Annotated in this window: 84 protein-coding genes; 53 read left to right on the top strand and 31 right to left on the bottom strand. The window is 70.7% G+C overall.

Translation table 11 applies throughout. The features are described 5' to 3' along the window. Window positions 1-227 precede the first annotated feature (227 nt). The 5 genes from NLX83_RS36935 (at window position 228) to NLX83_RS36915 (ending at window position 6,705) form a co-directional block, all read left to right on the top strand. Window positions 228-1,310, top strand: a complete 1,083-nt coding sequence (locus NLX83_RS36935; RefSeq protein WP_254239920.1) for an HNH endonuclease signature motif containing protein — start codon at window positions 228-230, stop codon at window positions 1,308-1,310. 100 nt (window positions 1,311-1,410) lie between these two features. Next, on the top strand, window positions 1,411-2,106 hold the full coding sequence (locus NLX83_RS36930; RefSeq protein WP_254239919.1) for a response regulator transcription factor: 696 nt from the start codon (window positions 1,411-1,413) through the stop codon (window positions 2,104-2,106). 28 nt (window positions 2,107-2,134) lie between these two features. Beyond that, complete coding sequence (locus NLX83_RS36925; protein ID WP_254239918.1) at window positions 2,135-3,553, top strand: sensor histidine kinase; 1,419 nt, start codon at window positions 2,135-2,137, stop codon at window positions 3,551-3,553. A 24-nt stretch (window positions 3,554-3,577) separates the two neighbouring features. After that, window positions 3,578-4,837 carry a bifunctional glycosyltransferase family 2/GtrA family protein gene (locus tag NLX83_RS36920; RefSeq protein ID WP_254239917.1) on the top strand — a complete coding sequence of 420 codons (1,260 nt, stop codon included), beginning with the start codon at window positions 3,578-3,580 and terminating at the stop codon, window positions 4,835-4,837. Beyond that, on the top strand, window positions 4,834-6,705 hold the full coding sequence (locus NLX83_RS36915) for an ArnT family glycosyltransferase (RefSeq protein WP_254239916.1): 1,872 nt from the start codon (window positions 4,834-4,836) through the stop codon (window positions 6,703-6,705). The genes NLX83_RS36920 and NLX83_RS36915 overlap by 4 nt, the downstream gene beginning before the upstream one ends. Here NLX83_RS36915 and NLX83_RS36910 read toward each other — a convergent pair. Continuing rightward, window positions 6,702-7,547, bottom strand: coding sequence for an oxygenase MpaB family protein (locus NLX83_RS36910; RefSeq protein ID WP_254239915.1), 846 nt, complete (start codon window positions 7,545-7,547; stop codon window positions 6,702-6,704). The genes NLX83_RS36915 and NLX83_RS36910 overlap by 4 nt on opposite strands. Before the next feature lie 124 nt (window positions 7,548-7,671). Here NLX83_RS36910 and NLX83_RS36905 point away from each other — a divergent pair, with 124 nt between their 5' ends. Next, entirely contained in the window at window positions 7,672-7,986 is a 315-nt protein-coding gene (locus NLX83_RS36905; protein ID WP_254239914.1) for a hypothetical protein, read from the top strand. Between the two features lie 302 nt (window positions 7,987-8,288). Here NLX83_RS36905 and NLX83_RS36900 read toward each other — a convergent pair whose 3' ends face one another. Further along, a complete protein-coding gene (locus tag NLX83_RS36900; protein ID WP_254239913.1) occupies window positions 8,289-8,993 on the bottom strand; it encodes a S1 family peptidase in 705 nt (234 codons plus the stop codon). A 244-nt stretch (window positions 8,994-9,237) separates the two neighbouring features. On the opposite strand from NLX83_RS36900, the gene NLX83_RS36895 reads away from it, so the two are divergent. The 11 genes from NLX83_RS36895 (at window position 9,238) to NLX83_RS36845 (ending at window position 21,786) form a co-directional block, all read left to right on the top strand. Beyond that, complete coding sequence (locus NLX83_RS36895; protein WP_254239912.1) at window positions 9,238-10,707, top strand: flavin-containing monooxygenase; 1,470 nt, start codon at window positions 9,238-9,240, stop codon at window positions 10,705-10,707. 295 nt (window positions 10,708-11,002) lie between these two features. After that, the gene (locus NLX83_RS36890) at window positions 11,003-11,836 is read left to right on the top strand and encodes an L-tyrosine/L-tryptophan isonitrile synthase family protein (protein WP_254239911.1); all 834 of its coding nucleotides are present in this window, start codon (window positions 11,003-11,005) and stop codon (window positions 11,834-11,836) included. Then, the gene (locus tag NLX83_RS36885) at window positions 11,833-12,639 is read left to right on the top strand and encodes a TauD/TfdA dioxygenase family protein (RefSeq protein ID WP_254239910.1); all 807 of its coding nucleotides are present in this window, start codon (window positions 11,833-11,835) and stop codon (window positions 12,637-12,639) included. The genes NLX83_RS36890 and NLX83_RS36885 overlap by 4 nt, the downstream gene beginning before the upstream one ends. A 14-nt stretch (window positions 12,640-12,653) precedes the next feature. Further along, entirely contained in the window at window positions 12,654-14,438 is a 1,785-nt protein-coding gene (locus tag NLX83_RS36880; RefSeq protein ID WP_254239909.1) for an NAD(P)/FAD-dependent oxidoreductase, read from the top strand. After that, window positions 14,435-15,817: a cation:proton antiporter domain-containing protein gene (locus tag NLX83_RS36875; protein WP_254239908.1), complete on the top strand. Its 1,383-nt coding sequence runs from the start codon at window positions 14,435-14,437 to the stop codon at window positions 15,815-15,817. The genes NLX83_RS36880 and NLX83_RS36875 overlap by 4 nt, the downstream gene beginning before the upstream one ends. Then, window positions 15,814-17,040 carry a styrene monooxygenase/indole monooxygenase family protein gene (locus NLX83_RS36870; protein WP_254239907.1) on the top strand — a complete coding sequence of 409 codons (1,227 nt, stop codon included), beginning with the start codon at window positions 15,814-15,816 and terminating at the stop codon, window positions 17,038-17,040. Before NLX83_RS36875 ends, NLX83_RS36870 begins: the two co-directional genes overlap by 4 nt. After that, window positions 17,037-18,173 (top strand): LLM class flavin-dependent oxidoreductase, encoded by a 1,137-nt coding sequence (locus NLX83_RS36865; RefSeq protein WP_254239906.1) that lies wholly within the window; start codon window positions 17,037-17,039, stop codon window positions 18,171-18,173. The genes NLX83_RS36870 and NLX83_RS36865 overlap by 4 nt, the downstream gene beginning before the upstream one ends. Then, a complete protein-coding gene (locus NLX83_RS36860; protein ID WP_254239905.1) occupies window positions 18,170-19,393 on the top strand; it encodes a styrene monooxygenase/indole monooxygenase family protein in 1,224 nt (407 codons plus the stop codon). The genes NLX83_RS36865 and NLX83_RS36860 overlap by 4 nt, the downstream gene beginning before the upstream one ends. Further along, a complete protein-coding gene (locus NLX83_RS36855) occupies window positions 19,390-19,902 on the top strand; it encodes a cupin domain-containing protein (protein WP_254239904.1) in 513 nt (170 codons plus the stop codon). The genes NLX83_RS36860 and NLX83_RS36855 overlap by 4 nt, the downstream gene beginning before the upstream one ends. 9 nt (window positions 19,903-19,911) lie before the next feature. Beyond that, a complete protein-coding gene (locus tag NLX83_RS36850) occupies window positions 19,912-21,087 on the top strand; it encodes an MFS transporter (RefSeq protein ID WP_254239903.1) in 1,176 nt (391 codons plus the stop codon). A gap of 24 nt (window positions 21,088-21,111) precedes the next feature. Further along, a complete protein-coding gene (locus NLX83_RS36845) occupies window positions 21,112-21,786 on the top strand; it encodes an NADPH-dependent F420 reductase (RefSeq protein ID WP_254239902.1) in 675 nt (224 codons plus the stop codon). A 245-nt stretch (window positions 21,787-22,031) separates the two neighbouring features. Here the strand turns inward: NLX83_RS36845 and NLX83_RS36840 are convergent, their stop codons facing one another. Together NLX83_RS36840 and NLX83_RS36835 are read right to left on the bottom strand one after the other, a co-directional pair. Continuing rightward, the gene (locus NLX83_RS36840; protein WP_254239901.1) at window positions 22,032-22,409 is read right to left on the bottom strand and encodes a winged helix-turn-helix transcriptional regulator; all 378 of its coding nucleotides are present in this window, start codon (window positions 22,407-22,409) and stop codon (window positions 22,032-22,034) included. Window positions 22,410-22,528: 119 nt separating this feature from the next. Continuing rightward, window positions 22,529-23,455 (bottom strand): LysR family transcriptional regulator, encoded by a 927-nt coding sequence (locus NLX83_RS36835; protein WP_254239900.1) that lies wholly within the window; start codon window positions 23,453-23,455, stop codon window positions 22,529-22,531. A 115-nt stretch (window positions 23,456-23,570) separates the two neighbouring features. Here NLX83_RS36835 and NLX83_RS36830 point away from each other — a divergent pair, with 115 nt between their 5' ends. Further along, window positions 23,571-24,503, top strand: coding sequence for a sugar kinase (locus tag NLX83_RS36830; protein WP_254239899.1), 933 nt, complete (start codon window positions 23,571-23,573; stop codon window positions 24,501-24,503). A gap of 19 nt (window positions 24,504-24,522) precedes the next feature. Beyond that, on the top strand, window positions 24,523-24,885 hold the full coding sequence (locus NLX83_RS36825; RefSeq protein WP_254239898.1) for a winged helix-turn-helix transcriptional regulator: 363 nt from the start codon (window positions 24,523-24,525) through the stop codon (window positions 24,883-24,885). Here NLX83_RS36825 and NLX83_RS36820 read toward each other — a convergent pair. From NLX83_RS36820 to NLX83_RS36810, 3 genes are read right to left on the bottom strand one after another with little or no spacing between them, the layout of a single operon-like run. Continuing rightward, window positions 24,830-25,483 (bottom strand): RraA family protein, encoded by a 654-nt coding sequence (locus tag NLX83_RS36820; RefSeq protein WP_254239897.1) that lies wholly within the window; start codon window positions 25,481-25,483, stop codon window positions 24,830-24,832. The two genes, NLX83_RS36825 and NLX83_RS36820, sit on opposite strands and share 56 nt — an antisense overlap. Before the next feature lie 9 nt (window positions 25,484-25,492). After that, window positions 25,493-26,464 carry a C-terminal binding protein gene (locus NLX83_RS36815; RefSeq protein WP_254239896.1) on the bottom strand — a complete coding sequence of 324 codons (972 nt, stop codon included), beginning with the start codon at window positions 26,462-26,464 and terminating at the stop codon, window positions 25,493-25,495. Beyond that, window positions 26,461-27,741, bottom strand: a complete 1,281-nt coding sequence (locus tag NLX83_RS36810) for an MFS transporter (RefSeq protein WP_254239895.1) — start codon at window positions 27,739-27,741, stop codon at window positions 26,461-26,463. The genes NLX83_RS36815 and NLX83_RS36810 overlap by 4 nt, the downstream gene beginning before the upstream one ends. Before the next feature lie 172 nt (window positions 27,742-27,913). On the opposite strand from NLX83_RS36810, the gene NLX83_RS36805 reads away from it, so the two are divergent. The 4 genes from NLX83_RS36805 (at window position 27,914) to NLX83_RS36790 (ending at window position 32,820) form a co-directional block, all read left to right on the top strand. Further along, entirely contained in the window at window positions 27,914-28,138 is a 225-nt protein-coding gene (locus NLX83_RS36805; protein WP_254239894.1) for a DUF2277 domain-containing protein, read from the top strand. A gap of 301 nt (window positions 28,139-28,439) precedes the next feature. Continuing rightward, entirely contained in the window at window positions 28,440-30,791 is a 2,352-nt protein-coding gene (locus NLX83_RS36800; RefSeq protein ID WP_254239893.1) for an SDR family oxidoreductase, read from the top strand. Further along, the gene (locus NLX83_RS36795; protein WP_254239892.1) at window positions 30,788-32,281 is read left to right on the top strand and encodes a PfaD family polyunsaturated fatty acid/polyketide biosynthesis protein; all 1,494 of its coding nucleotides are present in this window, start codon (window positions 30,788-30,790) and stop codon (window positions 32,279-32,281) included. The genes NLX83_RS36800 and NLX83_RS36795 overlap by 4 nt, the downstream gene beginning before the upstream one ends. A 41-nt stretch (window positions 32,282-32,322) precedes the next feature. Next, on the top strand, window positions 32,323-32,820 hold the full coding sequence (locus NLX83_RS36790) for an NADAR family protein (RefSeq protein ID WP_254239891.1): 498 nt from the start codon (window positions 32,323-32,325) through the stop codon (window positions 32,818-32,820). Window positions 32,821-32,922: 102 nt separating this feature from the next. Here the strand turns inward: NLX83_RS36790 and NLX83_RS36785 are convergent, their stop codons facing one another. Then, a complete protein-coding gene (locus tag NLX83_RS36785) occupies window positions 32,923-33,489 on the bottom strand; it encodes a TetR/AcrR family transcriptional regulator (RefSeq protein ID WP_254239890.1) in 567 nt (188 codons plus the stop codon). Window positions 33,490-33,559: 70 nt separating this feature from the next. Between NLX83_RS36785 and NLX83_RS36780 the strand changes: the two genes are divergently transcribed. From NLX83_RS36780 to NLX83_RS36765, 4 genes are all read left to right on the top strand, one after another. Next, on the top strand, window positions 33,560-33,949 hold the full coding sequence (locus NLX83_RS36780; RefSeq protein ID WP_254239889.1) for a DUF6463 family protein: 390 nt from the start codon (window positions 33,560-33,562) through the stop codon (window positions 33,947-33,949). Between the two features lie 79 nt (window positions 33,950-34,028). Further along, the gene (locus tag NLX83_RS36775) at window positions 34,029-36,185 is read left to right on the top strand and encodes a polyketide synthase dehydratase domain-containing protein (protein ID WP_254239888.1); all 2,157 of its coding nucleotides are present in this window, start codon (window positions 34,029-34,031) and stop codon (window positions 36,183-36,185) included. Window positions 36,186-36,210: 25 nt separating this feature from the next. After that, complete coding sequence (locus NLX83_RS36770; protein WP_254239887.1) at window positions 36,211-36,597, top strand: pyridoxamine 5'-phosphate oxidase family protein; 387 nt, start codon at window positions 36,211-36,213, stop codon at window positions 36,595-36,597. Further along, window positions 36,594-36,980, top strand: a complete 387-nt coding sequence (locus NLX83_RS36765) for a RidA family protein (protein ID WP_254239886.1) — start codon at window positions 36,594-36,596, stop codon at window positions 36,978-36,980. The genes NLX83_RS36770 and NLX83_RS36765 overlap by 4 nt, the downstream gene beginning before the upstream one ends. 435 nt (window positions 36,981-37,415) lie before the next feature. Here the strand turns inward: NLX83_RS36765 and NLX83_RS36760 are convergent, their stop codons facing one another. Beyond that, window positions 37,416-37,763 carry an MmcQ/YjbR family DNA-binding protein gene (locus NLX83_RS36760; protein ID WP_254239885.1) on the bottom strand — a complete coding sequence of 116 codons (348 nt, stop codon included), beginning with the start codon at window positions 37,761-37,763 and terminating at the stop codon, window positions 37,416-37,418. Window positions 37,764-37,852: 89 nt separating this feature from the next. On the opposite strand from NLX83_RS36760, the gene NLX83_RS36755 reads away from it, so the two are divergent. Continuing rightward, a complete protein-coding gene (locus tag NLX83_RS36755) occupies window positions 37,853-38,986 on the top strand; it encodes an MFS transporter (protein WP_254239884.1) in 1,134 nt (377 codons plus the stop codon). Here NLX83_RS36755 and NLX83_RS36750 read toward each other — a convergent pair. Together NLX83_RS36750 and NLX83_RS36745 are read right to left on the bottom strand one after the other, a co-directional pair. Continuing rightward, complete coding sequence (locus NLX83_RS36750) at window positions 38,973-40,094, bottom strand: SGNH/GDSL hydrolase family protein (protein ID WP_254239883.1); 1,122 nt, start codon at window positions 40,092-40,094, stop codon at window positions 38,973-38,975. The genes NLX83_RS36755 and NLX83_RS36750 overlap by 14 nt on opposite strands. Then, the gene (locus NLX83_RS36745) at window positions 40,091-40,462 is read right to left on the bottom strand and encodes a hypothetical protein (protein ID WP_254239882.1); all 372 of its coding nucleotides are present in this window, start codon (window positions 40,460-40,462) and stop codon (window positions 40,091-40,093) included. The genes NLX83_RS36750 and NLX83_RS36745 overlap by 4 nt, the downstream gene beginning before the upstream one ends. A gap of 38 nt (window positions 40,463-40,500) precedes the next feature. Between NLX83_RS36745 and NLX83_RS36740 the strand changes: the two genes are divergently transcribed. The 3 genes from NLX83_RS36740 to NLX83_RS36730 are packed head-to-tail and all read left to right on the top strand — an operon-like array spanning window position 40,501 to window position 41,398. Beyond that, window positions 40,501-40,638 carry a hypothetical protein gene (locus NLX83_RS36740; RefSeq protein ID WP_254239881.1) on the top strand — a complete coding sequence of 46 codons (138 nt, stop codon included), beginning with the start codon at window positions 40,501-40,503 and terminating at the stop codon, window positions 40,636-40,638. Window positions 40,639-40,670: 32 nt separating this feature from the next. Then, window positions 40,671-40,889 carry a GNAT family N-acetyltransferase gene (locus tag NLX83_RS36735; protein WP_254239880.1) on the top strand — a complete coding sequence of 73 codons (219 nt, stop codon included), beginning with the start codon at window positions 40,671-40,673 and terminating at the stop codon, window positions 40,887-40,889. After that, complete coding sequence (locus tag NLX83_RS36730) at window positions 40,886-41,398, top strand: hypothetical protein (RefSeq protein WP_254239879.1); 513 nt, start codon at window positions 40,886-40,888, stop codon at window positions 41,396-41,398. The genes NLX83_RS36735 and NLX83_RS36730 overlap by 4 nt, the downstream gene beginning before the upstream one ends. A gap of 99 nt (window positions 41,399-41,497) precedes the next feature. Here NLX83_RS36730 and NLX83_RS36725 read toward each other — a convergent pair whose 3' ends face one another. Then, window positions 41,498-42,586, bottom strand: coding sequence for a glycosyltransferase 87 family protein (locus NLX83_RS36725; protein ID WP_254239878.1), 1,089 nt, complete (start codon window positions 42,584-42,586; stop codon window positions 41,498-41,500). Between the two features lie 59 nt (window positions 42,587-42,645). After that, window positions 42,646-43,263 carry a TetR/AcrR family transcriptional regulator gene (locus NLX83_RS36720; protein ID WP_254239877.1) on the bottom strand — a complete coding sequence of 206 codons (618 nt, stop codon included), beginning with the start codon at window positions 43,261-43,263 and terminating at the stop codon, window positions 42,646-42,648. Between the two features lie 85 nt (window positions 43,264-43,348). On the opposite strand from NLX83_RS36720, the gene NLX83_RS36715 reads away from it, so the two are divergent. Together NLX83_RS36715 and NLX83_RS36710 are read left to right on the top strand one after the other, a co-directional pair. Further along, window positions 43,349-43,633 (top strand): hypothetical protein, encoded by a 285-nt coding sequence (locus tag NLX83_RS36715; protein WP_254239876.1) that lies wholly within the window; start codon window positions 43,349-43,351, stop codon window positions 43,631-43,633. 24 nt (window positions 43,634-43,657) lie between these two features. Then, a complete protein-coding gene (locus NLX83_RS36710) occupies window positions 43,658-44,233 on the top strand; it encodes an alpha-ketoglutarate-dependent dioxygenase AlkB (RefSeq protein ID WP_254239875.1) in 576 nt (191 codons plus the stop codon). Window positions 44,234-44,563: 330 nt separating this feature from the next. Here NLX83_RS36710 and NLX83_RS36705 read toward each other — a convergent pair whose 3' ends face one another. Beyond that, window positions 44,564-44,944, bottom strand: coding sequence for a MerR family transcriptional regulator (locus NLX83_RS36705; RefSeq protein ID WP_254239874.1), 381 nt, complete (start codon window positions 44,942-44,944; stop codon window positions 44,564-44,566). A gap of 27 nt (window positions 44,945-44,971) precedes the next feature. Here NLX83_RS36705 and NLX83_RS36700 point away from each other — a divergent pair, with 27 nt between their 5' ends. Beyond that, window positions 44,972-45,682 (top strand): methyltransferase domain-containing protein, encoded by a 711-nt coding sequence (locus NLX83_RS36700; RefSeq protein ID WP_254239873.1) that lies wholly within the window; start codon window positions 44,972-44,974, stop codon window positions 45,680-45,682. Here the strand turns inward: NLX83_RS36700 and wecB are convergent. Continuing rightward, window positions 45,660-46,802 carry a non-hydrolyzing UDP-N-acetylglucosamine 2-epimerase gene (gene wecB / locus NLX83_RS36695; protein ID WP_254239872.1) on the bottom strand — a complete coding sequence of 381 codons (1,143 nt, stop codon included), beginning with the start codon at window positions 46,800-46,802 and terminating at the stop codon, window positions 45,660-45,662. The genes NLX83_RS36700 and wecB overlap by 23 nt on opposite strands. Then, a complete protein-coding gene (locus NLX83_RS36690; RefSeq protein WP_254239922.1) occupies window positions 46,799-47,482 on the bottom strand; it encodes a PIG-L deacetylase family protein in 684 nt (227 codons plus the stop codon). Before NLX83_RS36690 ends, wecB begins: the two co-directional genes overlap by 4 nt. A 482-nt stretch (window positions 47,483-47,964) precedes the next feature. Between NLX83_RS36690 and NLX83_RS36685 the strand changes: the two genes are divergently transcribed. The 4 genes from NLX83_RS36685 (at window position 47,965) to NLX83_RS36670 (ending at window position 54,144) form a co-directional block, all read left to right on the top strand. Beyond that, a complete protein-coding gene (locus NLX83_RS36685; protein ID WP_254239871.1) occupies window positions 47,965-49,551 on the top strand; it encodes an FAD-binding oxidoreductase in 1,587 nt (528 codons plus the stop codon). A 34-nt stretch (window positions 49,552-49,585) separates the two neighbouring features. Continuing rightward, window positions 49,586-52,591: an AfsR/SARP family transcriptional regulator gene (locus tag NLX83_RS36680; RefSeq protein WP_254239870.1), complete on the top strand. Its 3,006-nt coding sequence runs from the start codon at window positions 49,586-49,588 to the stop codon at window positions 52,589-52,591. Window positions 52,592-52,694: 103 nt separating this feature from the next. Beyond that, entirely contained in the window at window positions 52,695-53,432 is a 738-nt protein-coding gene (locus NLX83_RS36675) for a hypothetical protein (protein ID WP_254239869.1), read from the top strand. Between the two features lie 70 nt (window positions 53,433-53,502). After that, window positions 53,503-54,144 carry a hypothetical protein gene (locus NLX83_RS36670; RefSeq protein ID WP_254239868.1) on the top strand — a complete coding sequence of 214 codons (642 nt, stop codon included), beginning with the start codon at window positions 53,503-53,505 and terminating at the stop codon, window positions 54,142-54,144. On the opposite strand, the gene NLX83_RS36665 is transcribed toward NLX83_RS36670, so the two are convergent. Then, entirely contained in the window at window positions 54,122-54,568 is a 447-nt protein-coding gene (locus NLX83_RS36665) for a hypothetical protein (protein WP_254239867.1), read from the bottom strand. The genes NLX83_RS36670 and NLX83_RS36665 overlap by 23 nt on opposite strands. 8 nt (window positions 54,569-54,576) lie before the next feature. Then, on the bottom strand, window positions 54,577-54,948 hold the full coding sequence (locus tag NLX83_RS36660) for a nuclear transport factor 2 family protein (RefSeq protein WP_254239866.1): 372 nt from the start codon (window positions 54,946-54,948) through the stop codon (window positions 54,577-54,579). Window positions 54,949-55,263: 315 nt separating this feature from the next. On the opposite strand from NLX83_RS36660, the gene NLX83_RS36655 reads away from it, so the two are divergent. The 5 genes from NLX83_RS36655 to NLX83_RS36635 are packed head-to-tail and all read left to right on the top strand — an operon-like array spanning window position 55,264 to window position 58,538. Then, a complete protein-coding gene (locus NLX83_RS36655) occupies window positions 55,264-55,812 on the top strand; it encodes a PadR family transcriptional regulator (RefSeq protein ID WP_254239865.1) in 549 nt (182 codons plus the stop codon). Beyond that, entirely contained in the window at window positions 55,809-56,390 is a 582-nt protein-coding gene (locus NLX83_RS36650; protein WP_254239864.1) for a GNAT family N-acetyltransferase, read from the top strand. The genes NLX83_RS36655 and NLX83_RS36650 overlap by 4 nt, the downstream gene beginning before the upstream one ends. Further along, window positions 56,350-57,039, top strand: coding sequence for a lipoyl(octanoyl) transferase LipB (lipB, locus tag NLX83_RS36645; protein ID WP_254239863.1), 690 nt, complete (start codon window positions 56,350-56,352; stop codon window positions 57,037-57,039). Before NLX83_RS36650 ends, lipB begins: the two co-directional genes overlap by 41 nt. 9 nt (window positions 57,040-57,048) lie before the next feature. Then, window positions 57,049-58,017 carry a hypothetical protein gene (locus NLX83_RS36640; protein ID WP_254239862.1) on the top strand — a complete coding sequence of 323 codons (969 nt, stop codon included), beginning with the start codon at window positions 57,049-57,051 and terminating at the stop codon, window positions 58,015-58,017. Next, a complete protein-coding gene (locus NLX83_RS36635; protein WP_254239861.1) occupies window positions 57,999-58,538 on the top strand; it encodes a hypothetical protein in 540 nt (179 codons plus the stop codon). The genes NLX83_RS36640 and NLX83_RS36635 overlap by 19 nt, the downstream gene beginning before the upstream one ends. Here the strand turns inward: NLX83_RS36635 and NLX83_RS36630 are convergent. The 10 genes from NLX83_RS36630 to NLX83_RS36585 form a co-directional block, all read right to left on the bottom strand. Continuing rightward, complete coding sequence (locus NLX83_RS36630; RefSeq protein WP_254239860.1) at window positions 58,523-59,854, bottom strand: MFS transporter; 1,332 nt, start codon at window positions 59,852-59,854, stop codon at window positions 58,523-58,525. The two genes, NLX83_RS36635 and NLX83_RS36630, sit on opposite strands and share 16 nt — an antisense overlap. Further along, window positions 59,851-63,702 (bottom strand): amino acid adenylation domain-containing protein, encoded by a 3,852-nt coding sequence (locus NLX83_RS36625; protein WP_254239859.1) that lies wholly within the window; start codon window positions 63,700-63,702, stop codon window positions 59,851-59,853. The genes NLX83_RS36630 and NLX83_RS36625 overlap by 4 nt, the downstream gene beginning before the upstream one ends. After that, window positions 63,695-63,925: a phosphopantetheine-binding protein gene (locus tag NLX83_RS36620; RefSeq protein WP_254239858.1), complete on the bottom strand. Its 231-nt coding sequence runs from the start codon at window positions 63,923-63,925 to the stop codon at window positions 63,695-63,697. The genes NLX83_RS36625 and NLX83_RS36620 overlap by 8 nt, the downstream gene beginning before the upstream one ends. After that, window positions 63,925-65,490, bottom strand: a complete 1,566-nt coding sequence (locus NLX83_RS36615; RefSeq protein ID WP_254239857.1) for a long-chain-fatty-acid--CoA ligase — start codon at window positions 65,488-65,490, stop codon at window positions 63,925-63,927. The genes NLX83_RS36620 and NLX83_RS36615 overlap by 1 nt, the downstream gene beginning before the upstream one ends. Further along, complete coding sequence (locus NLX83_RS36610; RefSeq protein ID WP_254239856.1) at window positions 65,487-66,050, bottom strand: FcoT family thioesterase; 564 nt, start codon at window positions 66,048-66,050, stop codon at window positions 65,487-65,489. The genes NLX83_RS36615 and NLX83_RS36610 overlap by 4 nt, the downstream gene beginning before the upstream one ends. Before the next feature lie 6 nt (window positions 66,051-66,056). Continuing rightward, window positions 66,057-66,917, bottom strand: a complete 861-nt coding sequence (gene scoE, locus NLX83_RS36605; protein ID WP_254239855.1) for a (3R)-3-[(carboxymethyl)amino]fatty acid oxygenase/decarboxylase — start codon at window positions 66,915-66,917, stop codon at window positions 66,057-66,059. Beyond that, a complete protein-coding gene (locus NLX83_RS36600) occupies window positions 66,914-67,189 on the bottom strand; it encodes an acyl carrier protein (protein WP_254239854.1) in 276 nt (91 codons plus the stop codon). Before NLX83_RS36600 ends, scoE begins: the two co-directional genes overlap by 4 nt. After that, window positions 67,186-68,178, bottom strand: a complete 993-nt coding sequence (locus tag NLX83_RS36595; RefSeq protein ID WP_254239853.1) for a beta-ketoacyl-ACP synthase III — start codon at window positions 68,176-68,178, stop codon at window positions 67,186-67,188. The genes NLX83_RS36600 and NLX83_RS36595 overlap by 4 nt, the downstream gene beginning before the upstream one ends. A gap of 195 nt (window positions 68,179-68,373) precedes the next feature. Next, on the bottom strand, window positions 68,374-69,909 hold the full coding sequence (locus NLX83_RS36590; RefSeq protein WP_254239852.1) for an APC family permease: 1,536 nt from the start codon (window positions 69,907-69,909) through the stop codon (window positions 68,374-68,376). A gap of 322 nt (window positions 69,910-70,231) precedes the next feature. Next, complete coding sequence (locus NLX83_RS36585) at window positions 70,232-71,065, bottom strand: lysozyme (RefSeq protein WP_254239851.1); 834 nt, start codon at window positions 71,063-71,065, stop codon at window positions 70,232-70,234. A gap of 490 nt (window positions 71,066-71,555) precedes the next feature. Between NLX83_RS36585 and NLX83_RS36580 the strand changes: the two genes are divergently transcribed. The 7 genes from NLX83_RS36580 to NLX83_RS36550 all read left to right on the top strand — a co-directional run bounded on the left by NLX83_RS36580 (window position 71,556) and on the right by NLX83_RS36550 (window position 78,963). Further along, window positions 71,556-71,966 (top strand): DUF2087 domain-containing protein, encoded by a 411-nt coding sequence (locus NLX83_RS36580; protein ID WP_254239850.1) that lies wholly within the window; start codon window positions 71,556-71,558, stop codon window positions 71,964-71,966. A gap of 19 nt (window positions 71,967-71,985) precedes the next feature. Continuing rightward, window positions 71,986-72,363: a hypothetical protein gene (locus tag NLX83_RS36575; protein WP_254239849.1), complete on the top strand. Its 378-nt coding sequence runs from the start codon at window positions 71,986-71,988 to the stop codon at window positions 72,361-72,363. A 160-nt stretch (window positions 72,364-72,523) separates the two neighbouring features. Continuing rightward, a complete protein-coding gene (locus NLX83_RS36570; RefSeq protein ID WP_254239921.1) occupies window positions 72,524-73,297 on the top strand; it encodes an SDR family oxidoreductase in 774 nt (257 codons plus the stop codon). 99 nt (window positions 73,298-73,396) lie between these two features. Next, window positions 73,397-74,398 carry a ParB/RepB/Spo0J family partition protein gene (locus NLX83_RS36565; protein WP_254239848.1) on the top strand — a complete coding sequence of 334 codons (1,002 nt, stop codon included), beginning with the start codon at window positions 73,397-73,399 and terminating at the stop codon, window positions 74,396-74,398. 3 nt (window positions 74,399-74,401) lie between these two features. Beyond that, entirely contained in the window at window positions 74,402-74,545 is a 144-nt protein-coding gene (locus NLX83_RS36560; protein WP_254239847.1) for a hypothetical protein, read from the top strand. Window positions 74,546-74,571: 26 nt separating this feature from the next. Beyond that, complete coding sequence (locus NLX83_RS36555) at window positions 74,572-77,520, top strand: AfsR/SARP family transcriptional regulator (RefSeq protein WP_254239846.1); 2,949 nt, start codon at window positions 74,572-74,574, stop codon at window positions 77,518-77,520. Window positions 77,521-77,532: 12 nt separating this feature from the next. Beyond that, the gene (locus tag NLX83_RS36550; protein WP_254239845.1) at window positions 77,533-78,963 is read left to right on the top strand and encodes a serine/threonine-protein kinase; all 1,431 of its coding nucleotides are present in this window, start codon (window positions 77,533-77,535) and stop codon (window positions 78,961-78,963) included. 179 nt (window positions 78,964-79,142) lie between these two features. Here the strand turns inward: NLX83_RS36550 and NLX83_RS36545 are convergent, their stop codons facing one another. Next, window positions 79,143-82,133, bottom strand: coding sequence for an AfsR/SARP family transcriptional regulator (locus tag NLX83_RS36545; protein WP_254239844.1), 2,991 nt, complete (start codon window positions 82,131-82,133; stop codon window positions 79,143-79,145). A 600-nt stretch (window positions 82,134-82,733) separates the two neighbouring features. Here NLX83_RS36545 and NLX83_RS36540 point away from each other — a divergent pair. Beyond that, window positions 82,734-82,961, top strand: coding sequence for a hypothetical protein (locus NLX83_RS36540; RefSeq protein ID WP_254239843.1), 228 nt, complete (start codon window positions 82,734-82,736; stop codon window positions 82,959-82,961). Here NLX83_RS36540 and NLX83_RS36535 read toward each other — a convergent pair. Beyond that, window positions 82,934-83,407, bottom strand: a complete 474-nt coding sequence (locus NLX83_RS36535; protein WP_256565000.1) for a class I SAM-dependent methyltransferase — start codon at window positions 83,405-83,407, stop codon at window positions 82,934-82,936. The two genes, NLX83_RS36540 and NLX83_RS36535, sit on opposite strands and share 28 nt — an antisense overlap. Here NLX83_RS36535 and NLX83_RS36530 point away from each other — a divergent pair. Then, entirely contained in the window at window positions 83,393-83,749 is a 357-nt protein-coding gene (locus tag NLX83_RS36530; protein WP_254239841.1) for a YybH family protein, read from the top strand. The two genes, NLX83_RS36535 and NLX83_RS36530, sit on opposite strands and share 15 nt — an antisense overlap. Before the next feature lie 47 nt (window positions 83,750-83,796). Here the strand turns inward: NLX83_RS36530 and NLX83_RS36525 are convergent, their stop codons facing one another. Continuing rightward, window positions 83,797-84,918, bottom strand: coding sequence for a S1 family peptidase (locus NLX83_RS36525; RefSeq protein WP_254239840.1), 1,122 nt, complete (start codon window positions 84,916-84,918; stop codon window positions 83,797-83,799). Window positions 84,919-85,158: 240 nt separating this feature from the next. Between NLX83_RS36525 and NLX83_RS36520 the strand changes: the two genes are divergently transcribed. Continuing rightward, entirely contained in the window at window positions 85,159-85,791 is a 633-nt protein-coding gene (locus NLX83_RS36520) for a hypothetical protein (protein ID WP_254239839.1), read from the top strand. The last annotated feature ends 154 nt before the right edge of the window (window positions 85,792-85,945 follow it).

The raw sequence follows: 85,945 nt of genomic DNA, 5'->3' as shown, positions 1-85,945 counted from the left end.
CCTCTCGGGGGCACGGGATGAAACCCCGGCCCTCGCGATGAGCGTATGGCACGCGCACCCCAGGTAAAGCCGACCCCGATTTCCAGCGGCGGCTCGCTTTCGCTGGAACTTGCGTTGTTTGGCTTTTCGGGCGCCTGGGAATTCACCCTGTAGAGCCATGATCCACTATTATTGTGCGATAGAATAGGGGCATGTTCCCTGTAGATCCCGACCATTACTTGAGGGTCATGTTCACTGCGATGGGGAAAGCTGCGGCGGACTTCGCGGTCGTGTTGATGGAGTATGTCGCTCGGCTTGAGTTGTGTGATCGCGAGTTCGCCGAGGAAATCCTCATGCGACTACTCGCCATCTCAAAGACGAAGGCCGCCCGACTGTTGCAACGCGCGGAAGACCTGACCGGTCGGCCTGTGGTGTTGCGGGCGCTGGCCGAAGGCCGCGTCGACGAGGGCAAGGCGTTGATGATCGTCGACCTGCTCTCGACCCTGTCTGCTGTGCATGCCGCGATCGCTGAAGAGGACTTCCTCGCCTTCGCCGAGACCCACGACTACACCGCGACTCGTCGGCATGCGGTGCGGTTCATCGACAAGCTGGACCCGAAGGCCGCTGAGCGTCGCCACCGGGAGAAGCGGAAGCAGAGGTTGGTGGAGAAGATCCCCCTCGATGACGGCATGTGTCTACTGAGGATGTTCTTCCCCGCCCTGCAAGCCTCGTTGATCTATGACCGGATCGACCGCATCGCCAGGGCCTTGCCGAAGGATCACCGGACGTTGGATCAGAAGCGGGCCGATGTGACGATGGATGTGTTGATGGGTAAGGAAACCGGTGCACCCCAAGGCCGGGTGACCGTCTACCTGACCATGCCGATGGGCTCCTTCCTCGGCCTCAGCAACGAACCGGCCATCCTGCACGGTCACGGACCTCTGCCCGCGAAGATCGCCCGGGATGTGGCCGCGAACGGCATCTGGAAGCGCATCCTCACCGACCCGGTCACCGGGATCGCCGAAGATGTGACCACCTACCGGCCCTCAGTGAAGCAGCGGGAGTTGATCCACGCCCGCTACCCCACCTGCACGGCGATCGGGTGCAACCGGCCCGCGCACCGTTGCGATCTTGATCACTGCTGTCCGTTCGACGGGACGAACACCACCATCGACAACTTGCGGCCGAAGTGCCGCAGGCATCACCGGATGAAGCACGAGTCGAACTGGAAGTGCGAGAACCTGTCAGACGGGCGGCACGTGTGGACGACGCCGAACGGGAAGACGCAGGAGACGGAAGCGGAGCCGATCGCGGAACCGGCGCCGTTCTAGATCGGAAGAGTTCCGGAAATCCTCAGGGGTGAACCGGGGTTCCGCGCTGCTCAGCGGGCTCCCAGCGTTCTCCCAGCAACGACCGGCAGGATGGCGCACCATGATCGGAACAGCGCGGCCTAGCACCAGGGTCCTTGTTGTTGACGACGAACAGGCGATCACTGAACTCGTGTCGATGGCCTTGCGGTACGAGGGATTCGACGTGGTGTGCGCGGCGAGCGTCGCGGAGGCGCTGAACGTGGCGGACCGGTTCACACCGCACGTGGTGGTGCTGGACGTGATGTTGCCGGACGGCGACGGGTTCTCGTTGGCACCGAAGCTGCACGCGCGGCAGGGCGGGGTGCCGGTGCTGTTCCTGACCGCACGCGACTCCGACGAGGACAAGATCCGAGGGCTGACGCTCGGCGGGGACGACTACCTCACGAAGCCCTTCTCCGTGGGGGAGCTGGTCGCCAGGGTGCGCGCGGTGCTGCGGCGGACCGGGGCGGGGCGCGGGGCGGAGCGGCTGGTGTTCGCGGACGTGGAGATCGACCCGCGTACCCGCGAAGTGCACCGGGCGGGGCGGTTCATCGAACTGACCGACACCGAATACCGGTTGCTGCACTACTTCGTCGTGAACGCGCGGGTCGTGCTCACCCGTCAGCAACTCCTCGACCACGTGTGGGGGCAGGCGTTCGCGGGGGAAGCCGGGAACCTCGAAACCTACGTGTCCTACCTGCGGCGCAAGCTCGACGACGGGCCACGGCTGATCCACACGGTGCGGGGCGTCGGCTACGTGATGCGGCTACCCCGGTGACACGGTGACACGGTGACGTGGTGAGCCGATGACCGGGCTGCGCCGCAGGATGCTGCTGGTGATGGTGGTCCTCTCCGCCGTCGCCATGACCTCCGTCGCGACGCTGATCTTCACCTCGATGCGCTCCTTCCTGTTGCAGCGCACCGACGAACAGCTGGACCTGGTCCGGGTGCCGCTCGGCGCCAAGCTCGCCGGGGAACAGATCAAGGAACCACCGCAGGAGATCCGGCACTCCCTGGTCAACATCTTCGGCGTGGTGCGCGGGCCGGACGGGCGGTTCGGGCCGGAGACCAGGCTGGGGGCCGGGACGTCACCGGCGGACCGGCCGGTGCTCGACGACCTGCCGGAGATCGGCTCGCCGAAATCCGTGGAAGGCCACGCGGGGGTGCGGTACCGGCTCGCGGCCTACTCCGCGTTCAGCCCGCAGCAGGGCACGCTGTACGTCGCGATCCCGCTGACCGACGTGGACGCGACGCTGGACCGGCTGTTCGTGCTCGTCGTGGTGATCACCGCGGGCGTGCTGCTGGCACTGCTGGCGTTCGCGTTGTCGTTGGTGCGCATGGGATTGCGGCCGTTGGACGAGATGGAGGCGACCGCGACCGCCATCGCCTCCGGCGAGTTCCACCGGCGCGTCGCCTACGTCGACAAGACCACCGAGGTGGGCAGGCTCGGCCTCGCGCTGAACACCATGCTCGGCCGCATCGAGGACGCGCTCGACCAGCGGTCCCGGTCCGAACAGCGGCTGCGGACCTTCGTCGCCGACGCCAGCCACGAACTGCGCACACCGCTGACCTCGATCCTCGGCTACGCGCAGATGTTCCACCGCGGAGCCGCCGACGACCCGGACGACCTGCACACGGTGATGCGGCGGATCGAGGACGAGTCCTCGCGGATGGCGCGGCTGGTGGAAGACCTGCTGGTGCTCGCCCGGCTCGACGAAGGGAGGCCGCCGCGGCGCGCGGAGGTCGACGTGGCCGCGCTGTGCCGGGACGCGGTGCTGGACGCGGGCGCGCACGAGCCGGGCCGGGTCATCACCGGACCGGGGGACGAGCCGGTCCTCGTCTTCGCTGACGCCGACCAGCTGCGCCAGGTGTTGGCGAACCTGCTGCGCAACGCCGTCAAGCACACGCCACCGGGCACACCGGTCGAGGTGGTGCTGACCAAGGTGGGCGGGGAGATCACGATCGACGTCGTCGACCACGGCCCCGGCATCCCCGCCGAGTACCACGAGCGGGTGTTCGACCGGTTCTTCCGGGTCGCGGCGGGACGGGAGCGCGACAGCGGCGGGGCCGGGCTCGGACTGTCCATCGCGGCGGCCGTGGTGCGCGCGCACGGCGGGAAGATCAGCGTGGTAGACACCCCGGATGGTGGAGCGACATTCCGCTTGGTGCTTTCCGGTGAAACCCGATTCCCAGGCTCCTCCCAGACTCGGCCCAGCAACGGTTGAAGATCGACCGCGACCGTATCGATCATGGAGTCCACCAAGGCCCCGACCGGGGAGATCGCCGAACGCCTCGGCCCGGTGATCACCGCGCCCCGGCCCACCGTCGACATCGTCGTCCCCGTCTACAACGAGGAACAGGACCTCGGCCCGAGCGTGCGCAGGCTGCACGCCTTCCTCGCCGAGTCCGGGGCGTTCCCGTTCGGGTGGCGGATCACCGTCGCCGACAACGCCAGCACCGACCGCACCTGGGAGATCGCCGGGGAACTGGTCGGCGAGCTGACCGGGGTCAGCGCGGTGCGGCTGGACGCCAAGGGACGCGGGCGGGCGCTCAACGCTGCGTGGACGACCAGCGACGCGGAAGTGCTGGCGTACATGGACGTCGACCTGTCCACCGACCTCGCCGCGTTGTTGCCGTTGATCGCGCCGCTGGTGTCCGGGCACTCCGACGTGGCCATCGGCTCCCGCCTCGCACGGGGCGCGCGGGTGGTGCGCGGACCGAAGCGCGAGTTCATCTCCCGTTGCTACAACCTGATCCTGCGCGGCACCCTGCGCGCGCGGTTCTCCGATGCGCAGTGCGGGTTCAAGGCCATTCGCAAGGACGTCGCCGAGCGCCTGCTGCCGTTGGTGGAGGACACCGGCTGGTTCTTCGACACCGAACTGTTGGTCCTCGCCGAACGTTCGGGGCTGCGCATCCACGAGGTGCCGGTGGACTGGGTGGACGATCCGGACAGCACGGTCGACGTCCTCGCCACGGCCATCGCCGACCTGCGCGGCGTCGCCAGGCTCACCAGGACGCTGGCCTCCGCGACGATGCGGGCCCAGCTGCCGACGACGCTGCGCTCCGCGCTCGCCGACGAGCATCCCGGGGTGCCGAAGGGGATGAGCGCGCAGCTGCTGCGCTTCGCCGCCATCGGCGTGGTGTCCACATTGGCCTATCTGATCCTCTATGCCCTGCTGCGGCCGATGATGGGAGCCTTCTCCGCGAATGCCTTGGCACTGCTCACCTGCGCGGTCGGCAACACCGCCGCGAACAGGTTGTTCACCTTCGGCTTGCGCGGGCCGGAGGGGCGGATGCGCTCGCAGTTCGAGGGCCTGATCGTCTTCGCGCTCGGGCTCGGGCTCACCTCGGGTTCGTTGTGGCTGCTGGAGAACTCCGCCATCGGCAGTGGCACCACCGTCGAACTGGTCGTGCTCTGCCTCGCCAACGCCGCGGCGACCCTGCTGCGGTTCGTGCTCTACCGGAACTGGGTCTTCCGGCCCGGCCGTGGAAAGGACATCGCTCGATGAGTAGGCCCAAATGGGCGCTGGCCGCGATCCTCGCACTCGCCGCGGTGCTCTACGCGTGGGGCATCTGGGCATGGGGTTGGGGGAACAGCTACTACACCGCCGCGGCGCGGTCGATGTCCAGCGGCTTCGTCAACTTCCTCTTCGGCGCCTTCGACCAGGCGGGCGTGGTCACCGTCGACAAGCCGCCGTTCGCGCTGTGGCCGCAGGTGGTCTCCACGTGGATCTTCGGGTTCCACGGGTGGGCGGTGCTGCTGCCCCAGGCGGTCTTCGGCGTCGCGGCGGTGTACCTGCTGCACCGGACCGTGCGGATGTGGGCGGGGGAGAACGCCGCGCTGCTGGCCGCGCTCGTGCTCGCGCTGACGCCGATCACCGTGGTGATCAACCGGGACAACAACCCGGACACGCTCCTGGTGCTGTTCCTGGTCGCAGCCGCCTACGCCGTCACGCGGTCGATCCAGCCGGAGATCGGCGCCGGATCGGCGACGCGGTGGCTGCTGCTGGCCGCCTTCCTGGTCGGCTGCGGGTTCAACACGAAGATGCTCGCGGCGTGGATCGTCGCCCCCGCGCTGGTCGCGGCCTACCTGGTCGGCTCGACGGCGGCGTGGCGGCGGCGGATCACCGACACGCTGGCCGCGGGCGGTGTGCTGCTGGTGAGCTCGCTGTGGTGGGTCGCGCTGGTCGACCTGTGGCCGGGCCGCAGGCCCTACATCGGCGGCAGCACCAACGGCACCGCCTTCGACCTGGTGATCGGCTACAACGGGCTCGCCCGCATCCTGGGCATGGGCGGCGGCGGACCCGGCGGCATGCCGGGGGACGTCCCGGCGGGTTTCCCCGGCGGCCAGGGCATGTCGCGGGTGATGCGCAACGTCATGATGGGCGGCGATCCCGGTCCCGGCCGCATGTTCAACGAGGCGATGGGCGGCCAGATCAGCTGGCTGCTCCCGGCCGCGCTGGTCATCCTCGTCGGCGTCGTGCTGGCGGGCAGGCGGAACGCGGACGTCCCGGCGCACCAGCGCGCGGGCTGGGTGCTCTGGGGCGGCTGGCTGCTGGTCAACGGCCTCGTCTTCAGCTTCGCCGGAGGCATCTTCCACTCCTACTACACCACGGCGCTGGCCCCGGCGATCGCCGCCCTGATCGGCGCGGGAGTCGTTGCGGCGCAACGCGTTCGCTTCGGGGTGCAGGGTCTGGCGGTGCTCACCGCGGGGTGGGCGCTCGTGGTCGTGTACCGCAGCCCGGAGTGGAACGGGTGGGTCGGTCCGGTGGTGATCGTGCTCGCCGTGCTGGCGATCGCCGCGTTCTGGGTGAACGTACGGGTGGCCGCGCTCGTCGGGGTGGCGGCGATGCTGTTCACACCGGCGGTGTGGTCGGTCTCCTCCGCTTTCGGGCCGCCACCGGCGAACGCCAGCCTGCCGACGGCCGGTCCTGACTCCAGTGTGGAGCTCGTGGAGATGATGCCGCCGCAGATGGCGGAGATGGCCGGGGGCAACTGGACGAACAAGGGCTACCTCTCCGATGAGCAGCGGAAGGTGCTGGACCACGCGACCGCGCGATCCGGCGGCGCTCGGATCACGCTGGCGGTGGACGGCGGCGCGATCATGGCGTCGAACTTCGTGCTCAACAGCGGCCGGGTGGTGATCGGTTTCGGCGGCTTCATGGGCGCGGACCCGGCGCCGACGACCGACGAGCTGGCGGGCTGGGTGAAACGCGGTGAGCTGCGCTACGTCCTGGCCGGACGGATGAACATCGGCGAGCTGACGGGGCGCGGTGGCGAAGCCAGCAAGCGCATGACGTGGGTGCGCGACAACTGCACGGTCGTGCCTCGTGAGGAGTACGGCGGAACGACGAGCGTGCTCTACGAGTGCCGTTAGGCCATGGCCCAGCGGAGGAGGCCGACGATGCCGTGCCCGGCGAGCTGCACCGCGGTGCGTTCGACGGGCGGGAAGTACGGCAGGCGCAGCGGCCACCGGCTCCACGGCGGCAGCGCGGCGACGGCGGCCGAAGCCAGTGCGGTGTAAGGCGCTCGGGCCAGCAGCGGTAGTGGTGGCTTGAAGAGGAGGAATCGAGCGGTGTCCCGAGCCTGCGCGGTGCCGCGCAGCTCGGGGCGGTACGCGTCGAGCACGGCAGCCAGGTCCGCGCGGGAGCGTGGCGGACCGAGCACGCCGAGCCCCTCGGCGATCCGCGCGGTGTCGGCCACGTAGGAGTCGCATTCCTTGGAGCTGAGCGGTTTCGGGCCGTAGCGCTGGTAGCAGCGGAGGAAGCTGTCGATCTCCGCCGCGTGCACCCAGCCGAGCAGGTGCGGATCGGCGGCCCGGTACGCGCGACCGTCCGGCGCGGTGCCGCGGATGCGCTCGTGCACCGCGCGGACGTGGGCGATCGCCTCCTCCGCGTGCTGGGCGGTGCCGAAGGTCGTCATCGCCAGGAAGGTGCTGGTGCGCTGCAACCGGCCCCACGGGTCGGAGCGGTAGCCGGAGTGCCCGGCGACCGCGGCCATCGCCAGCGGGTGCAGCGACTGCAACAGCAGCGCGCGCAGGCCGCCGACGAACATCGACGCGTCGGAGTGCACCCGCCGGATCGCGCTGCCCTCGGCGAACCACCTCGGGCCCGGGGTGGTGTCGATGCGGTCGCGGTTGGCCGCGCCGTCCGGGCCCGCCACGCGCTCGAAGAGGCTCGCCCCCACCCGCTGCCGCATGCCGTTCAGCCCGATCGTCATCCCCACCCCTTCCGGCCACGACCAGCATGCGGGCCGGGGGTCGTGACCGGGCCACGGTTCGGTCTCAGGACGATCGAGCGAGCACGTTTCGCGTCCCGGCCGGTGGGGTGGGGATAATGCGGGGGTGGACCATCTGGTGTGGGAGCACTTCCTGGTGACCGTCGGCGAGGTGACGCAGCAGACCTGGGACGGGCAGACGGTGCGGCAGTGGCCCGCCGGGAGCCTGTTCGAGGAGCTGGTGTTCGCCGGTTACCCCCTCGCGCACAACCCGGAGGCGCCGGACGAGTTCTGCCCGGCCCCCGAGTGGTTCGAGTTCAGCGTGGACCCGACGACCGGCAAGGTCATCGTCTTCGCCGAGCTCGACGCCTCGGCGCCCTACGACCTCACCGAGAACGGGGACGTCGTGCGGGCCTGGCGGGACGCGCACGTGCCCGGTTAGCCCGCGAGCTTCCCGTTTCGTACTCATAACGGGCTCAGGAGCGCCCCAAGAAACCGCTATGAGTACGAAACGGAAGCGGGTCAGCGGAGGCGTGGAGCAAGCCATTCACGCGCCCCGCGCACCACGTAAACTGTGGCCCATGCATCCCACCCGCCCTCGTGCTCAACGTGAGGCGGCCTCAACCTAGAGATCTCCCGTTTCGTACTCATAGCGGGAAAGGGAGCGCTCCCAAATCCCGGCAAGAGTACGAAACGGAAGATCTTGGCGGCCTCAGCGCGGGATGAGGGCGGGGGATAGCGGGGCTAGCGGGTGATGTGCTGGTGGATCCAGGGGAGGTTCGCGGCGATGCCGGTGTAGAGGCCGATGGTGCCGCACCCGGCCTGGACGTTGTCGCCAGGACCGCGGGTGGCGCCGACCAGGGTCCAGTCGCCGCGGGTGCCGACGATGGCGGGGCCGCCGGAGTCGCCGTAGCACCCCGAGTGCTGCCGGTCGCCGGAGATGCAGACGTCGGTGGGGGAGCCGCCGCCCGGGGCGCACCGGCCGCTGGGCAGGACGGTGCGGTCCATCTCCTGGAGGATGACCGGCCGGGTGCAGCCGGGGTGGCTGGTGCAGCCCCAGCCGATCTGCCGGATCGGGCTGCCGGGCGCGGGGTTGACCTGCGCCATCCGGACCGGGGTCGAGCGCGCGGGCTGGGCGAGCCGCATCAGGGTGAGGTCGCTGCCCGGCTTGACGATCCGGCGGTCGATCCGGCCGATCTCGCCGCCGGAGTTCTTGTTGATGGAGCCGATCCGGCCCTGCGCGGCGTTGCCGCAGTGGGTGGCCGTGACGATCCACTGCGGGGCGACCAGGCTGCCCCCGCAGTTGTTGCTCAACCACACCATGAACGAGTAGGTCTCGGTGGCGTCGTGACCGCCGATGATCGTCGGCCGGACGTCGCTCGCCGCGGTCCCGGTCAGGGCGAAGGTGAGGGCGCACGCGCCCAGTACGGCGGAGATGGTTCTGCGCATAGGACTCTTCCCATCCGTTGCGTCGCAGGGGAAGCGGAAGAGTCGCAGCCGCTCGCGCTCAGTGGCCACATGCGAAAGGAGGTCGACTGCGCGCGTCGAACGGTCGAACGGATGTGCTTGGGGCGCAAGGGAAACTGCCGCTCCGATGACGTTCGACCGAACGCCCGGACAGTTGACGGCGCAGCCTGGGCGGCCCTGGTCGATTTCATCGGGATTTCATTCCTCGGAACTACGGTCCGCCGCCATGAAAGCACGTTCTGTTTCCCGTTTTCCGGCGATCGCCATCATGGGCGCCGGTTTCGGTGGGCTGTGCATGGCCGCCGAGCTCAAGCGAGCCGGGATCGACTCCTTCACGATCTTCGAGAAGGAGGGCGACGTCGGCGGCATCTGGCGGGACAACACCTATCCCGGGTGCGGCTGCGACGTCCCGTCGCACCTGTACTCCTTCTCCTTCGAGAAGTACCGGGACGTCGCGCTGCGCTACCCCGAGCAGCGGGAGATCCTCGCCTACCTCCAGCACGTCACGGACTCCTACGACCTGCGCGGGCACCTGAGGACCGGCGCCGGGATCGCGTCGGCCGACTACTCGGAGAGCACCGGGCGCTGGGTGGTCCGCACGACGAGCGGCGAGACGCACATCTTCGACATCGTGATCTCCGCCGTGGGGCAGCTGCACCGGCCGAAGCTGCCCGACATCCCCGGGCGCGACGATTTCAAGGGCGAGTCCTTCCACACCGCGAAGTGGAACCACGACTACGACCTGTCCGGCCGGGACGTCGCGGTGATCGGCACCGGCTCCAGCGGCGCGCAGCTGCTCTCGCACGTCGCGCGGGTGGCCAGGCGGGTCGACGTCTACCAGCGCACGCCCAACTGGGTCGTCCCCAAACCGCGGACCGAGTTCGGCCCGGTCACCCGGTGGGCCTTCACGCGCCTGCCGTTCACCCAGAACATCTACCGCGCGCTGAACTACCTGGCGGCGGACCTCGCGCTCTCGCCGATCATCGCCCGGGGCTGGTCGGCCCGTCCCGCGGAATGGGTCGCCCGGCGCCACCTGCGCAAACAGATCCGCGATCCGCTGCTGCGGGCGAAGCTCACCCCGGACTACCCGATCGGCTGCAAGCGCATCCTGATCGACAACACCTTCTACCCGACGTTGAACCGGGCCAACGTGGAGCTGGTGACCGACGGCATCTCCCGGATCACCCCGACCGGGATCGTGACCGCGGACGGGGAGCACCGCGACGTCGACGCCGTCATCTACGCGACGGGCTTCCGCACCACCGAGTTCCTGGTGCCGATGCGCGTGCGCGGCCGGGGCGGGGTGAGCCTGGACGAGCGGTGGGCCGACGGCGCGGAGGCGTACCTGGGAATGGCGCTCCCCGAGTTCCCCAACCTCTTCTTCGTGCACGGGCCGAACACGATCCTCGGCCACAACTCGAACATCTTCATGATCGAGTGCCAGGTCCGGTACGTGCTGAGCTGCCTGCGCCTGCTGCCCGGCGGGGGCCTGCTGGAGGTCCGGCCCGAGGCGATGCGCGACTACCAGCGGTGGCTGGAGAAGGCGATCTCCAGGACCGTGTGGCCGACGGGCTGCCAGAGCTGGTACAAGACCGCGTCGGGACGGGTGACGAACCCCTGGCCCGCCTCGACGATGCGCTACCGGAAGCTCACCCGGCGCGATCCGGCCGACGCGTTCCGCGTGCTCACCCCGTAGGTACCGGCCGCCATGGCACCACGAGGTTCCCGGGTTCGAAAAAGTGCTCGGTTGACCGGTGGTTGGCGGCTGGGTTTGATGTCGGAAAGAAATGCCGCCCCAGGTGGAGCGGCATTTTCCGACATTGAAAACCTGCGAGAGGCGCGGCGTGACTTCTACAGGACTGCTGCCGTTAGGTGACGCCATACCAAGCACTGTCCTTGATTATCTTTTCCGTTTCCGGAGGCTTTCCTCGGCGACGGACCCGTGTGCGCGGCGACCGTGCGCGCGATGCTTCGAGATCCATCGGGCCAAGGTGGACGCGTTCATCCGCGTTGGCGAACCGATCCATTTCGTCATCCCGGCTTTTCCGGCGAAGTCGCCGAACACGAACAAGGTGCTGGGGAAGCTGCCCGACCTCGCCGAGCGGCTCGCGCTGGAGTTCATCCAGTCCTTCTGCGACCACATCAGCCACTTCTACCCGCCGGGCGCGCGGGTCACGATCTGCTCGGACGGCCACGTCTTCGGCGACGTCGTCGGGGTGGCCGACGACGACGTCACGGCCTACCACGAGGAGCTCCAGCGCGTTCTGACCGCGTCGGGCTGGGCCTCGGTGGAGCTCTACGGGCTGCCGGAGGCGTTCGGCAGGCGCGACTACCCGAACCTGCGCGGGCTCCTCGACCGCGATTACGCGACCCCGGTCGACGACCTCAGAGGACGAGTCCGCCGGGAGCCGGAATGGCGCGCGCTGTTCAACGGGATTCACCGGTTCGTCTTCGAGGACCAGGTCGCCGCGGGCGCCGGTCGTAGCCGGTCCAAGATCCGGCAGGAGGCGAAAGAGCTCGCCTATCAGACGATCCAGCGCAGCAACGCGTGGAGCTCCGTGGTGGCCGAGCGATTTCCCGGAGCACTCCGGTTGTCGATCCACCCGCAGGCGCCGCATTCCGAGAAGATCGGGTTCCAGTTGCTCCGCACGAAGGACAACTGGCTCACGCCCTGGCACGGAGTCGTTTTCGACAACGGCGTGAACTTCACCCTCGTCAAACGATACGAAGCGGAACGGATGAACGCCTCGGTCATCTGGCGGGACAACCGCCCCAGTCATTTCGTGGCGCCGCACCTCGGACCGGACGGAGGACTCCTCCCATGACGTCGACCTCCCTCGACCCCACCACCCTGCGGCGCACACCGCTCACCCCTTTCGGCCTGCTGGTCGAGGCGAGCGACGGCCTGGCGCTGACCGACCTGCCGCCAGAGGTGCTCGCGCGCTGGACCGAGGAGGCGCGGGTGCTGGTCCTGCGCGGGTTCCCGCTGCTGGACACGGAGGGCTTCGCCGCCTACTGCCACCGGTGGGGCGAGGTGCTGCGCTGGGACTTCGGCGAGGTCTTCGACCTCGTCCAGCACGAGAACCCCAAGAACTACCTGTTCGCGCGCGGCGACGTCCCGTTCCACTGGGACGGTGTGTTCGCCAAGAACACGCCCGGCTACTTCATGTTCCAGTGCCTGGAGGCATCCCCCGGCGCCGGTGGCGAGACGGTCTTCAGCGACACCACGCGCGTCTACCGCGACGCCCCGCCGGAGCTGCGTGCCCACTGGTCGCAGATCAGCGTCCGCTACGCCACCGACAAGCTGGCCCACTACGGCGGCGATGTCACGGAGCCGCTGGTCGCGGTGCACCCGCGCTCGGGCATGCCCACGGTGCGCTACGCCGAGCCGCTGGACCCGGAGTCCTTCCTCAACCCGTTGTTCCTGGAGGTCGACGGGGTGCCGGAAGCGGAGGTCCCGGCGCTGCTGGAGGACCTGGCCCAGCGGCTGCACCAGCCCCGCTACTGCTACCCGCACGAATGGCGGACCGGCGACGTCGTCATCGCGGACAACCACGCGCTGGTGCACGGCCGCAACGCCTTCACCGGTGAGTCCGTCCGCCACCTGCAACGCGTCCAGGTCATCTGAGGAGAGGGAAGTCCATGAGCGAGGACATCTCGTCCGGCTACGACGTGATCATCATGGGCGGCGGTCCCGCCGGGTCGACGCTGGGCGCGTTGCTGGCGAAGCGGACCGGCCTGCGGATCGCGCTGTTCGACAAGGAGGTCTTCCCCCGCGAGCACATCGGCGAGTCCTTCGCGCACCCCCTGGTGCCGGTGCTGGCCGAAACCGGGGTCCTGCCCAAGGTGCTGGCCAGCGACTGCTGGGTGAAGAAGTTCGGCGGCGTCTTCAACTGGGACGCCAACGACCCCAAGGTGACCTTCTTCGACCACGCCAACGTGCTGGAGGACGGGGTCTACCGGTGGTCGATGCACGTTGACCGCGCGGAGTTCGACCACATCCTGCTCGACCACGCCGCGGAGCTGGGCGTGGAGGTCTTCCAGGGCACGTCGGTGCGGGAGCTCGAGCCGCGGCCGGACGGGTGCGTGGTGACGCTCAAGGACGGGCGCACCGTGCGGGGCCGGTACTTCGTGGACGCGTCGGGACGGCGCAACAGCATCGCGGCCAAGCAGAAGCGCCAGTGGCTGTCCGGCTACCGCAACATCGCCATCTGGCAGCACTTCCTGCACGGCGAGCCGACGCAGAGCCTGCCCGGTGACTGGAACGTCTTCCGCGAGGAGAACCTGTCGCCGATCGGCTGCTTCGCCTTCCCGGACGGCTGGTGCTGGTACATCCCGGTGCGCAAGCTGGTCGACGGCGAGCGGAAGCTGACCCACTCCATCGGCATCGTGACCAACCCCGAGGTGCTCAAGCAGCCGGGCAAGGACTTCACCGACCAGGCCACCTTCCTGCGCACGGTGCACGAGGTGCCGCTGCTGAAGGACCTGATCGGCGCCGTCGAGCCGATCGCGGACAAGATGCTGACGGCGACGAACTACTCGATGATCAACGACCGCTTCGCCGACTACGACGAGCGGTGGATCCTGGTCGGCGACGCCGCGTACTTCGTGGACCCGCTGTTCTCCTCCGGCGTGGCCTTCTCGACCACGCAGGCGGTCGCGGTCGCCATGCTGCTGGAGCGGACGCTGTCCGGCGAGCTCTCCGAGCAGGCCGAACGGGACCTGTGGCGGGACTACGACGAGGGCTGGCACGGCATGGCCGAGACCTTCGCCCTGTCGATCGACCAGTGGTACCACGCGATCGGGAAGAACAACCCGGACAGCATCTACTGGCAGAGCCGGGGGACCGGCGACGACACCGTCCTGGACATCCAGGAGCGCACCTTCGACGCCCTGCTGAACACCGCGTTCACCCCCGACCTCCTCCAGCTCATGACCCAGGGCACGAGGCTGACGGCCGACCTGGACCGCGAAGGGCCCTTCGTGCGGACCGCCGAGCGCGCCGAGCCGGGAGTCCTGGAGCCCGACACCCCGCTGACGCTGGCCGAGGGGGCTTCCGTCCGGCTCGGTGTCGGCATGGACGTGCCCGGGTTCAAGGCGTTCGTCCCGCCGCCGCCGTTCGAGCTGCCGACCGAGCTGAAGCAGGCGATCGCCCGGTACTGGGAGGACCCGATGGGCGACGGCGGCGCGCTGCCCGGCCCGCTCGACGCTCCCGTGCCCTGTCACCGGTTCTTCCTCGCCGAGCGGCCGGACGTCTCGGAAGTGCGCGGCCTGGACCGGGATGGCGCGGCGGAGCTGTGGCACCTGTTGTCGGCGGGGCCGGTGACGGTGGGCCAGCTCGACGAGAAACTCACTGTGCCCCAACGGCAACTGCTGAAGAGGCTGGTGCGCGCGCAGATCGTCCGAGTGGGCGAGCAATCGGCATGACTGTGTCGGCACGGTGGCGCCAGCTGACCGCCTACGGGTTGTTCGCGCTGGTTCCCGCCCTCGGTGTCGCGTTGGTCCTGCGCGGTCGGTCGGCGGGACCGGTGCACGATCCCGTCGGCTCGGACCCGGCACCCCGGGCCGACGTGGTGAACCTCCTGCTCGCGCTGCTCACGGTGGTGGTGGCGGCGTGTGTGGCCGGTGCCATCGCACGAAAACTCGGCCAACCGCCGGTGATCGGCGAGATCGCGGCCGGGCTCGCGCTGGGCCCCTCACTGGCACCCGGGATGTCGGCGGCGTTGTTCGGCCCCGGCGTGCTGGTGGTGCTCGATGCGTTGGCGCAGCTCGGCGTGGTGTTCTTCATGTTCCTGGTCGGCGCCGATGTGCGGCTGTCCCTGTTACGCGGCAACGGTTCACGGGCGTTCGTCCTGGGACACACCGGGATCGCCGTGCCGTTCCTGTTCGGTGTCCTGATGGGAGCCGGGCCGCTGGACGAGTACCGGCCCGCCGGGGTGGCCTCGTTGCCCTTCACCGTGTTCTGCGGCGTGGCCTTCAGCGTGACCGCCTTTCCCGTACTGGCGAAGATCCTGCTCGCGCGGGGCCTGAGCCGGACCCGGCTGGGCACGCTCGGGTTGGCGACCGCGGGCGTCAGCGACCTCACCGCGTGGTGCGTGCTGGCGTTCGTGGTCGCGGTCGCCCGCGAGTCGGCGGCGGGCGGAGTTCTCGGCACCGTGCTGTTGAGCGTGCTGTTCTGCCTGGTGATGTGGTTCGTCGTCCGCCCGCTGCTGGCGTGGTTGATGGCCAGGCTCGGCGATCACGCGACGGTGGTCGCGGTGGTGCTGCTGGGTTTCCTGCTCTGCGCCGCCGCCGTGACCGAGGTGATCGGCATCGGCGTGATCTTCGGCGCGTTCATGGCCGGGCTGGTCGTCCCGCGCGAGACGCACGTGGTCGACGAGTTCGCCGAACAGCTGTCCGCCCCGGTGAACTGGTTGCTGCTGCCCGTTTTCTTCGCCGCGGTCGGACTGCGCACCGACATCTCCACCCTGCGCGGCGGCATGTGGGTGCTGCTGCTGGTCATCGCGGTCGGCATCGGCGGCAAGCTGCTCGGCACCTGGCTGCCCGGCCTGGTGGTGGGGCTGCCGGCGCGCCGCGCCGCCGCACTGGGCGTGCTGATGAACTGCCGCGGCCTCACGGAGATCGTCATCCTGCAGATCGGGCTGTCGCTCGGCGTGCTCTCCGTGGAGCTGTTCACCATCTTCGTGATCATGGCGCTGGTCACCACCGCGATGACCAGCCCGCTGCTCACCCTCCTGCACCGCGGCGACCCCGACGACGCCGCGGGCTCCGTCCCCATCCGTTCGAACATCGGAACCGCTGTATGAGCATCGGCATCGTGGGAGCGGGCATCTCCGGTCTCCACCTCGCGCTCCGGCTGCACCAACTCGGCATCGACGCGACGCTGTACACCGACGAGACGGCGGAGGACATCCGCGCCGGGCGGCCGAGGAACTTCGTGACCCGGTTCGACTCCACCAGGGCCAGGGAACGCGCGCTCGGCGTCGCGCACTGGGAGTCCGGGGAGTCCGACAACGCCTGGATGCACCTGCACGTGGAGGGCGGCCCGTCCTTCCGCGGCAAGCTTCCCAACCCCGCCAGTTCGCTGGACTTCCGGATCTACCTGGCCGCGCTGCTGGAGGACTACGTGCGGCGGGGTGGTCGGCTGGTGCGGCGGTCGGTGCCGGACCGGGCGGGGCTCGCGGAGCTGGTTGGCGAGCACGACCTGCTGGTGGTGGCCGCCGGTCGGACGGCGTTGACCGAGGTGTTCCCCCGAGACCCCGAGCGGTCGCCGTACCTCGCGCCCCGCAGGCATCTCGTCGGCGGTCTCTACCACGGCATCGAGCCGCCGGAGCCCGCCGGAATGAGCATGCACATGATTCCCGGCGCGGGGGAGATCCACGCACCGAGCTACTACTCCTTCGCGGGCCGGGTCACCGCGGTGCTGGTCGAGGCGGTGCCGGGTGGACCATTGGACGAGCTGGCGCGATGGGATCAGGCCGCGGACCCCGGCGGTTTCGGCCGGGCCCTGCTGAACGCGATCGCCGTCCACGCGCCTTCGTTGCGGGAGCGGGTGCGGGAGCTCGCGCTGACGAGGCCGGAGGACTTCCTGCAGGGCGCGGTGACCCCGGTGGTGCGCCACGGCTGGGCCGAGGTCGCGGACGGCACGTTCGCCTTGGCTATCGGGGATGCCTGGATCGTCAACGATCCGATCACCGCGCAGGGCGCGAACCTGGGCTCCCGCAACGCTTTCCAGTTGGCCGAGGTGTTGCGCTTCAGCACTCCGCCGTATGACGAGGAGTTCTGCCGGAAGGTGTCCGAGCAGCTGTGGTCCACCGCCGGGAACGTCGTGGACTGGACGAACCTGTTCATCGGTGAACCGCGGCCGCACCTGGGGCAGCTGATCTCCGAAGCGGCCGACGATCAGCGCGTCGCCGACGCCTTCGTGCGCAATCTGGATGACCCGGAAGCCATGTGGCACAGCATTTCCGGACCGGAGGCGACCGCGCGGTTCCTGGATCGGGCTCGCTCGGCGGAGGCCGGGGCATGAGCGTCGAAGTCGGGCTGGCGTGGGGGACCAGCGGCTCTGTCGAGGCGGGGCGCACCCTGCTCGGCGCCGCCCGCGCGGCCGGGCTGGACTCGTTCTGGACGCTGGACCACTTGATCAGCGCGTTCCCCAGAGCCTTGTGGGACACCGAGTTCACCTTCCAGGCCGCCCAGTCGCCCACTCCGGACGACTGCCTGGACTTCGCGACCGTGCTCGGCCACCTGGCCGGTGGCGCCGGTCCGGTGCGGCTGGGCGTCGGGGTCACCGACCCGCACCGCCGCCATCCCGCGCTGCTGGCCCAGACCTTCCTGACCCTCGCCCAGCTCACCGAGCGGGCGCCCGTGCTGGGCATCGGCGCGGGAGCACTGGAGAACCTCCAGCCCTACGGCATCGCGCACGACCGCCCGGTCGCCCGGGTGGAAGAGGCGCTGAAGCTGATCAGGATGTGCCTGGAGGCGCGGGGACCGCTGGACTTCCAGGGCCGCTTCTTCACCCTGGACAAGGCGCTGATGGACCTGCGCGCCCCGGAAGGCCGCACGCCTCGGATCTGGCTCGGCGCGAACGGCCCGCGGATGTTGGAGCTCACCGGACGCCACGCGGACGGCTGGTACCCGTGGGAGCCCATGACTCCCGAGGAGTACGCGAGGCGGCTGGCCGTGGTCCGCGCCGCGGCCACCGCCGCCGGTCGGGACCCGGACGGCATCACTCCGGCGCTCGGACTGTCCATTGTGGTCGGACGAACCGATGAGGCAGTACGGAAGTTGTTGTGCAGCACGCCGATTCGCTACCTCGCGCTGCACTCCAGTGCCGCTGCATGGCGTGCACACGGGGCCGCGCACCCCTTCGGAGAGGACTACCGCGGCCTGCCGAAGCTGTTGCCGCACCGGCTTGGCCGGGACGAGGTGACGCGGGCGATCAAGGCCGTGCCGGACCACGTGGTGGCCACACAGGTCGTCGCGGGCACTCCGCGGACCGTGCTCGCCAGGATCGCCGAGTTCGTCGACGCCGGTCTGCGGCACGTCGTGCTGATCCCGGCGTCGGCGCTCGTCTCGGTCCAGGACGCGGAGTTCGCCGTGGAGACGGTGGCGTGGTTGGCCGAACAGCTGCATTCCAACCCCAGAAGGACAGGGACATGACAAGCATCGGGATCGTGGGCGCGGGGATCGCCGGGCTGCACCTCGCGCTCCGGCTCCAGCAGTTTGGCGTGCACACCACCGTCCACACGGACCACACCGGCGCGGAGATCCGGGCGAGCAGGCCGAGGAACTTCCCCGCCAGGTTCGGCCAAACACAGGCGCGCGAGGACTTGCTGGGCGTGCACCATTGGCGGTTCCCCGACGCCCAGACCCACACGTGGCACGTCACGCTGCACGGCGCGTCCACGCTCGGTTTCCGGGCCGACCTGAACCCGCCCAGCAGCGTGGTGGACTTCCGGCTCTACCTGCCCCAGCTGATGGCCGACTACGCCGATCGCGGTGGTCACATCGTGTTCGGGACGGCCTCGATCGACCGGCTGGCGCGCGACCACGACCTCGTGGTGGTCGCCAACGGCAGCCCGTCGATGAAGCGGCTGTTCCCGCGCGATGCCGACCGCTCGCCCTACTCGGCGCCGCCGCGCATCCTGTGCACCGGCCTGTACCGGGGGATCGGGGAGGCCACGCCGCATTCGATGGACATCCACTTCCTGCCGGGCGTCGGCGAGATCCTGCGCCTGCCGTTCTTCTCCCTGGACGGACGGGTGGACGTGCTGGCCGTCGAGGCCGTGCCGGGCGGGCCGCTGGAACCCTTGTGCCACATGGACGCCACGGCCGATCCGGCGGCGTTCCACCGGGCGGTGCTTGAGCTGCTGGCCACGCACGCGCCGAGCCTGCGGGAGCGCGTCGACCTCCGGGAGTTCGCTCTGACCGCGCCCGGTGGTCTGGCCCAGGGCGGCATCACCCCGGTGGTCCGGCACAACTGGGCGGACCTCGGGGAGGGCACGTTCGCGCTGGCCATCGGAGACGCCTGGATCGTCAACGACCCGCTGTCCGCGCAGGGCACCGGGCTCGCCTCGCTGACCGCGTTCACCCTCGCCGACGCCATCGCCAGCACCCTGCCGCCCTACGACGAGATGTTCTGCCGCGCGATGTCGAAGCAGCTGTGGGACGGCGTCAGCGACGCCGTGAACTGGAGCAACGCCTTCCTCGCCCCGCCACCGCCGCACGTGCTCCGCCTGCTCGCCGAGGCGGCGGGCGACAAGCGCGTCGCCGACGCCTTCGTCAACAACTTCAACGACCCGGCCGCCATGTGGCGGGCGGTGTCCAGCCCGTGGGGCGCGGAGTCCTTCCTCACCGAGACAGCCGGGAAAGGTCCATGACGAACTACCAGACCGAGGCCAGAGGCCGCCTGATCACCGAAGCCGAGCAGACCGCCGTGTGGCTGCTCGGCGGCCTGGCCCAGATCCGCGTGCCGGGCGCCGCGACCGGGAACACCTTCACGGTCGTGCAGCACACCGGGAAACGCGGCTACAACACACCGGAACACGTGCACCACTACGAGGACGAGCTGTTCCTCGTGCTCGACGGAACGCTGCGCATGGTCTGCGACGGGCGCGAGTTCACCGCGGCGGCGGGGGCGACGGTGGTCATCCCCAGGAACACCCCGCACGCCTTCGTGATCACCTCGCCGACCGCCGCGTTCCTGACCATCCACGTCACCCCGGAACCCGGGAACCGCCCCCAGTTCGACCTGTTCCTGGCGGCCGAGCTGCCGCGGGCGGCCGAGCTGAGCCTGCCGCCGGAGTCCGTGGAGTACGACCTGGACCGGCTGGTCTCCCTGGGTGAGGAGTACGCGTTCACCCGGGTCGGCCCCGCCCCGACACCCTGAGGACCTGACATGCCGCTTCCCCTCCTTTCCTTGATGCTGTGCGTTTTCAGCGTCACCACCGCCGAGTTCGTGATCGCGGGCATCCTGCCCGACGTGGCCACCGGCCTGTCGGTGTCGATCCCCGCGGCCGGTCTGCTGGTGACGGCCTACGCGCTGGCCATGGTCGTCGGCGGCCCGGTGCTGACCGTGCTGACCACCCGCATCGCCCGCAAGCCGCTGATCGTCGGCCTGATCGGCGTGTTCGTCCTCGGCAACCTGGTCGCGATGGTGGCGCCGAACTACCCCGTCCTGCTCGTCTCACGGGTGGTCAGCGGGCTCGTGGTGGCCACCTTCTTCGCGGTCGCGGTGGTCATCGCCGTCTCGATGGCCCCGCCGGGCAAGCAGGCGTCCACCGTCGCGAAGCTGGCGCTGGGGATGAACCTGGCGACGATCCTCGGTGCCCCGATCGGCACCGTCATCGGCCAGAACTTCGGCTGGCGGTCGACGTTCCTGGCCATCGCCGTGTTCAGCGTCCTGGCCCTGGTGCTGGTGCTGCGGCTGGTGCCCATGCAGCCCACGATCGCTACCGGCTCGGCCCTCGCCGACCTCCGAGTGCTCCGCGACCGCAACGTCCAGCTCGCCATCGCGGTCACGGCCGTGGGCAACGCCGGGATCTTGGTCGTCTTCACCTACATCGCGCCCCTGCTCACCGATGTCAGCGGGTTCGCGGCCGGTTCAGTCGCGCCGCTGCTGCTGGTCTACGGCGTCGGTGCCACCATCGGCAACCTCGTCGGCGGCTGGCTGTCGGACCGGGCCCTGATGCCGTCGCTGCTCGGCCTGCTCGGGGTCCTCACCGGCGCGCTGGTGCTGTGCTGGCTGGTCAGCGGGAGCCAGGTGCTCACCGCGGGCATGGTCTTCGTCATCGGCGCGTTGGCTTTCGCGATCATCCCGGGCATGCAGACCCGGGTCATCGGCACCGCCAGTGCCGCGCCCACGCTGGGCATCGCGGTGAACGCCTCCGCCTTCCAGCTCGCCAACGCGTTCGCGGCGTGGCTGGGCGGCGTCGTGATCGACAGCGGGCTCGGGCTGCGGTCGATCTACCTCGTCGGCGCGCTGGTCACCGTGGCCGGGGTGCTCGTGGTGGCCTACTCCTGGGCGCGCGACCGCAGGCTCGCGCCCGCCGTGCCCGTCCAGGCCGCCGACTGACGTCCGTCCACAAAGGAGTCTCCGGTGCGGATAGCGGTTCTGGGAACGGGAATGGTCGGCCGGGCCCTCGGTACCGGGCTGGTGCGGCTCGGCCACGAGGTTCGGATGGGGTCGCGCACCGCGGGCAACCCGGTCGCGGCCGCGTGGGCGGAGCAGCTGGGACCTGCGGCGAGCGCGGGCGACTTCGCGGCGGCCGCGGCGTTCGGCGAGGTGATCGTCAACGCCACGGCCGGGCACGCCTGCCTCGCCGCGTTGCGCGCCGCGGGCGCCGACCGGCTCGCGGGGAAGGTCCTCGTCGACGTGTCGAACCCGCTCTACGCCTCCGGCGAGCGGTGGGCTGGCCACTCCCGCAGCCTCGCCGAACGCATCCAGCGCGCCTTCCCCGAGGCCCGCGTGGTGAAGACCCTCAACACGATGAGCGCGGCGGTGATGGCCGAACCGTCCAGAGTGGACGGTCAGCACACCGTGTTCCTCAGCGGCGACGACAGCCGGGCGAAGGAGGTCGTCGCGGCGTTGCTGTCCGACCTCGGCTGGACCGAGGAGAGCATGATCGACCTGGGCGGCCTCGGCACGGCGCGCGGGACCGAACTGCTGCTGCCGCTCGGCCTGGACCTGTGGAAGGCGTTGGGAACCGCGAACTTCAACTTCCACGTCCAGCGCCCCGAGTCCACCCCGTTCTTCCCCGTTTCGTACTCATAACGGGCTTTGCGCCCTACCGAACCCGCTATGAGTACGAAACGGGACAAGCGCACTCGCCCCACCCACACGCGCCTCGCCCACGCGTACACCCCTCATCCTGTGCTGAGGCCGCCAAGATCTTCCGTTTCGTACTCTTGCCGGGATTTGGGAGCGCTCTCTTCCCCGCTATGAGTACGAAACGGGGTTACCTAGGTTGCGGCCGCCGGAGGTGGGGTGTGGGGGCGGTCGGGGGGCATGGGCACAGTTTACGTGGTGTACGCGGGTCGGCTGATGTTTTCCACGGCCCAGTCGTGCATCTGGCGCAACAGGGCGAGCAGGCTGTGACCGGCGGGAGCGAGGGAGTACTCGACGGTGGTCACCGTCGACTCCCGCACCTCCCGGCTCACCAGCCGGGCCCGTTCCAGGTCGCGCAGCGTCTGGGTGAGCATCTTCTGGGACACGCCGCCGATGGCGCGCCGCAGCTGACCGTGCCGCACCGGCCCGTGCTTGAGCGCGAGCAACACGTCGACCGACCACTTGCCGTCGATCAGGTCCAGGACGCGGTGCGCCTGGCACCCCGAAGGGCCCAGGTCCCCGCCGCAGGAGCCGGAATCGCGCGCTGTCGCGCCAAGCTGAACAGTCATCATCCTCGTCATCCGATACACCGGCCGAGCCGTCATTGCACGTCACCGTATGGGTGACTTGCCAGAGCGTGAAGCGCGTGTTCCGGATGGAGCTATCCGCTGCGCCGATAAGGAAACGGTTACTCGCATTCCGGTGGCAGTGGCGCGCTGAGCACGGCGTCGAACAACGTGCGCGCCGCAGTGCTCATCGGCCTGCCGTTGTCCCAGAACACCGCGACCCGGCGCCGGTGCGCTCCCGAGTCCAACTGGCGCACGGCAAGACCGGCGGTGGTGCAGATCGATGCGGCGAGCGCGTTGAGGACACCCACCCCCAGCCCGGCTTTGACCAACGCGAACAGGGTTTGCGGCTGTGTGGTCGCTTGACGTGGGCGGGCCTCCAGTCCCTGTGCGTGGAACAGGGCGGAGACCTCGGGGCCGCATTCCCGTGAGCCCCTACGGCCGATCACGATCAACGGGTGGTCCGTGATGTCCCGCACTCGCAACGGTTCCGGTAGTCGCGCGAGCGGGTGCTCGTGCGGGTGCGCCACCACGAGTGACTCGCTCCACAGTGGAGCGCGGCCCGACGGCTCCGGGTGGGGTGGTGGCGCCACGGGGCGGAGGTAGAAGTCGAGTTCGCCCGCCGCGTGCGCCGCGTCGAGCTCCAATGTGGACCGTTCGACCAGCCGCACCTCGATACCCGGGTTCGTCACGGCGAAGCGCTCCAGCACCGCGGGCACGAACGCCGCACTGGGACTGGGAAAGCTGCCGAGCGTGACCAGGCCGCGGGTGCCGTCGCGCAGAGCTGCCATCGCCGCGTCCGCCGCTTCGAGCTCACCCAGGATGTTCCGCAGGTGCCCGGCGAGCTCTCGGCCCGCCTCGGTGACGGTGACGGGGCGCGTGCTTCGGTCGAACAGCGGCAGGCCCGCCGCGCGTTCGAGGGCGCCCACGTAGGTGCTGACCCGGGGCTGGGAGCGGTGCGTCGCTTCGGCGGCGGCGCTGAAACTGCCCGTGTCCAGCACCGCGAGAAAGGACACGACCCATTCCAGCCTCAGGTCCCTCCGAAGCACTTCAGCACCTCACTATTCGTCCTGCGCATAAGTTCATCGCGAAGACGCGCTTCAGCTGGGAAAACCCCCGACCTACGGTGGCGTTGCCGACTACGAGAGCCGCCGAGGAGAAGTCGTGACCGATGTCGTGTCCATGGGTGAACCGCTCGTCGAGTTCAACGCCGAGGTGCCGGGCCTGCTGCGCTCGGCGCGCGGGTTCTTCACCGCGTACGGCGGGGACTCCGCCAACTTCGCGGTCGCCGCGGCCCGGCTGGGCGGCCGATCCGCGTACCTCACCCGGATCGGCGACGACGAGTTCGGCGCGGCGTTGCTGGACTCGTGGCGATGCGAGGGGGTCGACACCTCCGGCGTCCTGGTCGACCCGGAAGCCTTCACCGGCGTCTACTTCATCTCCCGCACCGACACGGGACACGATTTCACCTACTACCGCAAGGGATCGGCGGCCAGCGGGCTGCGCAGCTCCGACGTTCCCGAGGACGTCGTCCGCGATGCGCGGCTGCTGCACGTCAGCGGGGTGACGCAGGCGATCAGCACCTCCGCCTGCGACGCCGTCTTCCACGCGATCGAGCTGGCGAAGCGGCACGCCACGTTGGTCTCCTACGACCCGAACCTGCGGCCCGCGCTGTGGCCGCCCGCCCTGGCCAAGGCGATCGCCCTGGCGAGCATCCAGGCCGCCGACATCGTGCTGCCGAACCTCGACGAGGGCCGGGCGCTCACCGGCCTCGACGAGCCGCGGGAGGTCCTCGCCGCGCTGCGCGACCGCACCGACGGCCTCGTGGTGCTGAAGCTGGGCGCGGACGGGGTGCTGCTCGGCCTGCCGGGCGGGGATGTGCACGTGCCGCCCTACAAGGTCGTCGCCGTGGACGCCACGGGGGCGGGCGACGCGTTCGCCGCCGCGTTCGCGGTGCGGCTGCTGGCGGGGTTCGAGCCCGAGGAGGCCGCGCGCTTCGCGGTGATCGCGGGCGCGCTGACCACGACGGGCAAGGGGGCGATCGGTTCCGTCCCGGTCCGGTTGGACGTGGAGCGACGGCTGCTCCTGCCGAACTGAGCGGAAGGGGGTGCGGGACGTGGCGGGAACGGCGCTGGGCGGGGCCGTGTTGGTGCTGGACTTGGTCAGGGGAAAGTGGTCGGTCGAAGTGTTGCTGGCACTGGAGAACGGGCCCGCCAGGCACGGACAGCTGCTGCGGCGGGTCTCCGGCGTTTCCCAGAAGATGCTCACCCAGACCCTGCGGGAGCTGGAGCGGGCTCGCGTGGTGCGCCGCGAGGTCGGTGAGGAGGCGGTCCTGTCCGTCGAGTACTCCCTGACCCGGACCGGCGAGAGCCTGCTGGGTCTGCTCCGGCACGTGCACGAGTGGGCGCTCACGTCGGGGCCGCTCAGATCCGGTTGTACCGGGCCAATCCCTCGGCGAGGGAACCCGACGCGAGGATGAGCTTGGCCTGCTCGCGTTCGCGGTTCTCGATGTCCACGGCGGCGGCGAGCACGTCGGCCACGTGGGCCGCGGGGACGCAGACGACGCCATCGGTGTCGGCGACGATGAGGTCGCCCGCGTGCACGGTGACCCCGCCGCACACCACCGGTTCGTTCGCCGACACGGTGCGGTAGCTGCCCAGGGTGGTGCCCGGTGACGTGCCGCGCGCGTAGATCGGCAGGTCGTAGTCGCGGAGGATCTCCTCGACATCGCGGACCGCGCCGTCGAGGACGGCACCCGCGAGCTGGTTGGCCACGGCTCCCGCGGTCATCAGGCCGCCCCACACCGCGACGTCGAGCGTGCCCCCGGCGTCGATGCACACCACGCTGCCCGCGGGCGACTCGTCGATGAGCCGCAGGGCGTGCGTCGGCGGCTCGGTCTCGGTCGTCGGCACCTCCCGCACCGTGACGGCGGGGCCGACGAGCTTGCCGGGAACGATCTGCCGGATGCCGGTGGACAGGTGCCCCGGCAGGTTCATCGCCTGCAGGGCATCGGACACCGAAGCCGTTGCCACATCACGAAAAGCGGCGATGATCTGTTCCGAGTGGACGGACTGCACGGGTACTCCTCAGTATCGGTGGACGGGCGCGGTCCGGGTCCCGGTGACCACGGCGTGGTCAGGGGCACCGGAGCTGATCCAGCTCAGGACGTTCTCCGCGGCCCGGCGGCGCACTTCCACCTCGGACTCCTGGGAGAACCACGCGACGTGCGGGGTGGCGATCACCCTGGGGTGGCCGACGAGCGGGTGCGCGGGCCCGCTCGGCTCCTCGGCCCAGACGTCCAGGGCCGCGCAGGCGAGCCGGCCGGAGTCCAGCAGCTCCACCAGAGCGCGTTCGTCCACCAGGCCACCGCGCGCGGTGTTGACCAGGCACGCCCCTTGCGGCAGCAGTGACAGCCGCCTGGCGTCGGCGATGTGCCGCGTCGAATCAGTCAGCGGCAGGTGCAGGGAGAGCAGGTCGCTGCGCGCGAACAGCGCGTCGAGGTCCACTCGCTCGACGTCCCGCGGCCACTCCTCGTGCGGTACGTGCGGATCGTGGGCGACGACGGTGCCGAACCAGGCTCCGACCCGCGACACCAGCGTGCGGCCGATGCGGCCCAGCCCGAGGCAGCCGAGGGTGAGCTCGCTGATCCTGCGGATCGGCCCCGCCGCGAGGTAGTCCCACGTTCCCGAGGCGAGCAGAGCGTCGTGGGGCTTGAGCCTGCGCGCGCAGGCCAGCAGACCGGCCGCGGTGTGAGCGGCGACCTCCTCGGCCCCGTAGTCCGGGACGTTCGCGACCCAGATGCCCCGCGCCGCCGCCGCGTCGAGGTCGACGCTGTCGGTGCCGACGCCGTAGCGCACGACGAGTCCCACGCTGGGCGCGGCGTCGAAGACCTCCGCGGTGATCCGCGCCCACTGGTAGATCAGCGCGTCGGCACCACGGGCCGCCTCGGCGACCGCCCCGGGATCTCTGGCGTCGGCGCGCACGACGGTGCACCCGGCGAGGACCTCGCGTTCGACCGCGATGTCCGGATAGTCGGCGTCGACGACGACGACCTTCATGCGGGAACTCCCTTCACGACTGGGACGAGTGGCCGGACGGGGCCCATGAGCACCAGGTAGGTCAGCGCGCCCAGCAGGCTGACCGCGCCCGCGACCGCGAGCGGCACCACGTAGGAGCCGCCGACGCCGAGCAGCAGGCCGATCAGCAGCGGGCTGACGAACCCGGCGAGGTTGGAGGCGAAGCCCTGGATACCGGCGAGGGAGGCGACGTTGCCCGGTGCCGGAGCCAGGTCGGCGGGCAGGGCCCACAGGCTCGACGCCGCGAAGCCCAAAGCGCAGTAGGACAACGTGAACAGGCCGAGCGCGACCGTGGCGCTGGGCGCTCCGGCGGCGAAGACGATCACCGACGACAGCACCAGCCCGCTGACCAGAGGGACCTTCCTGGCGAAGGAAACGCTGCGCCCGCGCTTGATCAGGCGGCCCTGGAGCAGCCCGCCCGCCCACTGCGCGGGCATCGCGAGCAACGCGGGCACAGCTCCCAGGCTGCCGAGGCGCATCAGGTCGAACCCGCGCTCGGCGACGAGGTAGGAGGGGAACCAGGTGATGAAGAAGTACAGGACGAAGGACACGCAGAAGATGCCGATGCTCATTCCCCACGTCGCCCGGTACCGGAACAGCGTCCGCCACGGCACGGCCACGGCGGCTTCGTGAGCCGTCGGCTCGCCGCCCCGGATGTGGGTCAGTTCGTGCGGGGTGAGCTTCGGGTGCCGGTCGGGATCTTGGTAGACCCGCAGCCACAGCACCACGAACACGATTCCGACCGCGCCGGTGACGAAGAAGGACGTGCGCCATCCCGACGCGGCGATCACCAGCGTGATCAGCGGAAGGGCCAGCGCGGTGCCGAACCGGGCGCCGCTGTCGAAGATCGAGGCGGCGAGCCCGCGCTCCTGGGCCGGGAACCACAGGGACACCACCTTGGCGTTGGCCGGGTAGGACGGTGACTCGCCCATCCCGAGCAGCAGCCGCAGCACCAGCAGCGACACGAAGCCCGTCGCCAGACCGGTCAACGCGGTGAACAGCGACCACGTCAGGACCGCGAGCGCGAGCATGACCCTGGGGCCGAACCGGTCGACCAGCCAGCCCGCGGGGAACTGCATCGCGGCGTAGGTCCAGAAGAAGGCGCCCAGCACCAGCCCCGACGTGGCCGGGGACAGGCCCAGCTCCTCGGCGAGGAACGGCAGGGAGACACCGAGGTTCGCCCGGTCCAGGTAGTTGATCGTCGTCGCGAGGAACGCCAGGGCGATGATCTTCCAGCGCAGCGTGCCGGTCCCGCTCATGGCCGATCCTCCGGAATTCCCAGGAATAGAAGGGGAATTCCCCTGTGGGCGTTATGGAACAAGCGCCGGAGCGGGCGGTCAAGTAAGCACTTCGCGGAACCCGGACACCGAAAAGTGCCTTCAGGTCAGCACAAAGTGCCGGTTGTCGGGCCTCTGTGCTACACCTCCGGGCATGTGCAGGAGCATCAAGACCCTTCGCCCGCCCTTCGCCGAGGACGTCACCGAGATCGACATCCAGGCCGCCGCGCTGCAGTACGTCCGGAAGATCTCCGGCTTCCGGAAACCGGCGGCGCACAACGCCGAGGCCTTCGACCGCGCGGTGGCCGCCGTCGCGGAGGCGACCGCGGAACTGCTCGCCTCGATCGAGGTGCGCGGCGCGGCCAGATCGGCCGACTGAGGCTTCACCCGGACGGCGGTACCACCGCGTTTTCGCACGTCCGGGCCGCTGTCAGGGGCGCGCGGACAGGGCCGGACGGGCTGCGGGCCCCGGGAGAACGCCTGCCCCGAACAGGTGAGTGCGGCCGTGACGATGTGCACGTTTCGTGGTGATGGTTGCGTGCGCGTTCCCCTGCCGAGTGAACCCGGGGCGGCAATCGCGTTTCCCGCTGAGTGGATCTTCAAACCCGGCCGGGTGGTGTGTGACCATCCCACGGCCCCGAATTCGCCCCGCCACGTTCTCCGTGAGGAGTCCCCCCACCGTGACTGTCGCTGTGACCGGCGCGACCGGCTTCCTCGGCCTGCGCCTCGTTCGCGAGCTGCTGGAGCGGCACCCGAGCCTGCTCGTGCTGGCGCACGCCGGATCGCCGGACGCTCTCGAGCGTATCGGACGGTTCCTGGAGCGTTCGGGCACCCCGCGCACAGTGATCAGCACACTGCCGGACCGCGTCCGGGTGATCCCGGTCGAGCTGACCGAACCCCGCCTCGGCCTCTCCGCCGACGACTACGAGGCGCTGGCCGGGGAACTGGAAGTGCTGTGGCACTGCGCGGGCAGCGTCGACCCGGAAGTGGGCATCGAGAAACTGCGGCTGGCCAACGTCACCGCGACGCGCAACGTGCTCGACCTGATGGACGCGGCGCCCCGCAAACCGTTACTGCATTACGTCAGCAGTGCGTTCATCGCCGGATCGCGGCGCGAGGGCGTGATCGACGAGGACGCGCTGGACGACCTGCCCGGCTTCGAGAACGCCTACGAGCGGTCCAAGCACGAGGCCGAGACCGAGGTCCGCGCCTGGGCCGACGAGCGCTTCCGCCCGGTGGTGGTGCACCGGCCGAGCCTCATGATCACCGACGCGCCCGCCCCCGGTGACCTGTGGTCGCACCCGCTGCTGAACCTGGTGCGCTCCGGCAAGGCCCAGCAGCGCCGGATGCGGCTGGGCTGGCTGCGGCTGCCGAGGTGGCTGCGGCCCACCGTGCGGCTGGTCGGCCAGGAGGACGCGCGGCTGAACTTCATCCCGGTCGCCGACGCCGCCGCGGCGATGGCCAGGATCGCCGACTCCGTCGCGGAGAACGGCCCGTCCGGCGTCGTCGAGACCTACCACGTGGTGCACGGCAGCGACGTGCCGGTGCAGGCCGTGGTCTCGGTGCTGGAGAAGAGCTTCCCGTTGCGGATCAAACTCGTTCCTCAGCCGCCGCACCGGATGCGCGCGGTGGAGCGGATCACCCAGGTCTCCAGCCTGGAGCCCTACCTGAGCCACCGCCGCACCTTCGACGACGCCCGCGCGCGGGCGGTGCTCGGCCCGCACGGCGCGGAGACCCCGATCGACCTGGACTACCTGCTGGCGAGCGTGCGGACGGTGGGACTGGGACCGCGCAGGCTCGGCTCGCTGGACCGGGTGTACCTCGACTACGACGCCGGGCACGCCAACAGCGCGGAGCTGGGCGGGTTCGTCCGGTTCGCCGGCCGACCGCCCACTGTGGACGAACTGCGCGAGTACATCGCGGCGCGGCTGCCACGGGTGCCCGACCTGTCCCTCGCGCTCGGTCCCGGGCGGGACTGGCAGCGCCGCGACGACCTCGACCTCGACTACCACGTGCGGGAGATCGCCACGGTGGGCGGGACCGGTGACGTGGGCCTGCGCGCGGTGGTGGAGGACGTCCTGGGGCAGCGGCTGGCCCGCACCGAACCGCTGTGGCAGCTCTGGTTGATCCACGGTTACCGCGACGGCGAGTACGCGGTGCTGTTCAAGCCGCACCACGCCCTGCTCGACGGCGCGTCGGCCGAGGAGGCGCTCTACCGCCTGCTCGACGGCGAGGCCGCCGAGTCCGAGGCACCGAAGCCGTGGTCGGGCAGGCCGAGGGTGCTGCGCTCGGTGTGGAGCGGGATCGCGCGGTACCTGCGCGGGTTCCGGCCGGTGTCGGCGCGGCCGTTCTCCGCGCGCGGGCTCACCGGTGAGCGCCGGGTGTGGTGGACCACGACCGGTGCGGACCGGCTGTACCGGGCGGCCCGGTTGCACCGCGTGACGATCAACGAGATCTACCTGGCCGCGCTGAGCGGGATGCTGCGCGAGTGGCCGGGCATGCCGTGGCGGACGGTGCCGGAGCGGATGTGGGCGCTGGTGCCGATGACCGTCGGCAGCAGCCCGGGGCCGGACGAGCTGGGCAACCACGCGGTGCCGCTGCGGGTCGAGCTGCCCTGCGACGAGCCGGACCCGCTGAAGCGGCTGGCCCGGGTCCGCGCGTCCAGCGTCGAGCAGAAGAACGTGATCGGCACGACCAGGGGTATGCGCTCGCTGCCCACCTGGATGGTCCGGCTGACCTGCGCGCTGACCTTCTCGCGCTGGCACGTGGACCTGATGGCGGGCAACAGCAGGTGGACCAGGAAGGTGGACCTGATGGGAGCGGAGGCGATCGGCGTGGTGCCCATCGGGATGCTGCACCGGGATCGGCCGATCGGGGTCTTCCTCGGCACCCACGGGGACACCGCGAGCCTGTGCGTGGTCACCGACTCGGCGCTGCCGGCCTCCGACGGGCTGGACCACCTGTGGGCGGCGGCGCTCGACGAGCTGGCGCCCCGGGTCCGGGCGACAACTCCGGTGTGGGCGGCGGCGTGAGCGTTCTCGCGTTCTCCGCGGAAGGCGTCGCCGAGTGCGCGCGCCGGATCCGCGAGCCCGTGCACCTGATCTCCGGTGTGCTCTCCGGCAGCGACGAGATCGGCCTGGCGGTCGGTGAGGTCAAGCCGGGCAGCGTGGTCGTCGGGACCCTGCCGCCGCTGTACCCGGAATGGCTGGGCGACCGGTCTTTCTGCACCGCGCACGGCACGCGCTACCCCTACGTGGCGGGGGAGATGGGCCACGGCGTCGCCACCACCTCGATGGTGATCGCGTTGGCGCGCGCGGAACTGCTGGGCTTCTTCGGCGCCGCGGGCCTCCCGCTGTCCACAGTGGAGCGAGCCGTCGCGGAGCTGGCCGCCTCGGTGGGCGGCAGGCCGAACTGGGGCGTCAACCTGGCCGCCGACCCGGCCACCGAGGACGCGGTCGTGGACCTGCTGCTGGCCCACGGGGTGCCGTGCGTGTCGGTCTCCGGGTTCCGCGCGCTCACCCCGGCCGTGGTGCGCTGCTCCGCGGTGGGCCTCATCCGCGACCCCGAGGGGCGGATCCAGCGCCGCACCAACATCTTCGCCAAGGTCAACAGCCCGGAGCTGGCCGAGCGCTTCCTGTCCCCGGCGCCGCAGCGCGTGCTCCGCGATCTCGTCCACAGTGGACAGATCACCGCGGAGGAGGCGGAGCTGGCCGCGCTGGTCCCGGTCGCCGAGGACGTCACCGCCTCCTCCGGCAGCGCGCGCCCGCTGTTGTCGTTGCTCCCGGCCATCCTGGCGCTGCGCGACGAGCTCGCCGCGCGCTTCGGCTACACCCGCCCGGTCCGGGTCGGCGCGGCGGGCGGGATCGGTACCCCGCAGTCGGTCGCGGCGGCCTTCACCCTCGGCGCGGACTACGTGGTGACGGGCTCGGTGAACCAGGCCGCCGTGGAGTCCGGGCTGTCCGCGGTCGGCAAGCGGTTGCTGGCCGACACCGACCTCGCCGACACCTGCCTCGCACCGCGTTCGGACGGCTTCGAGCGCGGTGAGCAGGCACAGGTGCTGTGCAAGGGCACCGAGTTCGCCGCGCGCGCGAGCCGGCTGCACCAGCTCTACCGCGATCACCAGTCCCTGGAGGAGATCCCGCCCGTCGAGCTGGCCGGGCTGGAGGACATCCTCGGCCGCCCCATCTCCGAGGTGCTGGCCGAGGTCCCCGCCACCGACGACCCGCGGCACCGGATGGCGCTGGTGTTCCGTTGGTACCTCGACAGGTCCGTGCTGTGGGCGGTGCACGGCGATCCGGCGCGCGCGGCCGACTACCAGCTGCGGTGCGGCCCCGCGATGGGCGCCTTCAACCGCTGGACCACGGGTACTTTCCTCGCGGAGCAGGAGAATCGCTCCGTCGTGCAGATCGCGCTGAACCTGCTCGAAGGCGCGGCCGTGGTCACGCGCGCCCAGCAACTGCGCGGTTACGGCGTGCCCGTGCCGACGTCCTCGTTCGCTTTCCCGCCGCGCGAGCTGCCGTAATTCGGGTTCGCCCTGCCGGGTTCGCCGATAGTCTCGCCGCCGTGGCCAACTACCTGTTCTTCTGGGGGCATCAGCCGGAGCGCGACGGCAGGGCGGGCAAGGGCTGCCTGAGCCAGTGGTGGCCCGCGTCGTTCGAAGTGGACGGTCACAGCTTCGCCACCGCCGAGCACTACATGATGTGGCGCAAGGCGATGCTGTTCGGCGACGCGTCGATCGCGGAGCGGGTGCTGACCGCAGGGCACCCCAAGGTCGCCAAGGACCTCGGGCGCGGAGTCGCGGACTTCGACGCGGCGGTGTGGGAGCGCGAGCGCTACGACATCGTGGTCGCGGGCAACACGGCGAAGTTCGGCGCGCACGCGGACCTGCGCCGATTCCTGGTCGGCACGGGTGATCGCGTGCTGGTGGAGGCGAGCCCGCGCGACGCGGTGTGGGGCATCGGCCTCGCCGCCGACCACCCCGACGCGTCCTTTCCCGAGCGCTGGCCCGGCCTCAACCTGCTAGGCAAGGCGCTCATGGACGTGCGCGCATCGCTGCGCTGAGCCAGGTAAACGACGTCCATGCGCCCCATCGCCCACACCCCCTGATCCTCCGCCGGTGTGGTCGACAAACTCCAGCTACCTCAGCGCGGGATGGGGGCGGCCCTAGGTCACGCCTGCTGAGCGCAACAGCGCGCCGAGGGTGGCGTAGGTGGCGTCGAGGTCGACCGCGTCGGGGGCGATGCGCCACTGCTGGTGCACGCCCATGATCACGCCGAGCACGACTGTGCTCAGTCCCTCGACACCGACGCCGTCCGGCAGGTCCGCGCGCGCGACCCAGGCGCTGACCTGCCCGCGCAGCGCCCTGTGCAGGTCGGCGTACCACTTGTGCAGCGGCGAGTCCGGCTCGACGGCCTCGGCGATCAGGGTGACGAAGAGCTTGCTCGACGGGCTCTTGGTGAACTCGACGAGCGCGTCCAGGGTCTCGCCGAGCGTGCCGGTCCCGGGCGGCTCCAGCTCCGCGACGACGTGTTCGACGACCGCGCCGAGCAGGCCCTCCTTGTTGCCGAAGTGCCACGGGATCGAGCCGCGGCTCACCCCGGACCGCGTCGCGATGTCCTCGAACGTCGTCTGCCGGTAGCCCCGCTCGGCGAACAGCCCGGCCGCCGCGGTGATCAGCAGCCTGCGGCTCTCCCGCGTCGTCTCCGCGCGCCGCCCTGAAGTGGTCGTCACACCCTGAGCCTAGCGCGTCAACTGCTGTGCAACACTCCCTGTGTTGGCCAACATAGAAAGCGAGCGTGGGATGACTTCTCGGCTGCTCCGCTGGGCGAGCGGGATCATGATTTTCATCGGCGCGGGGCACCTGGTGCTGCTCGTGCTCCTCTCCGGGGACGACGTCGCCCGGTGGGGTGCGGAAGGGTTGTGGGCGGCCGTGCCGCTCCTGGGTGGGGATCTGCGGAACGCGGTCACCTTCTGGGGCGGCCCGGGGAGCTTCTCCGTTCCGCAGATCCTGCTGGGCTGCCTCATCTGGCACCTCGCCGGGCGCGGCGTCACCGTGCCCGCCGGAATCGGGTGGGCCTATGCCGCGTGGTGCGTCCTCGGCGGCGTTCTCCTGGTGCCCTCGCCGTTCTTCGTGGGCGTCGTCCCGGGCGCGCTGATCGTGCTCGCGGCCCGGCGAGCCCCCGCCGGGTGAACTGTCCTCAATGGACTCGCTCGGGTGAAAAGGCGGTGTGGCAACTGGGAACCGGTGATCAATTGTGCGAACTTGGCGCGTGCACGTAGCTGTCGCAGGCGCCACCGGCTCCCACTCCCACCTCGACGGTGCCAGGCCGGAGCCGCCCTACCACCTCCTGTCCCGCGTCGTCGCCGTGAAGGACGCGCGCGACGATCCGGCGGACGGGGAACTCGAACCCGGTAGCGGAGTGATCGCGGAGTACGACGTCCCGGACGCGGCGTGGTACTTCGAGCAGGACGTCATGCCCGTCGCGGTGTTGCTGGAGATCGCCCTGCAGTCGTGCGGCTGGCTGGCCTCCTGCCTCGGCAGCGAGGTCGGGCCGGTGTTCCGCGACCTCGACTGCGCCGCGGTGGTCACCGGCGAGGTCACTCCGGCCACCCGGATCGTGCGCACGCTCGCCGAGATCACCTCGGTCTCGCGCGGCGGCGACATGGTCGTCGAGTCGTTCACTGTGCGCTGCGTCGCCGACGGGTTGGCGGTCTTCGCGCTGTCCGCGGTGATCGGCGCCCTCCCGGACGCGGCGTTCGAGGACCAGCCGGGGCTCGCGGCGTCGCGGGAGTGGCTGGGCGCGCCCAGTGATCGCATGATCGACCCGGCTCGCCACCGCGACGGCCCGATCCGGCTGCCCGGTCCCGCGCTGTCGGTGCTCGACCGGATCACCGGCTACTGGCCGGAGGCGGGCGCGGCGGGCCTGGGGCGGCTGCGGGCGGAGACGGACGTCGCGCGGTTCTTGCGGGACTCGGTCCAGCCCGGCTCGCTGGGCGTCGAGGCCGTGTGCCAGCTGCTCCAGCTCTACGTGATCGAACGCGGGCTGACGCGGGGAATTCCGCACCCCCGCTTCGAAACGGCGGCGCTCGGCACGGAGATCTCCTGGAGGTACCGCGGTCGGCTCACCCCGGCGAACCGGTTGATCCGGGTCGAGGCGGAGGTGCTGGAGGTCGTCGAGGGCGCCTCCGGCCGCGAGGTGGTCGCCGAGGCGAAGTTGTGGGTCGACGACACCTGCGTCTGCCACGTGCGGCGGATCGGTGTGCGCGTCGTCGCCGGTGAGGGGCCGCCCGCTGTCGTGGAATCGGTACTCGACCCGGCCGTGGACACCTGGCTGGCCGACCACTGTCCTACTTGGACGGTCCCGACCGCGCCCATGATGTCCATTGTGGACATCATGGCGCGGGCGGCCGCGGAGTACAGCGGGCTGGACGTGCTCGCCGTCCGGGATGTCCGGCTGCGCCGATGGGTTCTGGTTCCGGAGCCGCTGCGGACGCGCACGGAGGTCGAGGAGCTCGACGGCGGGTTCGCGGTGCGGCTGCTGGTGTGGCGGGAGTCCTGGTTCGAGGAGGTCGCGACGGCCACGGTCGTGGTGGGCTCCCGGTGGAGGGCGAGCCCCGAGCGGTTCGCCGCCCCGCCGGACGCGGTGCCTCAGCCCGACCCGTACGGGACGGCGGCCCTGTTCCACGGCCCGGCCTTCCAGTACTTGACGGAATGGAAAGTCGGTTCGACGGGTTCGTGCGCCGTGCTCGACGCCGCGCGGGGGACAGTGCCGCGCGGCTGCCTGAACCAGGGGCTGCTGGACGCGGCCGTGCAGGTGATCCCGCACGCGAACCTCGCGAAGTGGGCGCCGGAGATCGGCAGGGGAACCGTCGGCTTCCCGTGGCGGGTGGACTCCCTGGAGATCTTCGCCGAGCTGCCGGGCACCGGCGAGGTCGAGGTGGTGGCCCGCTTCGCCGGGTTCGACGACGAGGACGGTCTCTTCCCGGTCGCCGACGTCCAGCTGTGCGCCGCCGGACGGGTGCTCGCCGCGTTCCGGCTGGTCGCCATCCTGCTCCCGCTCGGGGGCACTGCGGCGCCGTCCCCGGCGGTGTGGCGGGACTTCCTCCGCGAGCGCAAGGTGAACGGGATGGCGCTGTCCACGACGACGGACGGCATCACCCGGCTCAGCGTCGCCGACATCGCGACCGTCGACTGGCTGCCCGGCACCGTGGCGCACGGCTGGAACCTGACCGCCCCCGGAAGGGCCGCCGACCACGCGGAAGTGCTCGCGGTGAAGGACCACGTCGGCCGGATTGCCCGGGTGCATCCGTCCACTGTGGATGTCAGCGAGGACCTGCGCAGTGCCTCGGTGGACTCGCGCCGGTTCTACGTCCACGTCACGCGGGTGCGGGACAAGGTGATCGTCCGGTCGGTCAGCACCTCATGACCGCGTAGTGCGGCAGGATGAGGGTGTGGACACGAACCTCGGCGAACGCCTGGAACGGGAGCGAAACGCGTGGTTGTGCACGCTGCGCCCCAACGGCTCCCCGCATGTGACCCCGGTGTGGTTCATCTACCGCGAGGACACCTGGTGGATCGGCAGTAGCGAGCGCAACCGCAAGGTGCACAACATGATCAACGATCCGCGCGTCTCGCTGGCGCTGGAGGACGGCATGGCGCCGGTGGTCGCCGAAGGGCTGGCGACGGTGCACCAGGACGGCTTCCCCGACGACATCGTCGCGGCCTTCGCGGCGAAGTACGACGGGTGGGACGTGACGGCGACCTGGGCGGGCGAGGGCGCGCGCGTGCTCGTCGAGGTCCGGATGACGAAGTGGCTGCTCAGCGGCGTCGCGCAGTGACGCGCGTGAGTGCGGGCTCCGGATCGCCCCTGGAAGCGCGGATCGGTTTCTCCCGCGCGACCCGGATCGGGCAGCACGTCGCGATCGCGGGCACCGCGCCCATCGGTGAGGGCGGCGGGACCACCGGGGTGGGCGACGTGTACGCGCAGACCGTGCGCTGCCTCGAAATCGCCGAACGCGCGCTCCGCGAGGTGGGCGCCACGATCGAGGACGTGATCCGGACGAGGATCATGCTCACCGACATCACCCGGTGGGAAGAAGCGGCTCGCGCGCACGGCGAGCGGTTCAGCGCCGTTCGCCCGGTGTGCACCTTCGTCGAGGTCTCGCGGTTCATCGACCCGGAATGGCTCGTGGAGATCGAGATCGACGCCGTCACGCCCTAGCGCTGGGCCTCACGCGGACCGGCGCCCGCGCAGCCAGCCGTGCCGGTGGGTCATGGCGTCGCCGCGGAACATGTGCGGGTACTTCAGCGGTTTGTCGGAGCCCTCGGTCGCCGACACGATCACCACGGTGCTTCAAGACCCGCCGCGCACCGCGCCGAACCCGTTATGCGTCCAAAACGCGACATGCGGACCCACCCACCCCCGCCCCCTCAACCCGCGCTGAGGTCGCTAGAGAACTCCGTTTCGTACTCTTGCCGGGATTTGGGAGCGCTCTCTTCCCCGTTAAGAGTACGAAACGGGAGATCTCTAGGTTGAGGCCGCCTCGCGTTGGGTGTGGGGGCGGTTGGGGCGCATGGGCAGAGTGTACGTGGTGCCTGCGGGGCGCGTGGATGACTTGTGGGACAAGGGGGTTCGTCAGTCCACGGTGGATGGATCTCAGAGTGCGGGGAAGGGGAGGGTGGCGATGAGGTCCTCCGGGGCGGAGAGCCGCCACGCCTCGTAGACCAGTTCGGTCAGCTCGTCGAGCTCGATCCCGGCCAGGTGCACCACGACCCAGCCGAAGCCGCCCGCGGTGAACTGCTCCTCGAAGACGTCGGGGCGCTCGGAGACCAGCGCCAGCTGCTCGGTCAGGGTCTGCTTCAGGCCGACCGTCCGCGTGCGCGGCCAGTAGTAGCCGAACCGCTTCCCGCGCACGCTGAACGAGGTGTAGTCGCTGCCCTGGCCACGCTTGACGTCGCCGAGCGCGTCGATGATGCGGTGGAACTCGTTCGCCTGCACAGTCACCGGGCCATTATGAGCGTCCGCACCGACAGTCTTGTTCGCTGCGCGCGAGATCGGTCGCTTCGGACGCCGCGAGGCCAGATGATCAGGGCATGTGGAGAGGCAACCGCTATCCGGTGTTCGTCGCGTCCCGGTTGATCTCGCAGACCGGGGACATGGCGGCGCTCACCGCGCTCACGGTGCACATCCACGAGAGCACGGGCTCCCCGGTGGCGGTGGGCGCGTTGTTCGTGGTCCGCATGCTGCCGCGAATCCTCGGCCTGGTCGCGGGGGCGATCGGGGACCGGACGGAGCTTCGCGGCCTGCTGATGGTCTGCGACGCCGCGTGCGGGGCGGTGTTCCTGGTGATCGCGCTGGTGGACCCGGCCTATCCGCTGCTGCTGGCTTTGGTGTTCGTGGCCGAGTCCGCGGCGACGATCACCCTGCCCGCCGCGCGCACGATGGTCGGCCGGACGGTCCCGAAGGAGCACCTGGCCGAGGCGAACGGGATGTTGCTCGCCGCGACGGCGATCGGGTTCGCGAGCGGCTCCGCGGTGGGCGGGCTGCTCGCGGGGATGGGTGACTACCGGTGGGCCTTGGTGATCAACGCCGTGTCGTTCGCCATCTCGATCCTCTTGCTGACGCTGCTTCCTCCGGCGGTCCCGGAGCCGCGGACCGAGCGGTCGTTCTTCGCCGAGACGAAGGCGGGCCTTGCGGTGTTGCGCCGTGGCGCCGATGTGCGGCCGGTCGTGATCGGCCTGGTGGGGGTCGCGTTCGCGGCCGCGTTGGACCGGCCCGCGTTGATCGTGTTGGTGCGCGAGGACCTCGGCGCGTCGGCGCTGTGGTACGGCCTGGCGCTCGGCGGGATCTCGCTCGGTGTTCTGCTGGCGTCGTTGAGCCACCGGGGATTCGAGGGGCGAGTGCTCGCGTTGTTCAGCGCGGGAATCCTCGCGCAGGCGGCCGGGCACCTGGTGATGGGGCTCGCTCCGCTGGCCGCGGTGGTGGTGCTCGGCGCACTGGTCGCGGGCGTCGGCAATGGCCTGGAATCGGTGTGCGGCAACACTTTGCTCCAGCGCGACGCCCCGAAGGAGTCGCTGGGCGTCGTGCTCGGCGTGGTGCTCAGCGGCTCCTTCCTGGCCGATGCCGCGGGCTCGGCGCTGGGCGGCGTGCTGGTGGAGTGGATCTCCGCGCCGGGCACGTTCGTCGTCGCCGCGCTGGTGATGCTGGCCTGCGTCAGAACGCGCTGAGCTCGGCGAAACGCTCGCCCATGCGCACGTGCGCCGCCGCGTCGGGGTGCAGCCGGTCGGGCAGCGGCAGTTCGGCGAAGTCGTCCTCGCCGTAGAGCTCGCGGCCGTCGAGGTAGCGCAGCGCGGGGTCGTCGGCCGCGCGGGCGGCGGCGATCCGGGCCAGCTCCTCGCGGATGACCGAGAGCGTGAGCTTGCCGCGCTCGGCCGGATCTCCGGTGGCGCGGAACTGGAGCCTGCCGCTGCTCATGTCCAGCGCGCCGGGCCCCGGCGTGTGCTCGTGGATCGGGCAGTGGATCGGCGAGACGACCAGCAGCGGCGTGTCCGGGTGCCCGTCGCGGATCGTGTCGAGGAAGCCGTGGACGGCCGGGCCGAACGCGCGCAGCCGCATCAGATCGGTGTTGACGAGGTTGATGCCGATCTTGACGCTGATCATGTCGGCGGGGATGTCGCGCATGGTGCGCGCGACGAACGGGTCGAGCAGCGCGCCGCCGCCGAACCCCAGGTTGATCAAGTCCACCCCGCGGCGGGACGCGGCGATCGCGGGCCACGTCGTGGTCGGGCTCTCGGCGTCGGAGCCGTGGCTGATCGAGCTGCCGTGGTGCAGCCACACCCGGCGCCCGCGGTCCGGCACCGGCTCGATCGACGCGTCCGTGCGCAGAGCGACCAGTTCGATGATCTCCTTGTGCGGCAACCAGATCTCGATGCCCTTGGCGGCGGGGGAGAGGTCGCCGAAGCGCAGCGTGCTGACCGGTCCCGGGCGCGTCTCGACGGCGCCGGTGGCCATGTCCAGGATCAGGAGCGTGGCGTCGGAGGCGTCGGCCCGCGCGGTGAGCTCGCCGCCGACGAGCAGGTCGTACACCCCGGCGGGGCGGGGTGGCATCCCTCGGTAGGTGTTCCTCGTGGCGAGGACGTCCAGCTCGACGGCCGTCGCCCGGGTGCGGAAAACCAGCCGCACGCCGGAGGGCTGCGCTTCGACCATGGCGAGCTGCGGATCGTCGCACTGCGCGCGGGCCCAGGCGGGCAAGCGGTGCGGCAGGACGCCGTTCTCGGTGCGCTCCAGGTCGAGCGCTCCGCGCAGGATCGCCTCGGTGATGGGCGTGGTGATCACGCGGCGACCACGATCTGCACGTCGTCCTCGTAGAGAACCCTGCCGGGCGCGGTCGACGTGCGTTCGACGCACGCGACTCCGTAGCGGTCGAGCAACGCCAGGTAACCGGGCACGCGCTCCAGCAGGTGGGTCGCCGTGGGCTTGAACCAGCACGCCGTGACCGGGTGCACGGACTTGTCGAAGAGCGTGGGATCAGCCTTCCCCGGGTCCGGGTACGCCTCGTCGAACCAGTCGTTGTTCGCCCGCCACCAGGCCCAATCGTCTGGCGAGAGGGTGCCCGCCCGCGCCAGGCCGTTGGCCAGCCCGAAGACTCCGGTGTGGGCACCGCGTGCGTTGGGCGATGGCGACTCGTAGCGGAGGTAGATCACATCCGCATCCTGTCACGCGGTGCGGCATGATTTTCGGCGTGAGCGTCGGACGTGCGGTGCGGGAGTGGGTTCACGGCTGGGCGTCGACCAGGGGCACGCCCGCTCCGGTCGTCGAGCCGGACGGGCACCGCGTCCGGTACGTGCTACCCGATGTGTCCACTGTGGACAGTTGGTGAGCCGGAGTACCTGATGGGCAAGGACCTGGGCGGTGTGGGGTGAAGCCTCCGTCGTGGACAAGGTGATCACCGAGCCGGAGCACCGGCGGAAGGGCTTGGGCAGCGTGGTGATGAGCGAACTCGACGTGCTCGCGGCCGAACTCGGTGCGGTGCGGGCGGTCCTGGTCGCGACGGAAGCCGGACTCGGTCTCTACGGCCGCCTGGGCTGGACGGTGCTCAGCCCGCTCACCGCGGCACACCTCGCCGCATGAGCGCGGCGGGTTTCCGGTTCGCGTGGCGGGGCTCCCACTACTCGGGACGGCCGGTGGAGGAGCTGTGGTTCGCGCTCGACCGGGACGAGCGCGGGGACTGGTTGTTCGACGCCTACTTCCTCGGCCGCCTCCCGCTGAGCGGTGGAGCCGAGCATGCCGCCGCGTTCGCCCGGTGGCTGCTCGCTCCGCCACCGCGACGGCGGTACGAGAAGGACTTCGTGCTGCTCGATGACGAGCCGACCCCCGGCCGGGCCATCTCGTGGCTGGCCCCGGACTCCACCGAGGCCGAGCGCGTCGAGGACACCGAACTCACCGTCGAGATCATCCTCGGCCGCGACGAGGACGACGGGCCCGAATACCTGATCCTCCAGCCGAGCGGACACGCGCCGCGGCACGGGTTCGCCTTCCAGATCTGCGCCGAGTTGGTGTGGGAACCGATGGACCGGGCCGCCGTGGAGCACACCGCCGCGTTATTGCTCGACGCCGCCGACATGTTCGGCAACGTCTGATCGGGACGTTTCGAGCGGCCTGCTTCGGAAGAACGCGGTCGCGAGCACGGCGATGGCGACGAGCAGGAACCCGTTGCCGATCAGGTGTTCGCCGAGTGATCACCGGAGTTCGCGGTCGGCGCCGCCGGGCACGTACTGGTGCGGACCGAGAAAAAGCACAAGGACGGCGGTACCGGCGAGCGCGGCCATGCACCGGTTGCCCGGACGGCGGGCGGCCAGCGCGCCCCCGACCAGTGCCGGTGCCACCCAGACCCAGTGGTTGCTCCAGGAGACCGGAGAGCACAGCAACCCGGCGATGGCCACCACCAGCAGCGCTGCCAGGTCGTGGCCGCGTGCGCGGAGCCGGCGCGCGGCCACGTACGCCACGGCCGCGGTGGCGGCGGCACAGGTGATCCAGAGCGGGAAGAGCACGGTGTCCGGTAGACCCAACCGGCCGAGCAACGCGCGCAGCGACTGGTTGGTGTAGAAGTGCGGGGTGCCGATGCGGTCGGTGTGCAACAGGGTGCCGAACCAGTACCTCAGCGAGTCCTGAGGGGCGAGGACCAGGGCGGTCAGTGTCGCCGCGAGGAAGGTCAACGCGGCCGTGCGCATCGGTCGCCACTGTCGGGCCACCAGGAAGTAGAGCAGGAACGCGGCCGGGGTCAGCTTGATCGCGGCGGCGATCCCGATCAGCAGACCGCGCGGCCAGGGAGTCCTCGGCAGCAGGCAGTCGGCCACCACCAGCAGCATCAGCACCGCGTTGACCTGACCGAGGATCAGGGTGATCACCATCGGTTCGCTCAGCACCATGATCGCGGCGGCCCCGGCCCCGACGGCGAGCGCGGACGGGACCCGCAGGCCGTGGTGGCGGGCGGTCAGCGCACAGGTGGCGATCAGCGCGGCCACGGTGAGGACCGAGGTCGCCACCGCCGCCGTGGGCAGGGGAACCAGCGCCAGCGGGCTGAACAGGATCGCGGCGAAGGGCGGGTAGGTGAACGGCAGGTGCATCCCGGTGGGGAGGTAGGGGAAGCCGGTCTCGTACAGCCGCAGTCCGCGCAGCCAGGCGTCACCGCCAGCCCGGTAGATCTCAAGATCGAAGAACGGCGCTCTTTCGGTCACGGTGAACGCCAGCCATCCGGCCAGCGCGGTGCACGCGACGAATGCGAGTAGTGCCGCGCGGTGAGCGATCCGGCCGGATGTGTCTGGCATCGAGGGTGGTTCTCCGTGGAAGAGCTGGGAAAGTCGGCCGAGATTAGCAATCGCGACCGCTAGTCGCGGCACAGGCTCCGCTCGGCGGTGTCGACCAAGATCTGCGTGATGTCCGGGGCGGAGCGGGCGCGGCCGGTGTGGAGCACGTCGAAGCCGTTGAAGCTCGTGAGGAGCCAGAGCACGTCCGTCGCCCGGTCGACGGTGACGCCGGCGCGCAGAGTTCCTTGGTCGCTCAGGCGTTGTGCGAGGCGCGCCATCCCGTGCGCCCGCTCCCGCTCCATCTGCTCGACCGCTCCACCGGCCGCAGCGGCGTCGAGCAGGGCCATCGACGACAGCACGCGCATCTCGTCCCGGTTCGCGGCGTACATGGCGACGACGCCGCCGATGGCGCCGCGCAGCGCCTCGCGCGCGTCCGGGTGCGCCGAGGCTTCGAGCACCTGGTTGAAACCGCTGCGCCGCAGGAGATCCGCGCTGAACGCCTCGAACAGCCCGGCGCGTGATCCGAAGGTGGCGTAGACGGTGGGCCGGGCCACGCGGGCGATCTTGGCGATGCGGTCGAGGCTGACCGGTTCGGCCGGTGCCTCGCGCAGGCGCCGGCGGAGGGCGTCGAGGATGCGGCGCCGGGTCTGCTCCGCCGATTCCGCGCGCAGTCGTTGCTCGTACCTCCGGGTGGCCATGACCGGAACCCTAGCATTCGCTTGACAGGCTGTATTTCGAAAGACAGTCTGTTGCCTGAAACTAGGGAGGCTCACCGTGCACGTGATGTTCCGTTGCAAGATCAAGCCCACCGAGGTGGAGCACAACCTGGCGCTGCTGCGCGAGCTATACGCTGAGCTGGGGTCGGTCCGCCCGGAGGGCCTGCGCTACGCCACCTTCCAGCTCGACGACGGGGTCACCTTCGTGGCCTTCGCGGAGCTGGCCGAGGGCACGGCGGCGCTCGGTCAGCTGGAGGCGTTCCAGCGCTACCGGTCGACGCTGGAGGAGCGGTGCGAGGAGCCGCCGGTGATGACCACGCTGAGCGAAGTCGGTTCATACGGGTTCAGATGAAGCACGCTGTGATGTCATCCCTTGGTGACGACCCTTGTCGAAGGATTGATCTACCAAGCCGGTTGGCTCACGCCCGGACAGCAGCGAGAGCTGCTGTCCGGCATCGACGCCGAGGTCTGGTCGAGCGCGCTGAGGCGACGCGTGCAGCACTACGGACATCGCTACGACTACGGTCGGCGCGCGGTGACCGCCGCGGACTCGGCACCTCCGCTGCCCGTCTGGAGCCAGGCGCTGGCCGCCCGGCTGCACCGGGAGGGGTTCATGGCCGACCTGGCGAACCAGGCGATCGTCAACGAATACCTGCCGGGACAGGGGATCAGCGCGCACGTGGACTGCGTGCCGTGCTTCGGCCCGCAGGTCGCGGCCATCAGCATCGGCTCCGCCTGCACCATGGACTTCTCCGACCCGGACAACGGCGAACGGGTGCCCGTCCGGCTCGAACCGGGCAGCCTGTGCGTGATGACCGGGGCCGCGCGGTACCGGTGGCGCCACGCCATCGCCGCCAGGAAGTCCGACCCCACTCCCACTGGCCGCCAACCACGGGGCAGGCGGGTCTCGATCACGTTCCGCACCGTCCTCAGCGCGGCCACTTCGGGCTGAATGAGTCATTCGGTGCGCTGAGCCGCCCCAATGACTCGTTCAGGTGGTCCCGACGGAGACGCGGCCGCAGACCTAGGCCGCTTCCTGCAAGTCCTCCCAGCACTCCGCACACCAAGTAAACTGTGGCCATGCCCCTCATCCGCCCGTCCACCCCATCCACGGCGCGCGCGGTCTAGAGAACCCCGTTTCGTACTCATAACGGGAAAAAGAGCGCTCCAAAAACCCGTTTTGAGTACGAAACGGGATTTTGGGCTGCGGTGGTGATGTTGTGGGGGAGGGGACGGGGGGCGTGCGGTCGTTGGGGGCTGCGTGGGGGGCGCGGGCGCGGAGCTAGTTGTGCAGCATCGCCCGGAAGTTCGGGCACTGCATGACGTCGTGGTGCTCGCACCGCAACACGTGCGCGAGCAGTTCCAGTGCTTCCTGGGCGGCGCGGACCCGTTCTTCGAGCCGGGCCTGCTGGTCCCTGAGCAGGGCGACGCGATCGGCGCCCGCGGGCGCGCGCAGGAACTCGCGCATGTCCTCCAGGCTCAGGCCGACCTCCTTGGCCTTGAGGATGAACATCACGCGCTCCAGGTCGTGCTCGCCGTACCTGCGGTGCCCGCCGGACTGCCGGGACGGTTCGAGCAGCCCCATCGACTCCCAGTGCCGCAGCACGTGCGTGGCCAGCCCGAAGCGCGCGGCGAGTTCCCCGATGGTGATGCTTGACTTCATGTCGACATGAAATTGCACGCTCGACGCATGGTCAACGACTTGATTCACGCACTCGACCGGCTCGACGCGATGCCCGAGGCGGTGGACCTCCGGCGGCGCTCCTACGAACTGCTGGGTGCCGGAGCGGGGGAGGCCGTGCTCGACGTGGGCTGCGGCGCCGGGCTGGCGGTGGCCGAACTCGCCGCGCTCGGGGTGGCGGCGGAGGGACTGGACCCGAGCCCGGAGATGATCGGGCTCGCCCGGCGGCGCTATCCGGGGGCGGAGTTCCACCTGGGCCCGGCGGAGGCGCTGCTGCACGCGGACGGTTCGCTGCGCGGGTACCGGGCCGACAAGGTGCTGCACGCCATGACCGACCCGGTGGCCGCGCTCGCCGAGGCGGCCAGGGTGCTGGCGCCGGGCGGGCGGATCGTGGTGCTGGGCCAGGACTGGGGCGGGATCGCCGTGGACTCCGACGATCCGGCGCTGACCCGCCGCCTGCTGGCCGCGCTCGCCGAGGGCATCCCGCATCCCATGATCGCGCGCAGCTCGCGGAACCTGTTGCTGGACGCGGGTTTCCGCGATGTCGAGGTGGAGGGACGGCTGGCGGTGTTCACCGAGGCGGGCGTGATGATGCACCTGCTGCGCCGCGCGTCCAACGATGCCGACGGCGCGTCCTGGCTCGCCGATCAGCTCGACCGGGACGAGCGCGGCCGCTTCTTCGGCATGGCCCCGGTCGTCATCGCCTCGGGCACCCGCTGAGCGCAACCTGATCAGGGCGGCGCAGCATCCCCAGTACGGCCTCGACCACCTTGGGGGCGGCGTGGGAACCGCGCACCGGTCGGGGATTCGCGCGCTCGGCCAGCCGGGCCCTCGCCGTGGCGCGGATCAGCCCGGTATCGGCGCCGACCAACGTCGCCTGTCCGTCCACAATAGACTCTGGGCGCTCGGTGGCCTCGCGGGTCACCAGCATCGGCACGCCGACGATCGCGGATTCCTCTTGGAGTCCACCGGAATCGGAGACCACGAGCGCGGCGTGCCGTAGCGCCCACACCATGTCGGGATAGGACAGGGCCGGGGTCAGCATGATCCGCGGATGGCCGCCGAGCACCGGAAGAACCTCTTCGACGAGCGCGGGATTGGGGTGCACGGGAAAGAGCACGAGCACGTCGGGGTGGTCCTCGGCGATGCCGAGGATGCCGGAGAGGATCTGGCGCAGCGGCTGACCCCAGGACTCCCGGCGGTGCGCGGTCGCGACGACCAGCCGCCGTCCCAGGCGGAGTTCGTCGTCGGCACGGCTCACCCTCAGCCCCGGTGTCGGGCCCGCGGTGCGGCTGACGTGGTCCAGCGCGTCGAAGACGGTGTTGCCGGTGACGACAATGTCTTGCGAGGCAAGGCTTTCCGCTTGGAGTTCGGCTGCGGCGGCCGAGGTGGGAGCGAGGTGCAACGAGGCGATCCGCGCGATCATCTGCCGGTTGCCCTCTTCCGGGAACGGCGCGTCCAGCCGTCGTGTGCGCAGCCCCGCTTCCAAGTGCACGATGGGGATTCGCCGCCAGAACGCGGCGAGTGCGGCGGCGAGTCCGGTGGCGGTGTCGCCCTGGACGAGCACGGCCGCGGGCGCGTGAGCCGTCAGCACCGCGTCCAGTTCGTTGGCGACGGCGGTGACCAGTTCGCCCTGACCGCCGGTATTTCGTCGTGGCCGCAGGACAACATCCGGTGCGAGGCCGAAGACGCCGAGCGTCTCGGCGACACCGCGCTCGTGCTGTCCGCTGTTCACGATGACGGGCGTGGTCCGCGGATCGTCGCGCATCGCCAGGGCGACGGGCGCCAGCTTCACGGACTCGGACCTCGTGCCGGTCACCAAGAGGATCTTCTCGTTCACCTGTCAGCAGTCCCGGGTGACGTGATCAGTGGGCCGCCGAGGCGGAGGACCTCGAACGCCTCCGCGCGGCGTCCCGTGCCGAGCGCGGTTCCGCGGTAGGTGGCGAGCCCGCCGACGAGATCGTCGTAGGAGAAGGAGCTCAGCTGGGACCGGTGCATCCGCAACGCTTGGAGCTTGTCGTCGTAGACCTCGGTGATGTCTTCGAGGTACGCCACGTGCCGGATCGGGGTCCAGACCTCGTAGGCGAGCACCGTGGGCACCTGCCAGCGCTGGGGGACGGCCTCGGGGAACCACGGCCCGGCCGCGGAGGCGACCGCCTGCGCGACCACGTCGTGGGTGGCGATGTGGTCGGGATGGGCGTCGTGGCGGTGCGGAGCGCACACGGTGGTGGGCCGCCAGATCCGCAGCTGGTTGATCAGCTGGACGAGCAGGTCCGGCGTCTGCCGCAGCGTTCCGTCCGGCTGCCCGAGGAAGACCAGGTCGGTGACGCCGATCGAGCCCGCGGCCGCCCGTGCCTCCCCGACACGGGTCTCGGCCAGCTCCTCGGGGCGCACCCGGGTTCCACCCGCCTCACCGTTGGTCAGGTAGACCACCCGGACCGACCAGCCTGCGCGCACCGCCTTGATCAGCATGCCTCCGCACCCGATGAGGTCGTCATCGGGATGCGGTGCGAACACCATCAACCGCACGGGATCTCCTTCTTAGCTTTGCTAAAGACCATCGCGGATCACGCGGGGAAAGGGAAGGGCGCCGAGTTCGACCGCGCAAACCAACGCGGTCGCACTGCCCCCGCGACGCCGCCGAAACCTGTGCCCGCCGAGGTTGGTGCGTCTTCAAGTCCAGCGAACCCCGCCTGCGACGATCGTCAACCGCCCCCAACCCCCCTTGGGCTCGGCGCCGCATTTCCCGTTTCGTACTCATAGCGGGATTTCGGTGACCCCGTTATGAGTACGAAACGGGGTTCTCGGGGCTGCCGACGCTGATGTCGTGGGGGTGGATGAGGGGGGTGGGGGAGCGTAGGTGGTGGCGGGATCGCTGCTGACCGTTTACGGGACGTCGCCTCCGACCTCGCGTGCGCTGTCGGGTTTGTGGCGGTTGGCGACTGCCTGGAAGTGGGTTGGTGGTACTTGAAGACGCGGGAACCGGCACTAGCGTGACCACGGTGACGGAGGCGAAGACGCGGTCGTGGTGGGGCTGGGGCTATGCCGAGGACGCGGTCGCGGGAGCTGAACGCGCCGCGCTGGTCGAGCGCGTGGCGGCGCTGCTGCCGGGACAGGACCTCACCGACCACCAGCCTCCCGATCCGCGCCAGCTCGCGTTGCCCGCGACGCGCGTGCACCCGCCGAACGCCTTGGCGGGACTGTGTTCCGACGACGCGGTGGATCGGGCGGCGCACGCCCACGGCAAAGCGTTCCGCGATGTGGTGCGCAACCTGCACGGCGAACTCCGGCACGTCCCGGATCTGGTGGTGCGGCCGGAGACGGAGCAGCACGTGATCGACGTGCTGGACTGGTGTGGCCGCGCGGGTCTCGCGGTCATCCCCTACGGCGGCGGCAGCTCGGTCGTCGGGGGAGTCGAGCCGCGGTGCGCGGACTACCCCGGAGCGGTTTCGCTCGACCTGTCCAGGCTCGACCGCGTGATCGAGGTCGACACCGTGAGCCGCGCGGCGCGGATCGAGGCCGGGGTGTTCGGTCCACACCTGGAAAACCAGCTGCGGCCGCATTCCCTGACGCTGCGGCACTTCCCGCAGTCTTTCGAGTTCTCCACGCTCGGCGGGTGGCTGGCCACGCGGGCGGGCGGGCACTTCGCCACGCTGTACACCCACATCGACGACCTCGTCGAGTCGATGCGCGTGGTCACCCCCGTTGGCGTGAGCGAGTCCCGTCGCCTGCCCGGGTCCGGTGCGGGCCCCTCGCCGGATCGCGTGTTCCTCGGCTCCGAAGGCACATTGGGCGTGATCACCGAGGCGTGGATGCGGTTGCAGGATCGGCCGCGGCACAAGGCAGGCGCGTCGGTGCACTTCGCCGACTACGACAGCGCGGTGGCGGCCACGCGGGCGATCGCGCAAGCCGGACTGCACCCGTCGAACTGCCGGTTGCTCGACGCCGCGGAGTCTTTCCTCAACGCCGGGGTGAGCGTCAGCGGTGGCGTGCTGATCCTCGGGTTCGAGTCGGCCGACCACCCCGTGGAAGCTCCGCTGGCGCGGGCGATCGAGCTGTGCCGCGATCACGGTGGCACCGCCGCGGAGAAGACCGGCACTTCCGCGGAGTGGCGCTCTTCGTTCCTGCGCATGCCTTATCAGCGCGACGCCCTGGCCCGCGTCGGCGTCGTCGTCGAGACGTTCGAGACGGCCTGCACGTGGGATCGCTTCCCCGCCTTGCACTCCGCGGTCATGACGGCGGCTCGGAACGCGATCGCCGAGGTCTGCGGCGTCGGAGTCGTCACCTGCCGGTTCACCCACGTCTACCCGGACGGGCCCGCTCCGTACTTCGGTGTCTACGCCGCCGGGCGGTGGGGAAGCACTGTCGCGCAATGGGACGAGGTCAAGGCGGCGGTGTCGGAGGCGATCTTCGCGCAGGGCGGGACGATCACCCACCACCACGCGGTCGGCCGTGATCACCGCTCGTGGTACGACCAGCAGCGGCCGGAACCGTTCGCCGCGGCCCTGGCCGCCGCCAAGTCCGCGCTCGACCCGGCCTGGGTGCTCAACCCTGGCGTCCTTTTGTCGAACACCGGTTCTCCCTGGTAGACAACGCCTCCCATCAGGCTCGCCGGGAGATGTCGTGCACTACAGCGTTCTGGGCCCTCTGGCCGTGTGGACCTCCGCAGGGGAGCCGGTTTCGCTGACTGGTGTTCAACCGCGGACCCTGTTGGCGGTGCTGCTCTTCCACGCCAACCGCGCGGTGTCGCTCGACGAACTGGTCGACGCGCTGTGGGGGGAGAACCCGCCGAAGTCCTATCTGTCCAACCTGCACACCTACGTCTCCCGGCTGCGCAGGCAGCTCACGGACACACCGCTGGTGCACCTGGACCACTCCTACCGGCTGGAGGTCGATCCGCGGCGACTGGACACGCTGGTGTTCGCCAGCGAGGTGGCGGCGGGGCGGGAAGCCGCCCGGCTCGGACAGCTCGAGCTGGCGGTCCGGCACTTCCGCCAGGCACTCGCCGAGTGGCGCGGGCGTCCGCTGGCGGGACTGGTGATCCCCGCGCTGGAGCCCGAAATCCTGCGCCTGCAATCGGAACGCGTCCTGGTGCTGGAGGAGTGCCTGGACGCCGAGCTGCGCATGGGCAGGCACGCCGAGGTGATCTCGGAGCTGCGGCGCCTGGTCGTGGAGCACCCGCTGCGCGAGCGGCTGCGGGCGCTGCTGATGACCGCGCTGTGGCGCTCCGGCGACCAAGCCGTCGCCCTGGAGGTCTACCGCGAGGGCCGGATGGTGCTGGTCGACGAGCTCGGCACCGAACCGGGGCCGGAACTGCAACGGCTGCACGCGGAAATCCTTGCCGGAGAAGGAGAATCGGCCGAGCCGGGACCGAAGGCGGCTCCGGTGCGCCAGCTGCCCCTCGACGTCACCGACCTCACCGGGCGGGAGGCGGAGGCCGACGCGATCAGGGCGCACCTGCGCGAGGCGGGTGACGTCGTCCCGGTCGTGGTGCTCTCGGGCAATCCCGGCGCGGGCAAGTCCGCCCTGGCCGTGCACGTCGCGCACTCGGTGAGCGAGGTCTACCGCGACGGTCAGCTGTTCGTGCCGCTGGAGGGGGCATCCGGGCGCGGCGTCGGACCCGGGCAGCTCCTCGGGCATCTCCTTACCTCCCTTGGTGTTCCGGCCTCGGCCGTGCCCGAGGGGGTGGAGGCGAGGGCGGCGGCGTTCCGCGCCGCGCTGGCCGGGCGCTCCGTGCTGGTCGTGCTCGACGACGCCGCCGACGCCGGGCAGGTGCGGCCGTTCCTGCCGGGAACACCGGGGAGCGCGGTGATCGTGACGAGCCGCAGCAGGCTGAGCGGGCTCGCCAGAACCCTCACCGAACCGGTGCGCCCGCTCGCCGACTCGGCCGCCGACGACCTGCTGCGCCGCGTCATCGGCGAGGAGCGGGTCGACGAGGAACCCGAGGGCGCCGCGCGGATCGTCGCCGCCTGCGGCGGGCTTCCGCTGGCGCTGCGCGTCGCCGCGTGCAGGCTGGCCGCGCGGCCGCACCTGCCGCTGGCCCACCTCGCGGAGCGCCTGGAGGACGCGCACCGGCGCCTCGACGAGCTGACGACCAGCGATCTCCAAGTGCGCGCCTCCCTCGCGACCAGCTACCACGGCCTGTCCGCGCTCGCCCGCCGCGCGTTGCGGTCGCTGGGAACGCTGCGGGCGCGCGAGGTCGCCGCGTGGACGGTGGCCGTGCTGCTCGACGTCGCCGATCCCGACTCGGTGCTGGAGGAGCTGGTCGAGGCGAACCTGCTCGAACCGAGCGGGCGGGACGAGGTGGGCGAGCCGAGGTACCGGATCCACGACCTGCTCCTGGTGTTCGCGGAGGAACGAGCGGTCGAGGAGGACGTCGGCGCTGACCGGCTCGCCGGGCTGCTTCGCTTGGTGGAGCGGGCGATCGACCTCACCGAGCTGGCCAATCGCGGGCTGCCGACCACGTTCGGCCCGTTCGAGCCGAGAGCGGGCGCGGACACGGTGCGCTCGCTGCCCCGGGTGGCCAGGCAGCTGGAGCACGATCCCCTGCTGTGGCTGACCGCGGAGCGCCGCCTGCTCGTCCACCTGATCCGCCTCGCGCGGGCGACGGGATGGCACCGGCGGGCGGTCGTGCTGACCGATCGGCTCGTGCGGTTCTTCCTGCTGTGCGGGGGAAACGACGAGATCCGCGAGCTGGTCCCGGCGAGCCTGGACGACCTGAGCCTGCTCGGCGACGAGCGGTTGCGCGCGCGGGCGGAGTTCGCGATGACCTGGATCGACATCCTGGACGGGGACGTCGAACAGGCCGCGCGGACCCAAAGACGGTGCGCGGCAACGCTGTTGGGGCTGGGAGAGCGGCGGGACGCGGCGTTCGTGCTCAACGACTACGCGGGCACGCTCATCCGGCTCGGGCGGTTGGAGGAGGCGCTGGGCCTGGCCGGTGAGGCGGTGCGGATCTTCGACGGGCTCACCGAGTTCGGCGGCCAGGCGTGCTCCATGCAGAACTGCGCCGTCGCGCTGCGCCTGCTCGGCCGCGTCGAGGAGGCACTGGAGACCTCGGAGCGGGCGCTGGTGCTGGCGCGCAAGTCGCGCGAGAACCGGTGGCTGATGATCGTGCTGAACACGCTGGTGTGGATGTACCTCCAGGCGGGCAGGCCCCGTGAGGCGCGGGCCGGGGTGACCGAGGCGATGGAGCTGCTGGGCTCCTCCGCCGATCGCAGCGAACTGCGGTCGAACCTGCTGCACGTCCGCGCCTACATCGAGGCGGCGGCGGGCAACCACGCCCTGGCCGAGCGGCAGTTCGAGGAGAGCCACGCCTACGCGGAGCTGATGCGCAGCCCGCTGATGATCGCCCAGACCCAACGCGACCTCGCCGCCGTGTGGCTGGGCACCGGGCGGCACGGCGAGGCCCTCGCCGTGCTGCGGTCGACCGCGGCGACGTTCTCCCGGTTCGGCCTGGCCTCGGAGGAGGTGCTGAGCCTGCGGCTGCTGGCCCTGGCGCACACCCGGCTCGGGGACCGCGCCGCCGCCGCGGCGGCCACCCGGGACGCCGACCGCCTGGGTCCGCAGGCCGAGGACAGCGCCCGGGTGCGGATGCGAATCCTGTTCGACCTCGCCGCGGGCGGGTGAGCCGGTTCCGCCATGTGGTGGCTGTGTGGCGCCTCCTCCTAGCTTCGCGGCCTCACGCATGAAGGACAGTCGCTCCTCGTTGGGGCGCCCGGAAAGGAAGCACGTGAACGCGCATCACCACCCCCCGGCTGCACCGCGCCGGGGGCCGGCACCGCAGCAGTACCCCGGCCGCCCCCAGACCGGGCAGCAGCACTACGGCGCCAACCCGGGCGCGCAGCAGCGGCCGCCGCACCCCCAGCAGCACCGGGTGCAGCCGCAACAGCAGCACCAGGCACAGCAGCACCAGCCCCGGCCGCAGCCCACCCCGCCGCGGGGGTTCCAGGTGACCGACGACGGTCCCACGGTGGCCACGGCCGCGGTGGAGCCGGAGGCCCCGCAGGTCCCGAAAACGCTGCTGTACGGGGCGTTGTCCGCCGCGGCGTCGGCGCTGACCGGGATCATCACCGCGGCGGTGATCATGACCATCGGCCCGTCGCTGCTGGTGGCCTCGATGGGCCTGGACACCAGCGGCGACGTGACGGAGCTGGCCGACGCGGCCGGCTACGAGATCCTGTGGAACCGGGCGGTCTTCTGGCTGATCTTCGCGGGGATCTTCCTGGCGCTGGTGGCGTCGCTGCGGATCGGCCAGACCTGGGCGCGGGTGCTGTACAGCCTGTTCGTCCCGTTGATGGGCTGGCTGCTGGTCTGGGACATGATGGACGCGACGCCGACGCTCACCAAGGTCCTCAACGGGTTCAACCTCGGGTTCGCCGTCGTGGCCGTCGTGCTGGTCTGGCTCGGCCCGAGCAACGCCTACGTCAAGGCGCGCAAGCAGTTCCGCAGGGCCCGCCGCAGCAGCTGACTCGACGACCGGTCGCCCGGCCGCGCCATCGACGCGGTCGGGCGACGGGTTTCCCGGATGAAGGAACACCATGCAGCACAAGAACATCCTCGCCGTCGTGTGCGTCGCCGCGTTCGCGGTGACCGGCTGCGGCGCCACGGTGGGTCAGCCGTCCGCCGCCGAACCCCCGTCCTCGCTGAACCCGACGTCTTCGGTGAACACGACGACGGAGCGCACCACGACGGCCGCGGCCCCGGACTCCTCGCTCACCCCCACCGGGAGCACGCTCACCGTCGGGCAGGCCGCCAAGGTCCGCTACTCGGTCAAGACCCTCAGCAAGGAGACGACCACGCTGGAGGTCACCGCGGTCTCGGCGAAGAAGGGCGCGATCTCCGACCTCAAGAACTTCGAGCTCGACGCCTCGTCGAAGAACGGGGAGCCGTACTACGTCACCATGAAGTTCCGCAACATCGGGCCCACCGCGATGGAGCCGGGCGGCATCTTCGGGCTCATCGAGGCGCTCAACCCCGCCGGTGACGAGATGAGCAGGCTCACCCTCCTCGGCAAGTTCCGGCTCTGCGAGGGCGACTCGCCGGAGTCCCTCGCGGTCGGCGCGTCCTACACCGAGTGCGGCGTGTACATCGCTCCCGCCGGGCAGCGGCTGGACAAGGTCGTGTTCGACTTCTACGTGGACCTCGACCGGACCCAGATCACCTGGAGCGGGCCCGCGTAGCGACGCCGGAGAGCAGCCTGCGGACGCCGAACACGTGGCCGCCGGTCCCGATGACGAGCGCGCGGTAGAGGCGGCCCGCGGCTCCGGGGAAGGCGGCCCGGCTCTCGGCTCGCAGCCGCGTTCGGTTCGGGGCCACGCGGTCGATGCGGAAGACGAGGGCGTAAGTGGAAAAACGGTGCCGTCCTTCGAGGAGCAACTCGGAGGGCGGCACCGCCGCTGTCACCCGGAATCCGGCGATGGTCGAGCCCTCCGCCAGCGGGCGCGGCCCCGAGGCGGCGTGGTCCGGGCAGCCGACGAGCCGTGCGTAGGTCTGCGCGACGGCCCCGGAGAAGGTGCGGTCGAGCACGTCGCCGAGCGCGGCCCAGACCGCTTCCGGCGCGGCGTCGACGGTGACCGCGTGCTCGTCCAGGTGGGGCGGTGCCATCCCGCCCGTCATCCCGCCTCCAGCTCCGCCCGCATCGCGTCGGCCAGCGCGTGTGCCGCGCTGAGCGGACGGACCATCACGGTGAACTCGCCGATCCGGCCGTTCTCGTCGAGGTGCAGGAAGTCCGCTCCCTCGATCTCGCGATCCCCGACGCGGGCGCGGAAGACGAGCACCTGGTCGGCCGCGTCCGGAGCACCGATCTCGCGCTCGTAGCGGAAGTCCTCGAACACCCGGAACACGGCTCGCAAGATCGTCGCCACCGCGGCGCGACCCTGGTAGGGGCGGAAGACGACGGGGCTGCGGAAGACGACGTCGTCGGCCAGCAACGCGACGGCCGCCTCCATGTCCTGTGCTTCGACCGCGAGTCGGAACGCGCGCACGGCTTGCCTCCTGGATAGTCAACAAGTTGAATAGGTGTCACCGACACTAGCCTGTGCTCGTACCTGGTCGTGACGCCGTCCGTGCTCGCCCCAGAACCTCGGCGGGACCCCCTCATCCTGTGCTGAGGTCGCCGAAGAACCCGTTTCGTACTCTTGTCGGGATTTTGGAGCGCTCTTTTTCCCGTTATGAGTACGAAACGGGGTTCTCTAGACCGCGCGCGCCGGGGATGGGGTGGACGGGCGGGTGGAGTGCACGGGCAGAGTTTACTTGGTGTGCGGGACGGGTGCGGGCTCGCTTGGGGAGGCTGAACAGAGATGGCTCTGCGTCATGCGGTGCTCGCCGCGCTGCTGGACGGGGACGCGTCCGGCTACGAGCTCGCGAAGCGCTTCGACGTGTCCGTGGCGAACTTCTGGTCGGCCACGCCCCAGCAGCTCTACCGCGAGCTCGACCAGCTCGAGCAGGCCGGGCTGGTGAGCGGGCGGGTCGTCGAGCAGCAGCGGCGCCCCAACAAGCGCGTGTTCGCCCTCACCGCGACCGGCCGCGCGGAGCTGCGGGCGTTCACCGCGGAGCCGACCCGCCCCGCGGCGATGCGCGACGACCTCCTGGTCAAGCTGCGGGCGCTGGACGTCGGAGACCGGGAAGCCTTGTGCGAAGCCATGTCCGCACGCCTGGAGCAGGCCCGTGACAAGCTCGCCCGCTACGACCGGCTCCGCGAGGACCTCCTCGACGGCAGGGACGAGGACTCGTACGTGCGCGAGGCCGAGGGGATCGGCACGTATCTGACTTTGCTCGGCGGGCGTGCTTACGAGCAGGCGAACATCGAGTGGTCCACCACCGTGCTGCGGCTTCTGGAGCGTCGGTGAGCCCGGCGAACGTACCCGCGCTGACGGATGGCGTGGTGACCCTGCGCGCGCATCGACTGTCCGATGTGGACGATGTCGTTGTGCAGTGCGCGGACCCGGAAACGCAGCGGTGGACCGCCGTGCCTTCCCCGTATCGTCGCGAGGACGCGGTGAAGTTCGTGTCCGAGAGAGCACCAGCGGTGTGGGCCGACGGCAGCGAGGCGTTGTTCGCCATCGAGGCCGAGCACAGCGACGGCCGGTTTCGGTTCTCGGGTTCGATCGGTCTCCGTGATCGCGGTGAGGGCGTGTACGAGATCGCTTTCGGCGTGCATCCCGGCGTCCGGGGCCGCGGGGTGTGCGGCAGGGCTGCCCGGCTGGTGATGGACTGGGGCATTCGCGAGCGCGCGGTCACCGTGGTGCTTTGGCGTGCCACTGTGGGCAATTGGCCTTCTCGTAGAGTGGCGCTGGCTACCGGGTTCAGCATGGACGGCACGGCGGTGGACACTCATCGCGGCGAGCTGCGCGAGGTGTGGATCGGCTCGAGGCTAGGAGTGGGTGATGCAGGGATTCCGGTCGCTGGCACGGGTCGATCTCGGTGAGCTTCCTTACGACGTGGCCGTGGTGGAGATGGCGGAATGGGCGGAGCAGTGCCGGGCGGGCGCGGCGGGTGATCGGCTGTTCCTGTTGTCGCACCCGCCTGTCGTCACGTACGGCCCGCGAACCCCACGGGAGCACCTTCCGGCCGATCTGCCGATCGTGCCCGTCGACCGCGGCGGCCTGGCCACCTACCACGGGCCCGGCCAGATCGTCGGCTATCTCGTCGCCGACGTCCGGGAACGCGGACCGGCCGACGTGGTGCGGTGGCTGGAGAACGGCATCATCGCCGCGTTGACCGGCCTCGGTTTCCCCGCCCGCCGCCGCGACACCCCACCGGGCGGCACGAGCCTGGTCGGGGTCTGGACGCCGGACGACCGCAAGGTGGCCGCGATCGGCATGCGCATCCGCGGCGGTGTCAGCACGCACGGCTTTGCGCTGAACGTCGATCCGGACATGGGCGTCTACGAACGGTTTACGGCCTGCGGACTGGCCGAGCCCACCACGTCGCTCCGCGAGTGGGCATGGGACCTTGGCCGTGATGTTCCCACCGAGCAGCGGGTGCGGGACGCGCTCGCCGAGGCGCTCGGCGCGCTGAACAGTCCACAGTGGACGTTCGGGCGGTCCTTCGCGAACGTCGCCGAACCCCTGTAGAAGAAGCGGATGAACACTGTTGTAGTGGCGCTGCTGGCCCTTGCCCCGGTCGCGCCCACTCAGCTGGAACGACCCGCGGACATCAGCGCTGACGCGTCCGTCGAACCCGTTGCGGTGAACGACTCCGGCCTGATCGCGGGCTACAGCTACAGTCCGACGACCCTGTCCCGCGCCGTGCTGTGGGGACGCGACGGCAAGCCCAGGCTGCTCCCCACCCTGTCGGATCGCGGCATCGGCCGGGCGGAGGCGATCAACGCCTCGGGCACCGTCGTGGGGTTGAGCCTGACACCGGACCACAAGTCGGGCGTCGCGGTGCGGTGGGACCGCAGCGGCGCCGTGAAAGCGTTGGACGGCAAGGACACCCGCGCGACCGCGATCAACGAGCACGGCACGGTCATCGGCACGATGAGCGACGGCCGGGGCAACTCGCGACCGGTTCGCTGGTCGAACGAGGGGCAGCGCAGCGATCTCCAGGTCCTCCCGGGCGACACGGGGAGCAGGCCGGCGGCGATCAACGACAGCGGTGTGGCCGTAGGTGTCTCTGATCGCATTGGTGGCGAATGGAAAGCCGTGCGCTGGGATCCCAGTGGCGCCGTCACCGCGCTCGCGACGCACCCGGGCAAGGACCGCTACAGCACGGCGAACGCGATCAACCGCGACGGGACGATCGTCGGGTCGGCCTGGCGGCTCGACGGGACGGTCGGGGCGGTGAAGTGGAGTCGAGCCGGTGAGATCAGCGACATCCCGGCGCCTGCCGGTTTCATCCCGGACGCGAACGACATCGACGACTCGGGACGCGTTCTCGGCAGCATCGAGGACGAGGGCGGCAGGCGAACGGCGACCGCGTGGACCCCGGCGGGCGTCATCACCACCTTGAACGGGCTCGGCGACCACAGCTATCCCTACTCGCTCAGCAACACCGGCGTCGCCGTGGGGACATCGGGTTCCCTGCCGGTGCGGTGGACGCTCCCGCGATAACCGTGCTGTCGAGGGACTTCCGCAGGCGTGCGGCGAGAACGCGGGCGAGCCGCACGGGTGAGTCGTACCTGGCCGCGCTGGAATCCCTTGTCACCGAACCGGATGAGCCGATCGCCCCGTTGACGGCGGAGGAGCGGCGCGCGCTGCGGCTGTGCGGGCGCCTGCACGGCGAGCTGGCCGATCGTGGCTGGTCGGTGTACGACGACACCGACCGCGAGGAGTTCGGCGGCCTGGCCGGGCTGACCGTGGTGTGGCTGCACCCGCCGCGGCCCGGCTGGGTCGGCAGGCTCCAGCTGCCGAGCTGCGCGCTGATCGTCGACGCAGTGGGTCAGCTCGTCGTCGAGGTCGAGCTGGCCGGTGTGGTGGGCGGTTGCGAGCCGCATCGGGTTGCCACCGTGCGGATGCCCGCCTCGGTGGAGCTGCGGTGGTTGCGCGCGGTGCTGTACGAGGTCGAGGCGAAGGTGCGCGGCGCGGACACGTTGTCGCTGCGCACCTGCCCGAACTGTCAGCGCCTTCGGTGACACAACGCCGCTGTGCCGAGGGCGAGCACGATGAGCACCGCCATGGCGGCCGAATAAGCCTGGCCCGGGGCCGCACCGAGAACGAGCCGGTACCAGGCGCCGACCGCGGCGTAACCGGTCGCGAGGCCCACCTGCGTCGCGGTGGCAGCAAGGCCGGAAACCGTTCCCGCGTCCGCGACCGACACCCGGCCGAACAGTGACGTCACCAGGGACGACACCACGAGTCCCTGGGCCAGCCCGGTGAGCCCGATCGCGACGGCCAGCAGCACGTGCTGGGCGTGCGGAACCAGTTGGCCCACAAGGAGATGCGCGGACAGGGCGGTGGCCAGCCCGAGGCAACCCAGCACCGGCAGGCGTCCGCCGAGGCGGGGGGCCAACCGGCCGCCCCACCACGACCCCACCGCGAAGCCGATCCCGAGCGGCACGAACATCAGTCCGGCGGCGAACGGCTCCACGCCGAGTGCGGCCTGCGTGTGGAAGGTGAACACGAAGAACAACCCGGCGTTGCCACCGAAGAAGGCCATGATCGCCAGCAGCCCGGTCCGCGTGCCGGGCGCGGTCACCACTCGCGGAGGGAACAGCGGGCTGGACGATTTTCGTTGCTGGACGGCCAAAACCGCCAGGGTGAGGGCGCCGAGCAGAACGCTGAGCCACGGCCACACCGCGCCGCCGGACTCCGCGCCGAGCACGAGCGGTGCCACCAAGGCGGGCAGCGCGAGCACGGTCAGCCCGGCACCCGTGGGATCGAGGCGGGTGAGACCGCGGTCGGTCTCGGCGATCACCTTGGGCCCCAACGCGAGGATCACCACGCCGACCGGCACGTTGATCAGGAACGCCAGCCGCCAGTCCAGCCGCGTCACCAGCCCGCCACCGGCGAGACCGGAGATCACGCCAAGACCGATCACCACGCCGTACCACCCGATGGCGCGGGCGCGCTCGGTCTCGTCGAGGAACATCGAGCGGATCAGCGCGAGCAACTGGGGGAGCAGCAGCGAGGCCGCCGCGCCCTGGGCGAACCGCGCGGCAATCAGCAGCTCCGCGGTCGGGGCCAGGCCGCACACCGCCGACGCCGCGGTGAACCCGGCGACGCCCACCAGGAAGACCCGGCGACGGCCGTAGCGGTCGCCCAGCCGGGCGCCGGTGATCAGCCCGGCCGCGGCGGCGATCACGTAGGCGGCGCCGATCAGCTGCACCTGTCCGAAGCTCGCGGGCAGCTCGCGCTGGATCACCGGAGACGCCACGGTGACGACGAACCCGTCCACCTGCCCCATGAACGCGGCGGCGAGCACGACCGCGAGGCCCGCCTTGGTCTTCATGATCCTGCCAGGTACTCGGTGAGCACCTGGCCGATCCGGGCCATCGCGGCCGGGTCGGTCAACTGACCGTGGGTGCAGTCGATCGAGTGCAGCCGCAGGCCGCCACCCAGGTGCGGCAACCATTCCCCGGGCTCCGGGTGGTGCTCGGCGCGACCGGCCGTGGCGTGGAAGAACAGGGCCTCGCCGTCGAAGCGCGGGGTCGCCGAGGTTCCGGCCAGTGCCAGCGAGTCGGCGAAGACCCGGGTCAGCGCGGCCAGCCGGGGCCGGTCGAGGATCGCCAGCGGGCCTTCGCCGGACAACACCCGTTCCTCGAACTCGGCGTAGGTCATCGGCGCGGCGGGCTCGTAGCCCAGGGAATCGAGCAGTGCGACAAGGGTGTCCGCAGCGTGCGGCGCAGCCGTGTGCGGGTAGCCGTCGAGCAGCGCCAGCAACGCAACGTCCTCACCTTCAGCGCGGAGGGCACTCGCCATGGCGTGGGCGACCCCGGCGCCGAAGGACCAACCGAGCAGGTGGTAGGGGCCGCGCGGCTGCACAGAGCGGATCTGGTCGAGGTAGTCCTTGACCATTTCGTCCATTGTGGATGGTCGATTGTCCGGTTGGGACAGTCCGCGCGCCTGGAGCCCGTAGACGGGCCGATCGGTGACGTGCCGCAGCAACCCGGCGTAGACCCAGCTGATGCCCGCGGCAGGGTGAACGCAGAACAACGGAGCCTGATTTCCCTCGCGCCGCAAGGGAAGCAGCACGGCGTAGTCGTCATCGCTCGCGCGGGAAGAGCCCAGTCGGTCGGCAAGCGCGGCGACGGTGGGCGCGGCGAAGACGTCCGCGATGCTCAGCCGGAGACCGAGTTCCGCGCGCGCCCGGTTCTGCAAGCGCGCCACCAGGAGCGAATGCCCACCCAGTACGAAGAAGTCGTCGTCGATGCCGACCTCGGGCAATCCGAGCGTCTCCGCGAAGAGCCCGCACAGCACGCGCTCCCGCTCACTGCGCGGTGCTCTACCGGACGCCGCGTCATTCGACGGCGCGGGCAACGCTGCGCGGTCGAGCTTGCCGTTCGTGTTGGCGGGCAACCGATCCAGGACCACGTATGCCGACGGAACCATGTAGTCCGGCAGCTGCTTGGCGATATGGCGGCGCAGCTCGGCGGGCTCGGGGACGGTGGAACCGGGCTGGGGGACCACATAGCCCACGAGGCGCGCGTCGCGGGCGAGCACCGCTGCCTGGACAACGGCGGGATGGGTGCCCAGGACCGCGTCGATCTCGCCGAGTTCGACGCGGTAGCCACGGATCTTGACCTGGTCGTCAGCTCTGGCGTGGTACTCCAACGTGCCGTCCGGGCGCCAGCGGGCGAGATCGCCAGTGCGGTACATCCGCGCGCCCGGCTTGCCGAAAGGGTTGGCGACAAAGCGTTCCGCGGTCAGTCCGGGGCGGCGGTGGTAGCCGTTCGCCAGGGGCGTGCCCGCTACGTACAGCTCGCCGACGACGCCCACGGGCACGCGCCTCAGCGCCGCGTCCAAAACGTGGCACTGGCCGTTCGCCACGGGCCTGCCGATCACCGGGATCTCGGTGTCGAGCAAGGCCCACGTAGCGTCCACTGTGGACTCCGTTGGGCCATAAAGGTTGTATGCGGAGATCTCCGGTTCCGCGCGCAGTGCCGACCAGAGCGCGGAGCCCGCCGCCTCCCCGCCGAGCGCGATGACCGCGGGACGATGCGCACTGGTGAGCAACCCCGCTGACAGCAGCTCCTCCGCGTAGGTGGGCGTGATGTCGAGGAAGTCGATCCGGTGCGAGGTGATGTAGTGCAGCAGCTCAGCGGGATTCCTGCGCACCTCGTCGTCGACGAGGTGCAGCTCGTGCCCGGCCAGCAGCCAGAACAAGCCCTCCCACGAGGTGTCGAAGGACAGCGACGCGGTCAGCGCCGCGCGGAACCGCCGCCCGTCCGACTCGGGCTCGATCATGGTGGTGCGGTGGTGGTGGAACAGGTTCACCATCGCCCGATGGGTCACCACGACGCCCTTGGGGCGGCCGGTCGAGCCCGAGGTGTAGATCAGGCACAACGGCAGCAGCTGGCTCAACTGTGTGTTGAGCGGGTCCAGATGTGGTTCCTGCGCCAGCATTTCGGCCGTCTCGGGAGCGTCGAGCACCAGAGCCGTCACCTCGGCCGGGAGCCGCGAGGCCAGGTCCGACGTGGTGATCACCATGACCGGCTCCGCGTCGTCGAGCACGAACGCGATCCGTTCCGCCGGGTGGTCCGGATCGATCGGCACGTACGCCGCTTCCGCCTTCACCACCGCCAGCAAGGAGATGATCGCGTCGGCGGTCCGCGGCAACAGCAACCCCACGAACTGGCCGGGCTCCACACCGCGCCGGAGCAGCAGCCAGGCCAAGCGGTTCACGCGACGGTTCAGCTCGGCGAAGGACATCGTGGTGTGCTGGTCGACCAGTGCGGACTGATCGGGTGTCTCGTGGACCTGGTCGTTGAACAGCCGCGCCACGTTCTGCTTCGGCCACAGCCGCATCGTGTGGTTCCACCCGTGCAGCTCGTTGACGTCGAGCAGGTCGAGCTCGCCGATCGGGGTCTCCGGCGCGTCGACCATGCGCCGCAGGAACGTGCAGAAGCGTCCTATGTGGAGGGTCAGCTCCTCGGCGGTGTACAGGTTCGGGTTGCCGTCCAAGGCGATGCGCAGTCCGTCGCCGTCCGCCCGGTGGTAGATGTTGAACGCCATGTCCTCGATCGGGCCCGCCGACACGTTGCGCACCACCGACCGCGCACCGGCGAAGCTCAGGCCGTAGTCGAAGGGCATGATGTTGGCGGAGGTGCCGAAGAGCTTGCGGTCGCCGCCGACCACCCGCAGGTCCCGCCGCAGCTCTTCATAGCGGTAGCGGTGGTGCCTGCGACTGCGCCGCACGCGCCCGGAGAACTGGCACATGAGGTCGAGCAGGGTCGTTCCCGGCTCGATGTCGACCCACAGCTGCACCACGTTGAGTACTGTGCACGGCACCCGCAGCGCGACCGAGCCCGTGCGCCCCATCACCGGCATGGCAAGGGAAACCGGCGACGCACCGGTCATCCGGTGGACGTAGCCGGTGACCGCGGCGTAGAGCAGTTCGGTCCAGTTCGCCCGTGCCGTCCTGGCAACACCGGAGAGCATGCTGGACAGCTCACGACCGATGTCGCCCTCCGCGCGCACGACGTGCCGGGCCATGGGCGCGGTCCGTCCGGCCAGGGTGACCGGCTCGGGGCGGTCGCGGGTGTACTCCGCCCAGAACCGCCGATCCTCGGTGTACTGGTCGGATTCGGCGTAGGCGGCGTCCTCGGCCACGACCGCGCCCAGCTCGCCGAACCCGGACGGCTCCGGCGGCGTCCCCTCGGCCAGCGCCGTGTAGAGCTCGGCCACCCGGCGAGCGATGAGCGCGAGGCCGTAGCCGTCCAGCAGGATGTGGTGAACCCGGTGGTACCACAGGAAACGACGTTCCCCGACGCGGAAGACCGCGTGCCCGAAGAGCGCGTCGGCGCCCAGGTCCACCGGGCGGGCGATGTCCTCGGCCATCCACCGCAGCGCGAACCCCACCGGCGAGGAGTGCTCCCGCAGGTCGGCGACGTGCACGTGCCACGGCACCGGGTCGGCGACCTGGCGGGGGCCGTCGTCGTGCTCGACGAAGCGCACCGACAGCGCCTCGGCCTCCTCCACGGTGCGGCGGATCGCCGCGACGAGCAGGCCGGTGTCGAGGTGGCCGTCGATGTCGACGTACTCGGCGGTGTTGTAGATGGGGGAGGCCGGGTCGATCTGCTGCCCGGTCCAGATCCCCGCCTGCGCCGCGGTGAGCGGCCACCAGCGCGGTTCAGCCACCGGCCAGCAGCTCCCACCACTCGGCCAGCGTCGGCCGCTCGGCGAGCTCGACGAAGCTCACCCGCGCGCCCGCCGCGCGCCACCGCTCCACCAGGCCGATCAGCCCGACCGAGTCCAGGCCGAGCGCGAACAGGTTCTCCCCGGGCGGGACCTCGTCGGGGGCGAGGTAGAGCAGTTCGGCGACCTCCGCGCGGATGCCCGCGCGGCTGAGCTGGTGCGTCATCAGTTGACCTGTCTGTCCTTTGTGGACCAAAAGGGATCGCGCAGCTCGCGGCGCAGGATCTTGCCGCTGGGGTTGCGCGGGATGCGCTCGACGAACTCGAACCGCCGGGGGATCTTGAACCCGGCGAGCCGCTCGGTGCACAGCGAGAGCAGCTCGCGCGGGCCCACCTGCTCGCCCGGCCGCCGGGCGACGAAGGCGTGCACCGCCTCGCCGAAGCGGTCGTCCGGGACGCCGACGACGGCGGAGTCGGCGACACCGGGGTGCTGGGCGAGCACGTTCTCGATCTCGGTCGGGTAGACGTTCTCCCCGCCGACGATGATCATGTCCTTGAGCCGGTCCTGGATGAACAGGTACCCGTCGGCGTCGAGGTGCCCGGCGTCGCCGGTGTGCACCCAGCCCTCGCGCAGCGTCCGCTCGGTGGCCTCCGGCAGCCGCCAGTACTCCACCATCCGCGCCGGGGTGCGCAGGCAGACCTCGCCGACCTCACCCGGGGGCAGCTCGGCGCCGTCCGGGTCGATGATCTTGATCTGCACGCCGGGGTAGGCCCGGCCCGCCGCGCGCAGCCTGCCCAGCCGCGGGTCGTGGTCGGCAGGGGGCAGGCAGACCGCGGTGTTGCCGGTCTCGGTCAACCCGTAGATCTGGGCGAAATCGCAGTCGAGCACCGGAAGTGCTTCCCGCAGCAGCGCTTCGGCGATCGGCGAGCCGCCGTAGACGACCTTGCGCACGGACCGGAAGGTCTCCGCGTCCACGTCCGGTTCGGCCAGCAGCAGCCGCAGCATCGACGGCACCACGCAGACGGTCGTCACGCCGTGCCCGTGGATCAGCCGGACCGCCTCGGCGCTGTCGAAGCGCGGCATGGCGATGTTGGTGACCCCGGCGGCGAAAGCCTGGGTCGCCCACCAGATCCCGCCGACGTGGAAGCCGGGGATGCCGATCAGGTTGCGGTCGTCCTCGCGCCAGTCGATCCAGGTCAGCCCCCGATCGGCCAGCGCGTCGCGGATCGCGAAGAAGCTGCGCTGGGCGAGCACGACGCCCTTGGGCAGCCCGGTGGTGCCGCTGGTGTAGAGCTGCACCACCGGCTGCTCGGGATCGGCCCAGCGCGAGGGCGCGGTGTCCGGGTACGGGCTGATCCACTCGCCCAGCCGGTCCAGCCCGATCACCCGCAGCTCGGGCAGTTCCGGCAGCAGCGGCCGGACCACCTCGGCGAGATCGCGGTCGACGAGGAGCACGCGGCTGCCGGAGTCGCGCAGGATGTGCCCGACCTCGTGGCTGGTCAACCGGAAGTTGATCGGCACCAGCACGGCCCCGGCACGGGCGCAGCCGAAGAAGGCCACGTAGTAGTCGACCGACTCCTTGCCGAGGAAGGCCACCCGCTCGCCCTGGCGCACGCCCTCGGCGAGCAGGGCCCGCGCCAGCTTGCTGCTGGCGCGGTCGAGCTCCGCGTAGCTCAGTACCTTGCCCGCGCAGAGGATCGCGGCGGTGTTCGGTTGCATCCCCGCGTGGAAGGCGGGGATCTCGGCGACCGACCGCAGTTCGGGGAAGTGGCGCAGCTGTCGGGGGCTCATGGGTTCCGTCCTTGTTCACCGGGAGCACCGGGAGCACTGGGCCCACCGGTCTCGACGAGGATGACCTGGGCGTTGCCGCTGGCCGCCCCGCCGCCCTCGTCCCAGAACCTGAACGCTGTCTCCATGAGCACCAGCGGCGCGCCGTCGCGGCGGGTTCCCCTGCGGGCCACGCGTTCGACGACCAGCTCGGCCTGGAAGCGCAGCGGATCGATCGGCCGCCGGAACGCGCAGGCGAACCTGGTGATCACGATGTCAGCGAGCTGGCGCCGCCGGAAGTCCGCCATCGTCCAGTCCCCGAACACCTCGCCCGCCCGGTGCTTCACCGAGTAGGCGACGAGGTGGTACAGCATCTGGTTGAAGCAGATGTTGACCTCGGCGGCGTTGAGGTGACCGGTGTCGTCGATGTAGCAGGACTCCGGGATCTCCAGCACCGCGGTGGCGCTCAGCCGTCCGCTGGTGGAGACGCCGATCTCCTTGACGTAGCGGCAATGCGGCTTGTAGACCCGCAGCACCTCGCGCAGCAGGTCCTCCTCGGTTCGGTGTCCCCGCCGGACCCGCATCACCGATCACGCCTCCGGTTCGGTGTCGTCGTGCACCGTGACCCGGAACGACACCGCGGGCTCCGGCGTGCTGGTGTGCAGCGCGCGGTGCACCAGGCTCCGGTTGTCCCACACCAGCATGTCGCCCTGCTCGAAGGTCTGGAGGTGGATCGCGGGGTGGCTGAAGCTCGGGTCCCGCTGCCCGCTGACCTCCAGCAGCGCCTCCAGCAGGTCCGGCCGCTGGTTCCCTTCACCGTCCACAATGGACTCGGTGAAGCCCTCGCTGACGTAGAGCACGGTCTCGTCGGTGAAGCGGTGCGGCTGCGCGGTCGGCATCGACACCGGCGGCGTCTTCTCGTGCACCTCCGCCGCGATCTCCGACAGCGGCCGGTAGACGTCGCTCGGCCGGATCTTGAAGTAACGGCGGACGCTGTGCACCGCGCTGGTGCCCTTGATGGCGACCTTCAGGTCCTCGCCGAGGCCGTCGTAGGCCTTGCACATGTCGACGAAGTAGGTGCCGCGGTTCTTGGTCGGCACCACCTGCGGGTAGATGAAGGTGATGTCGAAGGGGCGCCGCATGAACTGGTAGTCGGAGTGCCAGAACTTGCCGGTCTTGGGCACCCCGACGCGCTGTTCGCCCTCGCCCACGTTGGAGGAGACGAAGACCTCCGGGACCTCGGGGTGGTGGTAGATCGGCTCGTAGTACTTCTCCGGCCTGCCGAAGCGGCGGCCCAGCTCCAGGAACCCGTTCGGGTCGAGGTCCTGGTGCTTGAGCACGACGATCTTCTCGCGGTAGACGGCGCGGCGGAGCAGGCGCACGTGCTCGTCGGAGGAGGAGTCGAAGCCCTCCACCACGACGCCGATGCCGTCCTGCTGGGTGATCTTCATGAGGTGCCGTCCCTTTCCGGGCTGCTGCTGATGTGGTCGACGAGGTCCTGGACGGTGGCGATCCGCGGCAGCGCCTCGTCCGGCACCTCGACGCCCAGCTCCCGCTCGACGAGCGAGAGGAGGTCGACGAAGGCCAGCGAGTCCACGCCCAGCTCGTCGAGGGTGGCGGTGGCGGGCACCGGCCCGGTGCGGTCCGGATCCGCCGTGGTGACGAAGTCCTGGACGAGTTCGAGCACCCGCGTGCCCGTCTCCTGGTGTTCCATGCGTGTCATCTCCCCAGTCGCGGCCAGGTGAGGGTGGCCGCCCCCCATGTCGCCCCCGCGCCGAACGCCGACAGCAGCACGCGATCGCCCGCCCTGAGCTCCCCGGACTCGTCGGCCTCGTCGAGGGCGAGCGGGATGGAGGCGGCCACGGTGTTGCCGCGCTCGGCGACGTTGGAGTAGACCCGGTCGGCGGGCAGCCCGAGCTTGCCCGCGACGGTGTCGAGGATGCGCTGGTTGGCTTGGTGCGCAACGAACTTGTCCACGTCGTCGACGCTCCAGCCCGCCCGCTCCAGCGCGGTCAGCGCCACCTCGCCCATCCGCTCGACCGCGTGCCGGTAGACCGCCTGCCCCTGCATGGCGATCCAGCGGTCCTCGGGCTCACCCCGGGGCGCCCGCGAACCACCGGCGGGGATGCTGATCAGCTCCGCCAGGCGGCCGTCGGAGCCCAGGGCCAGCGATTGCACCGCGCCCGGCTCGTCGGCCCGGCCCGCGCGAAGCACCAGCGCGGCGGCGGCGTCACCGAAGACGACGGCGGCCGAGCGGTCCGCGGGGTTGAGCAGCGTGGTGAACGCGTCGGCGCCGATCAGCAGCACCCGGCGGGCGACCCCGTTGCGGATCATGCCGTCGGCCACGGCCAGCCCGTAGACGAAGCCCGAGCAGACCGCGCCGACGTCGAAGGCGGGCACGGCGCCCAGGCCCAGCCGCGCGGCGATCAGCGGCGCGGTGGCCGGGCAGGGGTGGTCCGGGGTGGCCGTCGCCAGGACGACGAGGTCCACGTCCGCTGAAGCCTCCGAGGACCCGGCCGTCGCGTCGGCGGAGCGCAGCGCGGCGGACGCGGCGTGCACGGCGAGGTCCGAGGTGGCCTCGTCGAGCCGGACCACGTGCCGGGACCGGATACCGGTGCGGGCACGGATCCACTCGTCGCTGGTGTCGAAACGTTGGCAGAGGTCCGCATTGGTGAGCACGGTCGGCGGGACGTGGCGTCCGATGCCCGCCACGACCGCGACCGGCCCACCGCGTGAATGCGCCTCTTCCTCTCCACTCGAAGGAAGCACGAGCTAGAACTAACTGGAACGAGAGAAAACCTCGCAAGCTTCGAACACAGCCGAATGATTGAAATATCTATTGTTCGAGTGGCAGATCCGAACTGTTCGAGGGCGCACGTTGCCCGGTCGGACAAATCGAGTCCGGGATCAGCGCACGCGCCGCGTCGTCCCGGCTGTGCTGTCCTCGGAGAGAATTCCCAGGCCGGTCCCGGCCGCGCTCTTCGCGCCGAGGCCGATCATGGCGTAGACGTCGGGGCGCCGCGTGCGCAGCCGCAGCCCCCAGAGCACGCCGAGGACGGCGATGGCCAGGTAGATCCCGGGGACCCCCCACCGCAGCGGCGAGCTCTGGTCGACCTCGAGCATCTTGTCGAAGTTGGCCAGCACCAGCACCACCGAGGTCAGGCAGCCCGCGGCGGCCAGCACCGGGGCGATCACGCGGCGCCAGGCGGTCTCCCCGGAGGGCTCGCGGGCGAAGAACACCACGATTGCCACCGAGGTGGTGGCGATGAGCATCAGGATTCCCAGGCTGCCCGAGGCGGTCCAGATGAAGAACAGGTCGCGCACGGGGTGCCCGCCCGCGAGGCCGTAGATGAGGATCACCGTGCCCGCGACGGCGCTCTGCGCCAGCGATCCGAGCCTGGGCGAGCTGGTGCGCTGGGAGGTCGTGCCGAGTGCGGAGGGCAGCAGCCGCTCGCGGCCGAGGGAGAACGCGTAGCGGGCGGTGGTGTTGTGGAAGGCGATCAGCGCGGCCAGCACGCTGGTCACGTAGAGCAGCCTGCCGATGACCACCCAGGCGCCGCCGAGGTTGTCCCCGGCCAGGTTGAAGATCAGGTTGGAGCCCTGGTCGTGCGCCATGGTGGCGATCCGGTCCGGCCCGGTGGCCACGCTCATCGACCACGAGCCCAGCGCGTAGAGCACGGTCATCACGCCGAGCGAGAGGTAGGTGGCGACGGGGACGGTCCGGCGCGGGCTCCTGGCCTCCTCGCAGAAGACCACCGTGGTCTCGAAGCCGACGAAGCCCAGGATCGCGATGGCGAAGAGCACGCCGACGCCGGGTTCGAACAGGTTGGCCAGGGACAGGGTGTCCATGGTGACCGCGCCGCCCGCCGGGTTGGCCAGGTTCGCCACGCTGTAGATGATGATCACCAGGCACTCGGCGATCATCAGCACGCAGAGGATGCGGCCGTTGAGGTCGATGTGCTGGAGTCCCAGGTAGGCCACGATCGCCCAGCCCGCCAGCGAGTACACCCACCAGGCCAGCTCCAGCCCGAACCAGCCGCGGAACAGCGGTTCGGCGGCGTCGCCGAGGGTGCCGAAGAAGCCGATCTGCATCGTGTTGTAGGCGACCAGCGACGCCCAGCCGCCCGCCACCCCGGCCGGCCTGCCGAGGCCCTTGCTGATGTAGGCGTTGAACGCGCCGGCGTTGGGCACGTGCGGGGCCATGGTCACGTAGCCGACGCAGAACAGGCCGAGCACCACGCCCATGAGCACGAAACCCAGCGGGATGCCGACCTGGCCGGTGATGGCGTAACCGGTCGTCACCGCGCCCGCCATGATTGTCAGTGGGGCGCCGACAGCGATGGCGAAATATGTCACCGCCGAGACGCCGAGGCGATTCGCGGCCAATGCTCGCGAGACATCGCCTGCTCGTTTGGGCATTGTGGAGTGGGAATTCAGCGGCACGGCGCAGAGGGTAGCGGTTCGGCGGTGGAAGTAAATAGCTGCCCTCGGTCGCGGGAAAACGCGGTAATGCGTTTGTTTGCCCGTACGAACTCTCAGGCGGCGTACTTCCGGGTATGACCTGGGACGAACGGTCGCGCTGACGGCGGCGGCCGGGCTCGGCGCAGGCCACGCGCCCCGCCGCGCACCGGTCCAGTCCGAAATGTCGGGGTCGCTCCCATTCCATCCCGGAAAGTCCTCCGCTTTTCGGTGGCGCATCCGCCTTTGTCGATGTGCCGAGGCGGGCACGGCCGCGGCGCGATCGCACCGCGGCCGTGCCGCGAGGTCAGCCGCGCCCGAGGGCCAGTGCGCGCAACCGGGCCTCGGAACCGTTGAACACGTCGCGGTCGACGTTGCCGGAGATCCCGCCGATCCGGCCGCGATCGGTGTACTGCCAGAAGGTGTGGAATCCCCACCCGTTGGGCATGACGCCCGGGGTGGCGCAGTAGCAGGCGATGAACAGCGGGCTGGTCGCGCCGAAGCCGCCGTTGTTCCCGGTGCAGCGCGACCACCAGTCACGCGTGGTGTAGATGGTCGGGAACCGTCCGGTCAGCCGGTGCACCTCGTTGTGGAACTCCCGGATCCAGCCCACCATCTGCCCGTGCGACTTGCCGTAGCAGGTGGCGCCGTAGGGGTTGTACTCGATGTCGAGCATGGGCGGCAGCGTCCGGCCGTCCGGCGACCAGCCGCCGCCGTTGGCGACGAAGAACCGGGCCTGGGTGATCCCGTTGGAGCGGTCCGGCAGGGCGAAGTGGTAGGCGCCGCGGATCATCCCGGCGTTGTAGGAGCCGGTGTAGTTGCGGTTGAAGGCGGAGTCACGGAAACCCGTGCCCTCGGTGGCCTTCATGTAGACCCAGCGCGCCTCCCGGGCGACCGCGCCCCAGTTGATACCGCCCTGGTGGTGGCTGACGTCGATGCCGGGAATCCCGGCGGGGGCCTGGTCCGGTCCGAACGGGGAGACGCGGTGCCCCTCGTTGGCGGCCAGGGTGGAGCCCGCGTAGTCCTGGTCGGGGTGGCTGACCGCGCCGGAGGGCTGGGCGGCGGCGGGGACGGTGGTGACCGCCGCGGTGGCCACCGCGACGAGCGCCGTAACGATCAATGATTTCCACGAAGAAGACACTCTGATCTCTCCTTGTGCCGCGTGGCGGCATTGCAGGGGTAAGGAAAGAAGCAGTGGTCGACAACCGCTTTTTCGAGTTTCCGTCCTGTTTCGGGCGTGGGCAATCGGCCTTTCGGTGCAGTACGTTGGAATTTACTGTTCGACCAGGAGGATGGTGCACTCGAACGTCGGTAAACAATGTGTTCGAGGGGGGCGCGGGCTTGACGTGGTGCGGCGCGGTCGTTTCACTTCTTGGCAGCCCGACTCCCCCCAGGAGACCCGGGTCACCAGTGAAGACCCGGACGCCGACCTCTCCTCCCCCCGGGGAGGGCCGGTGTCCGGGTCGTTCTTCATACACGTCGGTCGTTTTTCGCGAGCCCCCCTTCTGCTGGGACAGGTCATGACTCCGGAATCCTTCGCTGGTCTGCTGTCGGAGCCGAACAGATTGCGAGTTCTCGGTGCTGTCGCTCTCGGAGCGCGCACCCCGAGAGCGATAGCGGAGATCACCGGAATGGCCGAGCGAGAGGTCGCGGTGGCATCGAGAAGACTTCGCGATCACGGTCTCGTCCGGCACGGCGAGAATGGCCTGTTCGTTTCCTACGAGCTGCTCGACCGGCTTTCCTGCGTGCCCGACCAGCGCGGGCCCGGGGACCGGACCCCGTTGCAGCTGCGGCCGTTCATCCGCGGCCCGCGGCTGGTGAAGCTGCCCGAGCAGGAGTGCAGGCGCCGGGCGGTGCTCGAACACATCGCCGCCCGCTCGTTCACGCCGAACGCCCGCTACCTGGAGCGGTCGGTGAACGACCGGCTCCGGCGGTGGTGCGAGGGCAGCGGGACGCACTACTCGACGATGCGCGACTTCCTGGTGGACATGGAGATCCTCGCCAGCAGCCGCGGCGTGTACTGGGTCAGATCACCATCCTGAACCACCTTGTGGAGGCGTTGTGCTGAGGTCGTCGGTCGTGGTCGGCGCGCTGGTCCTGGGCTCGTTGGTGCCGCAGGGAATCGCCGAGGCCGCCCCGGAATGCGTCCGGAGTGGAGGGTTCGGCGGGCTGGTGTGCGTGACCGTCCAGCCCCGCGAGGGCACCGGACCGCGAGTGCTGGGGGAGTGGCGCGGTGCAGCGCCCGGCTGCGGGCGGGCGGAGCTGCGCGTGAACGGCGGCGAGTTCGCCGCGCGCGAGGACATCTGCGCCCACAACGGTGAACGCCTGGCCGAGTTCCTGTTCACCCGCGTGCTCCCGGCGCGCACGCAGTACTGCGTGTCCTTCCAGATCGCCAAGGACGCTCCCGCCCGCACCACCCCCGCCTGCACCCGCGCTTGAGCCCGTTTCGTACTCAAAGCCGGGAAGAGAGCGCTCCCAAATCCCGCTATGAGTACGAAACGGGAGTTCTCCAGCCAGCCCGGCCGGGGTTGGGGGGCACGGGGTGGAGGGGGCGCACGAGGAGATTCTAAGTCGTCGGAGGAGGAGAAGTGGCGTGGGAATGAGGATTGCGGGGTCGCTCGTCGTCGTGACGGGTGCGGCGAACGGCATCGGCCGGGGTTTGGTGCGGGCCGCGGTGACCGCGGGGGCGCGCGCGGTCGGGCTCATCGACATCGACGCTGGCGGCATGGACGAGGTCAGCCGTGAGCTGGGCGATGTTCCGGTGCTGAGCTGCGTCGCCGACGCCTCCGACGAGGACGGCATGCGCGATGCCCTCGGCCGCGTCGAGGCCGGGCTCGGGCCGATCGACGTCTTCTGCGCCAACGTGGGCGTCGCGGTGTCCGGTGACCTGGAGACCGACGACGCGCTCTGGCTGAAGTCCTGGGACCTCAACCTGATGTCGATCGTGCGGGCCGCGCGCGTCGTGGTGCCCGCCATGCGCGAGCGCGGCCGGGGCGGGCTGATCATCACCTCCTCGGCGGCGGGACTCCTCGGCTACCTGGACGGGTTGCCGTACGGGGTGACCAAGACCGCCGCGGTGGCCCTGGCGGAGCACCTGCGGATCAGGGAGGCGCGGCACGGCATCCAGGTCAGCTGCCTGTGCCCGGCGGGCGTGCGCACGGCGATGACCGCGCACCTTCCGGAGGACTCGCTCGTGTGGGCCACGGGGTCGCCGCTGGACGCCGAGGAGTTCGGCCGCTTCGCGCTCGCCGAGTTCGAGCGGGGCGAGTTCCTGGTCGTCGCCCAGGAGAAGGTGCGGGAGCTGGACCGGCTGCGCCTGCGCAGCCGCGAGGAGTGGTTCACCGCGATGCGCGCGCTCGGGCGGATCGCCTGAGCAGGTGTGGGCCGAGTATGGGTGAGGTGTAAGAGGCCGTTCCTACCGTGTGGTCGGTCCCGGGATCACCGGGCGCAACCCATGAGTGAGGTAGGGGCGATGCAGGACGATTCGCTGTCTCTCGTGGCGCACGGCACCCTGGACGCGTCGTCCGCGGTGCCGGTGCCGGTGCGGGCGTTGCTGCCGTGCACGGCCTCGCCGAGGGCCGAAGGCGTCAGCGGCGAGCACGTGCGGGTGCTGGTGGAGTCGGAGGCCGAGCTGCCGCCGATCATCGTGCACCGGCCGTCGATGCGGGTGATCGACGGGATGCACCGGCTGCGCGCCGCGATGGTGCGGGGGCAGGCGGAGATCAAGGTGGTGTTCTACGAGGGCGACGTCGAGGACGCCTTCGTGGTCGGGGTCCTGGCCAACATCTCGCACGGGCTGCCGCTGTCGCTCGCGGAGCGGTCGAGCGCGGCGCGGCGGATCATCGGCTCGCACCCGCAGTGGTCGGACCGGATGATCGCCTCGGTCACCGGCATGTCGCCGAGGACGGTCTCGGCCATCCGCGGCCGCTCGGCCGGGGAGCTGCCGCACGCGCCGACCCGCCTCGGCCGGGACGGCCGGGTCCGGCCGCTGAGCAGCGCGCAGGGCCGGTTGCGCGCCAGCGAGCTGCTGACCAGGTACCCGGACGCGTCGCTGCGGCAGATCGCCAAGGAGGCGGGGGTGGCCCCGTCCACCGTGCTCGACGTCCGGGACCGGATGCGGGCGGGCCGCGACGTGCTGCCCGACCAGACGCGGGTGACCGACCAGCGGCAGGAGGAGCGGCGCCGCGCCGTCCCCGCCGCCCCGCCGAGGCGGGAGCCGCCCCGGATCGCCTGGGCCGACGCCCTGGAGAGCCTGCGCACCGATCCCTCGCTGCGGTTCAGCGAGACGGGGCGGGCGCTGCTGCGGTGGCTGGACGCCGGGCCGCACCGCGCCGACGACCAGCAGCGGGTGGTGGCGGGCGTGCCCGCGCACAGCAGGGCCACGATCGCGGTGATGGCGCGGATGAGCGCGCACGCGTGGCAGGAGTTCGCGGATCGGTTGGAACGCCTGGACCAGACGCCCAGCGCGGGGTGAGCCGTGGACGACGCCCGGCTCGCGCTCGCCACGCTGCTCGCCGTCGCTGCGGCCGGAGCGTTCCTCCTGGGGGTGTGGACCTCGATCCGCGAGGAGACCGTGGTCTTCTGCGTACCAATAGCGGAGGATGCCCTTCCCGGTAAGTAGGCCGCCGACCCGAGTAGGACATCGCGATGGGCGCAGGATTCGAGTTCGGGTTGCTGGGGCCCTTCGAAGTCCGGTGCGGGGAGGACCTGGTCGACATCCCCTCCGGCAAGCTCCGCGTGGTCCTGGCCGCGCTGCTGCTGGCACCGGGGGAGATCGTCACCGGCGACCGGTTCGCGCACTGGCTCGGCGACGCGGCCGAGCACGACGGGTGGCCCGCCCGGTTGCAGAGCTACATCGGGCGGCTGCGGGAGATCCTGGCGCCGTACCCGGGCGGGCGCGAGCTGATCAAGACCCTGGCGGGCGGGTACCTGATCGACGTCGATCCGTCCACTGTGGACAGATTCCGGTTCGTCGAGCTGATCCGGGCCGCCGAGCGGGCGGGCGCCGCGGACGCGGCCGGCACGCTGGCGACGGCACTGGAGCTGTACCGCGGACCGGCCCTGACCGGCGTCCCGTCCCCGGAGCTGCTGCGCGAGGTCGGTCCGCAGCTGGAGGAGGACCGGCTGACCGCGCTGGAACGGCGGATCGAGCACGAGCTGGCACTGGGCAGGCACGCCTTCCTCGTCGGCGAGCTCCAGGCGCTGGTCCGCCGGTACCCGCTGCGCGAGGGCCTGTGGCGCTCGCTCGTGCTCGCGCTGCACGACACCGGCAGGCAGGCCGAAGCCCTTGCGGCGTACCGGGAAGTCCAGCGGCACCTGGCCGAGACCCTGGGCATCGACCCTGGCCCGGCGCTGCGCGAGGCGCACGCCCGCGTCCTCGGCGGGGTCGGTGGCGAAGCCGGGGAGGGCGGGCACGTGGCGACGAGCCCGTGGGTGGCCGCGTGCTCGCTCCCGCCGGACGTGCCGGACCTGGTCGGCAGGGACGAGCTCCTCGCGGAGATCGCCCGCTGGCTCACCGCCGAGGACGACGGGCCGCCGGTCGCGGTGGTGCACGGCCTGTCCGGCATCGGCAAGAGCGCGCTCGCGCTGCGGCTGGCCCACCACCTCCGTGAGCGCTACCCGGACGGCCTGCACTGGCTCCGCTCACGCGACCAGCGCGCGTCGGCCGCGATGGGAGACCTCCTCTACGCGACCGGCGTCACGGCGCCCGCGATTCCCAGCGCGCCGGAGGCACGGGAGTCGGCTTACCGGAATCGCTTGTACGGCAAGCGGTTGCTCATCGTGCTCGACGACGTGACCGACGCCGCCGAGGCGAGCGCGCTGATCACCGGATCGACCCGCTGCGCGTTCATCGTGACCGCCCAGCGCGCGCTGCGGGCGCTGTCCGGGCGCGTGCGGAACTTCCGCGTCGACGAGCTGAGCCCGGCCGACTCCTACGAGCTGTTCGCGCGGACGGTCGGCACGGGCCGCGTCGGCAGGGAGGAGCCCGCCACCCGCGAGATCGTCTCGTACTGCGGCGGTCACCCGCTCGCCCTCCGGGTGCTCGGCGCCCGCCTCGGCGCGCTGCCCGCCCGGCGGATCGGCGCGATCGTGCCCCGCCTGCGCGACCTCCGCGGTCGGCTGGACCAGCTCGCCACCCCGGACCACCAGGTCCGGACGAGCCTCGCGCTCGGCTACTCCAGCCTGCCCGCCGAGCTGCGGCGCGCCTTCCGGCGGCTGAGCCCGTTGGGCGAGAACACCTTCGCCTCGTGGGTGGCCGGTCTGCTGGCCGGGGACGCCGACGGGGACCGGGTGGTGGCGGCGCTGGTCGACCGGGGGATGCTCACGCCAGCCGGGGTCGACGAGACCGGGGAGCCGCGCTACCAGCTGCACAGCCTGCTCGCCCTCTATGCGGGGGAACTGGCCGCCGAGGACCCCGAGGACCGCCGCGCGGCCGTGCGGCTGCTCGTCGACGGGTACCTGGTGTTCAGCGAGCGGGCCAACGCCGGGATGGTCGTGGTGATCACCGACATCACCCGGCATCCCGGGCTGCGCGAGCGGACCGGGATCGCCGAGCACGAGGTGGACCGCAACACCGCGGACCCCGTGGCGTGGTTCCGCTCCGAACGCCACAACCTCGCGGCGCTCGTCGGGCACGCCGCGGACGCGGGTCTGTTCGCCGAAGCCATCGCGCTGCTCAACCGGCTCGCGTCCACTGAGGACGATGACGGGAACTGGCGGTTGATCACCCGGCTGTTCTCCGTCATCCGGGACCGGGCGCGCGAGCGGGGCGACGAGAACACCGCCCTGTACGCCGAGGTGGGCCGGATCAACGTGGGCATGGTCGGCGCGGATCTCCAGCAGCAGATCGCCGACTACGAGAAGTGCGTTGGCCTCCTGGCGAGGACGTCGTTCACCGCGGACCACGCCCGCACCGTTGCCACCCTGGCGTTCTGCTACTACGAACAGAGCAGGTACGCCGAGGCGCTGGAGGCCGCCCGGCGCGGGGTCGAGCTGGCACGGAGCGCGGACGACGGACGAGTCCTGGTCTTCTGCCTGCGCATGCTCGGCACGGTGGTCAGCAAGACGGGCTCCTACGAGGAAGCCGTCGCCCTGTTCGAGCGCGCGATCGCGGTGGCCAGGGAGCATGCCGTGAACGAGCCCAGCCTGGCGGTCACCGAGGCGAACGTCCGCTACTGCCTGGCCACCAGCGCGTTGCAGCACGAGGACCTGGAGCGGGCGCGCGCCGAGGCGGAGGCGGTGTTCGCACTGCTCGCGCGGTCGAATCGGCAGCTCACCAGGGGATACGCGTCAAAGCTGTTGTCCCAGCTGCACTGCGCGTCCGGGAACTGGGCCGACGCCGAGACCTGGGCGGTCCGCGCGCTGCGCGTCCTGGAGCCCCTCGACGACCGGCGCGGACAGTCCTACGCGCGCTTCCACCTGGCTGAAGCACTTGCCGCGCAAGGAAAGCACGAGGACGCGATCGCCGAGCTGCTGCTGGCGCTGCCGGTGATGGAGGAACTGGGCCTGGCCAAGCGCGAGGAGGCGGCGCGGCTGCTGGAGCGGTGTTCGACCGAGAACCCGCCGATTTGTCCCGGAACCGGTGGCCGCACTTAGATCTCCGGTGCAATGGATGTCCACACATCAACTCTGCTCAACGGCCGCTACCGACTGCACAACCGCATCGGCAGCGGGGCGATGGGCGTCGTCTGGCTGGCCACCGATGCCTTGCTGGGGCGCACCGTCGCGGTGAAGCAGCTCGTCCTGCCGCCCGGCCTGAACCAGGCCCAGGCGGCCGAGGCCGGGCTGCGCGCGATGCGCGAGGGCCGCATCGCCGCGCGCCTGCACCACCCCAACGCGATCAGCGTCTTCGACGTCGTCCGCACCGAGGGCGGCGTGCCGTGGCTGGTGATGGAGTACCTGCCGTCCCGCAGCCTCGCCGACGTCATCGACGAGTCCGGCCCGCTGGCGCCCGCGGAGGTCGCCCGGCTGGGCCACTTCCTCGCGCTCGCGCTGGCCGCGGCGCACTCGGCGGGCGTGGTGCACCGCGACATCAAGCCCGGCAACGTGTTGATCGGCGACGACGGCACGGTGAAGCTGACCGACTTCGGCATCTCCCGGGCGCACGGCGACGACGTGCTGACGCAGACCGGTGCCCTGTACGGGACTCCCGCCTACTTCGCCCCGGAAACCGCGCGGGGCAAGGATCCTGAGCCGTCCTCGGACATCTTCTCGTTGGGCGCCACGCTCTACGCGGCGGTGGAGGGCGAACCGCCGTTCGGCCGATCGGACAACACCTACGCGTTGCTGCACAGGGTCGCCGCGGGGGAGATGAGGCCGCCGCGGCAGGCCGGCGCGCTCGCTCCGGTGCTGCGCCGCCTGCTCGACCTGGTGCCTGCCGTGCGGCCGACGGCGGCCGAAGCGGCGGCTCTGCTCGTGCTGCCGGAGGAACCGACGGTCAAGCAGGCTCCGCCGCCGCGCAAGGGGACCCACTTCGTCGACACCGCGGCATCTGTGGCGGCGGTGCTCGCCGGGGCCGGTGCGGTCGCGGTGGCGATCATGGGGGCGCCGAAGGGGGAGTGGAACGCCGTGACCGTCGCGGCGCAGAACAACCCGGCCCCGCCAACGACGATCGTCGAGAGGGGCAAGCCCGCCCCCACCTTCACGGCGGCCCCGCCGACGACGTCATCGCGGCCGAGCCGTTCCGCGGAGGTACCCGTCACCCGGCCGACGACCACCACGACCGCGCCGCCGCAGACCCGCGAGCAGCAGATGGTCGAGGCGGTGCGCCAGTTCTACGGACTGCTGCCACGGGGCACATCCGCGGCGCACCAACGGATCTTGCCCGCGACGCGTCCCCCACTGGGCCAGTTCCAGGCGTACTGGGCGAAGATCGAAACGGTCAGCGTCGTCAGCGCCACGCACGCCGGGGGCAACACCGTGCGCGTTTCGCTGCGGCTGAAGGCGTGGGGTTCGCCGGTCGCACTCACCACACCCGTCACGATCGAACTCTCCGGCCCGCAGTTCCTGTTCGTCCGCGAACCGTTGAGCAGCAGCTAACCCGCGCTGAGGCCGCCAAGTTTTCCGTTTCGTACTCTTGCCGGGATTTGGGAGCGCTCTCTTCCCCGTTATGAGTACGAAACGGGAGATCTCTAGGTTGCGGCCGCCCTGGGTTGGGTCTGGGGGCGGTTGGGGCGCATGGCCTCAGTGTACGTGGTGGGTGGCTTGCAGGGCGCGGGCTAGGGTTTTCGGGCCAGGGTGAGGAGTTCCGCGGTCTTGTCGGCCAGCGCGAGGTTCATCTCGCGCATCGGGGTGAGCGCGGCCTCCAGCTCCTTCGCCGCGCGCTCGTGCGCTCCCTGCGCCAGCAGCGCCCGCCCGAGGTGGTGCGCGGCCTGCGCCCGTCCGCGCCGGTCACCGAGGAACGCGAAGACCTTCTTCGCCCGCATCGCCCACCGCGCCGCGTCGGCGGGCCGCCCGTCGGCGAACTCGATCTCGGACAGCAGCAGGGACACGTAGCCCTTGCCGAGCTGGCGATCGGACCGCGACTGCAACTCGAACGCGTGCCGCGCCTCCTGCCTGGCCCGCTCGTGCTGCCCGGTGTCGAGCAGGACCTGGCCGAGCCCGCGGCGCAGGGTGGCCTCGGCGACGACCGCGCTGATCTCGTTGAAGGAACTGTGCTCGACGATGCCCATGGCCCGCTCGAACGAGGCAAGCGCCAGCGGCAGGTCGCCGAGCCTGCCCGCGATGGTCGCCAGCACCCGCAGGCACAGCACGAGCACCCGTGGCCTGCCCAGCTCCTCGGCCAGCCGCAGCCCGCGCTCGGCGGCGGCGAACGCGGCCGGGTAGTCGCCCTGCTCGTAGCGGCAGAGCGCCAGCGAGGACAGCGCGCGCGGGTGGTCGGAGATGAGCGCGATCTTCTCCAGCTCGCGGACGCACCGTTCGTACCAGGCGGCGCACACCGCGACGTCACCGCCGACCAGCTGGCTGTTGACCCGCGCCACCTCGGAGACCAGCGCGATCTCATCCTCCCCGCGCTCGCGCGCCAGGTCGCGGAAGGTCTCGTGCAGGTGGGCGAGGCGCTTCCAGTTGCCGTTGCTGTACTCCGTCTGGGCCACGCGGTCGAGCAGGACGTTCGCGTCCCGGAGGCGCCCGGCGACGGCGGCCCGGAGCGCGACGTCGAGGATGTTGTCGCGTTCGGACCGGAACCACGCTTCCGGGCTCGCGGTGACGCGCTCGATGTCGTACTCGGAGACCGCGACGGCGTGGTGCCACGGAACAGCGGGAACGTCGTCGGCGATCAGGACGACCATGTGCGCGGTGGCGCGCTCGCTCAGCAGGAGGTAGCCGTCGACCGCGATGTGCAGGGCCTGGTCCCGTTCGGCCGCGGGGCCCTCCTGCGCCAGCTCCTCCCCGTAGAGGGCGAGCAGGCTGTGCAGCTGGTAGCGCGGTTCGCCGGTCTCGTCGGTTCCGGCGGGGGTGAGCATGCCGTGGTCGAGGAGCTGTTCCACCACCCGGTCGCCGTCGTCGTCACCGCCGAGCAGGCCGACCACCCACGCGGCGAACGTCCGGTCCTGAAAGGCGCTGAGCCCGCGGAAGGTCCGCCGCAGCTCCTCCCGCATCGACGAGTAGCCGAGCGCGAAGCTGGTCCGCACCTGGCACTCGGCCGTCGCCAGCTGGTCCAGCCGGGCGAGGGAGTCGCGCAGCTTCGGCAGGACCGCGCCCAGCCTGCGGTCCGGTAACGCCGCCAGGCGGGAGCCGATCATCCGCAGCGCGAGCGGGTGGCCCGCGCAGTGCGCGACGATCTCCTGCGCGACGTCCTGCTCGCGGGCGGTCCTGGAGCTGCCGACCATCCGCTCCAGCAGCGTGCAGCCCTCGGCCAGGTCCAGCCCGGCCAGGGAGAACAGCTGGGACCGGCCGTCCACGGAGCGCAGCGCGCGTTGCCCGGTCACGATGAACGCGCACTCGGCCGAAGCGGGGAGGATCTCGTTGACCTGCGCCGCGTTCTGCGCGTCGTCGAGCACCACGAGGACCCGTTTGCCCTGGAGCCGGTTGCGGTAGACGGATTCGCGGGCCGCCGCGGTGGCCGGGACCGACCCGTCGGGCAGCCCGGTCAGGTAGAGGATGTCGCCCATCAGGTCGTGGGCCCGCTTCGCCGTGTCGTCGGTGCCGCCGACGCGGATCCAGTACTGCCCGTCCGGGAAGCTCTCCCGGAGCGCGTGCGCCACGTGCAGCGCGAGCGTGCTCTTGCCGATGCCCGGCAGTCCGTGCACCACGGCGACCCGCGGGCTGGCCGGTTCGTCGGGAATGGCGGTGAGCCAGCCGACGACGTCGTCGACGGTCTTGTCCCGGCCGGTGAAGTCGGTGACCGGCGGCGGCAGGGAACACGTGGTGGCCCACGGCCGGGTCAGGACCTGGCTGATCCCGTCCGGGACCGGGCTCGCGGCCTGCTGATCGGACTCGGGCCGGGCGCGCTGGTCCGAGCCGCTGAGCACCGCCTGGTGGGCGGCGCGCAAGCCCGCGCCGGGCTCGATCCCCAGGTCGTCGTTGAGCAGGTCCCGGACCGTCCGGTAGGTGTCCAGCGCCTCGGCCTGCCGCCCGCCCTGGTGCAGCGCGAGCATCAGGAAGCGCCAGAACTCCTCGCGCAGCGGGTGCTGCTGGACCAGCGTCCGCAGCTCGCTGACGACCGTGGCGTGCCTGCCGAGCTCGAGGTCCAGGTCGATCCGCTTCTCCAACGCCCACAGGTATTCCTCGTCCAGCGCGGCAGCGACCTCCTGGTGCAGCACGGAGGAGTCCACGTCGACCAGCGCCGGGCCCCGCCAGAGCTCCAGCGCGGTGTCCAGCTGGTCGCGGGCCTGGGGGAGCAGACCGCCCGCCCGGCTGGCGTCGGCGGCGCGGACGAGCTCCTGGAAGCGGACGTGGTCGGCCATGGCGGGGGCGAGGTCGGCCAGGTAGCCACCGGGCCCGGTGCGGATCAGCTCGGTGCCCCCCGGCGCGGCCGCGAGGAGCTTGCGCAGCCGGTTGACGTAGGAGTGCAGCCGCGCCGACCAGCCCGGATCGGCGGGCGAATCGCCCAGGTACTCGGCCAGCCGGTCGCCGGTCACCATCCGCCCCGGTTGCAGCAGGAGGGCCGCGAGCACCACGCGCACTTTCCCGGCCGGAACCGGGACGCGCCGTTCGGCGCACCGGAGTTCCAGCGGTCCCAGGAGTCGCACGTCGCAGTGCACTGTCATCGGGAATCCAGTAGCTCGTCGTTGCCGCGGTGGGGGAAACACGGTAGTGGCGGTGAACGTGAATCGGCTACGCGTTAGTCGGCCGCAGAAACTCCTGTCATCGATATCTTGCGCTTGTCAGGTGCCAATGCACGTATCCCTTGAGGTAGCGCTCGACGTGCGGCCGTTGTTCCCGGTTCGCGAGTTCAAGGATTTTGTCGTAAGAGGCCGTGCCTCGGTCGAACGTCCACGCGTAGGCGTCGGTCGACGGCGGGGTGGGCACTGCGGCCGCAAGCGCGACGCCGACGTGCCCAGACCGGTGGGCCCGGTCGGGGAAAGCCGTGTTCCGGTCGCGGACATGGGCCGCAGGATACAAACGGGTCAACCAGAGTTGATCTTTTTTCACCCCGAAGACGAGCCGCGCTCAGGCTCGGGATGCCGGTGGCCCAGTCCCTTTTCCCGTGGCATTCGCTGGTCCGGATGGCCGTCGTGCTCCGGTGAAGAATTCAACTACATTGCCCTTCTTTCTCTGGGGATGGAGAGGCACGTCGAACAAAGCCAAGGGAATGTTCGCCCGGCACGTGGCCGCGATCGCGGCGGCGGTCACCCTGACGATGACCGGTGCGGCGCAGGCGGCGATCCCGCTGCCGCCGCCGGTCGTGCTTCACCGCCGCCGAGCTGCCCGCGGTCGGCGGCAGCCTCTACATCCAGAACGTCCGCAAGGCCGCCACCGTGTCCGGGGTCGACGTCTGGGGCTATGACTTCGGCGCCTCCGGCTACCAGTTCTCGCCGAACACGAACTACATGCAGTTCTTCGGGACTCAGCTAGCGAGCACGGCCCGGACGTAGAGGAACACTGGCTTGGTGCTGAGCACCTCGAACATCCCGGGGTCGGAGTCCGGGCCGGGCTCGGGCCGCGGCTCGTCCACGACGTCCACGGTGAACCCGGCCCGGCGCAGCTCCGCGAACAGGGGCGTCCAGTCCTCGATGTAGTGCAGGATGAGCGACGCCACGACCAGGTCGACGGAGCCGGTCGGCACGAGGTCCAGCGGCCGTTCGAGATCGGCCACCTCGACGCGGGCGCGCTCGCCGAGCCGTTCGCGGGCGATGGCGACCAGTCGGGGTTCGCGGTCCACGGCGAGCACGTCGGCTCCGCGGGCGAGGAGCTGTCCGGTGAGCACTCCGCCCGCACAGCCCAGTTCCAGCACACGCTTACCGGAGACGTCACCGGCGAGGCGCAGGGTCGCCGAGGACCATAGCCACGATATGATTTCGTAGTCATGACACTCGAACATGACGTTCTGCGACAGCACATCGCCGACTGGGTGGAGCTGTTCAACCGGGGAGACACCGCCGCCGTGGACGCGTTGTACGCGGACGACGGCCTGCTGGTGCCGGTGCCCGGACATCCCGTTTCCGGTCCCGCGCGAGCCGCGGCGACCCAATACCTGATCGACCAGGGCGCGCGCATGAGCGCCGAGGTCCGCCACTGCTACGTGGCGGGCGATATCGCTTTGCTCATCGTGGACTGGTCGCTGGAAGGCGTCGGCATGAAGGGCACCGCGACCGATGTCCTGCGGCGCGACGCGGACGGGCGGTGGCGCTACGTCATCGACAACCCAGCGGGCGTGGGCTGACGACACGGGAGCGGGCACCCACGGGGTGCGTGGGTGCCCGCCGCGCGTCAGCTGGTGACCAACCGCAGGCCGTAGGCCTTGAGGATCGGGTTGACCGGGAAGAAGAACGTGGTGGCGGGGGCCTTGCAGCCCTCGACGGAACCACCGGAGGTGACGCCCTGGGCCTGGTTGCCCGCGAGCCAGGAGCCGCCGGAGTCACCGCCCTCGGCGCAGGCGTTGGTCTTGGTCATGCCCTTGACCGTGCCCTGCTCGTAGACGACGGTCTGGTTCTTCGCCTGGATGACGCCGCAGCGCCAGCCGGTGGTGGAACCGGACCGGCAGACCGACGCGCCGACGGCCGCCTCGGTCGAGCCCTTCACCGCGACGGTGCCGCCGTTGTAGCGGTTGACCACGCCACGGGAGACCCAGTTGGAGTTCGTGCCGACCCAGCCGTAGTCGTTGCCGGGGAAGCTGGAGCCGCGCACCGTGCCCTGGGCGACCATGTTGTGGCCCCAGGTCGCCTCACCAGCGGGACCGCAGTGCCCGGCGGTGACGAAGCCGCCCTGGACGGAGAAGCCGATCGAGCACCGCGCCAGGCCGAACATCAGGTGGTAGGCGTCGCCGCCCCGGGTGTCGTGGAGCGTCCTCGGCACCACGTCGCTCTGCTCGACGGCGACCACGGCGGGGTCGGCGCCGCTGGCCTTGCGGAAGTTCTCCCCGTCCGCGACGACCTTCGCGGTCACCACGACGCGGTTGCCGACGGTGTCGACGTACCAGCCGCTGACGCCCTTCGCGTGCTTGTCCGCACTGTCCAAAGTGGACATGACCGTGTCGAGCTGCGCGTTGCTGCGCGCGACCACCCTGGCCTCGGCGCCGGCGGCGCGGATCGCGTCGACCTTGCTCGCGTCGGTCACCGACACGATGAGCTTCGGGTTGCCGTTGGCGAAGTGGGAACCTGCGTAGCTGCCGCCGAGCACACCGCGCAGGCCCGCGTCGACCTCGGCGGCCTTCATCTCGTTGGCGGCCCTCGCAGTGGCCTCCTCGGCGCTCAGGCCGAGGTCGCGCTGCATCGCGGTGAGCATCTCCGGCGAAGCGACGGGCGAGGCCGCGGCGGGCAGGGTGAGGGCCGCAGCGGACGTGATCGCCAAGAGCGCAGTTCCGGCATAGCGGACCGCGGATTTCGGCTTCATGACGTTCTCCCTATTTGCTGCAGGGTTTGTGGGCAGAGCCGCTCGCCCACGGTGGCTCACGGTGGGGGCCGAACTGCTGCCGCGGGACGTTAGGGATCGATATCAACGCCCGGTACCCGCCATTCCGGGGATCGGCAGCCGGTTCCCGCCTGCACGGTGAACGTGGGCTCCGCATCCCTACTTCTGTAGGAGAACCTGGGAAGCGTTGTACGCCATTTGCGGGCCTGTCACGCTGAGAACATGCTCGCTTCCCTGTCTGCCGCCACGTTGCTCGCGGGGCTCCTCACCGCCGCACCGGCCGTGCACACCGTCGCCGAGGCCCGCGCGCTGCCACTCGGAACGACCGTGACCGTCGAGGGCACCGCGACCACGCCGAGCGGAGTCTTCGAATCAAGCTTCTACGACAAGGGATTCGCGCTCCAGGACCGCAGTGCGGGGATCTACGTGAAGACAGCGGAGAACCTCGGAGTGCGCCCCGGCCGCCGAGCCCGGGTGACCGGAGTGCTCACCGACAGCTCGGGCCTGCGCACCATCGTGCCTCCCGCCTCCGGTGTCGCGCTCGGCCGACGCGGCGCGTTCGTGTTGCCCGAACCTGTGCGCACCGGCTCCGTCGGCGAGTCCACCGAAGGCCGCGTGGTGCGGGGAGTCGCGAAGATCGTCAAGCCGGTGGAGAACGATTTGCCTTATGGGCACAAGGTGTACGTCGATGACGGGTCCGGCGAGGTGATCGTTTTCGTGAACACGCAGACGGGGATTGACGTGGGTCGGCTGGCGGTGGGGCGGTGGGTGCGCGTGGTCGGCTTCAGCAGTCAGTACGACGATCACTACGAGATCGATCCGCGTGGTGTGCGGGATCTTGTTGTCGTGGCTTGAGATTGGGGGTTCAGGCGGGGCTTCCGGCTTGCGCGGCTGGGCTTTCAGCGTTCGTGGGCTGGGGCTTCCAGCGGGGCTGGGCTTCCAGCTCGCGCCGGTACCAGCGTGGGTCGGCTTGACCTGGGGCCCCTTGCGCGTGCCCTTGGGCCTTTCA

Source organism: Allokutzneria sp. A3M-2-11 16, assembly GCF_024213555.1.
GTDB lineage: Bacteria > Actinomycetota > Actinomycetes > Mycobacteriales > Pseudonocardiaceae > Allokutzneria.
This window is presented reverse-complemented; position numbering and strand designations above follow the sequence as displayed.

Excerpts from the sequence above, each read along its gene's own strand:
- NLX83_RS36810 (WP_254239895.1), bottom strand. The coding sequence starts at position 27,741 with ATGAGCGGGACCGGCACGCTGCGCTGGAAGATCATCGCCCTGGCGTTC.
- NLX83_RS36780 (WP_254239889.1), top strand. The coding sequence starts at position 33,560 with ATGACTTCTCGGCTGCTCCGCTGGGCGAGCGGGATCATGATTTTCATC.
- NLX83_RS36720 (WP_254239877.1), bottom strand. The coding sequence starts at position 43,263 with ATGGCCACCCGGAGGTACGAGCAACGACTGCGCGCGGAATCGGCGGAG.
- NLX83_RS36570 (WP_254239921.1), top strand. The coding sequence starts at position 72,524 with ATGAGGATTGCGGGGTCGCTCGTCGTCGTGACGGGTGCGGCGAACGGC.
- NLX83_RS36725 (WP_254239878.1), bottom strand. The coding sequence starts at position 42,586 with ATGCCAGACACATCCGGCCGGATCGCTCACCGCGCGGCACTACTCGCA.
- NLX83_RS36715 (WP_254239876.1), top strand. The coding sequence starts at position 43,349 with ATGTTCCGTTGCAAGATCAAGCCCACCGAGGTGGAGCACAACCTGGCG.
- scoE (WP_254239855.1), bottom strand. The coding sequence starts at position 66,917 with ATGAAGATCACCCAGCAGGACGGCATCGGCGTCGTGGTGGAGGGCTTC.
- NLX83_RS36900 (WP_254239913.1), bottom strand. The coding sequence starts at position 8,993 with ATGCGCAGAACCATCTCCGCCGTACTGGGCGCGTGCGCCCTCACCTTC.
- NLX83_RS36915 (WP_254239916.1), top strand. The coding sequence starts at position 4,834 with ATGAGTAGGCCCAAATGGGCGCTGGCCGCGATCCTCGCACTCGCCGCG.
- NLX83_RS36920 (WP_254239917.1), top strand. The coding sequence starts at position 3,578 with ATGGAGTCCACCAAGGCCCCGACCGGGGAGATCGCCGAACGCCTCGGC.
- NLX83_RS36815 (WP_254239896.1), bottom strand. The coding sequence starts at position 26,464 with ATGAAGGTCGTCGTCGTCGACGCCGACTATCCGGACATCGCGGTCGAA.
- NLX83_RS36610 (WP_254239856.1), bottom strand. The coding sequence starts at position 66,050 with ATGCGGGTCCGGCGGGGACACCGAACCGAGGAGGACCTGCTGCGCGAG.
- NLX83_RS36855 (WP_254239904.1), top strand. The coding sequence starts at position 19,390 with ATGACGAACTACCAGACCGAGGCCAGAGGCCGCCTGATCACCGAAGCC.
- NLX83_RS36655 (WP_254239865.1), top strand. The coding sequence starts at position 55,264 with ATGGCTCTGCGTCATGCGGTGCTCGCCGCGCTGCTGGACGGGGACGCG.
- NLX83_RS36755 (WP_254239884.1), top strand. The coding sequence starts at position 37,853 with ATGTGGAGAGGCAACCGCTATCCGGTGTTCGTCGCGTCCCGGTTGATC.
- NLX83_RS36550 (WP_254239845.1), top strand. The coding sequence starts at position 77,533 with ATGGATGTCCACACATCAACTCTGCTCAACGGCCGCTACCGACTGCAC.
- NLX83_RS36850 (WP_254239903.1), top strand. The coding sequence starts at position 19,912 with ATGCCGCTTCCCCTCCTTTCCTTGATGCTGTGCGTTTTCAGCGTCACC.
- NLX83_RS36935 (WP_254239920.1), top strand. The coding sequence starts at position 228 with ATGTTCACTGCGATGGGGAAAGCTGCGGCGGACTTCGCGGTCGTGTTG.
- NLX83_RS36530 (WP_254239841.1), top strand. The coding sequence starts at position 83,393 with ATGACACTCGAACATGACGTTCTGCGACAGCACATCGCCGACTGGGTG.
- NLX83_RS36730 (WP_254239879.1), top strand. The coding sequence starts at position 40,886 with ATGAGCGCGGCGGGTTTCCGGTTCGCGTGGCGGGGCTCCCACTACTCG.
- NLX83_RS36665 (WP_254239867.1), bottom strand. The coding sequence starts at position 54,568 with ATGGCACCGCCCCACCTGGACGAGCACGCGGTCACCGTCGACGCCGCG.
- NLX83_RS36865 (WP_254239906.1), top strand. The coding sequence starts at position 17,037 with ATGAGCGTCGAAGTCGGGCTGGCGTGGGGGACCAGCGGCTCTGTCGAG.
- NLX83_RS36620 (WP_254239858.1), bottom strand. The coding sequence starts at position 63,925 with ATGACGCACCAGCTCAGCCGCGCGGGCATCCGCGCGGAGGTCGCCGAA.
- NLX83_RS36875 (WP_254239908.1), top strand. The coding sequence starts at position 14,435 with ATGACTGTGTCGGCACGGTGGCGCCAGCTGACCGCCTACGGGTTGTTC.
- NLX83_RS36700 (WP_254239873.1), top strand. The coding sequence starts at position 44,972 with ATGGTCAACGACTTGATTCACGCACTCGACCGGCTCGACGCGATGCCC.
- NLX83_RS36580 (WP_254239850.1), top strand. The coding sequence starts at position 71,556 with ATGGCCGAGCGAGAGGTCGCGGTGGCATCGAGAAGACTTCGCGATCAC.
- NLX83_RS36615 (WP_254239857.1), bottom strand. The coding sequence starts at position 65,490 with ATGAGCCCCCGACAGCTGCGCCACTTCCCCGAACTGCGGTCGGTCGCC.
- NLX83_RS36880 (WP_254239909.1), top strand. The coding sequence starts at position 12,654 with ATGAGCGAGGACATCTCGTCCGGCTACGACGTGATCATCATGGGCGGC.
- NLX83_RS36525 (WP_254239840.1), bottom strand. The coding sequence starts at position 84,918 with ATGAAGCCGAAATCCGCGGTCCGCTATGCCGGAACTGCGCTCTTGGCG.
- NLX83_RS36895 (WP_254239912.1), top strand. The coding sequence starts at position 9,238 with ATGAAAGCACGTTCTGTTTCCCGTTTTCCGGCGATCGCCATCATGGGC.
- NLX83_RS36885 (WP_254239910.1), top strand. The coding sequence starts at position 11,833 with ATGACGTCGACCTCCCTCGACCCCACCACCCTGCGGCGCACACCGCTC.
- NLX83_RS36690 (WP_254239922.1), bottom strand. The coding sequence starts at position 47,482 with ATGGTGTTCGCACCGCATCCCGATGACGACCTCATCGGGTGCGGAGGC.
- NLX83_RS36545 (WP_254239844.1), bottom strand. The coding sequence starts at position 82,133 with ATGACAGTGCACTGCGACGTGCGACTCCTGGGACCGCTGGAACTCCGG.
- NLX83_RS36860 (WP_254239905.1), top strand. The coding sequence starts at position 18,170 with ATGACAAGCATCGGGATCGTGGGCGCGGGGATCGCCGGGCTGCACCTC.
- NLX83_RS36840 (WP_254239901.1), bottom strand. The coding sequence starts at position 22,409 with ATGACTGTTCAGCTTGGCGCGACAGCGCGCGATTCCGGCTCCTGCGGC.
- NLX83_RS36520 (WP_254239839.1), top strand. The coding sequence starts at position 85,159 with ATGCTCGCTTCCCTGTCTGCCGCCACGTTGCTCGCGGGGCTCCTCACC.
- NLX83_RS36925 (WP_254239918.1), top strand. The coding sequence starts at position 2,135 with ATGACCGGGCTGCGCCGCAGGATGCTGCTGGTGATGGTGGTCCTCTCC.
- NLX83_RS36930 (WP_254239919.1), top strand. The coding sequence starts at position 1,411 with ATGATCGGAACAGCGCGGCCTAGCACCAGGGTCCTTGTTGTTGACGAC.
- NLX83_RS36705 (WP_254239874.1), bottom strand. The coding sequence starts at position 44,944 with ATGAAGTCAAGCATCACCATCGGGGAACTCGCCGCGCGCTTCGGGCTG.
- NLX83_RS36670 (WP_254239868.1), top strand. The coding sequence starts at position 53,503 with ATGCAGCACAAGAACATCCTCGCCGTCGTGTGCGTCGCCGCGTTCGCG.
- NLX83_RS36630 (WP_254239860.1), bottom strand. The coding sequence starts at position 59,854 with ATGAAGACCAAGGCGGGCCTCGCGGTCGTGCTCGCCGCCGCGTTCATG.
- NLX83_RS36535 (WP_256565000.1), bottom strand. The coding sequence starts at position 83,407 with ATGTTCGAGTGTCATGACTACGAAATCATATCGTGGCTATGGTCCTCG.
- NLX83_RS36555 (WP_254239846.1), top strand. The coding sequence starts at position 74,572 with ATGGGCGCAGGATTCGAGTTCGGGTTGCTGGGGCCCTTCGAAGTCCGG.
- NLX83_RS36805 (WP_254239894.1), top strand. The coding sequence starts at position 27,914 with ATGTGCAGGAGCATCAAGACCCTTCGCCCGCCCTTCGCCGAGGACGTC.
- NLX83_RS36640 (WP_254239862.1), top strand. The coding sequence starts at position 57,049 with ATGAACACTGTTGTAGTGGCGCTGCTGGCCCTTGCCCCGGTCGCGCCC.
- lipB (WP_254239863.1), top strand. The coding sequence starts at position 56,350 with ATGCAGGGATTCCGGTCGCTGGCACGGGTCGATCTCGGTGAGCTTCCT.
- NLX83_RS36565 (WP_254239848.1), top strand. The coding sequence starts at position 73,397 with ATGCAGGACGATTCGCTGTCTCTCGTGGCGCACGGCACCCTGGACGCG.
- NLX83_RS36600 (WP_254239854.1), bottom strand. The coding sequence starts at position 67,189 with ATGACACGCATGGAACACCAGGAGACGGGCACGCGGGTGCTCGAACTC.
- NLX83_RS36870 (WP_254239907.1), top strand. The coding sequence starts at position 15,814 with ATGAGCATCGGCATCGTGGGAGCGGGCATCTCCGGTCTCCACCTCGCG.
- NLX83_RS36910 (WP_254239915.1), bottom strand. The coding sequence starts at position 7,547 with ATGACGATCGGGCTGAACGGCATGCGGCAGCGGGTGGGGGCGAGCCTC.